Below are 95,399 nucleotides of genomic sequence, written 5' to 3'. Positions count from 1 at the left end.
CGCACCGGCGGGCGTCGCGGCGGCCTCGGGCGCCGAGGCGGACGGCTGTGCCTCGGCCTGCGGCTGCGCGGCATCGGCCGGCGCCTGCGGCTGCTCGGTCTGCTGCTCGGCTGGGGCGGCGGCCTGCTGCGGGGCCGACTTGGCGCCCTTTGCGTCCGGCGTGCGCTTCATGCCGTCGATTTCGGCGATCAGCTCGTATTCCGACGGCAATTCGTCGCCGCCGAAGCGCACCAGGCGATCATTGTCGAAGAACACCGTGAAGCGGCGCTGCTGCACCACCTGGGTGTTGCCGCGCTTGAACGAGAACACATAGTCCCAGCGATTGGCGTGGAACACGTCCGTCAGCAGCGGCGTGCCCAGCAGGAACTGCACCTGGTCGCGCGTCATGCCTTCGCGCAGTTGCGCCGCGGCTTCGCGCGAGACGAAGTTGCCCTGGACGATATTGATCCGGTACGGCGTGATCGCGCTGGCGATCTTGCGGGAAGTGCTGTCGTAGGTCGAGCAGGCGGCGGAGGCCAGCGTGATGGCTGCCAGAAGCGTGGTCAGCAGCGCCGGGCGCAGGGCGGATGTTCGAATGGAATCCATGTAACTCGCAGTTCTCGCTACCGAAGAAAGGGAAAGTGCCGGGCGGTGGGCTGGATGGACGGCCCGCACGACGTGTCCGGCAACGTGCCCGCGCGGACACGCGCTCGCCGCCGCGTGAAGGGCTCAGCGCATTGCCGGCACCGGCGACGCCGGGCGACTTTTGCCGGCAAAACCCTTATGATTCAACAATCCAGACATTGTACTCTAGGGAGTCACGCCCATGCCGAGTCCGGCGGAACTCAAAAATATCGGCCTGAAAGCGACCGTGCCGCGGCTGAAGATCCTCGAAATCTTCCAGACCAGCGAGCAGCGCCATCTGAGCGCGGAAGACGTCTATCGCATCCTGCTCAACGAGCATATGGATATCGGGCTGGCCACCGTGTATCGGGTGCTGACCCAGTTCGAACAAGCCGGCCTGCTGTCGCGCAACAACTTCGAATCGGGCAAGGCGATCTTCGAGCTCAACGAAGGCAAGCACCACGATCACCTGGTCTGCCTCGATTGCGGGCGCGTCGAGGAATTCTTCGACGCCGAGATCGAACATCGCCAGCAAAGCATCGCGCGCGAGCGCGGCTTCGCGCTGCAGGAGCATGCGCTGTCGCTGTATGGCAATTGCACCAAGACCGCTTGCCCGCATCGGCCCAAGCGCTGATACGGAGACCGCGTGCGGCGAGGCACGCAGAAAGGAAAAACCGGCGCCAGGCGCCGGTTTTTTATTGTGGAGCGATGTGCAGCGAGGCCGCGCGGCCTAGGCCTGCTCGCGCTCGATCTCGGCCATGCGCTGCGGCAGCCCGGGCGCCGGCGCACCGACGAATTCGGCCACGACCTGACGGAACAGCCCGCGCGCCCACACCAGCATCGGATGCGTGTTGCGGCTGCGGTGCCAGAACATGTTCAGGCCCAGCGTGGTCTGGATTTCGGCCGGCAGCGGGAACGCGTTCAGGCCGTAGCTTTCGCACGCCACATCCTTGGTCAGCGCGTTGACGGTGAAGATCATGTCGGTCTGCGCGGCCAGTTCGGCCTGGGCCCGCCACGAATGCACGGTCAGCGCCGCGTTGCGCTTCAGGCCACGCTGCTGCAACGCGTAGTCCAGCGGAATCAGCGAAGGCGCCGGCCGCCCGGTGCCGCCCGCGGAGGCCATGAAGATATGGCCGCATTCGAGATAGTGGTCGAGCGTGCAGGCCGTCTGCAGCAACGGATGTCCCTTGCGCGCGCAGACCCACAGGTTCAGCGAGGCCACCGTTTCCTCGACGATCTCGGGGTGGCCGGTGGGCAGCGCGCAGAATGCCAGGTCGAGTTCGTTGGCGCGCATCGACGCCACGTCGGCCTCCCACGAATGGGATTCGACCAGGCGGATGTGCAGTTCGGGGGCCAGCTGCGCCAGGCGCAGCACGAAGCGGTTGAATACCGTATCCCCGAGTTCGGCGGCGAAGCCGATATGCAGCGTGCCGGACGCGACCGCGGGATCGAAATTGTCGACGTCGCCCTCGTTGATCGAGGCCCACAGGTCGAGCATCTCGCGAATCTTCGGACCGAGCTCGAGCGCGCGCGGCGTCGGCGTCAGGCCATGCGGGACGCGGATGAACAGCGGATCGTCGAAGATCTCGCGCAGGCGGCCCAGCGAGTGGGACACCGCCGGCGCCGTCATGTGCATCTTCTCCGCGACATAGGTCGCGTTCCGCTTGCTGAGCAACTCGGTGAAGATCACGAGCAGCTTGGTGTCAACGTTCACCATGATCACGCCCAGTTCAGGTTTGATACGCGTGGCCAGGCGAGCGCACGCGAGGACACTAAGGCTAGTGTAAGATCAAATCGCCACTTCGGGGAAGCGAAAACGCCATTTTTACCCGCCCGGGAACCCCTCCGTGGAAGGGTTCGTGTGTCGTATTTACCATATTTTACAGCGCGTGCGTGTGGTAGCGCACACTGACCATGAAAAACGGCGCCACCAGGGCGCCGCTTCCGAGTCGCCGCCAAAGCGGCGACATCGGCCATCCACATCCACTACCAAGCCGATTACTTGGCGTTCATCAGCGCCACGGTGGTATCGAGCATCCGGTTGGAGAAGCCCCACTCGTTGTCGTACCAGCTCGACACCTTGACCAGGTTGCCGGACACCTTGGTCAGCGTCGCGTCGAAGGTCGACGAAGCCGGGTTGTGGTTGAAGTCGACCGACACCAGCGGTGCGGTGTTGTAGTCGAGGATGCCCTTCAGTTCGCCTTCCGAGGCGGCCTTCAGGATCGCGTTCACTTCGTCGACGGTGGTTTCGCGCGCGGCGACGAACGACAGGTCGACCAGCGACACGTTGATGGTCGGCACGCGGATCGCGAAGCCGTCCAGCTTGCCGTTCAGTTCCGGCATCACCAGGCCGACCGCGGCGGCGGCGCCGGTCTTGGTCGGGATCATCGACTGGGTCGCCGAACGGGCGCGGCGCAGGTCCTCGTGGTAGACGTCGGTCAGCACCTGGTCGTTGGTGTAGGCGTGCACCGTGGTCATCAGGCCGGTCACCACGCCCAGCTTCTCGTGCAGCGGCTTGACCAGCGGGGCCAGGCAGTTGGTGGTGCACGAGGCGTTCGAGATCACGGTGTCCGAAGCCTTCAGCACGTTGTGGTTGACGCCGTAGACGATCGTCGCGTCGACATCCTTGCCGCCCGGCGCGGAAATGATGACCTTCTTGGCGCCGCCGGCCAGGTGGGCCGAGGCCTTTTCCTTCGAGGTGAAGAAGCCGGTGCACTCCATCACCACGTCGACGCCCAGCTCGCCCCACGGCAGCTCGGCCGGGTTGCGATTGGCCAGCACGCGGATCTTGTCGCCGTTGACGACCATGTAGTCGCCCTCGACCGACACGGTGCCCGGGAACTTGCCATGGGCGGTGTCGTACTGCGTCAGGTGGGCGTTGGTCTTGGCATCGCCGAGGTCGTTGATCGCAACGATCTCGATGTCATGCTTCTTGCCGCCTTCGTAGTGGGCGCGCAGCACGTTGCGGCCGATACGGCCATAGCCGTTGATGGCAACCTTGATAGTCATGGTACGTCTCCTGAACGGGAAGTAGAAAAAGCTGCGGGCGCCCGGGCCGGCGACGGCAGCGCCGCCGCGCCCGCACGTCCCTCGAAGTCAGATCACGCTCTTGACGGTGTTCGCCACGTTCTCGACGGTGAAACCGAAGTGCTTGAACAATACGCCAGCCGGCGCGGATTCGCCGAAGGTGTCGATGCCCACCACCGCTTGCACCTGGTACTTCCACCAGAAGTCGGTGACGCCGGCCTCGACCGCCACGCGGGGCACGCCCGCCGGCAGGACTGCCGACTTGTATGCCGCATCCTGCTTGTCGAACACAGTCGTCGAGGGCACAGACACGACGCGCACGCGGATGCCTTCCGCGGCCAGCTGGTCGGCCGCGCCGACCGCCAGGCCGACTTCCGAGCCGGTGGCCACGATCACCGCATGCGGCAGGCCGGTGCGCGGGTCGACGTTGTCGCGCAGCACATAGCCGCCGCGCGCGATGTTGGCGCGGGTGGCGTCGTCGCGCTTCTGGAACGGCAGGTTCTGGCGGCTGAAGATCAGGCAGCTCGGGCCATTCTGGCGGCGGATTGCCTCGGCCCAGGCCACCGCGGTCTCGGTGGTGTCGGCGGTGCGCCAGACGTCCATATTCGGGATCAGGCGCAGGCTGGCCACGTGCTCGATCGACTGGTGGGTCGGACCGTCCTCGCCCAGGCCGATCGAATCGTGGGTGAACACAAACAGCGTGCGGATCTTCATCAGCGCCGCCATGCGCAGCGCATTGCGGCTGTAGTCCGAGAAGGTCAGGAAGGTACCGCCGTAGGGGATGTAGCCGCCATGCAGCGTGATGCCGTTCATGATCGCGCTCATGCCGAACTCGCGCACACCATAGTTGATGTGGTTGCCCCAGGCATCGACGCGCACCGCCTTGCTGCCCGACCAGTTGGTCAGGTTCGAGCCGGTCAGGTCGGCCGAGCCGCCGAGCAGTTCGGGCAGCACCGGCGCCAGCGCCTCGATCGCGTTCTGGCTGGCCTTGCGGGTGGCGATGGTCTCGGCCTTCTCCTCGCACTTGGCCAGGTAGGCTTCCACCGCGGCGTCGAACGCGCCCGGCAGCTCGCCGCGCATGCGGCGCTCGAACTCGCCGGCTTCGTACGGATAACGCTCCGAATAGCCCTCGAACAGCGCGGTCCAGGCCTTCTCCAGCGCCGCGCCGTTGGCCTTGGCGTCCCACGCCGTGTAGACCTCTTCGGGCAGCTCGAACGGAGCGTGGCTCCAGCCCAGCGCCTCGCGCGTGGCCAGGATTTCGGCGCCGCCCAGCGGGGCGCCGTGCACGTCGTGGCCGCCCTGCTTGTTCGGCGAGCCCTTGCCGATCACGGTGCGGCAGCAGATCAGCGTCGGTTTGTCGCTGGCCTTGGCCTGCGCGATGGCGGCATCGATCGCGTTGACATCATGGCCATCGACCGCGCGGATCACGTTCCAGCCGTAGGCCTCGAAGCGCTTCGGGGTGTCGTCGGAGAACCAGTGCTCGACGTCGCCGTCGATCGAGATGCCGTTGTCATCCCACAGCGCGATCAGCTTGTTCAGCTGCAGCGTGCCGGCCAGCGAGCAGGCCTCGTGGCTGATGCCTTCCATCAGGCAGCCGTCGCCGAGGAAGACATAGGTGTAGTGGTTGACGATGTCGAAGCCGGGACGGTTGAATTCCTCGCCCAGCAGCCGCTCGGCCAGCGCCATGCCGACCGCGTTGGTGATGCCCTGGCCCAGCGGGCCGGTGGTGGTCTCGACGCCCGGCGTGATGCCGTATTCCGGATGGCCCGCGGTCTTGCTGTGCAGCTGGCGGAAGTTCTTCAGCTCCTCGATCGGCAGCTGGTAGCCGGTCAGATGCAGCAGCGCGTACAGCAGCATCGAGCCGTGCCCGTTGGACAGCACGAAGCGGTCGCGGTCGGCCCACTTCGGATTGACCGGGTTATGCTTCAGATGACGGCTCCACAACGCGACGGCGATATCGGCCATGCCCATCGGCATGCCCGGGTGGCCCGAATTGGCCTGCTGGACGGCGTCCATCGCCAGGACACGGATCGCATTGGCCATCAGCGACGCGGGCTGGCTGGCATAGGGGCTGGTGGCTGGGTGTGCGAGGTGAGACATGCGGCGGGAAATTGGCGGCGGGAAAAGCGCGATTTTACCAGAACGAGGCGACGTTTCCGGTACGGCGGCGACCCCGCCGGCGCCTTCCGAGGCGGCCCTCGAATGGCGCGAATGGCTGACGAGCGGCGTCGGCTCCACACTGGCTGACATCACCCTCCGGGCCTCGGTGCGCTCAGCCCACCAGCACATCGAGATCGGCGAGCATCCGCTGTTCGGCCGCGTGTTCCGGCTCGATGGCCGCATCATGAGCGCGGAAGCCGACGCGTTCATCCAGCATGAGGTGATGGTCCATCCGATGGCGATGGCTCACGGCTCACCCGCCAGCGCGCTGGTGATCGGGGGCGGCGACGGCGGCTCGGCGCGCGAACTGCTGCGGCTGCCGGGCATGCGCGAGGTCGTGGTCGCGGAGCTCGATGCCGAGGTGGTCCGGCTGGCGCGGCGCTGGCTGCCGCGCATCCACCACGGCGCCTTCGACGATCCGCGCGTGACGCTCGAAATCGGCGACGGCCTGGCCGTGATGGAGGCGCTGCGCGATTCGGGCCGCCGCTTCGACCTGCTGGTGTTCGATCTGACCGAGGCCGACGATGGCAGCCCCGCCGCCGCGCTGTTCGGTGCGCGCGGCCTGCAGGCGGCGCACGACTGCCTGGCGCCGGGCGGCGCGATGTCGCTGCATCTGGGGCCGCCCTTCCACCGCCCCGACACGGCGCGGCTGCTGTGGCGGCGGCTGGGCGACCATTTCCGCCTGGTGCAGCCGATGACGGTGGCGATTCCGGTCTATGGGGCGCTGTGGGCGATTGCGGTCGCCAGCGACACGCTGGACGTGCGCGCCGCCGATCCGGCCATGCTGGCCGCGCGGCTCGCCGACTGGCAGCTCGACGGCGCGCTGCGCTGCTATCACGCCGGCCTGCATGCGGCGCTGTTCGCGCTGCCGCGCCACCTGCAGCCGCTGTTCGACGGCGGCGCCACATCGGCATGATATGCTCGGCTGACCGCTCCACCGGGGGGACTTGCGGCAAGCCAGGCGCAGCGCTCGTCCGGCGTTCGCTTCCGCGCGCGATGCCTGCCACCGTGGAGCGTGCGTGCAGGTGCGCCCACCCCGGCGCCTCTGCCGTACGGAATCCGGGAGGACACCATCATGACCAAACCTGCCAACACGCCCTGGCTGATTCCCTACCTGACCGTCAGCGATGCACGCCGCGCGCTCGACTTCTACAGCCGCGCCTTCGGCTTCGTGCCTGGCAATGTGGTCGACGAGAACGGCGTGCCCACCCATGCCGAGATGCACTATCACGGCGAGCTGGTCGTGATGTTCGCCCCCGAGGGCGCCTGGGGCAGCACCGCGCGCACGCCGCGCTCGACCGGCTTCGAATGCCCGCAGACCTTCTACCTCTACTGCGACGACGTCGACACGATGCATGCCCGTGCGGTGGCGGCCGGCGCGGTCAGCCTGATGGCGCCCGGCGACCAGTTCTGGGGCGACCGCTATTGCATGGTCGAGGACCTCGACGGCTACCGCTGGGGCTTCGCCCGCCCGCTGGACCAGGCCGTCGCCGCGGCCACGGGTTCTGAGGCCGCCTGAGCGACTGACAGCCTGACCGCCCGGATGCCGGGGCCCGATGCCGCGATGGGGTCCATGTCGGCCCGGTTGCCCATATCGGCCCTGTCCCCCATGTTGCCCATATTGCCCATGGCGGTTGTCGCGCCCATCCTGCGGACCCGCCCCGCCTGACCGATTTTCCCTGGATTCGATGCCACCCCGCTTCTACGTCGATCAACCGCTTGCCCCCGATACCCTGCTGCCGCTACCCGAGGCGGTGGTGCGCCATGTCCAGGTGCTGCGCCTGCATCCCGGCGAGCCCATCACGCTGTTCGACGGGCGCGGCGGCAGCCATGCCGCGACGCTGGTCGAGATCGGCAAGCGCAGCGCGACCGCACAGGTCGGCGCGCGCGACACCGCCGAATGCGAACTGCCCTTCCGCGTGACGCTGGCCCAGGGCATTGCCGGAGGCGACAAGATGGACTGGCTGATCGAGAAGGCCGTCGAGCTTGGCGTCGGTGCGATCCAGCCGCTGCAGACCGCGCGCGCGGTGGTGCGGCTCAGCGGCGACCGTGCGCAGAAGCGCCACGCGCACTGGCAGGCGCTGGTCACCGCGGCCTGCGAACAATGCGGGCGCAATCGCTTGCCGGCGGTGTCGCCGGTGGCTAACTTGGAGGCGTGGCTGGCGGCGATTCCGGCCAATGCCGGACAGCGGCTGCTGATATCGCCGCGCGCCGAATCGACGCTGGTGGCCCTCGCGCAGGCACACCGTGACGACTGGATCGCCAGCGGCGTCACGCTGCTGATCGGGCCCGAAGGCGGACTGTCGCCCGAGGAAGAACGCGCCGCGCTGGCGCAAGGTTTCACGGCGGTGTCGCTCGGACCGCGCATCCTGCGCACCGAGACCGCCGGTCTGGCCTGCCTGGCCGCGCTGAACGCGCTGCTGGGCGGATTCTGACGGCACCGCGCCGTCGACCGCTATCGAGCCGAGCCGGTCCGCGCAGCATGGCACCGGCCGGTCCGATAAACGAATCAACAACAAGGAGCTGAAGATGGGACTGCTCGATAGTGTGCTTGGCGGCGTGCTCGGCCAAACCAATCCGGCGCAGGCCGGCGAATCCGGCCAAGTCGGCATGAATCCGAAGATGATGCTGGCGCTCGGCCTGCTGGCGATGCTGGCCATGCGCGGCCGCGAGGGTGGCGCCGAGGCGACGCAAGACCCGGCCGGCATGGCGGGCGGACTGGGCGGCGTGCTCGGGGGCTTGGCCGGCGGCGGTGGCGGGCTGGATCTCGGTTCGCTGCTGGGTGGCCTGCTCGGCGGCCAGGGCGGCGCGGCCGGCGAGGCACAGACGATCGGCGCCGCGGCCGGCGGCATCGGCGCGCTGCAGCAGATCCTCGCGCAGGCGGGACTGGGCGAGCAGGTGTCCTCGTGGATCGGCACCGGTCCGAATCAGCCGGTGTCGCCGTCCTCGCTGGCCGAGGCGCTGCAAGGCACCGGCGCGCTCGACACGCTGTCCTCGAGCACCGGCATGTCGCGCGACGACGTCGCGGCGCAGCTCAGCGCCGGCCTGCCGGAACTGATCGATCAGCTGACGCCGCAGGGCCAGGTGCCGCCGGCGGCCTGATCGTTTCCGCGACGTATCGGAACGGCCGCCGCGCCGTTTTGCACGCAAAAAAGGCCCGCCGTTTTGGCGGGCCTTTTCTATCCGAGGTTCCTGCGCGGCGATGCGCGGGAATCCGGCGAACGCGCCGGCTTGACGCGCTCAGGCGAACGAGTAGAACACGCGGAATTGCACGCGGCGCTCGGCCCAGAACTCGGCGGCGTCGCGGAACACGTCGAGCAGCGTCTCGCGCGCTTCCTTGTCGAACTTCTGCGCGCAGGGCAGGCCTTCGAGCACGATGACGAAACCGGGTTGCACGCCGGCCTTGTGGATCATGTCCGTCAGGCAATCGGCCAGCGCATCGAAGTTCTTGCCGAAGTGCTTCGGAAAGAGGAACGCGGTGGCGATGGTTTCCAGCACCTCGCCCTTGGTCGTGCAATGGGCGCAATTGGCGTAGAGGAAATGCTGGCCGAGGTCGGCGGCAGCCTGTGCCAGCTCGGGCACGCGGAAGGCGCGGATCGACTGAACGATATTGGGTCGCACGGTCTTGAACAGGTTCAACGCGGCCTCCCTGCCGCAGGCCACTTCGGCGTTGCCGTCCTGCGGCGACGCCGGCGGCAGTTTATTGTGCGCGACCTCGTAGCGGGGCATCATCAGCACACTGTCATAAAGGTTCTGGGCATGTTGTTGAGCCCGCTGCCAGCCATCTCCGGCGCCGCGCTCTTCGCGGGCGGCAAGGGCGTCGCCCAGTCCGAAAATGTCAGTCATCATCTGATTATCCGTTTGAAGCTGTTGTAGTGGTCTTCCGTGTAATAGCAGTCGTTGGCGGCCCGTTGTTCGCCGCCACAGACGATTCGCTTCGCACCCCGATTCCGGCTGCCCGGACGGGCAACCGTGTACTCACGGTAATAGCCGCGCGGCCGCCGAGGCAGGATCCGTTCATAGTTGCCGAACCGCGAGCCATCCTTTGCGTAGGGATACGGCCCCCCGGCCTCGATGCGCTGCAGCGTCTGCTGTGCCTCGTTGGGCAGTTGCTGCACTGCAATGGTTCCCAGCGTATCCGACAGCACCTCCGGGGACTGCTTCGCCTGAGCCGGTTGCGCCAGCGTGGCCGCCACGGCCACCGCCGCCAAGGTGTGCAGAACTCCGCGCGCAACCCGTTGGAGCGAAGGCTGGACCCGTTGCAGGATCTTGTCGGAGCGCGATGCGCGTTGCGGCAAAGAAGTCGGGGAACCCACGTTGTCTGGTCTGGTGGCGCAGCAATCCAACGCCAAGCGCGGTCGACGGATCGCCTGCATCGAAGGCGCTAGGTTACGCGCAAGCTGTTAAATAATCAATCCCCGCGCCTCGGTGACGGCGAAAACCTGAATTGTTTCAATGCGTTAATGGAATGTATGCGCACACTAACCGAGTTTCAGCGGCGATAAAAAAGCCGGGGCATGCCCCGGCTCCTCCACTCGCGTGGCGAGTTCTTACCGCTTCGCCGCGGCGTCCACCACCACCAGCGACGTCATATTGACGATGCGGCGGACCGTCGCCGACGGCGTCAGGATGTGCACCGGCGCATTGACACCCAGCAGGATCGGGCCGATCGCGACGTTGTTGCCGGCAGCCGTCTTCAGCAGGTTGTAGGCGATATTGGCCGCGTCGATGTTCGGGCACACCAGCAGGTTGGCTTCGCCCTTGAGCGTACCGTCCGGCACCAGCTGGTCGCGCAGCTTCTGGTCCAGCGCGCAGTCGCCATGCATCTCGCCGTCGACCTCCAGCTCCGGCGCGCGCTCGCGCAGGATGGCCAGCGTCTCGCGCATCTTCTGCGCCGACGGCGCCTCGGACGAGCCGAAGTTCGAATGCGACAGCAGCGCGATCTTGGGCTCGATGCCGAAGCGCTTGAGCTCCTCGGCGGCCATGATCGTGATCTCGGCCAGTTGCGTCGCGCTCGGATCGACGTTGACGTGGGTGTCCACCAGGAAGATCTGGCGGCCCGGCAGCACCAGGCCGTTCATCGCCGCATAGACCTCGTTGGTGCCGCCCAGCACCTGGTCGATGTAGCGCAGATGCGCGGCGGTATTGCTGACCGTGCCGCAGATCATGCCGTCGGCCTCGCCCTTGTGCACCAGCATCGCGCCGATCAGCGTGGTGCGGCGGCGCATCTCGAGCTTGGCGTACTGCGGCGTCACGCCCTGGCGCGCCATCATCCGGTAGTAGGTGTCGGAGTAGTCGCGGAAGCGGTCGTCGTGTTCCGGGTTGACGACGGTGAAGTCCACGCCCATGCGCAGGCGCAGGCCGAAGCGTTCGATGCGGTGCGTCAGCACGGCCGGGCGGCCGATCAGGATCGGGTTGGCCAGCTTCTCGTCGACGATCACCTGCACCGCGCGCAGCACGCGCTCTTCCTCGCCCTCGGCGAACACGATGCGCTTCTTCTCCATCGCCACCTTGCGGGCGGCGGCGTAGATCGGCTTCATCAGCGTGCCCGAGTGGTAGACGAACTGCTGCAGTTGCAGCTTGTACGCCTCCATGTCCTCGATCGGGCGGGTCGCCACGCCGGAGTCCATCGCGGCCTGCGCCACGGCGGGCGCGACCTTGACGATCAGGCGCGGATCGAAAGGCTTCGGAATCAGGTATTCGGGGCCGAACGACAGGTCCTGGATGCCGTAGGCGGTAGCGACGATATCGCTCTGCTCCTGCCGCGCCAGTTCCGCCACGGCGTGCGCGGCGGCGATTTCCATCTGCTTGGTAATGGTGGTCGCGCCCACGTCCAGCGCCCCGCGGAAGATGAACGGGAAGCACAGCACGTTGTTGACCTGGTTCGGATAGTCGGTGCGGCCGGTGGCGATCACCGCGTCGGGCCGCACTTCCTTGACCTGCTCCGGCATGATTTCCGGATTCGGGTTGGCCAGCGCCAGCACCAGCGGACGGTCGGCCATGCGTTGCACCATGTCCTGCTTGAGCACGCCGGCGGCCGACAGGCCCAGGAAGATGTCCGCGCCGTCGATGACCTCGGCCAGCTTGCGCTTGTCGGTCTTCTGCGCGAAGCGCGCCTTCTCCGGATCCATCAGCTCGGTCCGGCCCTCGTAGACCACGCCGGCCAGGTCCGTGACCCAGATGTTCGACAGCGGCAGGCCGAGATCGACCAGCAGGTCCAGGCAGGCCAGTGCCGCGGCGCCCGCGCCCGAGGCCACCAGCTTGACGTCCTTGATGTCCTTGCCGACCACGCGCAGCCCGTTGATGACCGCCGCGCCGACCACGATCGCGGTGCCGTGCTGGTCGTCGTGGAAGACGGGAATCTTCATCCGCTCGCGCAGCTTGCGCTCGACGTAGAAGCATTCCGGCGCCTTGATGTCCTCGAGGTTGATGCCGCCGAAAGTCGGCTCCAGCGAGGCGATGATGTCGACCAGCTTCTCCGGGTCCTTCTCGTCGATCTCGATATCGAACACGTCGATGCCGGCGAACTTCTTGAACAGGCCCGCCTTGCCTTCCATCACCGGCTTCGATGCCGCCGGGCCGATGTCGCCCAGGCCGAGCACCGCGGTGCCGTTGGTGACCACGCCGACCAGATTGCCGCGCGCGGTGTAGCGGAAGGAATTGGCCGGGTCGGCGACGATTTCCTCGCAGGCGGCCGCCACGCCCGGCGAGTAGGCCAGCGCCAGGTCGCGCTGGTTCGACAGCGGCTTGGTCGGCGTGACCGAGATCTTGCCCGGGGTCGGAAACTCGTGATACTCGAGGGCGGCTTTGCGCAGCGCCTCGCGCTGCTGCTGTTTCAGTTCGTCTTGCGAGAGTGCTTGCGAATTCGGCTGCGAAGCGGGCTGCGAAGGACTGGTCATCGGCGCATCTTCCGGTCTGTGGAGCCGTGTTTGACGAAGCGGAAAACGGTGGGAACACACCCTCGCGGGCCGGCTCCACCTGCCCGCTGTCTCCTGATCGAGCCCCGCATTTTATATTGTGAAATTTTATTTCACAATAAGCGTTTTGCGAGAGGCACCTTTGCGTTTCGGTACAATATGCCGGATGCGGGCGGGACTGACCAGCCACGCATGCCGTCCGAGCTTCCGTCCGGCGGCGCCGTCACCAGACTCCCGGGACTCTCCCGCCTTCCTGCCGCGCCCCGCCGGGCGGGTTTCCGAGCCGACTCCAGCATGCCTTCGACAGACGCCGCCCCAGCCGCGCCCGCTTCCGCCGATCCCTCGGCGAACCCTTCGGCCGATCCCTCCGCCGATCCTTCCGCGCCGCTTTCCGAGTTTGAACTGATCCGCCGCTATTTCACCCGTCCGGCCCGCAAGGCCGTGCTCGGCGTCGGCGACGACTGCGCGCTGCTGGATCCGCGCCCGGGCCATCTGCTGGCGGTCAGCAGCGACATGCTGGTCAGCGGCCGGCACTTCTTCCCCGACGTCCCACCGCGCGCGCTGGGCCACAAGGCGCTGGCCGTCAATCTGTCCGATCTGGCGGCGATGGGCGCCGAGCCGCGCGCCTTCACGCTGGCGCTGGCGCTGCCCGAGGCCGATCCCGCCTGGCTGGCCGAACTGGCCGCCGGCATGCTGGAACTGGCCGACGCGCATGGCTGCGAGCTGGTCGGCGGCGACACTACGCGCGGCCCGCTGACGCTGTCCTTGACGGTGTTCGGCGACGTGCCGCGGGGCAGCGCGCTGCGCCGCGACGCCGCCCGCCCGGGCGACGACATCTGGATCTCCGGCACGCTGGGCGATGCGCGCCTGGCGCTGGGCGATTGCCGCGGCGAATGGCTGCTGCCCGAGCCCGACTTCACGCTGGTGCGCCCGCGCATGGACACGCCGACCCCGCGCGTGGCGCTTGGCATGGCGCTGCGCGGGCTGGCCCATGCCGCGCTCGATATCTCGGACGGGCTGGTCGGCGATCTGGGCCATATCCTGGAGCGATCGCAGGTCGGCGCGCTGCTCGACGTCGATGCGCTGCCGCGCTCGGAGGTCCTGGCGAGCCAGCCGCGCGACTGCCAGCTCGAATGCGTACTGGCCGGCGGCGACGATTACGAGCTGTGCTTCACCGCCCCGGTCGGGACGCGCGAAGCGCTGGCCGCGCTGGCCGAGCGGTTGGCGCTGCCGCTGACCCGGGTCGGCACGATCACCGCCGAGCCCGGGTTGCGCCTGGTCGATGCCGGTGGCGGGCCCGTCTCCTTCCGGGCCCGAAGCTTCGATCATTTCGCCAACCCCTGACAGCCGGACGGCGGCATGTCATGATGCCGCCATGCGGCGGAGCGCCGCGCCGCCGGCCGCCTGCCGCGCCGGCGAGTCCCGCCTCCGACCGCGATAACAAACGAGCCAAATACCTTGATGTCCGCCTATCCTCCCGGTTCGGCGTCTACCGATCCCGCGATGACGCTGGAGGCCGGTCAGACCGCCAAGATCCTGCGCCCGACGGCGCGCTTCATGCTGTCCCACCCCGCGCATTTCATCGCGCTGGGCTTCGGTTCCGGCCTGTCGCCGGTGATGCCCGGCACGGTCGGCACGCTGTACGGCTGGCTGTCCTTCGTCGTGATCTCGCTGTGGATGCAGCCGTCCGCCTGGCTGTGGATCATCGTCGGCGGCTTCCTGATTGGCCTGTGGGCCTGCGCACGGACCGCGCGCGCGATGGGCGTGCACGATCACGGCAGCATGGTGTGGGACGAGATCGTGGCGTTCTGGCTGGTGCTGGCCTTCGTGATGCCGACCGGCTTCTGGGGCCAGTTCGCCGCCTTCCTGTGGTTCCGGCTGTTCGACATGGCCAAACCCGCGCCGATCGCCTATTACGACCGCACGCTCAAGGGCCCGGGCCTGCGCGGCGGCTTCGGCGTGATGTTCGACGATCTGGTCGCGGCGTTCTACACGCTGCTGGTGTTCGCGCTGTGGCGCTCGTTCTGAGCGCATCCACGCCGCCGCATCCGAACCGTACCGATTCACCGCCAGCACGAGAGCCGTCATCATGTCCATCAGCCGCTTGCTCGACCAGCTTGCCGTCCAGGCCGGCATCGCCCTCAAGGAAAAATCGCTGATGGTCGCCACCGCCGAGTCCTGTACCGGCGGCCTGGTGGCGGCCGCCATCACCGACGTCGCCGGTTCGTCCGGCTGGTTCGAGCGCGGCTTCGTCACCTACTCGAACGAAGCCAAGAGCACCATGCTCGGCGTTCCGGCCAAGCTTATCCGCGATTTCGGCGCGGTCAGCGAGGAAGTCGCGCACGCGATGGCCGAGGGGGCGCTGCTCAACAGCCGTGCCCAGGTGGCGCTGTCGATCACCGGCGTCGCGGGCCCGACCGGCGGCACGCCGGAGAAGCCGGTGGGCATGGTCTGCTTCGGCTGGAGCAACCGCATCGTGACCCGGGTCGAGACCCAGCGCTTCAAGGGCGACCGCCAGCAGATCCGCCGCCAGGCCGCCGAGCATGCGATGCGCGGCCTGCTCGACCTGGTGCGCAACGAGGCCTGAGCGCCGGGGCGGCGGTTCGCCCGTTCGCCCGTTCGCCCAACACCCGAGCGCCCGAGCACCCGAGCACCCGAGCACCCGAGCACCCGAGCACCTCAGTAACCAAGTACCCGGGCGCAGGGGCCCCGCCGTTCAACCCTGGCGGAAACGGTTGATCGTGTCGCGCGTCTGCAGCGCGGCGCGGCGCGCGGCCGCGGCGAAGTCCTTCTCGCGGCTGGCGTACAGGATCGCCCGCGACGAATTGATCATCATGCCGGTACCGTCGGCGCTGCGACCCGCCTTGACCGTGGCTTCGATATCGCCGCCCTGGGCACCGATGCCTGGAATCAGCAGCGGCATGTCGCCGACCAGCTCGCGCACCTTGGCGATCTCGTTCGGGAAGGTCGCGCCGACCACCAGCCCCATCTGCCCGGTGGTGTTCCAGCGCGCCGCGGCCTGCTCGGCCACCAGCTGATAGATCGGCTTGCCCTCGACCTGCAGGAATTGCACGTCCGAGCCGCCCGGATTCGAGGTCCGGCACAGCACGATGACGCCGCGCTCGGGATAGGCAAGATACGGCTCCACCGAATCGAATCCCATATAGGGGCTGACCGTGACGGCATCGGCCTGATAGCGGTCGAACGCCTCGATCGCGTAATGCTGCGCGGTCGAGCCGATGTCGCCGCGCTTGGCGTCGAGAATCACCGGGATGCCGGGATGTGCGTCGTGGATATAGTGGATCAGCTGCTCGAGCTGGTCCTCGGCGCGCTGCGAGGCGAAGTAGGCGATCTGCGGCTTGAAGGCGCAGACCAGGTCGGCGGTGGCGTCGACGATCTCGCGGCAGAAGGAAAAGATCGCGCCGCCGGCGCCGGTCAGCGACAGCGGCAGCTTGCCCGGATCCGGATCGAGCCCGACGCACAGCAGCGAATCGTTGCGCCGCCAGGCCTGGGTCAACTGCTCGGTGAACGGGACGGGAGGAACGGAAGGACGGGTCATGGATCGCTCGAATGCGTGGCATCCGGGCCCGGGATGGGCCGCGGCGGACCGTTGGCTATCGTCTGTCGGCACGGGCAGAGAATCGCGGCGGCCGGCGACGGTCGGGTCGTTGCCGGCAATTTTACCCGTTGCATGCTATCTTCCTTGCGCTTTTCCGACAGACGAAACCAATAGAAAGAGCGGTAACGCACCGGTAACCGCCTCCCCTCCATGACTCTCGATCGCCGCAATCTTGCCCTGCTCGTCGCGCTGACGCTCGCCTGGGGCGTCAACTGGCCCGTGATGAAGATCGGCGTGGCCCATTTCCCGCCGCTGGGCTTTCGCCTGCTGTGCATGGCCGGCGGCCTGATCGCGCTGGGGCTGGCGCTGCGCGCCAAGGGCATCCCGCTGACGCTGCCGCGCGAGACCTGGGGCACGGTGTTCAAGCTGGCGCTGCCCAATATGGTGATCTGGCACCTGCTGGCGATCGGCGCGGTCAAGATGCTGTCCTCGGGCCGCGCCGCGATCCTCGGCTACACGATGCCGATCTGGGCCGTGGTCTGGGGCCTGGTCTTGTTCCGCGAGCGCATCTCGGCCTGGGCCTGGGTCGGCATCGGCTGCGCGCTGGCCGGCACGCTGCTGCTGATGTCGAGCGAGTTCGGCGCGCTGACCGGCAGCCCGACCGGCACCGTGATGATGCTGGCCGCCGCGGCCGGCTGGGGCTACGGCACCCAGCTGATGAAGCGAACCCCGGTCGATATCCCGCTCGGCACGCTGACCTTCTGGATGCTGGCGGTCGCGCTGCCCTTCCTGCTGGCCGGCACGCTGCTGTTCGAGGACGGCTGGCGCATGCCGAACGCGATCGAATGGGCCGCGATCGTGTACAACGCGGTGGTCGTGTTCGCCTTCTGCCATCTGGTCTGGTTCGCGCTGGCCCGTTCGCTGCCGCCGGTGGTATCGAGCCTGTCGATCATGTTCATCCCGGTGGTCGGGGTCTTCTCCGGCATGTGGATGCTGGGCGAGCAGCCCCACTGGCAGGACTACGCCGCGATCGTGCTGATGTTTGCCGCGCTGGCCTCGGTGCTGCTGGTACCGCTGCTGATGCCGCGGCTGCGCCGTCGCGCGTAAGGCGGGCAGAGCCGCAGCCGCGGTCGAACCGTGCCTCATACCCCGTACCACGGCCGCGGTGACGCTTCATCCAGATTTCACTTAACAAACGCGGTCGCGTTGGGCTACACTCGCGCCCATCCATAATCCCGGAGAAATTACGTGGGCAGTAGCATCGGGTGTTCGAGTTGCCGCGGCAAAGCCGCGACCTCTACGAATGCCATGTCACTGCGGGCTGCGTAACGACGAACCCGTCCGGACCATCCTGGTCGGACGCTCGCCGAACCCGCCCGCAGCACACTGCGGGCGAGTGTTTTTTCCGTACTGCCACCGGCGGCCATCGCTTCAACAGGCCCGCCGCGTTGTTGCGGACTTCCCTCACCCGGCTTGCCAGCCATCAACGGCAAACGCCATCGCCTTGCACGGCCCGTCCGCGCAGCGCGATCACGCTTGCCTTCGAGCCCGCCATTCGCCGTCGCGAAGGGCGCGGCCCGGCCGTGCCGCAAGCCTGCCTGCCGCTTTTCTTCATCGCACGGCATAAGGAATACCGGGGATGATCAATCTGTTCGTCCTGCAGAAAGGCCGGCTCGCCCAGGAGCAGGTCGACGACCGCAACGAGTTGCTGCAGCACAAGCCCATCTGGATCGATGTCGTCAGCCCCGACGACGAGGAACTGGACTGGATCAAGGAAGCCTACGGCGTGGCCCTGCCCGAGCTCGAGGACCTCGGCGACCTCGAGGCCTCGGCGCGTTATTTCGAGGGCGAGGATGAAAACATCCATATTCGCACCGACTTCCTGCTCGACGAGGACGAGGTCTCGCGCAACGTGCGCGTGGCGTTCGTGCTGACGCGCGACGTGCTGTTCTCCATCCACGACGAGGACCTGCCGGTGTTCCGGCTGGTGCGGCTGCGCGCCCGCATGCGCCCGGGCTCGGTGCGCAACGCCAAGGACGTGCTGATGGATCTGTACGCGACCGACGCCGAGTACTCGGCCGACTCGATCGAGGAGATCTACGAACGGCTGGAGGACGCCAGCAAGCGCGTACTGGCCGAGAACGTGACCGACGCCGCGGCGGCCGATGTGCTCGAGACCATCGCGCGCGAGGAAGACCGCAATGGCCGCATCCGCCGCAACGTGATGGACACCCGGCGGGCGCTGTCCTTCCTGATGCGCAGCCAGCTGCTGTCCGCCGAGCAGCAGGACGAGGCGCGCCAGATCCTGCGCGATATCGACTCGATCGAGAACCACACCGCGTTCCTGTTCGACAAGATCAACTTCCTGATGGACGCCACGGTCGGTTTCATCAACATCAACCAGAACAAGATCATCAAGCTGTTCTCGGTGGTGTCGGTGGCGCTGATGCCGCCGACCCTGATCGCAAGCGTCTACGGCATGAACTTCAAGGTGATGCCCGAGCTCGACTGGGCCGGCGGCTATCCGTGGGCGATTGCGCTGATGGCGGTGTCGGCGGCGATTCCGCTGATCTATTTCCGCCGCAAGGGCTGGCTCAGCTAGAAGCCCCAAGGCCCGGCGCCGCGACGACCGGGCCGCCCGGCGGGCTGCCCGCTGCCGTACGTCATCAGTCCGGCAGCGTGGCCGAGCCCATCCGGCGCGCGATGATGCCGGCCTTGGCGCGGAAGTTGACGCGCACATGCGCGCAGTACTGCTTCTTGTCGAAGCATTTTGGCGCCGGCAGCGCCGCCGCCAGGCGCGCCGCCTGGCCCACGCTGAGACGGCCGGCGCTGGTCTTGAAGTAGTGCCGGGCGGCGGCCTCGGCGCCGAACACGCCCTCGCCCCACTCGACCGAGTTCAGATAGATCTCGTAGATGCGCTGCTTGTCGAGCCAGAACTCCAGCATCCAGGTAATCAAGAGTTCCTGGCCCTTGCGCAGGTAATGCTGCTCGGGCGACAGGAACAGGTTCTTGGCCAGCTGCTGCGTGATGGTCGACCCGCCGCGCACGATATGGCCGCGCTTCTTGTTGCGCTCCCAGGCTTCCAGCATCGCGTCGAAGTCGTAGCCCGGATGATTGACGAAGTCGGCGTCCTCGCTGGCGATCACGGCGCGCTTCAGGTTGCGCGAGATCTCGCCATACGGCACCCACTGCCGCTCGATGCCGCAGCTCCAGACATTCCAGCCGCACAGGCGCCAGCGCTCGGCGCGCATGAACGAGGTCGGACCGGGGTCGACTACCTGCCACGCGGCGATCTGCAGGAAGAAATAGACCTGCATCGCGACCACGCCGGCCAGCACGCTGCCCAGCAGCCATGCGAGCCAGCGCAGCGGCGCGGAAGTGCCGGCGCGCGCGGACGCGGCGGCGGCACGGGAACGGACGGCGCGTTTGCGTTGGGCCAAGGCGGAACTCGCGTCGGTCAGTCGGCGTAGCGGAAGAACGGGATGCGCCCGAGGTCAGCGTCCGGCCTGCGGTTTGCCGTGCGGTTTGGCCTGGGGTTCGGCCGCCGCTTTGGGTCCCGGTTCGGCAGCCGCTTCGCACCCGGCTTCGGCCCGCAGCGCGGCCCGCAGTTCCTCGAGCACCGGCGCGGTATCGGGATGCACGCCGCGCCAGAGGTAGAAGGCCTGCGCCGCCTGCTCGACGAGCATGCCGAGCCCATCGGCGGTGCGGGCGCCCTGCGCCGCCGCGTACTGCAGGAACACGGTCGGCTCGGCGCCGTACATCATGTCGTAGGCCAGCACGCCCTCGCCGAGCAGCGCCTCGGGCACCGGCGGCACCTCGCCCTGGAGGCTGCCGGCGGTCGCGTTGATCACCACCTCGCAGCCGTCCTCCTCGGACAGCCCGGCCAGCGCCTCGAAGCCGCCGCCCCACAGTTCGACGCCGGCCTCGCCGGCGGCCTCGGCGAAGTTCTCCAGCATCTCGCTGGCGCGGTCGGCGGTGCGGTTGGCCACCACGATGCGGTCGGGCCGGCAATCGATCAGCGGCAGCATCGCGCCCATCGCGGCGCCGCCGGCGCCCAGCAGCAGGATGCGCCGCCCTTCGAGCTCGACGCCGAGACGATCGACGATATCGCGCACCAGGCCGACGCCGTCGGTGTTGTCGCCGTGCAGCAGGCCGTCCTCCATCCACAGCGTGTTGACCGCGCCGGCGGCCTCGGCGCCGGGCGTCAGCCGGTCGGCCAGCTCGAAGGCCTGCACCTTGAACGGCGTCGTCACGTTCAGGCCCTGGCCGCCCTCGGCGAAGAACCGGCGCACGGTGTCGGCAAACCCGTCCAGCGGCGCCAGCAGCCGTTCGTAGCTGAGCGCCTGCGCGGTCTGGCGCGCGAAGGCGGCATGAATCTGCGGCGAGCGGCTGTGCGCGATCGGGTTGCCGACCACGGCATAGCGGTCCACGGCGAGGTCAGGGTTGGGCATGTCGGTAGCGTTGGGCATTTATCGGGATGGCAGCGGCGATGGCGCCTGGGACGGCAACCGGGATTGCAGCCGGGTTTCCAGCCCGCTGCGCGAGAACTTGAACGTCGAAATCACTTCGAGAATATCGTAGCGGGCCCGCATCTCCGGCGAAAACTCGCCGAACGGCGCCGCGGCGCGCACGATCGCGATGGCCTGGCGGTCCAGAGCGGCGTTGCCCGAGCTCTTGACCAGCTCGACGCCGTCGACGCGGTAGCCGCCGCGCTCGTAACCGAGCCGGCCATGCCGGTCGACGTTGATCGCCACGATCAGCTCGCCGTACAGCGGCTGGCCGGCGCGGCGAGGGAAGTCGGCGGTGCCGCGCGCCTCGATCTTCTTGCGCAGGCGGTCGTAGTAGCGGGCGTAGACCACCTGCTGCGCGCTGGTGGCGGTGATCTGGTGGCGCTTGGGCCGGCGCGCGTAGTGCTCCAGATTGCGGGCGATCTCGGCCTCCAGCCGCGCCATCTCGTCGAGCGAATCGTGCTCGTCCTGGCCGCGCGCCGGGGTATCGAGACGGCGTTCGCCCGGACGCAGCGGCTGGCTGTGGACCGGCGGCGCGCTCTCGCGCAGCTGTGTCATCAGCCGCTGCTGGCGCTCCTCGAGCAGATCGACGCGGCGCTGCACCTGGCGCACCAGATCGCCCTCGCGCGGGATGGGCTGCGCCGGCAGCGGCGTGCTGGCACGCTGCTGCTCATGGTCGCCGCCGCCGTCGAGGTCGGCCTGGGCCAGTGCGGCGGGCTTGAGCGGCTGCTGGCCCGACTTCGCATTGACCAGCACCACGTCGAGCGCGGTGTCGCTGCGCTTGATCTCGAAGGCCTCCGGCGCGCCGAAGCGCACTGCCAGCAGCAGCGCGTGCACGGCCAGCGAGATCGCGATGGCCTTGGCCATCGTGCTGCTGCCTTGCCACCACTGGCGGGAAGCGCGGGCGAGGTTCACGGCAGGCCTGGATCAGGAGGCAGCGGGGCCGCCGTTGCCGGCGGTCCTGGCAGCGCCGTCGCGACCATCGGCGCCGTCGCCGGCGCTGTCGTTGGCGTTGGCGTTGGCCCTTTCGCCGGGGATGGCTTCGGCCGGCGCTTCGGTACCGGTACCGTCCAATGTCTCCGGCACCGTCTCGGCGCCCTGCTCGGCGGCCTCTTCCGCGGCCTGCTCGGCCGCCACCTCGGCGGCCGCTTCGGCGGAGACCTCCGCCGATTCTTCATCGCCTTCCAGTTCTTCGGCTGGCAGCTCACCCTCGCCGGCAAACACCTCCAGCACCCGACAGCTGACTTCCAGCGTCAGCTCGTCGGTGCCGGCGATTTCGAGCAGCACCTGCGTGCCGCGCGCGGCCTGCGCGAGTTCGGGCACACGCGTGACCAGCGGGATCTCGGCAAAGCGCACCGCGCCGTCCTTCAGCACGGTCGCCATCATGCGTTCGCGGTTCTCCTGCGCGAGCCAGCGCAGGCACCAGTAACGCTCCATGGTCGACTGGTGCTCGGCATAGGCGGCATAGGTGCCCTCGAAGTCCGCCACCGCGGCCAGCAGGTCGGCGTCCTTGGGCTTGAACGGCGCCACCAGCTTCGCGGTGACGCCGTGCTGCGCGGCCGCGATGATCTGCCACTGGTTGACCAGATCGACATAGCGGCGCAGCGGCGAGGTGCTCCACGCATACTGCGCGACGCCAAGCCCCTCGTGCGGTGCCGGATAGGTCTGCATGCGGGTCCGGTGCATGCCCCACACCTTCTGCGTGCGGTAGATGCCCGGCACGCCGTGGTCGGCCAGCAGCTTGCCCCAGGTGCTGTTGGCCAGGATCATCAGCTCGGCGACGATCTTGTCCAGCGGCGATCCGCGCTTGCGCTGCTCGATGCGCACGCGCTGGCTGCCGTCGGGCTGCTCGTCCAGATAGAAGCTGTAGTCGGCGCGGCTGTGCGACTCCGGCCGCAGGCCGCTGGCGATGCGCGCGCGCTGGCGCTCGTCGTAGAGGAAATTGGCGAAGCCCCACAGCGCGGTCAGTGCCTCGCGGAACGGATAGTCGCCGCTGCCTTCGGTCAGCGCCGCCTCGGTCACCACCTCGTCGAGCAGGTTGTGGCGCAGATTGGAGGCGATCTTGACCATCTCCGCGCGCGTCTCGCTGGCGAGGATCTGCTGCGCGGCCGGATCGTAGGTCACGTACAGCGACAGCGCCGGGCACTGTCGCCCTTCCTGCAGCGTGTAGCGCTCGACCACCGCGTCCGGCAGCATCGTGATCTTGTCGCCCGGAAAGTAGACCGTCGACAGCCGCTGCCGCGCGATCGCGTCGAGCGGATCGCCGCGGCGGATGCCCAGGCCCGGGGCCGCGATATGGATGCCGATGCGCAGGCGCCCCTCGTCCAGCGGCATCACCGACAGCGCGTCGTCGATCTCGGTGGTGGTGACGTCGTCGATCGAGAACGCCTCGACCGGCGCGAGGGGGAGGTCGCCGCCCGGCTCCGGCACCGTGATCTCCGGAAAGCCGGTGCCCTTGGGGAAGCACTCGGACAGGAAGCGGGCCTCGTGCAGCGCGCGCGCGTTCGGCACGCCGCCGACCTCGATCATCAGCCGCATCGGCGACTTGCCCAGCGCGGTGCACGCGGCATCGAGCGCCTTGTACTCGAGGCTGTTCTTGTCCGGCTTGAACAGCAGCGTCAGCACCTTGCCGCGGAACGCCTCGGGCAGCACGCCGGCCTTCAGTTGCTGTTCGTATTCGGCCTGCACCAGCGCCTGCTGGCGCTTGCGCTCGAGCCCGGCCAGCGCCGCCTTCAGCTGGTCCTCGGGCGCGCGCTGGTAGCGGCCGCGGCCCTTGCGGCGGAAATAGACCGGATTGCCGTGCAGCGCCATCGCCAGCGCCGCCTGTTGCGCGGGGCTCGCCGACGCACCGTAGTACTCGGCGGCCAAGTCGGTGAAGCCGAACTCCTGCTCGGGGGCGCATTCCCACAGGAAATCGAGATCGATCTCGCCGGTCAGCGCCGCCGTCTGCGACAGCAGCTCGGCCGCGCTCGGCTGCGCGAACTGCAGCAGCACGTCGCGCGACTTGACCTTGGTGCGCTTGCCCGCGGGCAATTCGACCTGATAGGCCTCGCCTTGCTGATTCAGCACGGTACCGGCGCGGATCTCGCCGCCTTCCTCGAACAACAACTGCATGGGATCGGGTCTTTCAGATATGCCGGAAACCGGGCGTCGGCGAGGCGCGCTGCCCGCCTCGGAAATGGATAAGCGTCACCGCCCGGCACGGGCCGGGCGGGGGGGTCATGGGCCGCGCGCATGGGCGCCGCGGCCGGTCGTCAATGATACCGTACCGGGGTGGCGCGGCCGTCTGCCGGGCCACGCAATAAAACGTGTCCGGCGGCGGCGGGTGCCCGGCGCCGCGGCGTGCCGGCAAGCGTGCCGGGAAACGTGCCCGCGAACGCGCCGGAAAGCCTGCCCGGGAGCCGTCCGGACGCGCGACCGGAAACGCGTCCGGAAACGCGTCCGGAGGCGCGTCCGGAGGCGCGTGCGGAAGCGCGTCCGGGAGTGTGTCCGGAAGCGCGCCCTCAGATCGACATGCCGCCGCTGGCCTCGATCGCGGTGCCGTTGATATAGCTGGCGTCGTCGCTGGCCAGGAAGGCGTAGATGCTGGCGATCTCGTCCGGCTCGGCCAGCCGGCCCAGCCAGCAGGCCTGCTTCATGCCGTCGAGCACCTTGTCCGGCACCGTCTGCAGGATCTCGGTGGCGACGAAACCCGGGCACACCGCGTTGACGCGCACGCCCTTGGGCCCGAGCTCGCGCGCCCAGGTCTTGGTGAAGCCGACCACGCCGAACTTGCTCGCGGCGTAGTTGGTCTGGCCGAAATTGCCGTACAGGCCGACCACGCTGGAGGCGTTCAGGATCACGCCGCGGCCGCGCTCGATCATCGGGCCGGCGACGGCCTGCGCGCAATGGAACACGCCCTTCAGGTTGACGTCGATCACCGCGTCGAACTGGGCCTCGGTCATCTTGACCAGGCGCGCGTCCTTGGTGATGCCGGCGTTGTTGACCAGGATGTCGATCTGGCCGTACTCGGTCAGCGTCGCCGCGACCATCGTGTCGACCTGCTCGCGCTGCGTGACGTCGACCCGGTGCGCGCGGACGGTGGCGCCGCCGGCGGCCAGCTGCGCGGCGGCCTGCTGGACGCGCTCGGCGTTGACGTCGCACAGGATCACGATGGCGCCCTCGGCGGCGAAGCGCCGCGCGGTCGCAAAGCCGATACCGGCGGCGGCGCCGGTGACGATGGCAATCCGTCCCTGAAGTTTCATCGTTGAGTTCTCGTGGTAGTGGGGTTGGCTGTCGTTATCGTTTTTTTGTTCGGGTTGGGGCGGGTCCGCGCGTCGTCGGCCGCGGCGCCGTCGGCATCGATTGCATCGGTCGCATCGGTCGCGTCCATCACCTCCGACGCGTCCATCGCGTCCATCGCATCCATCGCATCCATCGCGTCTGTCGGGTCGCTCTCCCCTATCGCGGCGGACGCATCGGCACCGGCATGCCGGTCGCGGTGCGCGGCGCCGGGCGCGTGGCGAGGTCGGGCAGGAATACCTCGGTCACCAGCATCACGCCCGCGCCGCGGCGGAACACCGAGCGCCGCGCCGGCAGCATGATTCCCGCCAGCTCCTCGCCGAATTCGGGCAGCGCGCGGCGCAGCCGCTGCGCCAGCGGATGATGCGGCAGCAGGCGGGCGAATTCGAAGGGGTCGCGGCGCACGCGCGGATCGACGAACAGCGCGCCGCCCAGCGGCCGGTCGCCCAGTCCGCCGAGGAAGGGCCAGTCGCGGCGCGCATGGCGCGGATGGACGATGGTGTGGCCGAACACGGCCGGGGTGTTGTCGCAGACCAGCAGCACGTCGCGCGCGATCACGGGCAGCGGCGCGCCCAGCCCGAGCGTGTGCCACTCGTCCGCCAGTGGCCGCTCCATCCGCTGCGACAGCTTGCTGACGCGAAAGCGCGACGAGGCGGTGATCAGCCGGGCGGTCAGCGAGCCTTCGCCGGTGATCCAGCGCCGCAGGTTGGCGCCCAGCGCCGCGTCGAACGGCAGATGCCCGCTCCAGGCACAGCGGCGCACGCGCGCCGCGCAGGCGTCAGGCATTGCCACCGTCCTTGTTGTCCGTCTCCTCGCCGGATGTCCCGGCTTGCCCGGTTTCGCGGGTTTCGCCGGCGTTCTCGGCGTTGTCGGCATGGCCGTAGCCGCAGAAGTCCAGCACCTCGTCGACATAGTCGGCGAACTCGCTGATGCCGTGGTCGCTTCCCTCGATCACGCGGATACGCGCCCCCTGGCAGGACGCCACCATCTCGCGGTAATCGAGCACCTCGTCGCCGGTCGCGGCCAGCAGATAGAAGCGCTCCGGGTGGCGCAGCGTGTCGACGCGCAGATCCAGCAGTTCCTGCAGATGATGGCGCTCGACCTTGACCGAGCCGCCGCCATGCCACAGCGGCTGCTCGCCGAGATGGCGCTCGAGATCGGTCCACGGATGCACGGCCGGGTTGAGCAGCACGGTGGGGCAGCCGTGCCGCTCGCCGAGCCAGCGCGCGTAGTAGCCGCCGAGCGACGAGCCGACGATGGCCAGAGGCCGATCGCTCGGGGCCGACAGGCGCGCCGCGGCGATCGCGGCCTCGGCCTGCTCGATCGCGCGGGCCGGCGACACGTCGAGCATCGGACAGGCGTAGTAGCGGCCCAGCCCGCGCTCGCGCAGGCGCTGCTGCACCAGTTGCGCCTTGAACGAGCGCGGCGACGAACGGAATCCGTGCAGATACAACAGCATGGGCGCCGCTCCGTTCAGCCCTTGGCGGGCGCCGCCAGCGCGTCCAGCAGCTTCTGATGGACGCCGCCGAAGCCGCCGTTGCTCATCACCAGAACATGGTCGCCCGGCCGCGCCGCGGCGCGTACCGCGGCGACCAGCGCGTCCAGATTGTCGAAGGCGCCGGCGCGCTCGCCCAGCGGCGCCAGCGCCTCGGTCAGGTCCCAGCCCAGCGCGTCCTTGCCGCTGGGGGCGCCATAGCCGAATACCAGATCGGCCAGTTCGAGGCTGGCGGGCAGCTGCGCCTTCATCACGCCGAGCTTCATCGTATTGGAGCGCGGCTCCAGCACCGCCAGGATGCGCGCCGCGCCGACGCGCCGGCGCAGGCCGTCCAGCGTGGTCTGGATCGCGGTCGGATGGTGGGCGAAGTCGTCGTAGACGGTGACGCCGCCGGCCACCCCGCGCACTTCCATGCGGCGCTTGACGTTGGCGAAGCGGCCCAGCGAATCGATCGCCTGGGCGGGCGGCACGCCGACATGGCGGGCGGCGGCGATCGCGGCCAGCGCGTTCATGCGGTTGTGCACGCCCTGCAGCGTCCATTGCACGCGGCCGACCACGGTCTCGCCGTGCCAGACATCGAAGGCGTCCAGCTCGGCGCCGGCACCTGCGGCCTGCGCCGCATCGCTGGCGCGCCAGTCTCCGGTGCCGAACTGCTCGACCTCGCTCCAGCAGCCGCGCTCGAGCACGCGCGCCAGGCTCTCTTCGAGGCCATTGACCAGCAGCCGGCCCTGGCGCGGCACGGTGCGCACCAGATGGTGGAACTGGGTCTCGATCGCGGCGAGATCGGGAAAGATGTCGGCGTGATCGAACTCCAGGTTGTTCAGGATCGCGGTGCGCGGCCGGTAGTGGACGAACTTGCTGCGCTTGTCGAAGAAGGCGGTGTCGTACTCGTCGGCTTCGATCACGAAGAAGTCCGAGGGCGTCACCCGTGCCGACACGCCGAAGTTCTGCGGCACGCCGCCGACCAGGAAGCCTGGCTCGTAGCCGGCGTCCTGCAGGATCCAGGCGAGCATCGACGTGGTGGTGGTCTTGCCGTGCGTGCCGGCCACCGCCAGCACCCATTTGCCGCGCAGCACATGCTCGCCCAGCCATTGGGGGCCGGACACATAGGGCAGGTTGCGGTCCAGGATGGCTTCCATCAGCGGGTTGCCGCGCGAGACCACGTTGCCGATCACGAACAGGTCCGGTTCCAGCGACAGCTGGGCGGGATCGAAGCCCTCGATCAGCTCGATCCCCTGGGCCTCGAGCTGCGTGCTCATCGGCGGATAGACATTGGCGTCGCAGCCGGTGACGCGATGGCCGGCCTGCTTGGCCAGCACGGCGAGGCCGCCCATGAAGGTGCCGCAGATACCGAGGATATGAATATGCATGGGGATCGGTGAACAGCCGGATGGAAAGCGAGGGTTGATGGCGCGAGCCGCGGCGAAGGCCGATGCCGGCCCGGCGGCGGGCATCGGGCGGGCATCGATGGGGCGCGAGGATCGCCGCCGGCGATGCGCGGGACGCGGGCATCGGCGCGACCGCACCGTGCCGCAGTGCCGCATTGTACCGTGCGAGCCGGGCCTCGGCGGCAGCGGGTATCATCGTGGGATGTCACGACGTACCCCCATCGATCCGGCGCGCCTGCGCAACGAGATCGCGCAAGCCGCCGCCCGGATGATCGCCGAGGATGGCGCCGACTACGCCACCGCCAAGCGCAAGGCCGCCCGCCAACTGCTCGGCGACGTGCGCATCGCGGGCGACTGGCTGCCCGACAACGAGATGGTCGAGGACGAGGTGCGCGCCTATCAGGCGCTGTTCCATGCCGACAGCCAGCCGCGCATCCTGGCGCTGCTGCGCCGCGTGGCCCTGCTGGCGATGCAGGATCTGGCCGGATTCCGCCCGTATCTGGCCGGCGCGGTGCTCAACGGCACCGCGACCGAGCATTCCGACATCCATCTGCAGTGCTTCTGCGACAGCCCCAAGGATGTCGCGCTGCACCTGCTGAACGCCGGCGTCGACTTCGAGACCAGCGAATCCCGCCACTTCGCCAACCGCGGCGAGGTCGAGACGCTGAGCTTCCTGTGGCGCGGCCAGTGGCCGGCGCAGCGCGAGGCGCGCCTGCTGGCCGGCGAGGTCCGCGCCGAACTGGGCGCGCCGGTCGGCATCCATATTGCGCTGTATGACGCCAACGACGAACGCGGCGCCCGCGGCGAGCCAGGCGGCCGGCCACTGCGGATCGACGAGGGTGCGCTGCGCACGCTGATCGCCGCGGACGAGGCGGCGGCCGGCAACCCGGCCCCCGACGGCGACACCATATAAATAGAACCGGCGCCCATCTGGCGCCATCTCTTCGTCTTCCTTGCCAGAGGCCCCATGAAACCGTCCACGTCCTCCGCCCCGCCTTCGCCACCTTCCGCGCCGCAGCCGGTTCGTCGCGGCCGCCTGTGGTTCTGGCTGGCCATCGCCGTCGCCGCCGCGATTGCCGGCGCCGTGGTCGGCCACCGGGTCTTCTCGCCGCAGCCGGCCAGCGACCAGGCGGTCGAAGCGCTGTACCGCACCGAGCTGCCGGATGCGGACGGCAAGCCGATCCGGATGGACGCGCTGCGCGGCAAGACGGTGGTCGTCAACTTCTGGGCGCCGTGGTGCGGCCCCTGCGTGGAAGAGATGCCCGACCTGACCGCCCTGCACAAGGAATACCAGTCGCGCGGCGTCGAATTTGTCGGCATCGGCATCGATTCGGCCAGCAATATCCGCGAGTTCGTCCAGAAGGTCCCGGTCGCCTACCCGTTGGCGGTGGCCGGCTTTGCCGGTACCGAACTGACCCGCAGCTTCGGCAATGCCGCAGGCGGCCTGCCCTATACGGTGGTGATCGATCCCGATGGCGTGGTGCGGATGCGCAAGATGGGACGCGTGATGCCCGACGAACTGCGCGCCGTGCTGCCAAAGGGATAACGGCGCGGGCGCCGCGGCGCAGGTGCCGCGAACGTGGTTTTGCCGCCTTCTGCGGCGAACCGGTCCGCAATTGTGGCGAAATGGTGCAGCACGGGGCGATGACAAGGCCCGGCTCGGTCAAATGCGATGCATAGTGCCCCTGCAAGGCGGGATTCGCGGATCCGCCTTGTACCGTGTGCTAGACAAATCCCTCTAAGCTACGGTAATCTCCGCGCAATTTCGTAGAACTGGTCGAGCTGCCGTGACCGATATCCGTCCAAGCCCTAGCGCCGCCCGCTACCGTCAGGTGCTGGTCCTCCATGGACCGAACCTGAATTTGCTGGGCACGCGGGAGCCGCAGATGTATGGCACGACCACGCTGGCCGACATCGATGCCGCCCTGGCGCAGCGTGCGGCCGCGGCAGGCATCGGGCTGGCGACCTTCCAGTCCAACCATGAAGGTGCGTTGATCGACCGCATCCACGCCGCGCGCGAGCAGGGTGTGGATTTCATCATCATCAATCCCGCCGCCTACACGCACACCAGCGTGGCGTTGCGCGACGCGCTGGCGGGCGTGTCGATACCGTTCGTCGAAGTCCACCTGTCGAACGTGCATCGCCGCGAGAGCTTCCGCCATCGGTCCTATTTTTCCGATCTGGCGGTCGGCGTGATCTGCGGGCTGGGTTGGCAGGGCTACCTGCTGGCGCTGGACTACGCCCTCGGGCAGGAACAGGCGCCACCCGGGGCCTGACCCCCGCGTCGAACAGAAACAGACACAGTACCCATGGCGCGCGCCGGTGTGCGCGCCCTCGCCGGCTACCTCGCGTGCCCGGCGCGGCGGCGCGATTGCCGGCCGCAACGATTTTCTCCGGGCCCCCGCCATCGCGGCGGTGCCGGACAACCCGATTCAGGAGGATAGAAGATGGACCTGCGCAAGCTGAAGACGCTGATCGACCTGGTGGCCGAATCCGGCATCTCCGAGCTGGAGGTCACCGAGGGCGAAGGCAAGGTGCGCATCGTCAAGGCGCCGCCCCAGGTGGTCGCCCAGGCGATGCCGATGCAGGCCGCCCCGGCGATCGCCGCGGCGCCGGCTCCGGCCGCCGCTCCCGCCGCGATCCCCGCCGAACCGGCCGCGCCCCAGCTGCCCGCGGGCCACGTCGTGACCTCGCCGATGGTCGGCACCTTCTATCGCGCGCCGTCGCCCGGCGCGGCGCCTTTCGTCAACGTCGGCGACACGGTCAAGGAAGGCCAGACCGTCTGCATCATCGAGGCGATGAAGCTGCTCAACGAGATCGAGTCCGACAAGGCCGGCGTGATCAAGGAAATCCTGGTCGAGAACGGCCAGGCGGTCGAATACGGCCAGCCGCTGTTCGTCATCGGCTGATTCCGAGGACCGCATGCCGCGCCCCACGCCCGCACCATGCGGGCGTTTCGCGTGGCGGCGTGCGGTGCCGGCGGCCGGTCGCAACGCGGCGTTCGTGGCCGGCCCCCGGCGTAACCGCCCTTCTGTGACCGCCCTTCTGCTGCGCAGAGAGAGACTATGTTCGAAAAAATACTGATCGCGAACCGCGGCGAAATCGCCCTTCGCATCCAGCGCGCCTGCCGCGAGCTCGGCATCAAGACCGTGGTGGTCTATTCCGAAGCCGACAAGGAGGCCAAGTACGTCAAGCTGGCCGACGAAGCCGTCTGCATCGGCCCGGCGCCCTCCCCCCAGTCCTACCTCAACATGCCCGCCATCATCTCGGCGGCCGAGGTCACCGACGCACAGGCGATCCACCCGGGCTACGGCTTCCTGTCGGAGAACGCCGACTTCGCCGAGCGCGTGGAAAAGTCCGGCTTCGTCTTCATCGGCCCGACCCCGGAATGCATCCGGCTGATGGGCGACAAGGTGTCGGCCAAGCAGGCCATGATCAAGTCCGGCGTGCCGTGCGTGCCGGGCTCCGAAGGTGCGCTGCCCGAGGATCCGAAGGAGATCCTGGCTACCGCGCGCCGGGTCGGCTATCCGGTCATCATCAAGGCGGCCGGCGGCGGCGGCGGGCGCGGCATGCGCGTGGTGCACACCGAGGCCGCGCTGCTGAACGCCGTCAACATGACGCGCGAGGAGGCGGGCCGCGCGTTCGGCAATCCGGAGGTCTACATGGAGAAATTCCTGGAGAACCCCCGGCATATCGAGATCCAGGTGCTGGCCGACCAGCATCGCCAGGCGATCTGGCTGGGCGAGCGCGACTGCTCGATGCAGCGCCGCCACCAGAAGGTCATCGAGGAAGCGCCGGCACCGCACATTCCGCGCCGCCTGATCGAGCGGATCGGCGACCGCTGCGCCGAGGCCTGCAAGAAGATCGGCTACCGCGGCGCCGGCACGTTCGAGTTCCTGTACGAAAACAACGAGTTCTACTTCATCGAGATGAACACGCGCGTGCAGGTCGAGCATCCGGTGACCGAGATGATCACCGGCATCGACATCGTGCAGGAGCAGATCCGCATCGCCTTCGGCGAGAAGCTGCGCTATCGCCAGAAGGACGTGCAGTTCCGCGGCCACGCGATCGAATGCCGCGTGAACGCCGAAGATCCGTTCAAGTTCACGCCGTCGCCGGGCCGCATCACCGCCTGGCACGCGCCGGGCGGCCCCGGCGTGCGGGTCGATTCGCACGCGTATGATGGCTATTTCGTGCCGCCGCACTACGATTCGATGATCGGCAAGCTGATCACCTACGGCGCCACCCGCGAGCAGGCCATCGCGCGCATGCGGATCGCGCTGTCGGAGATGGTGGTCGACGGCATCCTGACCAATGTGCCGCTGCACCGCGAGCTGATGCTCGACGCCAACTTCGTCGAAGGCGGCACCAGCATCCATTATCTGGAGCACCGCCTGGCCCAGAAGAGCGTGGCCAAGGGCGAGAAGGTCTGAGCCGGTTCGGGCCGGTCCGAGCCGGGCCGGCTGCAGCAGGCAGTTTGACGGCCGCCCCGCCGACCACGGCAGGCGGCCAGCATGGGGAAAGCGCGTGGCATTTCAGGAATGTGTAATCGAGATTGCCCAGGATCAGGCCGAGGCCTGGTCCGACGCGCTGTTCGAGCTGGGAGCGCTGTCGGTCTCGGTCGAGGACGCTGACGCCGACACGCCCGATGAGCAGCCGCTGTTTGGCGAGCCGGGCATGGAACCGACCCGGCTGGCATGGCAGCACTCGCGGCTGGTGGCGCTGTTCGACGCGGACACCGACCCGGCGCTGGTGCTGGCCGCCGCGGCCAACGCGCTGGGCTGCGCGGTGCCAGCCAGCGAGGTGCGCAGCGTCGAGGACCAGGACTGGGTGCGGCTGACGCAGTCGCAGTTCGAGCCGATCCGCATCGGCGAGCGCATCTGGGTGGTGCCGTCCTGGCACGATGCCCCGGAACCCGACGCCGTCGTGCTCGAACTCGATCCGGGCCTGGCCTTCGGCACCGGCAGCCATCCGACCACGCGGCTGTGCATGCAGTGGCTCGAGCAGAACCTGATCCCGGGCGAGACCGTGCTCGACTACGGCTGCGGCTCGGGCATCCTGGCCATCGTCGCGAAGAAGCTCGGCGCCGGCGACACGCTCGGCGTCGATATCGATCCGAACGCGGTCGAGGCCTCGCGCTACAACGCCGAGCGCAACCGTGTCAGCGCGACCTTCGCGCTGCCGGACGACGCCGCGGCATTGGCTGCCTCCACCGGCGCCACGACCCACGACCTGGTGGTCGCCAATATCCTGTCCAACCCGCTGAAGCTGATGGCCGCGATGCTGAGCGCGCGGGTACGGCCGGGCGGCCGGCTGGTGCTGTCGGGCGTGCTCGAACGGCAGGCCGACGAGGTCGCCGCCGCCTATGCGCCGTGGCTGCCGCTGAGCGTCTGGCGCAGCGACGAAGGCTGGGTGTGTCTGCATGGCACCCGCCCCTGACGCCGATCACTCCGAACTCCCTGAAGACGCCCGGCGCGAGGCCGGGCCGCGGCATGCCGGCCGCGATGGCGGCATGGACCCTGGCACCCGCTCCGGTGCCAACGCCGGCACGAACGCCGGCAGCGATGCGGACACCAATGCGGGCACCAATGCCGACAGCGACGTTGGCACCAATGCCGACGCCAGCGCCGACGCCAACACCGGCACCAACGTCGGGACCACTGCCCAACCCAACGCAAACGCCGACGCAAACGCCCGCACCAACGTCGGCACCAACGTCGGCACCAAAGCCGGCCTGAGCGCCGGCGGTTATCTGCGCGCACGGGCCGCCGAATCCAACGAGATCGCCCCGAGCGCGATCGCGCGCGAACACGCCATGCGCCGCTGGCAAGGCGGCGCCGCCCCCGACACCGTTCCCTTCTCCGCCGATCTGTCCGGCACGCCCGAAGAGGCCGCACTGGCGGCGCGGCGGGCGGCCGCACGCCGCCGTCGCCTGCGCTGGGCCGCGGCCGCCGCGGTACTGGCCGCACTGCTGGCACTGCTCGCCGCGGCGCTGCTGTGGCGCACCGAACTGGCCGGACGCGTGCCCGCGCTGCGGCCGTGGCTCGAGGCCGCCTGCGCGCCGCTGGGCTGCCGCGTGCCGTCGGCGAAGCAGCTGTCCGCGCTGCGCATCGACGGCTCGCAACTGCAGATGCCCGATGCCGGCACCGAGGACTATCTGCTGACGATGACGCTGCGCAACCAGGGCCGCGCGGTGGTGGCGCTGCCGGCGATCGAGCTGGTGCTGACCGACGCGCAGGACCGCCCGCTGCAGCGGCGCGTGCTGATGCCGGCCGACTACCTCCCGGCGGCCCACCGCGCGCGCGATCCGGATGGCGCCGCGGGCCTGCAGGCGGGCGCCGAGCTGCCCCTTCAGGTACGATTCCGGACTCGGCAGGCAGCGGACAACTACCGCGTGTCGGTGTTTTATCCCTGAGCATCCCGAATGCATCGCTGATGCATCGCCGAACACCCGAACCATCCTCGAATTCCCCGGGATGCGCCGCCGCGGCATCCGGCCGCGCGCGCCGCGTCCCCCTCAACCAGGAGCGACCATGAGCACTGTGACCCTCGGCGGCAACCCGATCGAAGTCGGCGGCAAATTTCCCCAACCCGGTGACAAGGCCCCCGCATTCTCGCTGGTCGGCAAGGACCTGAAGGACGTGACGCTGGCCGACTTCGCCGGCAAGCGCAAGGTCCTCAATATCGTGCCGAGCCTGGACACGCCGGTGTGCCAGGCCTCCGCCCGCAAGTTCAACGAGAAGGCCAGCGCGCTGGCCGACACCGTGGTGCTGACCATCTCGGCCGACCTGCCGTTCGCGATGGGCCGCTTCTGCACCGCGGAAGGCCTGAGCAACGTGGTGCCGCTGTCGACGATGCGCGGCGCGCAGTTCAAGCACGACTACGGCGTCGACATCCAGAGCGGCCCGCTGGCCGGCGTGACGGCCCGCGCGGTGGTGGTGCTGGACCAGAACGACACGGTGACCTACAGCCAGCTGGTGCCGGAAATCAAGAACGAGCCGGACTATGACGCGGCGCTGGCGGCGTTGAAGTAAGCGAGCGTGTTGCCCTCTCCCGCCCACGGGAGAGGGAAAAAACAAGCAGCACCACCAGCGATCCACCAGAACCAAAACACCTTGGAGCATCCATGCCCAGCCTGATCTGCGGCTCCGTCGCCTACGACACCATCATGACGTTCGAAGGCAGGTTCCGCGAACACATCCTGCCGGACCAGATCCACATGCTCAATGTGTCCTTCCTGGTCCCCGGCATGCGCCGCGAGTTCGGCGGCTGCGCGGGCAATATCGCCTACAGCCTGAAGCTGCTCGGCGGCGAGCCGGTGGTGATGGCGACGGTCGGCGAGGATGCCGGCCCGTACCTGGACTACCTGCGCGAACTCGGCATCGGCACCGAGCACATCCGCACGCTGCCCGGCACCTTCACCGCGCAGGCGATGATCACCACCGATCTGGAGAACAACCAGATCACCGCCTTCCATCCGGGCGCGATGAGCCAGTCGCAGCTGTCGCAGGTGCAGGACGCGCTCAAGGGCGAACGCGCGCCCCGGCTGGGCATCGTCGCGCCGGACAGCCGCGAAGGGATGCTGCACCACGCCCGGCAATTCGCCGAGGCCGGCATTCCGTTCATCTTCGACCTGGGCCAGGCGATGCCGCTGTTCGACGGCGAGGACCTGCGCCAGTTCGTCGAGCTGGCCAGCTACGTGACGGTCAACGATTACGAAGGCCAGGTGCTGCTGTCGCGCACCGGCTGGAGCAGCGCCGAGGTGGCGGCGCGCGTGCGCGCCTTCATCGTGACGCACGGCGAGCGCGGCGCCACCATTCACGCCGATGGCCGGCAGTACAATATTCCCGCGGTGCAGGCCGAACGGGTCGTCGATCCGACCGGCTGCGGCGACGCCTTCCGCGGCGGCCTGCTGTACGGCATCGAGGAAGGCCTCGACTGGGAAACTACCGGCCGGCTCGCGAGTCTGATGGGCGCGATCAAGATCGCGCACCAGGGGCCGCAGAACTACAAGGTCTCGCGCGAGCAGATCGGCCAGATGTTCGAGTCGGCCTTCGGCTACCGTTACGCGTAAACCCTTGCTGGGGAATCACCATGCAAACCCTTATCCGAACCTGCGGCGTCGCGCTCGTGGCGGCCGCCAGCCTCGTGGCCGGCTGCGCCACGCAATCGAACTCCGCCAGCATCTATACGCCGGGGCAGGCGCAGCGTGAACAGACGCTGCGCTACGGCGTGGTCGAGAGCGTGCGCGAGGTGATGATCCAGGGTCAGCAATCGGGCGTCGGCACGCTGGCGGGCGGCGCCATCGGCGGCATCGCGGCGGGCAGCTCGATCGGCAGCGGCAGCGGCTCGGTGGCGGCCGGCATCCTCGGCGCGGTGCTCGGCGGCATGGCGGGCAGCGCGATCGAGAACCGGGTCGACCAGCGGCGCGGGCTCGAGATCACGGTGCGCCTGGACAACGGCGAGATGCGTGCGATCACGCAGGACGCCGACGAGATCTTCCGTCCGGGCGAACGCGTGCGGCTGCTGTCCTCGGGCGGCGTCACGCGGGTCACGCACTGAGCGGCACGCGCTGAGCGCCGCGTACTGAGCCGTACGCACTGAGCGGCGCGCTTCACCGGCCGTCGATCACGACGCCGCCTCCTTCAGGGGGCGGCGTTTTTGTTTGCGCGTGCGCCGGCGGCGCGATCCCGGAGAGCCGCTATGGCGTCGCGCTGCGTTCGGGCGGATCGCGGTGCGTTGGGACGAACCCCAAACAAAAACCCGCCGCGGCTGTCGCCGGCGGCGGGTTGGCAGGACCACAGTCATGCCGGCCGGATACGGGGTATCCGGTCATCCGGGCACGCGAAGGTGCCCCGAGGATTCCCGCAGGAATCGAGCGCGCACAGGTCGCGCGTCAACGCTTACGGACGGCTGCCGGTCGGGAACGGCCAGGCGGCGGCCGGGCTCAGCGCGGTCTTGGCGGCCGGCGCGGGAGCCGAGGCGGGCGACGAGGCAGGGGCCGAGGCAGGCTGGGCAGCGGCCTTCTTGCCGGCAGCCTTCTTCGCCGGCGCCTTCTTCGCGGCAGCCTTCTTGGCCGGCGCGGCCTTCTTGGCGGTCGCCTTCTTCGCGGTGGTCTTCTTGGCCGCGGCCTTCTTGGCCGGTGCCGCCTTCTTCGCCGCTACCTTCTTGGTCGCGGCCTTCTTGGCGGGGGCCTTCTTCGCTGCGGCCTTCTTGGCCGGTGCCGCCTTCTTCGCCGCTACCTTCTTGGTCGCGACCTTCTTGGCGGGGGCCTTCTTCGCTGCGGCCTTCTTGGCCGGTGCCGCCTTCTTCGCCGCTACCTTCTTGGTCGCGACCTTCTTGGCGGGGGCCTTCTTCGCCGCGGCCTTCTTGGCCGGCGCGGCCTTCTTCGCGGCGACCTTCTTCACCGCGGTCTTCTTGGCCGGTGCGGCCTTCTTGGCGGCTGCCTTCTTGGCGGGCGCGGCCTTCTTGGCCGCAGGTTTCTTCTTCGCAGTCGTTGCCATGGATGACTCCTTCACTAGAGCGTGAATATCGAATGTCCAAAATTGGCGACCCGACCGACCCGAGGCGTTATTGCTTGCGAACCCCAGTCGAGCGAGCGATTCATCGGCGTGCCGCAATACGGCTGCCGCACGCTAATGAATTCCTTGGCAGGCGCTCCGCGCAGGGCGAAGCTTCCGTGGCGACGTGCAACGCGATGACCCGCGCGCAACGCTCGCCGCGTCCTGCAGTATTCGATCCGCTCGCGCGTCGTTGCCCGACGACACGCGGCTTCCAAGTAGGAGTATTCCGACGGCAGACCTGCATTCGCGGTCATGGCCCGCGCCAGGCAGACGCCGTGTTGTTCGAGGTAGCGAACCCATCCCGTCAATGGGCCACAGGAGACTGTACGCGTTGTAAGAAGCCAGCCCGGTCTGGTCTGCGTCAAAGTTCTGTTGCTCCTCGGCTACCTGCATCACTGCATCGAAACGCGCCGCGGTTGTTGTTCGAGTTCTTCGCTTCGCGATGTCTTGCTTCATGCAATGAAGAGAGACTCTTGTCAAGGCGAATCATAATTCGTTTGGTCGGTGATGTTAAGAAAAAAGTTCCAAAAAATCACGCCATCGAATGCGCGCGCATTGCGATGACGAACACATCGATGCGATGACATGCGCGACGCGCTGTCGAGACACGCATCGCATGCCGCGACGACACGCTGCGAGACCCTCGCCGTCGATCGCATCGCGGCCTCATCGATATGCCGACGATGCGGTGCGCGACCGCTGCGCGCGGACCTCGCGACGACGTTCGCAGCGACCCATCGCCAGCCCTCGCGAGGCCGCGGCGAAGACACGAGGGAGAACCCGCATGCTCGCCGCAAAGCCGCATGCGACAAGGCTTTGCGGCATGCACTGAAGATCGTTCGCACGTGGCGCGGGCGCGTTGCTCGGCGTGCGCCGCGGCGTCATCGCAGCGCATCGCGGCACCGCTCGACACGGTCGCCGCGAGACGAACGACGAGCGCATCGACGGCGACGACAGCCGTCGCGACGTCGCGGCACGCATCGCGTATCGGCATCGCCTCGCGCGTCGCCGCGCAGCGTGCGCGAGCATCGATCGAGTGATGCGCCGACGCAACGCTTTGCCCTTCGCGAGCGCGATGTCGATGCCCACCGACGCTCGATCGACGTTCGATCGACGCTCCATCGATGACCGTCGAGGGCGATCGACCACGCGCTCGACCGCATCGTCGACGGCCTTCAACGACCCTCGACGCTGACCGACGGCATCCACGACGCCCCTTCGATGGTCCTCGATCGCCATCGCCATCCATCGCTCGCCATCGCTCGCCGGCGCCGGACTGTCGGACGATGGCGGACACCATCGCATGCCCCTGCGCATGCGCCGACGCATGCCCCGATCCATGCGCCGACGGCATGCGGACATGCGCAGATTTCGTTACCGCCTGCGCGGGCCCAGCTTCTAACATCGGCCGTCGGGCCCGCTGCGCCTGCCGCGGACGGGCGCTGTCCATCTCAGAGGAGGAAACCATGCACAGGAGAACAACATGCAAGCGAGCGTAGCCCACGCCGACGCGCTGCCCGCCACTCACGCCAGGGAGCGCCGCCGCGCCATCGTCGCGACGGTGATCGGCAACGGCCTCGAGTGGTTCGACTTCACGGTCTACAGCTTCTTCGCGGTCATCATCGCCCGGCTGTTCTTTCCGACCGGCAACGACCTGTCGTCGCTGTTGCTGGCGGTCGCCACCTTCGGCGTCGGCTTCTTCATGCGCCCGGTCGGCGGCATCGTGCTCGGCATCTATGCCGACCGTGTCGGCCGCAAGCAGGCGCTGTCGCTGACCATCCTGCTGATGGCGCTGGGCACCACCATCATCGGCATCGCCCCCACCTACGACCAGATCGGTGTCTTCGCGCCGCTGCTGATCGTGGTCGCGCGGCTGATGCAGGGCTTCTCCGCCGGCGGCGAGATGGGCGGCGCCACCGCCTTCCTGACCGAGTACGCGCCCGCCCGCCAGCGTGCCTTCTATTCGAGCTGGATCCAGGCCAGCATCGGCGTCGCGGTGCTGCTCGGCGCCGCGGTCGGTACCTTCGTCACCAGCGCGCTGAGCCCCGAGGCACTGAACAGCTGGGGCTGGCGCCTGCCCTTCCTGCTGGGCATCGTGATCGGTCCGGTCGGCTACTACATCCGCCATCACCTGGACGAGACGCCGACCTTCCGCGACAACGCCGAGCGCTCCGACTCGCCGCTGAAGGAGATCGTGCAGACCTACCCGCGCGAGACCACGGCGAGCTTCTCGATGGTGATCCTGTGGACGGTCTGCACCTACGTGCTGCTGTTCTATATGCCGACCTACTCGGTCAAAGTGCTCCAAGTGCCGCAGTCCACCGGCTTCATCGCGGGCATGGTCGGCGGCCTCGCGATCATGGTGTTCTCGCCCATCGTCGGCTGGCTCGCCGACCGCATCGGCCGGCGCGCGCTGCTGTCGGGCTCGGCGCTGCTGATCCTGCTGCTGGCCTATCCGATGTTCTTCTATATCAACCACGTGCCGGGCCTGGCGTCGCTGCTGGTGTTCCAGCTGGTGTTCGGCGTGCTGATCGCCGCGTACACCGGCCCGATCCTGGCGGCCTTCTCCGAACTGTTCCCGGCCAAGGTGCTGTCGACCGGCCTGTCGGTCGCCTACAACCTGGCGGTGACGATCTTCGGCGGCTTCGCCTCGTTCATCATCACCTGGCTGATCGCCAGCACCGGCAGCACCATGGCGCCCGCCTTCTACGTGATGATCGCCGCCGCCATCAGCTTCGTCGGCACGCGCTTCGTCCGCGAGCCGGCCTATCTGCAACGACACTGAGACTCATGACCAGAATCCTGCTTCAGGGCGGCAACGTCCTCGACCCGGCGCACGGCAGCCTGCTGCGCCGCCACGACGTCCTGATCGACGGCGAGCGCATCGCCGCGGTATCGGCCACGCCGCTCGACCTGCCAGACGCCCCCGACCTGCGGCGCATCGACGTCGCCGGCAAGACCGTGATGCCTGGGCTGATCGACTGCCACGTGCACGTGCTGGCCTCGCTCGCCAACCTCGGCCTGAACGCGACCCAGCCCAACGTGCTGGTGGCCATCCGCGCGCTGCCGATCATGCGCGCGATGCTCGAGCGCGGCTTCACCACGGTGCGCGACGCCGGTGGCGCCGACTGGGGCCTGTCGCAGGCGGTCGCCAGCGGCCTGATCCCGGGGCCGCGCATCTTCCCGTCGGGCAAGGCGCTGTCGCAGACCGGCGGCCACGGCGACTTCCGCCCGCGCGGCGACACGCTCGAGCCTTGCTCGTGCGCGTTCCGCGCCGGCGCGATCGCGCGCGTGGTCGACGGCGTCGACGCGGTGCGGCTGGCGGTGCGCGAGGAGATCCAGAAGGGCGCGACCCAGATCAAGATCATGGCCTCGGGCGGCGTCGCCTCGCCGACCGATCCGATCGCCAACACGCAGTACAGCGAGGCCGAGATCCGCGCCATCGTCGAGGAGGCCGAGGCCGCGCAGACCTATGTCGCGGCGCACGCCTACACGCCGCGCGCGATCGCCCGCGCGGTGCGTTGCGGCGTCCGTTCGATCGAGCACGGCAACCTGGTCGACCGCGCCACCGCCGAGGTGATGCGCGAGCATGGCGCCTTCGTGGTGCCGACCGTGATCACCTACGAGGCGCTGGCGCGCGACGGCGCGCGGCTGGGCCTGCCGGCCGAGTCGGTAGCCAAGATCGAGACCGTGCGCCAGGCCGGCCACGACTCGCTGCGCATCTACGCCGAGGCCGGCGTGCCGATGGCCTTCGGCTCCGACCTGCTCGGCGAGATGCACCAGTGCCAGAGCGAGGAGTTCCGCATCCGCGCCGACGCGCTCGGCAACCTGGAGGCGATCCGCTCGGCCACCTCGATCGCCGCCGCGCTGCTGCAGCGCGAGGGCGAGCTCGGCACGGTGCGCGCCGGCGCGCTGGCCGACCTGCTGGTGGTCGACGGCGACCCGCTGGCCGACATCGGCCTGCTGATGGGCCAGGGCGAACACCTGGCATTGGTGATGCAGGGCGGGCGGATCCATACACGCGCGGCGCAGTAGCGTCCACTGCCTCTGTCGCTCTGTAGTTGTCCTTCTCCCGGGGAGGGCCGGGGAGAGGGGGAGATGTGGCGCCCCATCGCATGGCGAGCGCGCTTGCCCTCTCCCCCAATCCCTCTCCCGCGAGCGGGAGAGGGGAGCCCCATGCGGGGCTGTCCCTTCATGCCCAACGTGGGCCCTCCACTATCATGGCGGCTTGACCGACCGGACGCCGCCATGCGCATTTCCCCGCTTCCTCCGCTGCCCTGCCTGATCGCCTTCGAGGCGGCGATGCGGCACGGCAGCTTCACGCGCGCCGCCGCCGAGCTGCATCTGACGCAGAGCGCGATCAGCCGGCAGGTCGCCCAGCTCGAACAATTCCTCGGCAAGAAACTGTTCGTGCGCGAGCCGCGCGCGCTGCGGCTGACCGTCAGCGGCCAGCGCTATGCGGAGGTGGTGCAGCGGCTGCTGGTCGGCTGCGCCGAGGCGACCGAGGACGTGATGAAGCGCAAGGGACATACCGAGCTGTCGGTGGCCTGCTCGTCCGGCGTCGCGGTGCTGTGGCTGACGCCGCGGCTGGCGCGCTTTCGCGCCGCGCATCCGGACATCCACCTGCGCCTGGTCGTCAACGACAGCCTCGCCTCGATGTCAGGCGCCGAGTTCGATATCGGCCTCTATTACCTGCGCGAAGGTCCGCCGCCGGGCTTCGCGGCACGGCGCCTGTACGACGAGGAAGTGTTCCCGGTCTGCACGCCCGGCTACCTGCGCGGCCGGCATCTGGAACCCGCCGACCTGGTCGACGAGACGCTGCTGGGTGCTCGAGGACGCCCAGCGCCAATGGATGTCATGGGAGACCTGGCTGGCGCAGAACGGCCTGCCCGATGCGCGCCCCAACCATCGCGTGGTGGCCAACCAGTATCCGATCCTGCTGCAGCTGGCCATCGAGGGCCACGGCATCGTGCTGGGCTGGCGGCATATGATCGATGCCTGCCTGCGCGACGGCCTGCTGGTGCGCGCAACCCAGGCGAGCGCGACCCTGGGCGGCGGCTACTACGCGATCTGGCCGCGCGAGCGCGCCGAGCCGGCCGCGGCGCGTGCGTTCCGCCAATGGCTGGTGCAGCAGAGCGGCATCGATGGCCGCGCCGGCGAACGAAGCGCCGAGGGATAAAGTGTGGACGGATGAAGCGCCGACGAAGGCAGCGCCGATGGATGCGGCGCCGACCGATGCGCCCACGCCATCGGCATCCCGATCCCGATCCCGATCCCCATCCCCGATGCCGAATCCGATCCCGATCCCGATCCCCATCCCCGATGCCGAATCCGATCCCGATCCCGATCCCGATCCCGATCCCGAACCTCGAACCTCGAACCTCGAATCCCCGAACACATAGGAGCGATGCGCCATGAAGCAAGTGCTGCTGCCCTGCGGTGAACGCGTGCCGGCCCTCGGCATGGGAACCTGGAATATTGGCGACGATCCCGCGCGCCGGGCCGAGGAGATCGCCACGCTGCGGCTCGGCCTGGACCTTGGCCTGCGCCTGATCGATACCGCCGAGATGTATGGCGAGGGGCTGTCGGAGACGCTGGTCGGCGAGGCGATCGCCGGCCGGCGCGACGAGGTGTTCCTGGTTACCAAGGTCTATCCGCACAACGCCGGACGGCGCGACGCGGTGGCGGCCTGCGAACGGAGCCTGCGCCGGCTCGGCACCGACCGCATCGACCTGTACCTGCTGCATTGGCGCGGCGGCGTGCCGCTGGCCGAGACCATGGAGGCCTTCCTCGCGCTGCAGCAGGCCGGCAAGATCCGCCACTTCGGCGTCAGCAATCTCGACCTCGACGATATGCGCGAGCTGTGGAAGGTACCGGGCGGCGACCGGGTCCAGACCAACCAGCTGCTGTACAACCTGGGCCGCCGCGGCATCGAATGGGATCTGCTGCCATGGCTGCGCGAGCGCGGCGTGCCGGTGATGGCCTATTCGCCGATCGAGCAGGCCCGGTTGCTGCGCCATGCCGGCCTGAAGAAATTTGCCGCGCGCCATGGCATCGCCCCGGCGCAGGCCGCGCTGGCCTGGCTGCTGGCGCGCGACGGCGTGATCGCGATCCCGAAGACGGGACGGCGCGACGCACTGCGCGAGAACGCCGCGGCGGTGTCGATCGCGCTCGACGCCGCGCAGCTGGCCGAGCTCGATGCCCTGTTTCCGCCGCCGCGCGGGCCGCGTCCCTTGGAGATGCTGTAGCACCGCCGGCGCGGACCGGGAAGAGCGACCAAGGCACCGAGGCATGCGCGCAGCTCCGGCGCGCGACTCAGGAGCACCACTCAGGAGCACCACTCAGGAACACCACTCAGGCGCGCGACTCAGGCCCCGACTCAGGCTCCAACTCAAGCGCCGATCGGCAGCGGCGCCCCGCTCTTGACCTCGCACAGCACGATGCTGGAACGGATGCCGGTCACACCCGGCAGCCGGAATATCACGTCGTGCAGGAAGGCGTCGTAGGCGCGGATATCCGGCGTCAGCACCTTCAGCAGATAGTCGGCCTGGCCGGTGGTGCGATAGCACTCGACGATCGCCGGGCAGCGGCGCACCGCGGCCTCGAATTCGTCGACCACGGTCTCGCTGTGGCGCGTCAGATTGATTTCGGCCAGCACGCAGTTCGACAGCCCGACCCGCTCGCGGTCGACCCACACCGTGTAGTTGCGGATCACCCCGCTCTCCTCCATCGCCTTGAGCCGCTTCCAGCAGGGGGTGACCGACAGGCCCACCGCGCCGGCCAGCTGCTGCAGCGACTGGCGCGCGTCGCGCTGCAGCTCGGCGAGGATGCGGCGCGAGTACTCGTCGAGAACCTCTTCGTTCTTCATATCGCCCGTTATCGAGATGGGTTTTCTCCAATCTAGGCCCTGGCGGCAAAATTGAGAAATCCATTTCTCCGATCGCGTGCCTAACATGGTCTTCAGGAGATGGGCCTGGAGACGGCCGGTACACCGGCGGCGCATCGCCCGTGCATCGCCCGTGCATCGCCCGCGCATCGCCCGTGCGTCAACGACAGCGCGCTGCCGGGACGCTGCCCGGACGCTGCTCGCAGGCCCAAGAAGAGGTTGGTCGGCAGGCCGTAAGGAGGCCGCAATGGAGACACGCACGCTGCGCACCGACTATCGACTGTCGGACAACCTGACCGCGCCCGCTGGCCAGGTGTTTCTGAGCGGCACGCAGGCGCTGGTCCGCCTGGTGCTCGAACAGGCGCGGCGCGACCACGCCGCCGGCCTGGGTACCGCCGGCTTCGTCAGCGGCTATCGCGGCTCGCCGCTCGGCATGGTCGACCAGGCGATGTGGAAGGCCGCGCCGCTGCTCGATGCCGCCGGCGTCCGCTTCCTGCCCGCGATCAACGAAGAGCTCGCCGCCACCGCGGTGCTCGGCACCCAGCAGGTCGAGGGCGATCCGCAACGCACCGTCGACGCCGTCTTCAGCCTCTGGTACGGCAAGGGCCCCGGCGTCGATCGCGCCGGCGACGCGCTCAAGCATGGCAACGCCTATGGCAGCTCGCCGCACGGCGGCGTGCTGGTGGTGGCCGGCGACGACCATGGCTGCGTGTCGTCGTCGATGTCGCACCAGAGCGATTTCGCGATGCAGGCCTGGTCGATGCCGGTGCTCGCCCCCGCCGATGTCGCCGAGTACCTGGAGTTCGGCCTCTACGGCTGGGCGCTGTCGCGCTACTCGGGCAACTGGGTCGGCTTCACCGCGCTGTCGGAGACCGTCGAGAGCGCGATGACGGTCGACCTCGACCAGGTCCATGCGCGCGTCGCCTGCTGGCAGGACGCGGAGGCGATACGCCGGGCCACCGGCCATATGCCGCCGCCCGACGGCCTGCACTACCGCTGGCCCGACCTGCCGTCGCCGCGCATCGAACAGCGGCTCGGCGCCAAGCTCGACGCGGTGCGCGCCTTCGCCCGCGTCAACAGCATCGACCGCATGGTGGTCGAGGCGGACGAAGCCCGCGCCGGCATCGTGACCTGCGGCAAGGCGCATCACGATCTGATGGAAGTGTTCCGGCGCCTGGGCATCTCGACGCAGGCGCTGGCCGACGCCGGCATCCGCGTCTACAAGCTCGGGCTCGCCTGTCCGGTCGAGCCGACCCGGCTGCTGGCCTTCGCGCGCGGCCTCGAAGAGATCCTGGTGGTCGAGGAAAAGGGCCCGCTGGTGGAGCGGCAGCTGCAGGCGCTGTTCTATAACGCGCCCGACGGCGTGCGCCCCGCGATCGCCGGCAAGCTCGGCATCGATGGCCGGCCGCTGTTGCCCGAGCGCGAGGAGATGCGGCCGTCGCGGCTGATGCAGCCGGTGGCCGACTGGCTCGCCCGCCTGAGCCGCGGCCTGGACCGGCGCGAACTGGTGCCGCAGTTCAGCGAGCACGCGCTGCTGTCCAACGCGGCCGATGGCATCCGCCGCCAGCCCTACTTCTGCCCCGGCTGTCCGCACAACACCTCGACCCGCGTACCGGAAGGCTCGCGCGCGCAGGCCGGCATCGGCTGCCACTTCATGGCCAGCTGGATGAACCGCGAGACCTCGGGGCTGATCCAGATGGGCGGCGAAGGGGTCGACTGGGTCGCGCACAGCCGCTTCACCGCGACGCCGCACGTGTTCCAGAACCTGGGCGACGGCACCTACTATCACTCGGGCTATCTGGCGATCCGCCAGGCGGTGGCCGCGCGCACCAACGTGACCTACAAGATCCTGTGCAACGACGCGGTGGCGATGACCGGCGGGCAGCCGGTCGACGGCCCGCTCGACGTCGAGGCGATCGCGCGCCAGGTCAGCGCCGAAGGGGTCGCGCGCGTCGCCGTGGTCAGCGACCGCATCGACGTGCATCGCGGCCGCCGCGTCTGCTTTCCGGCGGGCACCACCTTCCATCCGCGCGAGTCGCTCGATGCGGTGCAGCGCGAACTGCGCGAGGTGCCGGGCGTGACCGTGCTGCTGTACGAGCAGACCTGCGCCGCGGAACTGCGCCGCCGCCGCAAGAGCGGCCGTGCGCCGGCGCCGGCGCGGCAGGTCTTCATCAACGAGGCGGTATGCGAGGGCTGCGGGGACTGCAGCGTGCAGTCCAACTGCCTGGCGGTGCAGCCGGTCGAGACCGCGCTGGGGCGCAAGCGCCAGATCGACCAGGCCAGCTGCAATCACGACGAGTCGTGCGTCAAGGGCTTCTGCCCGAGCTTTGTCACCGTCGAGGGCGCGACGCTGCGCCACCCGGTGGGCCACGAGCGCGCCGCCACGGCGCTACGCGAGCAGGCTTCGGCGTTGCGCGAGCCGGCGCCCCGGCTCGGCCCCGGGCCCTTCGACATCCTGGTGGTCGGCGTCGGCGGCACCGGCGTGGTGACGGTCGGCGCGCTGATCGCGATGGCGGCGCACCTGGAGCGGCGCGTGGCCAGCGTGCTCGACTTCATGGGCTTCGCGCAGAAGGGCGGCGCGGTGCTGTCCTTCGTGCGGCTCGCGCAGAGCCGGCAGTGGCTGAACCAGGCGCGCATCGACGCGCAGCAGGCCGATGCGGTGCTGGCCTGCGACCTGGCGGTGGGCGCCTCGCCCGACGTGCTGCAGACGGTCGCGCCGCGGCGCACGCAGATCGTCGCCAATACCCATCCGACGCCGGTGGCCGAATTCCAGCGCAATCCGGATGCCGACCTGCATGCCGACGCGCTGCTCGCCAAGCTGCGCCACGCGACGGGCTCGGGCGGCATCGACACGCTGGACGCGCAGGCGCTCGCCACGGCCTTCCTCGGCGATACGGTGGCGGCCAACATCGTGGTGCTCGGCTTTGCCTGGCAGAAGGGCCTGGTGCCGGTCTCGCTGGCGGCGCTGACACGGGCGATCGAGCTGAACGGCGTCGCGGTGGACGCCAACCTGGAAGCGCTGGCGCTGGGACGCCTGGCGGCCGGCGATCCTCTCGCGCTGACGCGCCTGGGCGCGAGCGATGGCAAACCCGCCGGCCTGGCCCTGGTCGCGCCCGAGCCCGCGGCGACCTCGGCCACGCCGCTGCCGCAGCTGATCGCCGAGCGCGTGGCGCTGCTGACCGCCTACCAGGACGCCGCCTACGCGGCGCGCTATACCGCGCTCGTCGAGGCCGTGCAGGCCGCGGAGGACGCCCTTGGCGAGGCCGGACGCGAGCGCCGGCTGACCCGTGCGGTGGCCGAGCAGTTCGCGCGCCTGATGGCATACAAGGACGAATACGAGGTCGCTCGGCTGCACAGCGATCCCGCCTTCCGGCAGGCGCTGCGCGAGCGCTTCGACGGCCCGCTGCGGCTGCGCTTCCATCTGGCGCCGCCGCTGCTGTCCCGGCCCGGCAAGCATGGCGAGCCGCCGCGCAAGATCGCCTTTGGCGCCTGGCTATGGCCGTTGATGGGATGGCTCGCCAGGGGCAAGCGGCTGCGCGGCACGCGCTTCGACCCGTTCGGCAGGACCGCGGAGCGCAGGCTGGAGCGGCAGTCCATCGCCGACTACGAGGCCCGCATCCGCGCCCTGCTGCCGGCGCTGACGGAGGCGCGGCTGCCGATCGCCGTCGAGATCGCGCAATTGCCTGCCAAGGTACGCGGCTTCGGCCATATCAAGCTGGCCGCGCACGCGGTCGCCGCCGCGCGTGCGGCCGAGCTGCTGCACCGCTTCGACGCGCAGCGCTATCCGCGCCCGGACAGCGCGCATGGCACCAATGGCGCGGGTCAACTCAGGGGAATTCCGATCCGGCAGGCGGACGCAGGAACGGCGCGCAGTGGCGCGCCGCATTGAGGGGAATATCGGGAGGAATATCGAGAGGAATATCGAGATAAGGCCGGGCCGCCATCGAGGCGGTGCCCGGCGGCGGGCGGCCCTCGGCGGGCCGCCGCGCAGGTGCGAACGCCGGCTTACTGGCGCGCGGCGACGGCGCGGTGGTACTCGACGTGGCGCAGCAGGTAGGCGCGCACCTTGTCCTCGGTATCGCGGCCCAGCCGGTCAGCGGCCTGGCGCGCGGAGCGCTTGCCGTGGGCCGACACCATCTGGCCATCGAGATACTCGCGGAACGACGTGCGCACGGCATCGAGTTCGCCGCGGCAGTCGCGCAGCGCATCGTTGACCACGGCCTGGGTCGTGCCGGGTTTGGCCGAGCGGGCTTCGGCCTTGTCGCGCGCGCAGTCGGTGTATTGCTGCCGCTTCTTCTGCTACTCGGGCGGCGGCCCGGAGGCGGCCTGGCTCTCGGCGGCGGCGGTGGCGGCAGCGGCGGCCTGCTGGTCCGCGGGCGCATGCGAGGCGCACGCGCCGACCAGCAGGATGGCGGGGATCAGGGCAAGAACTTTAGGCATGCCGCATGGTAGCGCCGACGTCGGACATCGCAACACCTCGTTACATCGCGTTGCATTGGCGCCGCAAAAAGTGCCGTGTAGGACAGACACCACCCCGGCTGGGCGGGAAGTCCTACAGCGGTCGCGTTCCTCGCTTTGTATATTGCACAAACGGAGGGCAGCGTGATGGAAGCCATTTGCCCGGTCCAACGATCCAGCGACCGTCGGCGTGGCGCCATCCTGGTTGGCATCGCAGTGTTTGACAGGAACAAAGGAGAACAACATGGAACGTAGGGCATTCCTGAACGCCAGTGCGGGTCTCGGTTTGGCGGTGGCCGGCAGCGGCCTGCTGTTGGGCGCGTGCACCACCACGCGCGATTCGGCTTCTTCCCCGGCCGAGAAAACGACGCGCCGCCGCGAGATCGATTCCGGCGTTCAAAACACGCTGGACCGGCTGTACAGCTCGGTCAACGGCTCGCGCGACCTCGCCTCGCGCGCCCGGGGCATCCTGGTGTTTCCGCGCACGCTGTCGGCCGGCTTCTTCGTCGGCGGCGAATATGGCGATGGCGCGCTGCGCGTGGGCAATACCACCCGCGGCTATTACCGCACCATCTCGGGTTCGCTGGGCTGGCAGATCGGCGCGCAATCGAAGGCGCTGATCTTCATGTTCATGAACCAGCAGGCGCTCGACAAATTCCTGGCCAGCGAAGGCTGGACCGCGGGTGTCGACGCCACCGTGGCGGTCGCCAAGGTCGGCGCCAACGGCGCGCTCGACACCAATACCGTGCAGCAGCCGGTGGTGGGCTTCGCGCTGACCAACGCAGGCCTGATGGCTGGCCTGAGCCTCGAAGGCACCAAGATCACCAAGCTGGACCTGTAAGGCGCGCCATCTGCTGGTGATGCCTTGCAGCACCTCGCGCCGCGGCCCTTGGCAGGGGGCCGCGGCGCTTTTTCCTGTCGATTCCGTGGCTGGGAAGCCGAGCCGTGTTGCCGCCGTCCTTGCCGGCCTCCTTGCCGCCTTTGTTTCCTCCGCCACGCCAACGTCCGCGACACCGGCAACGCCAAGCCGCTAGAATTCGTCCCTTTCGCCAACCGGCCGAGGTACCGAATTCTCATGTGGTTCAAGAATCTTCAGCTACACCGCTTCTCCGCACCCTGGAACAAGGACGCCGACGAGGTCGAGGCCTGCCTCGCCTCGCACGCCTTCTATCCGGGTACCAGCCTCGAAATGCAGACCCAGGGATGGGCCTCGCCGCGCGATAACGGCGCGCTGGTGCACCGCGTGGGCAAGCAGATGCTGCTGACCATGCGCGCCGAGAAGAAGCTGCTGCCGGCCACCGTGGTCAATCAGGTGACCAAGGCGCGCGCCGCCGAGCTCGAGGAGCAGCAGGGCTACAAGCCGGGCCGCAAGCAGCTGCGCGAACTGAAGGAACAGATCACCGAGGAATTGCTGCCGCGCGCCTTCAGCATCCGCCGCGATACCCGCGTCTGGATCGACCCGGAGCGCGGCTGGCTGGCAATCGACGCGGCCTCGGCGATCAAGGCCGACGAGGTCCGCACGCTGCTGTTCAAGGCGCTGGACCCGCTGCCGCTGACCTCGCTGCAGGTCAACCAGTCGCCGGTGGCGGCGATGACCGGCTGGCTGGCCGACGATGCGGCGCCGGCCGGCTTTACCGTCGATCAGGAGATCGAGCTGCAGGCCAGCGCCGAGAGCAAGGCGACCGTCCGCTATGTCCGCCATCCGCTCGACGCCGAAGAGCTGCGCCGCCATATTGCCGCCGGCAAGCGCTGCACGCGCCTGGCGATGACCTGGAACGACCGCGTCTCCTTCGTGCTGACCGACGCGCTGGCGATCAAGCGCGTGGCGCCGCTCGATGTGGTCAAGGAGCAGATCGACGGCACCATGAGCGACGAGGACGAGCGCTTCGACGCGGACTTCGCGCTGATGGCCGGCGAGCTGTCGGCCATGCTGGGCGATCTGACCGAGGCGCTGGGCGGCGAACGGAAGGGCTGAGGCCGGTTTCGGCGGTAGTCGCCAGCCTCGGCGGTTTTCGATACGGGGCCGGCGTCGATACCGGCCCTGGCTCACCGACACCGATTCGCCGATTCAGTCGCTCGGCGGCTCGGCGCCTCAGCGGGCCGGATGCCGCTCGGCACCAGCCGGTGCGCATCGCTCCAGCACCGTCTCCCGGCCCGGCAGGCCGGCAAACAGCGGATGCACCGAGACCAGCGCGCGCAACTCGGCGGGCAGCATGACGCGGTCCCTGCGGGCCAGCGCCGCCGCCTGCTGCAGCGCGCCCAGCACCTGCTCCATCAGCGCGCGCCGCAGCCCGGCATGGCGCGGGTCGATGGTTGCAATCGATTGCAATGCCAGCGCCAGCACGCTGGGCCGCGCGACCCGCGCCAGCGTCTCCGCGGCGATCGTAATGCGCGCCCCGTCGAGCTCGGCACCGCTGAAATCGGTCCATGCGAGGCTGATATCGCGCAGCGTCGCGTGCTTCAGGTTGGCGCCGTTGAAACGCAGATGCGATACGCCGGCAACCGGCGGATCGGCACCCGCCAGGTCCGCATTGCTGAAATCGAAGGCCAGCGCCGCCAGGGGCGCCTCGTCGCGCAGGTCCAGGCTGACGCCACGCAGCAGCGCGCTGCGCTGCGCGGCGGTCGTCGACGGGGCGCGGGAGGCGTCGTCCGCGCGGCGCCCGACCAACCGCCGGGCCAGGTCCAGAAAACCCTGCCAGCCGCGCTGCCGGGGCGCGGCATCGTGGCCCGGTGACTTGGCGTGGCTGGCGTCATGCACCGCGAGCTGGATACCGGCATTCACCGGCCTGGTGGACGCGGTAGGGATCGCGCCGGCCTGCTCCGACGCGGAAGGCACGGCAATGCCGCGGTGGATACTGGGAATGGTCATGTCGGCTCTCCCGCTGTGGAATCAGGCTGCTGGGTGGAAGGTTCGATTCGAACGTTCGACTGGAAGGGTTGAATCGGGGCGTTGAATCGAAGGATCGAATCGACGGGTCGCATCGAAGGATCGAATCGACGGGTCGCATCGAAGGATCGAGTCGAAGGATCGAGTCGAGTCGTCGAATCGAATGGCAGCCATTGTTCCCGCGGCGGAGACGTCCGACCATGCCGTTAGGGCAGCGGACTATCGATTTTGGTCCGCTCCTTGCGGGGTTGGTGACCCAGGCCTCACGACGAGGGCCCGCCGCGGCAAAAACCTCTTGCAGTTCGGCGCGGACTTCAGGGTAAACACGCCCCTGGGAGTGAGACCCGGAAATGCACCCCGGAAGCCCGGCCGCCGCTCAGAAGATCTCGCCCAGGTGCGATACCAGGAAGAGCAGGATGCCGATGCAGCAACCCACCGCCGTGCCGCTGATCCGGATGTACTGCAGGTCGGGGCCGATGCTCAGTTCGATCTGCCGGGACATGTCCGTCGCGTCCCAGTTGCGCACCGTGTCGCTGATATGCGACGTCAGGAAGTCGGCGAACCGCGGTGCGGCCGTCGCGGCGAACGACTCGGCGTGGTCATTGATGGAGCGGCGCAATTCCTCGTCGCCGGACAGCTTCCGGCCGAACCACAGGCCCACGCGCTCGACCTGTTGCTGCAGCTGTGGCGAGCTCGCCTGGAGGTCGTTGGACAGCCATTCGCGCAGCGAGGCCCACACGCTGGCGGCATAGTCGGCAAGCTCGGGATTGCGCAGCACGAAGTCCTTCAGCTCCTCCCCCCTGCGCAGGAACGCTTCGTCGGTCTTGAGCCTCGCGATCAGCGCTTCGAGCGCCTTGTCGAAGGCCGCCCGCAGCTCGTGCGCCGGCATCCGGGCGACCTCGTCGAGAAAGTCAATCACGTTGGTGCGCGCCGCCTCCGCGGCCTTGTCGCCCAGCCACTCGGTCGGCAGCACGATCTGCTTCCACTTGTGTTCGCTCCTGAGCCAGTTGACCACACGCTGGGCGATCAGCTGCTGGGTTTCCGGCCTTTTCAGCAGGGCGATCGCATGCCTGAGCACGGCGTCGAGCAGTTGCTGATGGCTGCCGCCCCGGGTCAGCATCTCGAGGACGGAAGCGAGCGCCGGCGAGAAATCGATGCGGCCGATGACCGTACGCGCGGCATCGTTGAGGAACGCCTGGATGCGCCGGTCGTCGACCAGATCGAGCAGCACGCTCATCAGATTGGCCGCGTGCTGACCGATGCGGTGCGCATTGGGGGGCTCGCTGAACCAGACCGCCAGCCGCTGGGCGGGATCGCTGCGCCGGATCAGGTCCGTCAGCACCTCGGGGTTCAGGAACTTGTCGCGAACGAACACCGCAAGATTGTCGGCGATGCGGTTCTTGTTCTTCGGGATGATCGCCGTATGCGGGATCGGCAGGCCAAGCGGGCGCCGGAACAGCGCGACGACCGCGAACCAGTCCGCCAGGCCGCCGACCATCGCGGCCTCGGCACCGGCCCGGACCAGCCGGACCCAGAACGTGGGCGGCAGGAACAGCGTCGCCACGAACACCGCCGCCGCCGCGCCGACGCATGCCAGCGCCACCCGTTGCATGCGCCGGAGTTCGGCTTCCTTGCCCGCGATCCGCTCTTGCTGCATGGCGTTCCCACCCCGCTCCGCTCGCACCCGCATCCTCTTTGATGAAAAAAGGGACGTTTCGACCGAAACGTCCCCTTCCTTACCGCTGATTTCGCTACCGTCCGACAGCCCGGCGCGACGCTGGCAATCTCAATCCCAGGACAGCGCACCGCCCGTCTGGTACTCGATCACGCGCGTCTCGAAGAAGTTGCGCTCCTTCTTCAGGTCGATCATCTCGCTCATCCACGGGAACGGGTTTTCCTCGTTCGGGAACAGCGGATCGAGGCCGATCTGCTGGCAGCGGCGGTTGCAGATGAAGCGCAGATAGCTCTTGAACATCGGCGCGTTCAGGCCCAGCACGCCGCGCGGCATGGTGTCCTCGGCGTAGCGGTATTCGAGGTCGACCGCCTTCCTGAACAGGCCGACGATCTCTTCCTTGAACTCCGCCGTCCACAGATGCGGGTTCTCGAGCTTGATCTGGTTGATCAGGTCGATGCCGAAATTGCAGTGCAGCGACTCGTCGCGCAGGATGTACTGGTACTGCTCGGCGGCGCCGGTCATCTTGTTCTGCCGGCCCATCGCCAGGATCTGCGTGAAGCCGACATAGAAGAACAGGCCTTCCATGATGCAGGCGAACACGATCAGCGACTTCAGCAGCTTCTGGTCGTTCTCCGGCGTGCCGGTCTTGAACGACGGATCGGTCAGCGTGTCGATGAACGGGATCAGGAACTCGTCCTTGTCGCGGATCGACGGCACCTCGTGATAGGCGTTGAAGATCTCGGCCTCGTTCAGCCCCAGCGACTCGACGATGTACTGGTAGGCGTGCGTGTGGATGGCCTCCTCGAAGGCCTGGCGCAGCAGGTACTGGCGGCACTCGGGCGCGGTGATCTGCCGGTAGGTGCCCAGCACGATGTTGTTGGCGGCCAGCGAATCGGCGGTGACGAAGAAGCCCAGGTTGCGCTTGATGATGCGGCGCTCGTCTTCGGTCAGGCCGTTCGGGTCCTTCCACAGCGCGATGTCGCGCGACATGTTGATTTCCTGCGGCATCCAGTGGTTGGCGCAGCCGGCCAGGTACTTTTCCCAGGCCCACTTGTACTTGAACGGCACCAGCTGGTTGACGTCGGTGGCGCCGTTGATCACGCGCTTGTCGGCGGCGTTGACGCGGCGCGTGCTCTGCGCGGCCGCGGCGTTCGGGTTGTTGCCGAGGATGCCGGCGCCCGGCTGCGTCGCAGCGGGCGGCAGCACGCCCTGCTGGTCGGCGGTGGCAGCAACGGCAGGTTGCAGGGCGGGTTGAGGCGCGGGCTGCGGGGCAGCCTGCGGATTGGCTTGAACGTCGTCGTCCCAGCTCAGCATGGTGTTGGTTCTCCGTGTAACGCTCTGGTGAGCCGGCCCCCGGGGCCGCGCGCGGCGCGGGCCATCGGGTCCGGATCGGGTACCAGTATCAGGACCGGCACGCGCGCCGCGTGGCGCCGCGTGCCGGCATTGCCGTTATTGGCAGGCCTCGCACTCGTCGAACCCCGGATCGCCCGGGCGCATCGTGCAGACCGCGCCTTCGGCTTCGGGCATCGCCGGCGCCGAGGCGGCGGCCTGGTCCAGCGCCGAGGCCGAGGCACCGCCGGCGGCGGCGCCCGACGACACCGCGTTCAGCGAACCGCGCGACACGGTCGACTTCTCGACGTGCGTGGCGGCGATGGTGCGCAGGTAGTAGGTCGTCTTCAGGCCGCGGATCCACGCCAGCTTGTAGGTGTCGTCCAGCTTCTTGCCCGAGGCGCCGGCCATGTAGATGTTCAGCGACTGGGCCTGGTCGATCCACTTCTGGCGGCGGCTGGCGGCCTCCACCAGCCAGGTCGGCTCGACCTCGAACGCGGTCGCGTACAGGTCGCGCAGGTCCTGCGGAATGCGGTCGATGCGGGCCAGCGAACCGTCGAAGTACTTCAGGTCGGCGACCATCACCTCGTCCCACAGGCCGCGTGCCTTCAGGTCGCGCACCAGGTAGTCGTTGACCACCGTGAACTCGCCCGACAGGTTCGACTTGACGTACAGGTTCTGGAAGGTCGGCTCGATGCAGGCCGACACGCCGATGATGTTCGAGATCGTCGCGGTCGGCGCGATCGCGATGCAGTTCGAGTTGCGCATGCCGTGCTGCTTGATGCGGGCGCGCAGCTTGTCCCAATCCATCGTCGACGACTGATCGACCTCGAGGTAGCCGCCGCGTTCCTCGGCCAGCAGCTTCAGCGAGTCCTGCGGCAGGATGCCGCGATCCCACAGCGAGCCCTCGTAGGTGCTGTAGCGGCCGCGCTCCTCGGCCAGCTCGGTCGAGGCCTGGTAGGCGTAGTAGCAGACCGCTTCCATCGAGGTGTCGGCGAACTGCACGGCGGCGTCGCTGGCGTACGGCACGCGCAGCACGTGCAGGCAATCCTGGAAGCCCATGATGCCCATGCCGACCGGGCGGTGGCGCAGGTTCGAATTGCGCGCCTTGTCGACCGCGTAGTAGTTGATGTCGATCACGTTGTCGAGCATGCGCATCGCGGTGCGGATGGTCTTCTCGAGCTTGGCGTGGTCGAGCACGTGGCTGCCGTCGGCCTGCTGCTTCAGGTGGGCGACCAGGTTCACCGAACCCAGGTTGCAGACCGCGATTTCGCTGTCGTTGGTGTTCAGCGTGATCTCGGTGCACAGGTTCGAGCTGTGCACGACGCCGACGTGCTGTTGCGGGCTGCGGATGTTGCACGGATCCTTGAAGGTGATCCACGGATGGCCGGTCTCGAACAGCATGCCCAGCATCTTGCGCCACAGCTGCATCGCCGGGATCTTCTTGAACAGCTTGAGCTCGCCGCGCGCGACCTTCTCTTCGTAGCCGAGGTAGGCCTTCTCGAATTCCTTGCCGACCTTGTCGTGCAGGTCCGGGCAGGTCGACGGCGAGAACAGCGTCCATTCGCCGTTCTCCATCACGCGCTTCATGAACAGGTCCGGAATCCAGTTCGCGGTGTTCATGTCGTGCGTGCGGCGGCGGTCGTCGCCGGTGTTCTTGCGCAGCTCGAGGAATTCCTCGATGTCCAGATGCCAGGTCTCCAGGTAGGCGCAGACCGCGCCCTTGCGCTTGCCGCCCTGGTTGACCGCCACGGCGGTATCGTTGACCACCTTCAGGAACGGCACCACGCCTTGCGACTTGCCGTTGGTGCCCTTGATGTGCGAGCCCAGCGCGCGCACATTGGTCCAGTCGTTGCCCAGACCGCCGGCGAACTTCGACAGCAGCGCGTTCTCCTTCAGGCCCTCGTAGATGCCTTCCAGATCGTCGGAGATCGTGGTCAGGTAGCACGAGGACAGCTGCGAGCGGCGCGTGCCCGAGTTGAACAGCGTCGGCGTCGACGACATGAAGTCGAACGACGACAGCAGGTTGTAGAACTCGATGGCGCGGCCTTCACGGTCGCTCTCGTTCAGCGCCAGGCCCATCGCGACGCGCATGAAGAAGGCCTGCGGCATCTCGATGCGGGTCTCGTCGATGTGCAGGAAGTAGCGGTCGTACAGCGTCTGCAGGCCCAGGTAGTTGAACTGGAAGTCGCGCGAGGCGTCCAGCGCCGCGCCCAGGCGCGCCAGGTCGAAGGTCGCCAGCTTCTCGTCGAGCAGCTCGGCCTCGATGCCGCGGGCGATGAACTTCGGGAAGTACTCGGCGTAGCGGCTGCCCATCTCGGCCTGGGTCACTTCCTCGCCGAGGATTTCCTTGCGGATCGTGTGCAGCAGGATGCGGGCCGTGACCTGGCTGTAGGCCGGGTCCTTCTCGATCAGCGTGCGGGCGGCGAGGATGGCCGAGTCGTAGACCTGGCTCATCGGCACGCCGTCGTACAGGTTCTTGACCGTTTCCTTCAGGATCGGCTCGGCCTCGACGCCGCCGCCCAGGCCGGCGCAGGCGGTGTCGATCAGCGCGTGCAGCGCGACCAGGTCCAGCGGCCGGGTGACGCCGCCATCGGTCACGTTGAAGCTGACGCCGCCCTGCTGCACGCGGGCGACGGCCTGCGCGTTGGCGTGGCTGCGCTCCTGGTTGCGCTTCTCGCGGTAGAGCACGTAGGCGCGCGCGACCTCATGCTCGCCCGAGCGCATCAGCGCCAGCTCGACATGGTCCTGCACGTCCTCGATGTGGAAGGTGCCGCCGTTCGGACGGCTGCGCAGCAGCGCGCGCACCACGTTCTGGGTCAGCTGCTCGACCAGCTCGCGCACGCGCGCCGAGGCGGCGCCCTGCCCGCCGTTGACGGCGAGGAAGGCCTTGGTCATCGCCACCGAGATCTTGCTCGGCTCGAAAGCGACCACCGCGCCGTTGCGGCGGATGATCTTGTAATCCTGGTAGTTGCCAGCGGCGTTGTCAGCGGCGGGGCTCGGCTGCGCCACGGCGGCGGAACCGGCCTTGCCGGCGAATTCTTGTTGGGCCGTCTGCATGAAGCACTCCTGTTTTTTTGACCAGTGTTATCAACGACAAAGAGCCCCTGGAAAATGCGCAAAAAGAGACATCCCGTGCGCGGCGATGCCGTGCCGGATTACTGCCTTGCTGCATTCCCGTGGAGGGCTCTTGTGACGTGCCGACCCTGTGGCGCGCCGGTGCATGCGCTGGCGGCCGGCTGGAAACGCTTGACGCGCGTGGCGCGAAGGCAACCTGCCGAGCCCGTGGCGAACGCTGCACGCCTAGGTCGGCTCCCCGAAAGCACCACTAGATATAGTGGTCATAACGAAAAGCTGGACTAAGTATAGTGAAATGAATCGCGTTGACCAGTCTTGACAAGCGCTTCGGCAGGCCGCTCCGGCGCCACGCCGGACCCCCACCTCCCCGCCAGACCAAGCGGCTCAAGGCTTGCGGCCGTTTTGTCGGTTGCCGCACCGACGAAAGAATTTTTTTCGATGAGCACCGCGCTTTCGATAGCCCGCCAATATCCCGACCGATAGCCCCCGATAGCCCCGCACCGGCAGGGGTTTTCGGCTAGGCCGCCTCCCCGCCGCGGCGGTACGGCAGCATCGCCGGCGCCAGTCCGGCGCCTCGCGCAAAGCGCGGCCAGTCAAAGCACGGGCCGGGGTCGGTCTTGCGTCCGGGGGCGATATCGCTGTGGCCGGCGACAGCCCCGATCGGATAGGCGCGCAGCAGCAGCCGGGTCAGCGCCGTGGCGGTGTCGTACTGGGCCGGTTCGAAGGGCAGCGTGTCGCAGCCTTCCAGTTCGATACCGATCGAGAAGTCGTTGCAGCGCTCGCGGCCGAAGAAGGCCGACTGGCCAGCATGCCAGGCGCGGTCCTGGCACGAGACGAACTGCACCAGCTCGCCGCTGCGGCGCACCAGGAAATGCGCCGACACGCGGACCGCGTGGATGGTGGCGAAGAAAGGATGGCGAGCCGGGTCGAGCCGGTTCAGGAACAGCGCCTCGATATCGTCGCTGCCGAACTCGCCGGGCGGCAGGCTGATGTTGTGCACCACCAGCAGGTCGACCGGCATGCCGGGCGGACGCGGATCGAAGTTGGGCGACGGCACCCGGCGCGCGCCCTCGACCCAGCCCGCGCCGTCGAGCCGCAGCCGGGACGGAAGCGGCGCCGTCATGCGGGACCGCCGCGGTCGCCGCCGCGGTTGTCACCGTTATCGCCGCCCTCGTCGCCAAAACGGTCCCGGGATTCGGGCAGATGCGCGGCACGGCAGTAGTGCAGGCCCTGGTAGGCGATCGCCTCGCTGCGCGGCAGATGCACGCCGCAATGGGCGCACGGCACCATCGGCTCCTGCGCGCGGCCGTCGGCGCCCTGCCGCGGCACGCCGGCATCGGCCGGAGGGGGTTCGGCCCGGCGCGCGCGCACGCGGCTGCCCAGCCACCAGAAAATAGCCAGCAGGATCGCCAGCAACAGGAACAGACGTGCCATCGACGATGCCTTGCTTCAGAGGCGATGCAGAATCACTTCGATCACGAAGCGGCTGCCGACATAGGCCAGCAGCAGGATGCAGAACGAGGCGATGACCCAGCGCAGCGCCACGCGGCCGCGCCAGCCGTAGAACCGCCGGCCTGCCAGGATGCCGGCGAACATCACCCACGAGACCACCGCGAACACGGTCTTGTGGTCGAAGCGGAAGACCCGGCCGAACAGCTCCTCGGAAAACAGCAGGCCGGACGCGATGGTCAGCGTCAGCAGCACGAAGCCGGCCGCGATCAGGCGGAACAGCAGCTTCTCCAGCGTCAGCAGCGGCGGCAGCAGATCGAGCCAGCGGCCGAGCCAGCCGACCTGCTGCGGCGCGCCGGCGGCCATCGCGCCGCCCGGCACGTGCACGCCGTGGCCGCGGTTGAAGCCATGCAGCCGGCGCTCGACCAGCAGCATCAGGAAGGCATGGAAGGCCGCCAGCGTGAACAGCCCGTAGGCGACGTTGGCGATGATGAAATGCAGCTTGAACAGCGGCCGCGCGGCGTAGCCCAGGATCTGCGCGCCGGGGAAGGCCAGCGGCATCAGGCTGGCCAGCATCGCCACCGGGATCACGACCAGCCCCAGGCCCGCCAGCGAGAAGAAGAAGCTCTCGATCCAGTAGATGCCGACGCCGAGCCACAGCATCGCCGACAGCGCGAAGGCGAAGCCGAACACCATGCGGTCGGCCGGAAAGATGGTTTCATGGAGCAGCATGCCGTGGCTGGCGAGCACCGCCACCATCAGCACATGCCACCAGGCGGGCTGCCCCTCGGCGCTGCCGCCCGGCGTCGGGCCCGGCACCAGCACCATCGAGCCCGGCTGGCCTCCGATACCGGGTCCGCCCGCCGGACCGCCCGCCGTGCTGGCGGCCAGCCCGGCGTGGCGCGTCGCCCAGCCGTGATAGGCCAGCGCGCAATAGAGGAGTGCCGTCAGGGCATACAGTACAATCGCCATTCGCGCAGTTTACCCTAGCGCCTGCCGTGGTGATCGACGGCAGTGGCCGCGGCGGCAAGGCCGGACGGGCGACGCCGCGATGGACGCCCGGCGCCATCGCCCCCCGCCGGTGCCACGCCACGGTCCGGACCCGCGCGGTCGACGATGCAGTCGAAGCCCGGTCACCGGTCGGTCGATGGCCGGTCGACGCTCGGTTACCAGTCGGTCGACAGCCGGCCGATGGTCGGCCAACAACCGATCGATGACTGGCCGATAAGCGCGGCGGCGCGCCGCAACCCTACAAAGCCCCTCTCCGGATTTCTGCCATGCTGGACAATCTCACTCAACGCCTGGCGCGGGTCGTCAAGACCATGCGCGGCGAGGCACGCCTGACCGAAGCCAATACCGCCGAGATGTTGCGGGAGGTTCGCCTGGCCATGCTCGAGGCCGACGTCGCGCTGCCGGTGGTCCGCGAGTTCGTTGCCCGCGTCAAGGAAAAGGCGCTGGGCGAGGAAGTGGTCGGCAGCCTCACGCCGGGCCAGGCCCTGGTCGGCGTGGTGCAGCGCGAACTGACCGCGGTGATCGGCGGCGAGGAAGCCGTCTCGGCCGACGGCGCGCCCGGCAAGGCGGCCGAGCTGAACCTGGCGGTGCAGCCGCCGGCAATCATCCTGATGGCCGGCCTGCAGGGCGCGGGCAAGACCACCACGGTCGGCAAGCTGGCCAAATGGCTCAAGGAAAACAAGAAGAAGAAAGTGCTGACGGTCTCGTGCGACGTCTACCGGCCCGCCGCGATCGCCCAGCTCAAGACCGTGTCCGAACAGGTCGGCGCCGACTTCTTCCCGTCGCAGCCGGACCAGAAGCCGGTCGACATCGCCCGCGCGGCGGTCGACTGGGCCCGCAAGCACTATCACGACGTGCTGATCGTCGACACGGCCGGCCGGCTCGGCATCGACGAGGCGATGATGCAGGAGATCGCCGCGCTGCACGCCGCGCTCAAGCCGGCCGAAACGCTGTTCGTGGTCGACGCGATGCTCGGCCAGGACGCGGTCAACACCGCCAAGGCCTTCAACGACACGTTGCCGCTGACCGGCGTGGTGCTGACCAAGCTCGACGGCGATGCGCGCGGCGGCGCGGCCCTGTCGGTGCGGCACGTGACCGGCCGCCCGATCAAGTTCGTCGGCGTCGGCGAGAAGCTCGACGGCCTCGAACCCTTCTACCCCGACCGCATGGCCCAGCGCATTCTGGGCATGGGCGACATCCTCGCGCTGGTCGAGGAGGCGCAGCGCGGCGTCGACATGGAAGCGGCCGAGAAGCTGGCCAAGAAGATCAAGAAGACCGGCGGCTTCGACCTCGAGGACTTCAAGGCGCAGATCGGCCAGATGAAGAAGATGGGCGGACTGGGCAGCCTCGTCGACAAGCTGCCGGCGCAGTTCGCCCAGCAGGCCCAGGGCGCCAATATGGATCAGGCCGAGAAGCAGGTGCGCCGCATGGAAGGCATCATCAACAGCATGACACCGGCCGAGCGCGCCAAGCCCGAGCTGATCAAGGCCAGCCGCAAGCGCCGCATCGCCGCGGGCGCCGGCGTGCCGGTGCAGGAAGTGAACCGGCTGCTGAACCAGTTCGACCAGATGCAGAGCATGATGAAGAAGCTCAAGGGCGGCGGCATGGCCAAGATGATGCGCTCGATGGGCGCGATGAAGGGCGGCATGAAGGGCCTGTTCAACCGCTGATCCGCCGAGCGAAGCCCGATGGCGCCACCGACCGCGCCATCGATCGCACCAGCAATCGGACGCACCAATCGCAATACCGACCGCGGCACGCTGGCTCCCTGGCCGGCTGCCGCCGCAAAGAACACCGCCAGACCAGGACCGAACATCATGATGACTGCCGAACAGGCCCGCGAACTGTGGGCCAACTCCGAGGAAATCGTCAGCGCCCAGGCCGTGCAGCAATCGCTGGACCGCATGGCGCGCGAGATCACCGACAAGATGGGAGACCGCTTCCCGCTGGTGCTGTCGGTGATGGGCGGCGCCGTGGTCTTCACCGGCATGCTGCTGCCCAAGCTCGAATTCCCGCTGGAGTTCGACTACATCCACCTGTCCCGCTACAACAACAAGACGGTCGGCGGCGAGATGCAGTGGCGCGTGGCGCCGCGCGAGTCGGTCAAGGACCGGACCGTGCTGGTGCTCGACGACATCCTCGACGAGGGCGAGACCATGGCGGCGATCCGCCAGCGCATCATGGACATGGGCGCGCGCGAGTTCTACGCCGCGGTGCTGTGCGAGAAGACGCTGGCCAAGGCCAAGCCGATGCATCCGGACTTCTGCGGCTTCACGGTGCCGGACCGCTATGTGTTCGGCTGCGGCATGGACGCCAAGGGCTACTGGCGCAACCTCGGCACGATCCGGGCGCTGAAGGGCTGAGCCTGCACCGGCTCCGGAGGCGGTCCCGGCGCGGGAGGCGACTCCAGCCGCGGTTCCGGCTCCGGCTCGGACTCCAGCACCTCCACCGCACCCACGGCCAGAGCCGCAGCCCAAACCCGCCGGACGCCCCTCAGTGTCCGGCCGCCAGGATCGGCCACAGCGAGCCGAGCAACAGGACCGCCATCGTCACGTTGAACACGCGCAGCACGCGCGGCCGTGCCAGCCAGCGGCGCAGCGAGGCGCCGAACACCGCCCACACCGCCACGCTCGGCAGATTGATGATCGCCGACAGGCCGGCCAGCAGCAGCACGTTGAGCCACAGATTGGGGTGCAGCACATAGGCGCTGCACGCCCCCACCGCCATCACCCAAGCCTTCGGATTGACCCACTGGAACGCGGCCGCCTGCAGGAAGCTCATCGGCCTGGCCACCTGGCGGTCCTGCACGCCGCCGGCGGTGGCCAGCTTGTACGCGAGATAGACCAGGTACACGGTGGCCGCCACGCGCAGCAGCGGCCAGGTCCACGGCAGTGCGGTAAACAGCGAGCCCAGCCCGAGGCCGATCAGCGCGATCATCAGCGCGAAGCCGCTGCTGATGCCGAGCAGATGCGGAATGGTGCGGACGAAACCGAAATTGACGCCGGATGCGAGCACCATCGTGTTGTTCGGTCCCGGGGTGATCGACGACACCAGCACGAAGCCGCCGAAGGCGGCAAACACGGCAGAGCCTGCCGCCAGTTCCGACAGTGCCATGGCAACTCCTTGGAATGCAGGGGAAGCGGCAGTCTAGCGTGGCGGCCCTATACAGTACCGGTACAGATTGCCGGCCAATTACCGGCACAGTGCTGCTTGCGGTTCGGCACAGCTGGGGGGCGAATTCCGGGGGCGAATTCCGGGGGCGGATTCCGGGGGCGGATTCCGGGGGCGGATTCCGGGGGCGGATTCCGGGGGCGGATTCCCGGGGGCGGATTCCCGGGCGCGGATCGCGATCGAGCGCCAGGCGGCCCGGGCCGGCGTGCGTTCAGCCTTCCGCCCGATACGGCGCTTCCCGCAGCCACTTGGTGGCGATCCACTTCTCGCCCTGCTCCACCGGCAGCCCCGCGTGCAACGTGCGCTCGTCGAGGGCGCCGTCCTCGCCGAGATAGGCGAAGAACACCGCATTGCCCTGGACCGGATTGACGCGCAAACCCAGCTTCGGGAAGGCGGTCGCACCGCCGGCGGGAACGTCGTTCAGGTAGATCACCAGCGTCGCCATGCGCTGTCCGCCGACGCGCAACTGGCGCGCCTCGCCCGGGCGCTGCGGATTGAAGAAGTCGTAGTGCGGCTGGTATTCGGCGCCGGGCTTGTAGTTCAGGATCTGCAGCCCTTCGCCCTGTTCCACCGGGACGCCGGTGACCGCCGCGATGCGCGCCTCGAGCGTTTCGATCAGCGGATGCTCGCCGACCTGGAACATCGCGCCCATGCTGGTGCGCGCGTCGATCAGGTTCTCGTCGCCGGTATCGGGATTGACCACCGGCGAACGCGCCAGCCGGCCGCGGGACAGCGCGATCAGCGCCTCGCATTCGTCCGGCATCAGCAGCCGCTGGAACAGCGCGATGCGGGGCGATTCCATCGCGAACAGTACCGGCACGTCGCGGCCGTCGCCGGCGGGCAGCGCATTGGGGGCGGTGATGGCGGGGGTCGCGTCGGCGGCGGCCTGCGCAGTGTGCGTCGTGACTTCCGCAGCGGTCCTGGCCTTCGCGGACCGCGATGACGACGACGACGACGACGATGACGATGACGATGACGATGACGATGACAGTGACGATGCGGATGCCGCCGGCGATGGACCCGACCGCGCGCCGCGCGCCCCGGCTCCGGCGAGCGCGGCCTGCACGGTGGTCCGCGCGAAGCCCGCATCGTAGCCGGACTGGCACATCGACCGCACCAGCGCGTCGGCGCCGAAGCCCTGCGCGATATGCCGGGCCAGCCAGCGTTCGAGTTCGGGCGACGAGGTGGCGTAGCCGGTCTTGCCGGCCGCCGGATGCGAGCGGGAGGTCATGACGGATCGGACAGGCGGGTGGGCGGGAACGCGGCGGGGCCGCCGAGGGGTCGGGACGGCGCCGGCAGCAGGCGCGCGGCGGCATCGCCCGCACGGCCGGGGCGGGCTGCGGCCGCCAGCGCGCCATTGGACTCGGCGGCGCTCGCCACCGTGACCGCGACCTCGGCCTGCTGCCAGCGCTTCCACGCGGCCAGCACCGCGTTCGGGTATTCCGCGCGGCCGCGGCTGCCGTTGTAACGGCCCAGCGCCAGGAACAGGTCGCCGGACTCGCGGTCCAGGTAGTGGCGCAGGATCGTGCAGCCGTAGCGCAGATTGCTCTGCAGATGGAACAGCTTGCGCGCGTCGCCATCGCCGATGGTGCGCGCCCAGAACGGCATCACCTGCATCAGCCCGCGCGCGCCCGCCGTGCTGATCGCGTACTTGCGGAAATTGCTCTCGACTTGAATGAGCCCCAGTACCAGTGCCGGCTCCAGCCCGGCGCGCTTGGCCTCGTAATAGACGGTCTCGACCAGCTCGGTGCGGATCAACGGCTCGGGGATGCGCGGCTCGAGGCGGCGCGACATCTCGGCCACCCAGCGCAGATAGGCGTCGCGCTCGCCGGCGGAGACAAATACCGGACGGGCCGGACGCGCATCCGCGCTCGCCGCGGCCAGCGCGCCGCGCACGGCGTCGGCCAGCTGCTCTTCCCGCTGGGCACCGGCGTGCGCCGGGGGCGAAGCCAGCAGCAGCGCCAGCGCGGACAGCAGCGCAGCCGCCAGCATCGCCAGCCCCGACGTGGGTTCGGCAAACCTGCCCCGGACGCTGCCGGCAAACTTGCCCGGACGCATGCCCGGAGACTTGCCGGGAAGCGGCGCCGCCGCGATGGCGGCGCATCGCGGCGGTTGCATGGCCTCAGTCGGCCAGCAGCTTGCGCACATGCCCGACGATGTCGGCCACCGCCACGCGGCTCGCCTCGGCGTCGCGCCGGCCCTGGTACTCGACCTGGCCTTCCTTCAGGCCGCGGTCGCCCACCACCACGCGGTGCGGCACGCCGATCAGCTCCCAGTCGGCGAACATCACGCCGGGGCGCTCGCCGCGGTCGTCCAGGATCGCGTCGACGCCGGCCGCCAGCAGCTCGGCATGGATGCGGTCGGCCTCGGCCTTGACCGCTTCCGAACGGTCGTAGCCGACCGGGCACACCACCACTTCGAACGGCGCGATCGCGGCGGGCCAGATGATGCCGCGCTCGTCGTAGTTCTGCTCGATCGCCGCGCCGACGATACGGGTCACGCCGATGCCGTAGCAGCCCATCTGCATCGGCTGGGTCTTGCCGTTCTCGTCGAGGAAGGTCGCGTTCATCGCCGCCGAATAGCGCGTGCCCAGCATGAACACGTGGCCGACCTCGATGCCGCGGCAGATCGCCAGGCGGCCCTTGCCGTCGGGCGAGGCGTCGCCCTCGACCACGTTGCGCAGGTCCGCGACGAGCGGCTCGGGCAGGTCGCGGCCCCAGTTGACGCCGGTCAGGTGATAGTCGCGCTCGTTGGCGCCGCAGACGAAGTCGCTCATGTTGGCGACGGTGCGGTCGGCCACCACGCGGATCGGCGCCTTGGCACCGATCGGGCCCAGATAGCCCGGCGGCGTGCCGAAGGTGGCGACGATCTCCGCCTCGGTGGCGAAGCGGAACTCGGCCAGGCCCGGCACCTTGGACGCCTTGATCTCGTTCAGGTCGTGATCGCCGCGCAGCAGCAGCAGCCAGATCTGCGCGGGCTCGCCCTCGGCGCCCTCGGTCGCCAGCACGATCGACTTGACGGTGCGCTCGAGCGGAATGCCCAGCAGCTCGGCGACGTCCTCGCACTTGGCCTTGCCCGGCGTGGGCGTGCGCGTCAGCGCCTCGCGCGCGGGCGCGCGTTCGGCGACCAACGGCAGCGCCTCGGCAGCCTCCATGTTGGCCGCGTAGTCCGACTCGGGGCAGTAGACGATGGCGTCCTCGCCGGTGTCGGCGATCACGTGGAACTCGTGCGAGCCCGAGCCGCCGATCGCGCCGTTGTCGGCCGCCACCGCGCGGAATTCGAGGCCAAAGCGCTGGAAGATACGGATATAGGCGTCGTACATCTGGCGGTACGAGACCTTCATCCCTTCCTCGTCGCGATCGAAGGAATAGGCGTCCTTCATCGTGAATTCGCGCCCGCGCATGATGCCGAAGCGCGGCCGGCGCTCGTCGCGGAACTTGGTCTGGATCTGATACAGGTTCAGCGGCAGCTGCTTGTAGCTGCGGATCTCGGTGCGGACGATGTCGGTGACGACCTCCTCCGAGGTCGGCTGCAGCACGAAGTCGCGCTCATGGCGGTCCTTCAGGCGCAGCAGCTCCGGGCCCATCTTGTCCCAGCGGCCGGTCTCCTGCCACAGCTCGGCCGGCTGCACGAACGGCATCAGCAGTTCGACGGCGCCGGCGCGGTTCATCTCCTCACGGACGATCCGCTCGATCTTGCGGATCACGCGCAGGCCGGTTGGCATATAGCTATAGATGCCGGCACCCAGCTTCTTGATCATGCCGGCGCGCATCATTAGCTTGTGCGAGACGATCTCCGCGTCGGCGGGGGCTTCCTTGAGAGTGGAAATGAAGAATTGCGAAGCTTTCATCCGTGGCTTTCGGTTGGGACAGCGCGCGCGGCGCGGATCGATGGGAAAAGGCGTAAGGGGTAAAACAGGTCAAGGAAAGGCGGGCAAGGACCCGGGTGGTGAGACGGTTTGCGGACCGGCGAAAGGCGCCTGAAACGGCGCATTTCGTCGGGGAAAACCACCACCCCGGAGCGGCCCGGACGGACCCCGCGCTTCCTTTATAATCGACGTAATTCTAAAGGATTCGAGGTGCAGTCATGCTCGATCGTGAAGGCTTTCGCCCGAACGTCGGCATCATCCTCATCAACGCACGGAACGAGGTGTTCTGGGGCAAGCGAATCGGCGAACATTCTTGGCAGTTTCCGCAAGGCGGCATCAAATACGGCGAGACGCCGGAACAGGCGATGTACCGCGAACTGCATGAAGAGGTCGGACTGCTGCCCGAGCACGTCAGGATCGTCGGTCGCACGCGCGACTGGCTGCGTTACGAGGTGCCGGACAAGTTCATACGCCGCGAGATTCGCGGGCATTACAAGGGACAGAAACAGATCTGGTTCCTGCTGCGCATGGCGGCGCGCGATTGCGATATCTGTCTGCGCGCCACCGACCACCCGGAATTCGATGCCTGGCGCTGGAGCCAGTACTGGGTGCCGCTCGACGCGGTGATCGAATTCAAGCGCGAGGTCTACCAGATGGCGCTGACGGAATTGTCGCGCTTTCTGCATCGCGGCCCGCGGGCGCCGCTCAGTCCCTACGGCAACCACCATGCCGGGACCCATGGCAACCCCGGCCGCGCCGGCGGCCCACGCGCAGGCCGGCAAGGTCCGGGCAATGCGCCGGCCGCCAGCCAGCCGTCCCCTACCCTGACGCAGCCGGAACCGCCGGTCTGCGCGCAAACGCGGAGCACTGATGAATAAACCCGCCGGCTTCGGCCGACGCCGCGCCGGCAGCGCGACCCCTTCGGGTCTGGCTGCCGGGCTTGCCACGCTGTTCGCGCTCGCCCTGGTGAGCGCCTGTTCCACCAGCACAGAAACGCCCAAGCGCGCCGCCCAGCTGGAAGCGGAGGAGGCCGAGGAACCGGTCTTCCTGCTCGACCGGCTCGCCTCCAAGGGCTTCCAGGAGGCCGCGACCAAGCTGCCGCCGCCGCCCGCGGACGCCGACCTGCTGCCCTTCGACGTCAGCACCACCGGGCGCCTGTCGTTCGCCGTGGACGCCAAGTCCATCATGGTCGGCGAGGACGGCGCGGTGCGCTACACCGCGGTGATCACCAGCCCGACCGGCGTGCGCAACATCAGCTACGAAGGGGTGCGCTGCGACGTGTTCCAGCGCAAGCTGTTCGCCACCATGCCGCCCGGCAGCAAGACCTGGGTGCCGAACCAGAGCGCGGGCGCGGAGCAATGGCGCACGATGAGCACCAGCGTGCGCAACAGCTATGCGGCGACGCTGGCGTCCGAATACCTGTGCGACGGACGCGCGGTGGCGGGCAAGACCGAGGACATCGTGCGGGCGATCCGCGACGGCGTCGCGCGGCAGGGCGCGTACCGGTAAGGCGTATCGGTCGGCAGGAATGAAGACCGGAGGGCGCGATTCGCCCTCCGTCCGTTCAGAAAGGCCGGGGGCGGCAATTCGCCGTCCGCTCAGAAGGCTGGGGCGCTTCGCCTTCCGCTCAGACCAGCACCAGATTGTCCCGGTGGATCAGCTCGGGCTCGTTCAGGTGGCCGAGCACCGATTCGATTTCCGATGACAGCTTGCGGGCGATCAGCCGCGCCTCCGCGCTCGAATAGTTGGTCAGGCCGCGCGCCACCTCGCGTCCCTGCGCATCGACGCAGGCGATGACCTCGCCGCGCGCGAATTCGCCCTGCACTTCCACCACGCCGATCGGCAGCAGCGACTTGCCGCCCGCGGTCAGCTTGTCGACCGCGCCGGCATCGATGACGACGCGCCCGCGCAGCTGCAGATGGTCGGCCATCCACTGCTTGCGCGCGGTCAGCCGCCCGGTCGGCGCCAGCAACTGCGTGCCGATCGCCTCGCCGCCGGCCAGCCGCGCCAGCACGTCGGCCTCGCGACCGGATGCGATCACGGTATGGGCGCCCGACTTGGCCGCGCGCTTGGCGGCCAGGATCTTGGTCAGCATGCCGCCGCGGCCGATCGCGGTGCCGGCGCCGCCGGCCATCGCCTCGAGTTGCGGCGTGCCCGCCAGCGCCTCGTGCACGAACTCGGCGGCCGGGTCCTTGCGCGGATCGGCGGTGTAGAGGCCGCGCTGGTCGGTCAGGATCACCAGCGCATCGCCCTCGATCAGGTTGGTCACGAGCGCGCCCAGCGTGTCGTTGTCGCCGAACTTGATTTCGTCGGTGACGACCGTGTCGTTCTCGTTGATGATCGGCACCACGCCCAGGCTCAGCAGCGTCAGCAGCGTGGACCGTGCATTCAGATAGCGCTCGCGGTCGGCCAGGTCGGCATGGGTCAGCAGCACCTGCGCGGTACGGATGCCATAGCGGCCGAACTGGCTTTCGTAGACCTGGGCGAGCCCCATCTGCCCGACCGCGGCGGCCGCCTGCAGCTCATGGATCTCGCGCGGGCGGCGCGCCCACCCCAGCCGCTGCATGCCCTCGGCGATCGCCCCCGAACTGACCAGCACCACTTCCTTGCCGGCGGTGCGCAGCTTGGCGATCTGCGCCGCCCAGCGGGCGATGGCGTCGTGGTCCAGCCCCTTGCCATCGTTGGTGACGAGGCTCGATCCGACCTTGACGACGATGCGCCGGGCCTGCGCGATGACCGATTGGGTGGGCAACTCTGTCTCCTGAAGTGAGGTCGTGCCGGCGATGGGCCGGCGCGGAAATTCAGCGCGGAATTCGGGGCGGGTGGTCGAGGCGGATATCCGGGGCCGAAACTCGGCGCAAGATCAGCCTTGTTGTCCGTCGCGGTCGACGTTGTGCAGCCGCTCGTCCAGACGCACGTCCGGCTCGGCCAGCGCCGCGGCCTCCTCGGCCTTCAGCGCGGCCAGATGGTCCTTGATCGCGTAGACCAGTTCACGGCAGCCCTCGCCGGTCAGCGCCGAGATGCGGAACACCGGCCCCTTCCACTTGTAGCGCTTGATGAAGTCCTTGACGCGCGCCTCGCGCTCGTCCTCGGGAACCATGTCGAGCTTGTTCAGCACCAGCCAGCGCGGCTTCTCGTACAGCTCGGCGTCGTACTTCTTCAGCTCGTTGACGATCGCGCGCGCCTCCGCGACCGGATCGACGGCCTCGTCGAACGGCGCCAGGTCGACGATATGCAGCAGCAGCCCGGTGCGCTGCAGATGGCGCAGGAACTGATGGCCCAGGCCCGCACCCTCGGCGGCGCCCTCGATCAGCCCCGGGATATCGGCGATCACGAACGATTGCTCGTGGTCGACGCGCACCACGCCCAGGTTCGGATGCAGCGTGGTGAACGGATAGTCCGCCACCTTCGGCCGCGCATTGGAGACGTGCGAGATGAAGGTCGACTTGCCGGCGTTCGGCATGCCCAGCAGGCCCACGTCGGCCAGCACCTTCAGCTCCAGCTTGAGCATGCGGCGCTCGCCCGGCTTGCCGTCGACCTGCTGGCGCGGCGCACGGTTGGTACTGGACTTGAAATGCAGGTTGCCCCAGCCGCCGATGCCGCCCTCGGCCAGGCACACCTTCTGGCCGTGCTCGGTCAGGTCGGCGATGACCTCGCCGCTGTCCATGTCGGTGATCAGCGTGCCGACCGGCATGCGCAGGGTCACGTCCTCGCCGGCCGCGCCGTAGCAGTCGGAGCCGCGGCCGTTCTCGCCGTTGCGGGCGACGTGCTTCTTGGCGTAGCGGAAATCGATCAGCGTGTTGATGTTGCGATCGGCCACCGCGTAGACGCTGCCGCCACGGCCGCCATCGCCGCCGTCCGGGCCGCCGAACGGCACAAACTTCTCGCGCCGGAACGACGCGCTGCCATTGCCCCCGTTACCGGCAATGACTTCGATTCGGGCTTCGTCGATGAACTTCATGATGGTGATCCGTGATGGAGCGTGCCGCATCGCAAGGCCCTGTCAGGCGTTGCAGGCGGCGGGCGACGTTCGACATTGTCGCCAGAAAAGAAAAAGCCCCGCAAGGGTTGCGGGGCCTTCGTGCTGCAAGGCAGTGATCAGGCTGCCGGAACGACGCTGACCTGCTGCTTCTTGGCAGCGCCCTTGACGGCGAACTTCACGTGGCCGTCAACCAGGGCGAAGAGGGTGTGGTCCTTGCCCACGCCGACGTTCTCGCCGGCATGCACGCGGGTACCGCGCTGGCGGACGATGATGCCGCCGGCGTTGATGGCCTGGCCACCAAACACCTTCACGCCCAGACGCTTCGATTCGGAATCGCGGCCGTTCCGTGTGGAACCGCCGCCTTTTTTCTGTGCCATGACTTAACTCCTGTCGCTTTACCTAGTTGTCGCTCGATTTGCTGTCTCGTTGCCGTCCGCGTGGACTCAGGCAACGATCGCTTCGATGCGCAGTTCGGTGTAGTTCTGGCGATGGCCTTGACGCTTCTGGTAATGCTTGCGACGGCGCATCTTGAAGATCTTCACTTTGTCGTGACGACCTTGGGAGATAACGGTAGCTTTGACGGAAGCCCCGCTGACCAGCGGCGTACCAAACTTGATCTGGTCGCCAGCGCCCACTGCGAGCACTTGGTCGAGCGTGATTTCTGCGCCAATGTCTGCCGGTATCTGTTCTACTTTCAGTTTTTCGCCAGCAGCAACCTTGTATTGCTTGCCGCCGGTTTTTACGACCGCGTACATTGTCGAACCTCTCGATGTGAATAAACGCCCAAAAGCCAGCGCCGGCGCGGCTTCGCGGTGAAGCGAAGCGGCCAGGCAATGCGCTTTCGGCCCGGTTATCTCCCGCCGGCACGGACGCAACAACAGCAGTTCAGCCGGAGGAAACTCGGCATTCTATACGAGCAGCGGGAAAAGTGCAAAGAAAACAAACACATAGGCCCGCAGAGGCGGGCAACGCACTTGCCGAAGCCGGCCCTCAGGTCGCCTCGGCCAGCAGGAATCCGGCCAGGGCGGCGAACGCGACCCACCACGCAAGGCGGCGGGAGGGACGGCGGCCATGGCCATCGGGAGCGGCGGGCTTGTTCATGCCCGCATTATAGGCGCCGTGTGGGGACCGCCTGGTGGGGCCGCCTGTGGGGCCGCCTGTGTGGCCGCTCATGCGCCGCTCCGGTGGCGCACCGCAGCGGGCAAGACCGGCCGCCGGACCGGTGCGCGATGGCGCGAGATGGCGCGCACGACAAGCCATCTGGACACGGCCATCGCATATAATCGCTCGTTCTGCGTAACGGTGATCATCTTGTCCGAGTCTTCCGCCTCTGCCTTGCTCGCTCCGGTCGCTGCCGACATGCGCGCCGTCGATGCAGTCATCCGGCAGCGCCTGTCTTCCGAAGTGCCCCTGATCGAACAGATCGGCGAATACATCATCGGCGCGGGCGGCAAGCGCCTGCGCCCCGTGATCCTGCTGCTGTCCGCGCGCGCGCTCGGCTATGACGGACATCGCCATCATGAACTGGCCGCGGTGGTGGAATTCATCCACACCGCCACGCTGCTGCACGACGACGTGGTCGACGAATCCGAGCTGCGGCGCGGCCGCCAGACCGCCAACGCGGTGTTCGGCAACGCCGCCAGCGTGCTGGTCGGCGACTTCCTCTATTCGCGCGCCTTCCAGATGATGGTCGATGCCGGCAGCATGCGCATCATGCAGATCCTGTCGGATGCGACCAACGTGATCGCCGAGGGCGAGGTGCTGCAGCTGCTCAACATGCACGACCCGGACGTCACCGTGGAGCGCTACCTCCAGGTGATCCGCTACAAGACCGCCAAGCTGTTCGAGGCCTCGGCCCAGCTCGGCGCGGTGCTGGCGGGCGCCGACGCGGAGATGGAGGAAGCGGCCGCCGAATACGGGCGCCGCATCGGCACCGCCTTCCAGCTGATCGACGACATGCTGGACTACACCGCCAGCGCGGAGCAGATGGGCAAGAACGCCGGCGACGATCTTCGCGAGGGCAAGCCGACGCTGCCGCTGCTGCATCTGATGGAGCATGGCACCGCGGAGCAGCGCGCGCTTGCGCGCGAGGCGATCGTCCAGGGCGGCACCGAACATTTCGACGCGGTGTTCTCCGCCATCCATCAATGCGGGGCCCTGGATGCGACCTTCGAGGCCGCAAAACGCGAGGCCGATGCGGCCGAACGTGCGGCAATGCAATTTCCCCCTTCACAACTGAAAGAAACACTGATAAAGTTATGTGCTTTCTCGCTGCAACGTCAGTTCTGACGCGGCGGGGAACAAAAAACGGGGTGTAGCTTAGCCTGGTAGAGCGCTACGTTCGGGACGTAGAGGCCGGAGGTTCGAATCCTCTCACCCCGACCAGTTTTTCAGAAGGGCCGTGCAGCGATGCACGGCCCTTTTGCTTTGGTGCGTTGGACGTGTCGTCGCATCGCTGCCGGCGCCGCGGCATTTCGGCACGCCCTTCGTTTTGGCAGGCTGCTGCACGCCACGATTACGCAGGTACCAGGGCAAGGACCGGGCAGGTACGCCACATCGCGCCGGCCATTCCATTTTGAGACTGCGCGCATTCCCGTCCCCGGCCGGCGCGTCGCACACTGGGCCACTCCTCCACTGCGCCCTGCCTCGCCATGATCGCCACCGCCGATGCGCCGATCGAATACGACCCCGCCATGCCCTCGGCCGATGATGCGCCGGTCGTGCGCTTCGTCCAGACGCTGCTGACCGAGGCCTGCCGGCGCGGCGCCTCGGACCTGCACTTCGAACCGTACGAAGGCTTCTACCGCGTACGCTTTCGCATCGATGGACTGCTGCACGAGGTCGCGCGCCCGCCGCTGGACATTCGCGACCGCATCGCGACACGAATCAAGGTGCTGGCGCGGCTCGACATCGCCGAGAAGCGTGTGCCCCAGGATGGCCGCATGCGCTTCGTGGTGCCGCGGCGCGACGGCGATGCGGGGCCGCAGGGCGCGGCGACGCGGGCCGTCGACCTGCGCGTATCCACGCTGCCGACGCTGTTCGGCGAGAAGATCGTGCTGCGCATGCTGGACGCCTCGAACGTGCGGCTCGACATGGACGGCCTCGGCTTCGAGCCGGCGCAGCTCGCCGTGCTGCTGGAGCGTCTGCGCCGTCCGCACGGCATGGTGCTGGTCACCGGCCCGACTGGCAGCGGCAAGACCGTCTCGCTGTACGCCTTTCTCAATCTGCTGAACCAGGACGAGCGCAATATCTCGACGGCCGAGGACCCAGCAGAGATCCAGCTGGCCGGCATCAACCAGGTCAATATCCACGACAAGGTCGGCCTGAACTTTCCGGCCGTGCTGCGCGCGTTGCTGCGTCAGGACCCGGACGTGATCATGGTCGGCGAGATCCGCGACGCCGAGACCGCCGATATCGCGGTCAAGGCCGCGCAGACCGGCCATCTGGTCCTGTCGACGCTGCATACCAACGATGCGCCGGGCACGCTGACACGGCTGGCGCAGCTTGGCGTCGCGCCCTTCCATCTGGCCGCCAGCGTGCTGGTCATCACCGCGCAGCGGCTGGCCCGCATGCTGTGCCCCTGCAAACGGCCCGGCCCGGTGCCGCTGGCCACGCTGCGCGAGGCGGGCTTCGCGGACGCCCTGCTCGATGGCAACTGGCAGCCCTGCCAGCCGGTCGGCTGCGCCGCCTGCCGCGGCAGCGGCTACCGCGGGCGCTGCGGCATCCACCAGGTAATGCCGGTCTCCGACGCGATGCAGGGCATCATCCTGTCGCGCGGCAGTACGCGCGCGCTGGCGCAGCAGGCGCGCCGCGAGGGCGTGCTATCGTTGCGCGAGGCCGGGCTGCTCAAGGTCAGGGCGGGCACGACCTCGCTGGCCGAGGTGCTGGCGACCACCAATCCATAACGAAGATCGACCGAACGATCATGCCATCCGGGTCCAACATGGCGGCCCCCGCTCCGCGCGCCGCAGTCCGCCGCCCCGCCGTGGCGCGCACGATCGCGCCACCACGAATCCGTGCCGAGGACATTGCCCGCTTCACGCGCCAGCTGTCGACGCTGCTGGGTGCCGGCGTGCCGCTGCTGCCGGCGCTCGACATCATCGCGCGCGGCCACGGCGATCCGGCCTGGCGCGCCCTGCTGGCGCAGTTGCGCGGCGACATCGAAAGCGGCAGCAGCCTCGCCCAGGCCATGCGCCGGCATCCCCGCACGTTCGATGCGCTGTACTGCAGCCTGGTCGACGCCGGCGAGCAAGGCGGCGCGCTGGGCGGGATGCTCGACAGGCTGTGTGCCTGCCAGGAACAAGCAATCGCGCTGCGCCGTCAGGTACGCGCCGCGCTGCGCTATCCGCTGGTGGTGCTCGCGGTGGCCGCCGCCGTGACGACGATCCTGATGCTGTTCGTGATTCCGGCCTTCAAGCAGGTCTTCGTCGGCTTCGGCGCCGGCGCGCAACTGCCGACGCCGACGCAATTCGTCATCGCGCTGTCCGACGGCTTCGTCGTGCATTGGCAGTGGCTGCTGGCGCTGCCGCCGCTGGCCTGGCTGGGCCTGCGGCATGCGCTGGACCGCTCGCCGCCGCTGCGCCATGCGCGCGATCGGGCGCTGCTGCTGTTGCCGCTGGCCGGTCCGCTGCTGCGCAAGGCGGCGGTGGCGCGCTGGACGCGCACGCTCGCGACGCTGTCCGCCGCGGGCACGCCCGTCGTGGAGGCGATGGCGCTGGTCGCGGGGGCGTCCGGCAATCGCGTGTATCGCGACGCCACCCGGCAGATCGAACGCGCCGTGCGCTGTGGCGCCAGCCTGGCCACGGCGATGCGCGCCAGCGCCGTGTTCGACCCGATGGCGCTGCAGATGACGCGCATCGGCGAGGAATCCGGTGCGCTCGACACGATGCTGCTGCACGTCGCGCAATGCTGCGAGCGCGAGGTCGACGAGGGCGTCGCCGCGGTGGCCGGGATGGTCGAGCCGCTGATCGTCGTGGTGCTGGGCGTGCTGATCGGCGGGCTGGTGATCGCGATGTATCTACCGATCTTCAAGCTGGCGCAGGTGGTCTGAGATGCAAGGCTTCCTGTCGAACTGGAACGCGGCCATGCCGGCCGGCACCTGGACCATCGCCGCGCTGGCCGCGCTGCCGCCGTGGTTCCTGCTGGGCGCGGCGGCGCTGCTGGGGCTGGTGGTCGGCAGCTTCCTGAACGTGGTCGTGCATCGGCTGCCGCGCATGATGGAGCGCGACGAGGCCAATTATCTGGCCGCGCTGCGCCACGAGCCCGCGCCCTACCCGGAACGCTACGACCTCGTGGTGCCGCGCTCGTCGTGCCCGCACTGCGGCCATGCGATCGCCCCGTGGGAGAACATCCCGGTGCTCGGCTATCTGCTGCTGCGCGGCCGCTGCTCGGCCTGCCGGAAGCCGATCGGCCTGCGCTATCCCGCCGTCGAGCTGGCCAGCGCGGCGCTGTGCGCGCTGGCCGCCTGGCATTTCGGGCCGACCTGGCAGGCCCTGGCCGCGATGGTGCTGATCTGGTCGCTGCTGTCGCTGGCGCTGATCGATGCCGACACGCAACTGCTGCCTGACCAGATCACGCAGCCGCTGTTGTGGCTTGGCCTGCTGCTGAACCTGATGGGCGTGTTCGCGCCGATCGCCGATGCGGTGATCGGCGCGGCCGCCGGCTACCTGCTGCTGTGGACTACCTACTGGCTGTTCAAGCTGCTGCGCGGCAAGGAAGGCATGGGCTATGGCGACTTCAAGCTGATGGCAGCGCTGGGCGCCTGGTTCGGCTGGCAGGCGCTGCCCGCGCTGGTGCTGGTATCGTCGGTGGTCGGGCTGGTGTACGGTCTTGCCAAGATCGCGCTGCGCCGCCACGATCGCGATACGCCGTTTCCGTTCGGCCCGTTCATTGCCGGCGCCGGACTGCTGGTGCTGTTCGCCGGCGCCGACTGGGTGCTGCCGGCATTGGCGCCGGGCGCCGCCATCGAAGCGGGTGCGATGGTGAATCACTGACCCGTGCCGACAACGCCCCTGTCGAACGCCGCAACAACGCACCACCAGCGCACCGATAGCGCCCCGACAATGCCCCAACAACGCCCCATTCACCCTGGAGACATATGCTGGAAATCGGATTGACCGGGGGCATCGGCTCCGGCAAGAGCCGCGTCGCCGATCTGTTTGCCGAGCGCGGCGCCGCGCTGATCGATACCGATCTGATCGCGCACGAGATCACCGCGCCCGGCGGCGCGGCGATTCCCGCGCTGGTCGAGGCTTTCGGCCCCACGTGTCTGCGCGCCGACGGCGCGATGGACCGCGACGCGATGCGCGCGCTCGTGTTCTCCGATCCAACGGCGAAGGCCCGGCTCGAAGCGATCACGCATCCGCTGATCCGCGAGGTCACCGAGCAGCGCGCGGCCCGGATCCGCGCCGGCGGCGCCCATCCCTATCTGATCCACGTGGTACCGCTGCTGGTCGAATCGGGCCGCTGGCGCGAGCGCGTCGATCGCGTGCTGGTGGTCGACTGCAGCGAAGCGACGCAGATCACCCGCGTGATGGCGCGCAACGGCTTCTCGCGCGAGCAGGTCGAGGCCATCATGGCCAGGCAGGCCACGCGCGCGCAGCGGCTGGCGGTCGCCGACGATGTGATCGACAACGATGGACCGGTCGAGGCGCTGCCGCCGCAGGTCGAGACGCTCGATCGCCGCTATCGCGCGATGCAGCCCGCGTCGCGCACGCCGCCACGCGCTGAGCATCCCTGACACGCTCGCTTCGCCAAACGCTTCGCATCAGGCGCCGCCGAGGGCACCATCGGCGGCGTTTCATTGTCCTTGCGCGCTGTCTCGCATAGAATGCGTTGGAATATGCTGCCAAGTGCATGCATACGGCCGCATGCGAGCTTCGCATGCATTCTGTACCGATCGCCTCGCGCGCCCGCCTGAGCCGATTCGTCTGTCGAATCCAGCACCGGGCCGGCAAGCTGGCCGACGCCGCGCTGCACGGACTTCCCCTTGATTCTGTACGAATATCCTTTCAACGAACGCATCAGGACACTCCTGCGTCTGGAGGACCTGTTCGATCGGCTGGATTACTTTCTCGGACAGGAACATGCGCTGCAGCATCATGTCGCGCTGACCACGCTGTTCGAGATCATCGACGTCGCTGGCCGCGCCGACCTGAAAACCGATCTGATCAAGGAACTCGATCGCCAGCGGCAGGCGCTCAGCGCGCTGCGCTCGAGTCCGCAGATCGACCAGCAGACGCTGGACGCGGTGATCGGCGAACTCGAGCAGGCCATCGCGCAGCTGAACCAGACCGTCGGCAAGGCGGGCCAGCTGCTGACCGACAACGAGTGGCTGACCAGCATCCGCAGCCGCGCGATCATTCCCGGCGGCACCTGCGAGTTCGATTTGCCCTCGTACTATGCCTGGCAGCACCGGCCGGCCGAGGAACGGCGCGCCGACATCCTGAAGTGGGTACGGCCGCTGATTCCGCTGCGCGTGGGCACCGACGCCGTGCTGCGGCTGCTGCGCGAGTCGGGACAGAGCGGCAAGGTCATCGCCACCGGCGGCAGCTATCAGCAGATGCTGTCCGGCCGCAGCTACCAGCTGATGCAGGTGCTGCTCGACGATTCGCTGCTGGCCTTCATCCCCGAGATGAGCGCCAACAAGTACATGCTGTGGGTGCGCTTCACCCAGCAGGACGGCGACATGCGACCGCGCTCGGTCGACGCCGACATCCCCTTCCTGCTCAAACTCTGCAATTTCTGATTTGCCATGCCATCCGTAGTCAAATGCCCGACCTGTGGCAAGGACGTGGTCTGGGCGCCGGAAAACAAGTTCCGCCCCTTCTGCTCCGAACGTTGCAAGCAGATCGACCTGGGCGCCTGGGCCGCCGAGAAATACGTGATCGAGGGCAAGCCGGCCAATCCGGCAGAGGACCAGCAGGACCGGGACGACGACTGAGCGACGACTGAGCGACGGCTGAATATCGACTGAATGACGGCTGAGCGATGGATGGGTGACGGCGAAAAAAAACTGAGCGCCCACGCTCAGCCAGGCGCTCGGTTCTCAGCCCGCCACTCAGCCCTCAGTCCGCCTCGCAGCCCTCAGGCCGCCTCCTCCCCCAACCACTCGACCACCGGAATCGTCGCCGGCAGCAAGGGGCCGACGGTGACGGGCACCTGCTCCCACGAGAACGCCTGGCCTTCGCGCCCGACCGGCTCGCCGGCCCAGCCGGTGACCTTGCAGAAGTGCAGCCGCACATAGGCGTGCGGGTAATCGTGCTCGAGCACGTGCCAGCGCGTCGAGGCCGTGATGTCCAGCCCCAATTCCTCGTGCAGCTCGCGCGCCAGCGCCGCTTCGACCGACTCGCCCGCTTCGAGCTTGCCGCCCGGAAATTCCCAGTAGCCCTCGTAAGGCTTGCCGGCCGGCCTTTGCGCCAGCAGGAAGCGGCCATCCGGGCGTACCAGCACGCCGACCGCGACCTCGGTGACCTTGCGCGCGCCGCTCATGCCGGCTCGCCCTGATGGGTACCGTAAGGCCTGCCGTGCTTGCCGCCCCAGTCGCGCGCGAACTGCCACGCGACGCGGCCCGAGCGCGAGCCGCGCTCCAGGGCCCAGACCAGCGCATCGCCGCGCGCCGCGGCGATATCGTCGTCGCTGCAGCCGAACTGTCGCAGCCAGTGCGCGACGATGTTCAGGTATTCGTCCTGCTTCGGCGGATAGAACGACAGCCACAGCCCAAAGCGCTCGGACAGCGAGATCTTTTCCTCGACCACCTCGCCCGGATGGATCTCGCCATCGTCGGTGTGCCGGTAGCCCTCGTTGTCCTTCATGTATTCGGGCAGCAGATGGCGGCGGTTCGAGGTGGCGTAGACCAGCACGTTGTCCGACTGCGCGGCCACCGAGCCGTCGAGCGCCGACTTCAGCGACTTGTAGCCCGATTCGCCGTCCTCGAACGACAGGTCGTCGCAGAAGATCACGAAGCGTTCCGGCCGCTGCGTCAGCTGCTCGACGATATCGCCCAGGTCGCCGAGATCGGCCTTGTCGACTTCCACCAGGCGCAGCCCCTCATCCACGAAGGCGTTCAGGCAGGCCTTGATCAGCGACGACTTGCCGGTGCCGCGCGCGCCGGTCAGCAGCACGTTGTTGGCCGGCAGCTTGTGCACGAACTGGCGCGTATTGGCGACGATGGCGTCCTTCTGGCGCTCGATGTTCTTCAGGTCGTCCAGATGGATCGGCGGCAGCTGCCGGATCGCCTGCAGATAGCCGATATTGCCGAACAGGCTCTGCCGCTTGCGCCAGCGGAAGGCGACGGCCTGCTGCCAGTCCGCCTCGGTCAGCTGCGGTGGCAGCCACTGTTCGAGCCGGGCGAGAAATTGGTCGAGACGGGAGGCAAGATCGGACATGGCGGCAATCCGGAGAGGCGGGGGATGGGAGAAGCGGAACGGCCGGGATGGCGGGGCGATGCGTGATAGCGATAGCGATGGCGATGGCGATCTCGCCAAAGGACTCCGCCGCCATCGTTCGAACGATGCCTCGCCAGGCGGCAAGGCATCGCCTTACAACGATCAGGAACGATAGTCCGCGTTGATCGATACGTAGTCGTGCGACAGGTCGCAGGTCCAGACCGTGGCCGTGGCATTGCCGCGGCCGAGCGCGATGCGCACCGTGATCTCGGCCTGCTTCATCACGCGCTGGCCGTCTTCCTCGCGGTAGTCGGGGTGGCGGCCGCCGTCCCTGGCGACCCAGACATCGTCGAGCCACAGGTTGACGCCTCCGACATCGAGGTCGTCGACGCCGGCGTAGCCGACCGCGGCCAGGATCCGGCCCAGATTGGGATCCGAGGCGTAGAACGCGGTCTTGACCAGCGGCGAGTGGGCGACCGCATAGGCGATCTGCCGGCACTCGGCGACATCGCGTCCGCCCTCGACCTGGATCGTCATCAGCTTGGTGGCGCCTTCGCCGTCGCGCACGATCATCTGCGCGAGTTCCTGCGCCAGCGACGTCACCGCATCGCGCAGCGCCGTGAACTCCGCACCGTCGGCGCGTTCGATCGCGGGCGCGCCGGCGCGGCCGGTGGCGATCAGCACGAAGGAATCGTTGGTCGAGGTATCGCCGTCGATCGTGATGCTGTTGAACGAATGATCGGCCGCGTGCGACACCAGCGCCTGCAGCACCGGCTGGGCCACCGTCGCATCGGTGGCGATGAAGCCCAGCATCGTCGCCATATTCGGACGGATCATGCCGGCGCCCTTGCTGATGCCGGTCAGCGTGACGGTCTTGCCGCCGATCTGGACCGTGCGCGACGCGGCCTTCGGCTGCGTGTCGGTGGTCATGATCGATTCGGCCGCCGCCAGCCAGTTGTCCTCGCGCGCGTTGGCGATCGCCTTGGGCACGCCGGCCAGCAGCCGGTCCATCGGCAACGGTTCGAGAATCACGCCGGTCGAGAACGGCAGCACCTGGTCGGCGCCGATGCCCAGCGCGCCGGCGACCGCGTCGCAGGTCGCGCGTGCGTTGGCCAGGCCCGGTTCGCCGGTGCCGGCATTGGCGTTGCCGGTGTTGATCACCAGCGCGCGGATGCCGCGGCCGGCCGCCAGATGCTCGCGGCAGACCTGCACCGGCGCGGCGCAGAAGCGGTTGCGCGTGAAGACGCCCGCCACGGTGCTGCCTTCGGCCAGGCGCACCACCAGCACGTCCTTGCGATTGGCCTTGCGGATGCCCGCTTCAGCCCAGCCAAGCTCGACGCCGGCGACCGGTTTCAGATTCTCTGCCTGCGGCAGCGGCAAGTTGACGGCCATGTTCGATTCCTTGCTTCGATGCGATACCCAGTGTCCGCCGGCGGGCTCAGCTCAGCCGGCCGTGGCACTGCTTGAACTTCTTGCCCGAGCCGCACGGGCAGGGGTCGTTGCGGCCGACGCGGGGCATGGTGGCCACTTCGCTGTCGTCGCGGGCGCCGCGTGCCGCCGCCGCGATCGCGCGCTCGCCGGTGTCGGGGCCGGCGCCGCCGAACTCGTCATGCTGGTATCGCACATTGCCCACGTGCGACAGGTCGTCCTCGATCTGCTCCGAGGCCTGCTCGAGCTCTTCCGGCGACTGGATCTGGACGTTGAAGACGATGCGCGTGACCTCGCTCTTGATCACGTCCAGCAGGCGCGCGAACAGCTCAAACGACTCGCGCTTGTACTCCTGCTTGGGATCCTTCTGCGCATAGCCGCGCAGATGGATGCCCTGGCGCAGATGGTCCAGCGCGGCGAGGTGCTCGCGCCAGTGCGTGTCGATGCTCTGGAGCATCACCGACCGCTCGAAGCCGGCGAAGGCCTCGCGGCCGACCTGCGCGACCTTGGCCTCGTAGCGCTCGGCGGCGGCCGACACGATCATCTGCAGCAGTTCCTCGTCCTCGATGCTCTGCGCGTTCTCGATGGTCTGCGCCAGCGGCAGCTCCAGGCCGAAGTCGTCGCGCAGGCGCTTCTCCAGGCCGGCGATGTCCCACTGCTCTTCCATCGATTCGGCCGGCACGTACTCGCGGAACAGATCGACCAGCACGCCCTCGCGCAGGCTCTTGATCATCTCGCCGACGTCCTGGGCTTCCAGCACCTCGTTGCGCAGCTTGTAGATTTCCTTGCGCTGGTCGTTGGCGACGTCGTCGTACTGCAGCAGCTGCTTGCGGATGTCGAAGTTGCGGCCTTCGACCTTGCGCTGCGCCGATTCGATCGAGCGCGTCACGATGCCGGCCTCGATCGGTTCGCCCTCGGGCATCTTCAGGCGGTCCATGATCGCGCGCACGCGGTCGCCGGCGAAGATGCGCAGCAGCTGGTCGTCCAGCGACAGGTAGAAGCGCGACGAGCCCGGGTCGCCCTGGCGGCCGGCACGGCCGCGCAGCTGGTTGTCGATCCGGCGCGATTCATGGCGCTCGGTGCCGACGATGTGCAGGCCGCCCGCGGCCTTGACCTGCTCGTGCAGCGACTGCCATTCCGACTTCAGCTGCGCGATGCGCGCGGCCTTTTCGTCGGGCGACAGGCTCGCATCGGCCTCGATGAAGCCGGCCTGCTTCTCGACATTGCCGCCCAGCACGATGTCGGTACCGCGGCCCGCCATGTTGGTGGCGATGGTGATCATCTTGGGCCGGCCCGCCTGCGCCACGATCTCGGCCTCGCGCGCGTGCTGCTTGGCGTTGAGCACCTGGTGCGGCAGCTTTTCCTTGTTCAGCAGGTCCGACAGGTATTCCGAGGTCTCGATCGAGGTGGTGCCGACCAGCACCGGCTGCCCGCGCTCGAAGCACTCGCGGATATCGCGCACCACGGCGTCGTAGCGCTCCTTGGTGGTCTTGAAGATCTGGTCCTGGAAGTCCTTGCGCTGGGTCGGCTTGTTGGTCGGGATCACGACCACTTCCAGGCCGTAGATCTCCTGGAATTCATAGGCCTCGGTGTCGGCCGTGCCGGTCATGCCGGCCAGCTTCTCGTACATCCGGAAGTAGTTCTGGAAGGTGATCGTCGCCAGCGTCTGGTTTTCCTGCTGGATGGTGACGCCTTCCTTGGCCTCGACCGCCTGGTGCAGGCCGTCGGACCAGCGGCGGCCGGTCATCAGGCGGCCGGTGAATTCGTCGACGATGACGACCTCGTCGTTCTGCACCACATAGTGCTGGTCGCGATGGAACAGGCTGTGCGCGCGCAGGGCCGCGTACAGGTGGTGCATCAGCGTGATGTTCTGCGGCGCGTACAGCGACTCGCCCTCGCCGATCAGGCCCAGCTGGGCCATGATCTGCTCGGCCTTCTCGTGGCCGGCCTCGGTCAGGTAGACCTGGTGCGCCTTCTCGTCGACGTAGTAATCGCCCGGCTTCTCGACGCCGGTGCCGTCGGCCTTCTCCTCGCCGATCTGGCGCTCGAGCAGCTTCGGAATGCCGTTCATGCGCTGGTACAGGTCGGTATGGTTCTCCGCCTGGCCCGAGATGATCAGCGGGGTGCGCGCCTCGTCGATCAGGATCGAATCGACCTCGTCGACGATCGCATAGTGCAACGGCCGCTGCACACGCTGACCCGGGTCGTAGACCATGTTGTCGCGCAGGTAGTCGAAGCCGAATTCGTTGTTGGTGCCGTAGGTGATGTCGCTGTTGTAGGCCGCCTGCTTCTGGTCGTGCGGCATCTGCGACAGGTTGACGCCCACCGACAGCCCGAGGAAGTTGTACAGCCGGCCCATCCACTCGGCATCGCGCTGGGCCAGGTAGTCGTTGACCGTGACCACGTGCACGCCCTTGCCGGTCAGCGCGTTCAGGTAGACCGCCAGCGTCGCGGTCAGGGTCTTGCCCTCGCCGGTCCGCATCTCGGCGATCTTGTTGTCGTTCAGCACCATGCCGCCGATCAGCTGCACGTCGAAATGGCGCATCTTCATCACGCGCTTGCTGGCCTCGCGGCAGACCGCGAAGGCTTCGGGCAACAGCGATTCGAGCGATTCGCCGCCGGCATGGCGCTGGCGGAACTGTTCGGTCATGCCGCGCAGTTCGTCGTCCGACAGTGCTTCGAACTTCGGCTCCAGCGCGTTGATCCGCTCGACTGTCCGTCGATATTGTTTGATCAGCCGCTCGTTACGGCTGCCGAAGACTTTCTTGAGAAGGCCCGTGATCATCGATTGGTGTCACCTGCGCACGATTGCGGTCCTGCCGTCCGAGCCGAAGGGCCGGACGGGAAGCGCGCGTGGCGAAGAGAGGATTAGCGCAAAACGCCGAGTTTATCACGCGCGGCGGGCGGTTCCGCGGGCGATCCGGCGCCGTCCGCACGCCGTTCACGATGCGCCGCGCGGCGGTCCTGGCCGTGCCGGCACGGTGTCTCGGGCACGGCACCGCGTGGACCCAGTCCCGCGTCGCCTGGGGCCGGCTCGGGACCGCCTCGGGGCTGGCCCTGGACCGGCTTGGAGCTAGAATGCGGCATGCGCCTGTTCACCCACCACGCCCTGCAAACGCCCTCCGCCAAGCCGCTGAACGACTGGCTGGCCAAGGCCGGACCGATGTCCTCGCTGATGCAGGCGGCGCGCGAGCTCGCCGCGCTGGAAGCCGAGGTGATGGCCCTGCTGCCGCCCGGCATGCGCGCCGGCATCGCAATCGGCGGCGTGCGCCAGGACACCCGCAGCCCGGGGCAGCCGAACACGCTGCTGCTGCTGGCGGCCCACGGCGCCGCCGCGGCGCGGGTGCGGCAGATTGTACCCAGCCTGCTGGCGCGGCTGCAGCAGCGCGGGGCGCGGATCGATGCGGTCAAGGTGCGGGTGCAGCCCGACGTCGCGCGCGGCGACTGGGACGTGGAGCCGGCCGAGCGGCCGAAGAAGACCGGCGTACCGGCGGCCGGATTGAACAGCCTCGGCGAACTGGCGCAGACGCTGCCGGACTCGCCGCTGCGGGATGCGGTGCAGACGATGCTGTCGCGGCACCGCCAGGGACGCGGCTAGCGGAACCGCCGGCGGGAAAGCCAGCGGAAGAACAAGGGGAAAAGCCTGGGGAAAAGCGAGCGCGCCGGGCGGCGCGCCTGCGTCAGGCGAAGGCCGGCTGCAGCTGCGGCAGGAAGGCGGCCGGGGCCTCTTCCTGGCGCTCGAAGCTGACGATCTCGTAGGCCTGCTCGTCGGCCAGCAGCGCGCGCAGCAGCTGGTTGTTCAGCCCGTGGCCGGACTTGTTGGCGACGTAGGCGCCGATCAGCGGATGGCCAACCACATAGAGATCGCCGATCGCGTCGAGGATCTTGTGGCGCACGAACTCGTCGCCGTAGCGCAGTTCCTCGTTGTTCAGCATGCGGTGCTCGTCGAGCACGATCGCATTGTCGAGGCTGCCGCCGCGGGCGAGACCCATCTCGCGCAGCGCCTCGACCTCGTGCGCGAAGCCGAAGGTGCGCGCCCGCGCGATCTCGCGGACATAGCTGGTGTCGCCGAAATCGATCTCGAAGGTCTGGCCGGTCTTGTCGACCGCCGGATGGCGGAAGTCGATGGTGAACGACAGCTTGAAGCCGAAGTAGGGTTCGAGCCGCGCCAGCTTGTCGCCCTCGCGCACTTCCACCGCCTTCTTGACGCGGATGAAGCGCTTGGCCGCCGGCTGCTCCTCGATGCCCGCCGACTGCAGCAGGAACACGAAGGACGCGGCGCTGCCGTCCATGATCGGAATTTCCTCGGCGTCGACGTCGACGAACAGGTTGTCGATACCCAGGCCCGCGCAGGCGGACATCAGGTGTTCGATGGTGGAAACGCGCGCGCCGTTCTTCTGCAGCACGGATGCCAGGCGCGTGTCGCCGATGGCCGAGGCCTTCACCGGGATCTCGACCGGCTCGGGCAGGTCGACGCGGGTGAAAACGATGCCGGTATCGGTCGGGGCGGGCCGCAATGTCAGCGTCACTTTACGGCCCGAGTGCAAGCCAATGCCAACGGTCTTGACCAGGGACTTGATAGTGCGCTGTTTGAGCATGACGGCCTCTGCTAATTATTAAAATCTATCGGGCTTGAGATCTGATAAACCGTATCTTACCACCGGCAAACATATTGCGCTGCACCAGTTTTGTTTCGTCGTGTTAACGGTGTGGCATTCGACGGTTAAAGGCCCGGAAAAGATGCGGGGGATGGCGAAAAAATCGCCGCAGAAGACCGGATAAGCGGCATTTGAATCACTTCCAATGCCGCCATCTCGACATCTACAGCCACCAAGGTCACAGAACGCCGTCTTACCCGCGCAACATCGCGAGCACCGCTTCGGCGCTGCTGACCTTGAATTCGCCCGGCGCTTCGACGGCCAGATGCGTGACCACGCCATCGTCCATCACCATCGCATAGCGCAGCGAGCGCACGCCCATGCCGCGCTTGCCCAGGTCCTGCTCCAGGCCCAGCGCGCGCGTCCAGTCGGCGCTGCCGTCGCCGAGCATGCGCACCTTGCCGGCGGTGCCCTGCTCGCGCGCCCATGCGCCCATGACAAAGGCGTCGTTGACCGACACGCACCAGATCTCGTCGACGCCGGCGGCGCGCAACGCGTCGGCCTGCTCGACGAAGCCGGGCACGTGGCGGGCGGAACAGGTCGGCGTGAACGCGCCCGGCAGGCCGAACACGACGATGCGGCGGCCCTTGGCCAGCTCGGCCACCGAGAAGGCGTTGGGACCGAGCGCGCAGCCGCCGGCCTCGGTTTCGAAGTACTCGTACAGCGTCGCGTCGGGCACGCGTGCACCGATTTCGATCATGGCGATTTCCTCAGGCAGCCCCGGCGTTGGCGCAGCGAACGCCTTGGCCAAACCCAGTCTGCATCATAGTTGCCGCCCTCCGGCATCCCAAGTGGGACGGCGGCGCGGGCCGCTGTCGGCGGATGCCGACAGGCGGGCAAGCAGAACTGACAAAAACAGGCGCGGCGAGCTTGCGCTCGCCGCGCGGACGGGAGGCACATCCCGGCCGGGATACGGCGGGAGACCAGTCCGGGGAGGCGGCCGGCGGCGCGCCTGTCCCGGCACGGGATGCGGACGGAGGACAGCGGGCGGCGTCAATCTCCTCGCTCGCGCGAAAGGCCGGCGGCCGTCATCCGCAGCGCGGCACGGGCGGATGGGGAGCGCCCATCGTGCCCCGCTGTCGCGGATGCGCGGCCGGCAACCTGCCGGCGATGCGATCGGCTGGCCGGGGGAGCCGGCTCGCCGTGGGTCGACGTCGCGCCGTGCTCAGTCCGCCTGCTTGCGCAGGAAGGCGGGGATGTCGTACGTGTCGACACCCTTCTCCTGCAGCGCGGCCACGTGCGCCGACGCGGTTTCGCGCGAGCTGCGGAACACCGCCGGCGTATCGAGGCCGCTGTAGTCCGGCGCGCTGTGCAGCGCCGAGCCATGCTGCAGGCCAGCCATCATCTGCACCGGCATGTTGTCGGTACCGGTCTTGAGCAGCGTCATCGGCTGCTGCTTCTTGCTGGCGCGGCCCAGGCCGGTGGCGACCACGGTCACGCGCAGCGCATCGCCCATCGAGTCGTCGTAGACGGTACCGAAGATCACGGTCGCATCTTCCGCGGCATAGCTGCGGATGGTGTTCATGACTTCCTTGGTCTCCGACAGCTTCAGCGAGCGGCTGGCCGTGATGTTGACCAGCACGCCGCGCGCGCCGGACAGGTCCACGCCTTCCAGCAGCGGGCTGGCGACCGCCTGCTCGGCGGCCAGGCGCGCGCGGTCGACGCCCGACACCGTGGCCGTCCCCATCATCGCCTTGCCCTGCTCGCCCATCACGGTCTTGACGTCTTCGAAGTCGACGTTGACCAGGCCGTCCACGTTGATGATCTCGGCAATGCCGGCCACCGCGTTGTGCAGCACGTCGTCCGCGCACTGGAAGCACTTGTCCATCTCGGCGTCGTCGCCCATCACCTCGAACAGCTTCTCGTTGAGCACGACGATCAGCGAGTCGACGTTGTTCTCCAGCTCGGCCGAGCCGTGCTCGGCGACCTTGGCGCGGCGCGCGCCTTCGAAGTCGAACGGCTTGCTGACCACGCCGACGGTCAGGATGCCCATCTCCTTGGCGACCTGCGCCACGATCGGCGCCGCACCGGTACCGGTGCCGCCGCCCATGCCGGCAGTGATGAAGACCATATGCGCGCCGCGCAGCGCGTCGGCGATCTGTTCGCGCGCCGATTCGGCGCAGGTGCGGCCGACCTCCGGCTTGGCGCCGGCGCCCAGGCCAGTATTGCCCAGTTGCAGCACGCGCGCCGCGGTCGAGCGCTTGAGCGCCTGCGCATCGGTGTTCATGCAGATGAATTCGACGCCCTGCACCCCGCGGTTGATCATGTGCTGCACGGCGTTGCCGCCCGCGCCGCCCACGCCGACCACCTTGATGATGGTGCCGTCCTGCATTTCCGATTCGATCATGTCAAAGTCCATCACTGCCTCCGAGAAAAATCAGTCGCCAAACGCTGCGGCCTCCCCGCCGCAACCCTTGGTTCCTGAACAAAGAACCAAAAGAAAGAAAGAAACTGCTCCATCAACGCGCCGCGCCCGCCACGGTGGACAGTCGGCGACGGCGCGTCGCCAATTCATGCCGGCCGATCAGAAATTGCCGACGAACCATTCCTTCATGCGCGTCCAGATCTGCTTGACCGAACCGCTCTGCACCGCGACCTTGCGTCCGCGCATCCGTTGCACGCGGCCTTCCAGCAGCAGGCCCATCACCGTCGAGTAGCGCGGGCTCTTGACCACCTCGTGCAGATTGCCGCGGTACTCCGGAACGCCAACCCGAACCGGTTTGAGGAAGATGTCCTCTCCCAGTTCCACCATGCCGGGCATCATTGCGGTGCCGCCGGTGATCACGATGCCGGACGACAGCAATTCCTCGTAGCCGGACTCGCGCACGACCTGATGCACCAGCGAGTACAGCTCCTCGATGCGCGGCTCGATCACCGCCGCCAGCGCCTGGCGCGACAGCGTGCGCGTGCCGCGATCGCCCACACCCGGCACCTCGATCATTTCCTCCGGATCGGCGATCGCCTGCTTGGCGATGCCGTACTGGATCTTGATGTCCTCGGCATCGGGCGTCGGCGTGCGCAGCGCCATCGCGATGTCGTTGGTGATCTGGTCGCCGGCGATCGGAATCACCGCGGTATGGCGGATCGCGCCTTCGCTGAAGATCGCGATGTCGGTGGTGCCGCCGCCGATGTCGACCAGCACCACGCCGAGCTCCTTCTCGTCCTCGGTCAGCACCGCCAGGCTCGACGCCAGCGGCTGCAGGATCAGGTCGTGTACCTCCAGCCCGCAGCGGCGCACGCATTTGACGATGTTCTGCGCCGCGCTGACCGCGCCCGTCACGATATGGACCTTGACCTCCAGGCGGATGCCGCTCATGCCGATCGGCTCGCGCACGTCCTCCTGGCCGTCGATGATGAATTCCTGGGTCAGGATGTGCAGGATCTGCTGGTCGGTCGGAATGTTGACCGCCTTCGCCGTTTCGATGACCCGCGCCACATCGGTCTGGGTCACCTCCTTGTCCTTGATCGCCACCATGCCGCTCGAGTTGAACGAGCGGATGTGGCTGCCGGCAATGCCGGTGAAGACCTCGGAAATCTTGCAGTCGGCCATCAGCTCGGCTTCCTCGAGCGCCTTCTGGATCGACTGCACGGTGGCCTCGATATTGACCACGACCCCTTTCTTCAACCCCTTGGACTCGGATTGGCCCATCCCGATCACTTCGTAGCTGCCGTCGGGGCGCAATTCCGCAACCACCGCCGCCACCTTCGAGGTGCCGATGTCCAGACCAACCAACAGGTCCTTGTATTCCTTGCTCATCGGGTTTTCTCCGCGTTCTCTTTTCTCAGTCGCGTCGGATTGTTGTTGGAAGCCGGACCACGCTTCGCGCCAGTTGCATTGGCATTGGCACGGTTGGCGCCGTTCGCATTGCTCGTCCCCTGCTCGCGGGCCTTGGCGGCGGCTGCCGCCTGGGCCTCGGTCAGGAAGCGGACATTGGCTGCCCGGATGGCAAACCCGTTCGGATAGCGCAAATCCGCGTACTCGATCTGCTTGCCCCACTGCTCCGTCACCTGCGGCCAGGCGATGACGAAACGCTTGACGCGTTCCTCCATCGCCATCCGGTCAAGGTCGGTCTGTTCCCGTCCGAATTCGACCACCATGCCGTTGGACAGCCTGGCCCGCCAGGCGTAACGCCCGGACAACGTCACCGCGAGCGGCTCGGCCTTCAACGGCCGGAACCACTCGCGCATGATCTCGAGTTTGTCGACGACATCCGCCTCGCTGCCGGGCGGACCATCGAGCGCGAGGAGCCGGGCGTCCTCTTCCGCCTCGGCGGGATTGGCCACGAACAGCTCGCCATAGGTATTGATCAACCGCCCGGTATCGGGCGCGCCCCAGGTGCCCAGCGCCTCGTGTTCCTCGATCCTGACCGTCAGGCCGCTCGGCCATTCGCGCCGCACGCTGGCCTTGCGCACCCAGGGCACGGACTCGAAGGCCTGGCGCGCGGCGTCCAGGTCCAGCGTGAAGAAGTTGCCCGACAGCTTGCCCAGCGCGTTGGCCCGCACCGCGGGCGCATTGACGTGGCGCAGCGTGCCGCCGTACATCGGCGCCAGCTCGACATGGGTGATCGCGAACACCGGCCGCTGCGCCAGCCACATCAGGCCGGCCGCGAGCGCCATCACCACCACCACGGCGTAGAGCGTGGTGGCGATCAGGTTCAGCAGGCGTGCGTTGTGCCACATGTCGGTTCGGGGTGCGCGATGGCTTCGTTGTACGGGGTCAGCCGCGGGTTATTCGGGTTTCCAGTGCTCGTTCGGATGCAGGTCCAGCGTCGCCGCGGCGACCACCTGCAGCACGAAGTCCTCGTAGCTGATGCCGGCCGCCCGCGCCGACATCGGCACCAGCGAATGGCCGGTCATGCCGGGCGAGGTGTTCATCTCCAGCAGGTAGGGCTGGCCGTCGGCGGTCAGCATCACGTCGGCACGCGCCCAGCCGCGGCAGCCCAGCACGCGGAAGGCCTCGACCGCGAGGCTGCGCACGCGCTGCTCCAGCGCATCGCCCAGGTTCGCCGGGCACAGGTACTGGGTAACGTCCGTGAAGTACTTGTTTTGATAGTCGTAGTTGGCGTCGGGCGCGACGATGCGGATCACCGGCAGCGCGACCGCGTCGCGGCCCTCGCCGACGATCGGGCAGGTCAGCTCGGCACCGTCGATGAACGCTTCGGCGATCACGTCGTTGTCCAGCGCCGCGGCCTTCTCGTAGGCGGCGCGCATCTGGCTCGCCTCTGTCACCTTGGTCAGTCCGATCGACGAGCCTTCCCGCGCCGGCTTGACGATCAGCGGCAGGCCGAGATCCGCCGCCACCGCGTCGAACTCGCGCTCGGTGCAGTCGGCCGTCAGCATCGCGAAGCGCGGGGTCGGCAGCCCATGCGTGCTCCACAGCCGCTTGGTGGCGGGCTTGTCCATCGCCAGCGCGGAGGCCAGCACGCCGCTGCCGGTGTACGGAATGCCCAGCTGCTCGAGCAGGCCCTGCATGGTGCCGTCCTCGCCGTAGCGGCCGTGCAGCGCGATGAAGACGCGGTCAAAGCCGGCCGCGGCCAGTTCGGCGACGCTGCGCAGCGCCGGATCGAAGGCATGCGCGTCGACGCCGCGCGACTGCAGCGCGGCCAGCACGCCTTGGCCGGACAGCAGCGAGATTTCGCGTTCGGCCGAACGGCCGCCCATCAGCACGCCGACCTTGCCGAGCGTCTTCGGATCGATTTGGGGATTGGTGACAAAGCTCATGCCTGGCCTCCGGCTTGCGGCACGGCCGCTTGCTGCGGTTGTTGCGACGCTGACGAGGCAGCGGGTTGCGAAGGGGAAGATGCCGCCGATGCCGCGGAGGACGATGCCGCCGACGCCGCGGCCTGGCCCGACACCAGCAGGCCCGGCACCGCGCCGATCGTGCCGGCGCCCATCGTCACCACCACGTCGCCCGGACGCGCCGCGTCCAGGACCGCTTGCGGCATGTCGTCGATCTGCTCGACGAAGACCGGCTCGACCTTGCCGGCGACGCGCAGCGCGCGCGTCAACGCGCGGCCGTCGGCGGCCACGATCGGCGCCTCGCCGGCCGCGTAGACCTCGGCCAGCAGCAGCGCGTCGACGGTGCCGAGCACCTTGACGAAGTCCTCGAAGCAGTCGCGCGTGCGCGTGAAGCGATGCGGCTGGAACGCCAGCACCAGGCGGCGGCCCGGGAACGCGCCGCGGGCGGCGGCCAGCGTCGCGGCCATCTCGACCGGGTGATGGCCGTAGTCGTCGACCAGCGTGAAGGTGCCGCTGCCGTCCGCGCAGGCGACCTCGCCGTAGCGCTGGAAGCGCCGGCCGACGCCGTGGAATTCGCGCAGCGCCTTGACGATGGCGGCGTCGGGCACCTCCAGCTCGGTGGCGATCGCGATCGCCGCCAGCGCGTTCTGCACGTTGTGCAGGCCCGGCAGGTTCAGCACCACGTCGAGCGGCGGCTCGGCATGGTTGTTCAGCTGGCGCAGCACCGTGAAATGCATCTGGCCGTCGACCGCGCGGGCGTTGACCGCGCGCACCTGGGCATCCTCGGCGAAGCCGTAGCGCACCACCGGCTTGGACACGAACGGCAGGATCTCGCGCACGTTCGGGTCGTCGACGCACAGCACCGCGATGCCGTAGAACGGCAGCCGCTGCGTGAATTCGATGAAGGCCTGCTTCAGACGGGCAAAGTCATGCCCGTAGGTGTCCATGTGGTCGGCGTCGATATTGGTGATGACCTCGATCACCGGGAACAGGTTCAGGAACGACGCGTCCGATTCGTCCGCCTCGGCGACGATGAAGTCGCCGGTGCCCAGCCGCGCGTTGGCGCCGGCCGAGTTCAGCCGGCCGCCGATCACGAAGGTCGGATCGAGTCCGCCCTCGGCCAGCACCGACGCCACCAGGCTGGTGGTGGTGGTCTTGCCGTGCGTGCCGGCGATCGCGACGCCCTGCTTCAGGCGCATCAGCTCGGCCAGCATCACCGCGCGCGGCACCACCGGAATGCGCTTGGCGCGCGCGGCCAGCACCTCGGGGTTGTCGCCGCTGACGGCGGTCGACACCACCACCGCGTTGGCGCCGGCGATATGCGCGGCGTCATGGCCGTGCATCACCGTCGCGCCCAGCGCGGTCAGGCGTCGCGTCGCGGCGTTGCTGCCCATGTCGGAACCGGACACCCGGTAGCCGAGATTGAGCAGCACCTCGGCGATGCCGCTCATGCCGGCGCCGCCGATGCCTACGAAGTGGATGTTCTTGACGATATGCTTCATGAATCCGTTGCTTGTCGGTGGACCTCGATCCCTCGGTTCCCCGTGCTCATTCCTGCCAAATCCCTGGCTAATCCCTGGCTAATCCCTGGCCAGCTCGCTGCAGACCTGCGCCACGCGCCGGGTCGCATCCGGCTTGGCGAGTCCGCGCGCACGCTGCGCCATCTCTTTCAGTTGCGGCCGCGACAGCCGGGCCAGCGTCTGCGCCAGCCCTTCCGCGGTCAATGCGTTCTGTTGCACCAGCAGCGCGGCGCCCTGTTCCGACAGGAAGCGCGCGTTGGTGGTCTGGTGGTCGTCCACCGCATGCGGGAACGGCACGAACAGCGCGGCCACGCCGGCGGCCGCCACTTCCGATACCGTCATCGCGCCGGCGCGGCAGATCACCAGATCGGCGTCGGCATACGCCTGCGCCATGTCGTCGATGAAGGGCACCGCTTCGGCCGCGACCCCTGCCGCGGCGTAGTTCGCCCGCAGCGTGTCGATCTGCTTGACGCCGGCCTGGTGCCGCACCAGCGGCCGCTCGCCTTCCGGCAGCAGCGCCAGCGCCTGCGGGACCACCGCATTGAGCGCCGCCGCGCCGAGGCTGCCGCCGACCACCAGCAGCCGCAGCGGACCCTGGCGGGCGTCGTAGCGCGCCGCCGGCTCGATCAGCGCCGCCACTTCCTCGCGCACCGGATTGCCGGTCCACTCGGCGCCGGGCAGCGTCTGCGGAAACGCGCACAGCACGCGGTCGGCGACCTTGGCCAGCACCTTGTTGGCGAGCCCGGCGATCGAGTTCTGCTCGTGCAGCACCAGCGGCCGGCCCAGCAGCGAGGCCATCATGCCGGCCGGGAAGGTGATGTAGCCGCCCATGCCGAGCACCACGCTCGGGCGCACCCGGCGCAGCGCGCCGATGCTCTGCCAGAACGCGCGCAGCAGGTTCAGGGGCAGCAGCAGCTTGGTCAGCAGCCCCTTGCCGCGCAACCCGCCGAACTGGATGAACTCCATCGGGATGTCGTGCTTCGGCACCAGGGTCGCTTCCATGCCGGTGCGGTTGCCGAGCCAGACCACGCGCCAGCCCTGCGCGCGCAGCGCATGCGCGACGGCGAGCCCCGGGAACACATGGCCCCCGGTGCCGCCCGCCATCACGAGCAGGGTGCGTGGCTGCGTGGAACTCATACCTTCCCTCCACGCATCAACACGCTGTTTTGGCTTCGGCCGCTTCGCTTAACTTCCTGCTGGCGCAGGAAGTTAGCCTGCGCCGAAATCGGGCGTTGCTGCGTTCCGGTCATACCTTCCCTCCACGCATCAACACGCTGTTTTGGCTTCGGCCGCTTCGCTTAACTTCCTGCTGGCGCAGGAAGTTAGCCTGCGCCGAAATCGGGCGTTGCTGCGTTCCGGTCATACCTTCCCTC

Annotated in this window: 85 protein-coding genes, 1 tRNA gene and 3 pseudogenes; 41 read left to right on the top strand and 48 right to left on the bottom strand. The window is 68.4% G+C overall.

Features of this window, described 5'->3' with window-relative positions:
* Positions 1–585 (bottom strand): outer membrane protein assembly factor BamE (locus F1599_RS02660; protein ID WP_150082147.1); only part of this gene is annotated, 585 nt, incomplete at its 3' end.
* A 220-nt stretch (positions 586–805) separates the two neighbouring features.
* Here F1599_RS02660 and fur point away from each other — a divergent pair.
* Positions 806–1,237, top strand: coding sequence for a ferric iron uptake transcriptional regulator (fur, locus tag F1599_RS02655; protein ID WP_149316635.1), 432 nt, complete (start codon positions 806–808; stop codon positions 1,235–1,237).
* A 96-nt stretch (positions 1,238–1,333) separates the two neighbouring features.
* Here the strand turns inward: fur and F1599_RS02650 are convergent, their stop codons facing one another.
* The 3 genes from F1599_RS02650 to tkt all read right to left on the bottom strand — a co-directional run bounded on the left by F1599_RS02650 (position 1,334) and on the right by tkt (position 5,730).
* The gene (locus F1599_RS02650; protein ID WP_149316634.1) at positions 1,334–2,320 is read right to left on the bottom strand and encodes a LysR family transcriptional regulator; all 987 of its coding nucleotides are present in this window, start codon (positions 2,318–2,320) and stop codon (positions 1,334–1,336) included.
* Positions 2,321–2,601: 281 nt separating this feature from the next.
* Entirely contained in the window at positions 2,602–3,612 is a 1,011-nt protein-coding gene (gap, locus tag F1599_RS02645; RefSeq protein WP_006579985.1) for a type I glyceraldehyde-3-phosphate dehydrogenase, read from the bottom strand.
* Between the two features lie 87 nt (positions 3,613–3,699).
* Positions 3,700–5,730 carry a transketolase gene (gene tkt, locus F1599_RS02640; protein WP_190286283.1) on the bottom strand — a complete coding sequence of 677 codons (2,031 nt, stop codon included), beginning with the start codon at positions 5,728–5,730 and terminating at the stop codon, positions 3,700–3,702.
* Positions 5,731–5,896: 166 nt separating this feature from the next.
* Here tkt and F1599_RS02635 point away from each other — a divergent pair, with 166 nt between their 5' ends.
* The 4 genes from F1599_RS02635 to F1599_RS02620 all read left to right on the top strand — a co-directional run bounded on the left by F1599_RS02635 (position 5,897) and on the right by F1599_RS02620 (position 8,892).
* Positions 5,897–6,706: a spermine/spermidine synthase domain-containing protein gene (locus F1599_RS02635; protein WP_150082146.1), complete on the top strand. Its 810-nt coding sequence runs from the start codon at positions 5,897–5,899 to the stop codon at positions 6,704–6,706.
* Between the two features lie 159 nt (positions 6,707–6,865).
* Positions 6,866–7,309: a VOC family protein gene (locus tag F1599_RS02630; RefSeq protein WP_149316632.1), complete on the top strand. Its 444-nt coding sequence runs from the start codon at positions 6,866–6,868 to the stop codon at positions 7,307–7,309.
* A 169-nt stretch (positions 7,310–7,478) separates the two neighbouring features.
* On the top strand, positions 7,479–8,225 hold the full coding sequence (locus F1599_RS02625) for a 16S rRNA (uracil(1498)-N(3))-methyltransferase (protein ID WP_150082145.1): 747 nt from the start codon (positions 7,479–7,481) through the stop codon (positions 8,223–8,225).
* A 94-nt stretch (positions 8,226–8,319) separates the two neighbouring features.
* A complete protein-coding gene (locus tag F1599_RS02620) occupies positions 8,320–8,892 on the top strand; it encodes a YidB family protein (RefSeq protein WP_150082144.1) in 573 nt (190 codons plus the stop codon).
* Between the two features lie 138 nt (positions 8,893–9,030).
* Here the strand turns inward: F1599_RS02620 and F1599_RS02615 are convergent, their stop codons facing one another.
* The 3 genes from F1599_RS02615 to F1599_RS02605 all read right to left on the bottom strand — a co-directional run bounded on the left by F1599_RS02615 (position 9,031) and on the right by F1599_RS02605 (position 12,689).
* Positions 9,031–9,639: a barstar family protein gene (locus F1599_RS02615; protein WP_006579293.1), complete on the bottom strand. Its 609-nt coding sequence runs from the start codon at positions 9,637–9,639 to the stop codon at positions 9,031–9,033.
* Positions 9,636–10,010, bottom strand: coding sequence for a ribonuclease domain-containing protein (locus F1599_RS02610; RefSeq protein ID WP_149317079.1), 375 nt, complete (start codon positions 10,008–10,010; stop codon positions 9,636–9,638). Before F1599_RS02610 ends, F1599_RS02615 begins: the two co-directional genes overlap by 4 nt.
* A gap of 330 nt (positions 10,011–10,340) precedes the next feature.
* Positions 10,341–12,689 (bottom strand): NADP-dependent malic enzyme, encoded by a 2,349-nt coding sequence (locus F1599_RS02605; protein WP_149316628.1) that lies wholly within the window; start codon positions 12,687–12,689, stop codon positions 10,341–10,343.
* Between the two features lie 312 nt (positions 12,690–13,001).
* On the opposite strand from F1599_RS02605, the gene thiL reads away from it, so the two are divergent.
* From thiL to F1599_RS02590, 3 genes are all read left to right on the top strand, one after another.
* Entirely contained in the window at positions 13,002–14,051 is a 1,050-nt protein-coding gene (gene thiL / locus F1599_RS02600; protein WP_150082143.1) for a thiamine-phosphate kinase, read from the top strand.
* Positions 14,052–14,168: 117 nt separating this feature from the next.
* Entirely contained in the window at positions 14,169–14,735 is a 567-nt protein-coding gene (locus F1599_RS02595) for a phosphatidylglycerophosphatase A family protein (RefSeq protein WP_150082142.1), read from the top strand.
* Positions 14,736–14,796: 61 nt separating this feature from the next.
* Positions 14,797–15,294, top strand: a complete 498-nt coding sequence (locus F1599_RS02590; RefSeq protein WP_149316625.1) for a CinA family protein — start codon at positions 14,797–14,799, stop codon at positions 15,292–15,294.
* Positions 15,295–15,423: 129 nt separating this feature from the next.
* Here the strand turns inward: F1599_RS02590 and pyrF are convergent, their stop codons facing one another.
* Positions 15,424–16,266, bottom strand: a complete 843-nt coding sequence (gene pyrF, locus F1599_RS02585; RefSeq protein ID WP_149316624.1) for an orotidine-5'-phosphate decarboxylase — start codon at positions 16,264–16,266, stop codon at positions 15,424–15,426.
* Between the two features lie 210 nt (positions 16,267–16,476).
* Between pyrF and F1599_RS02580 the strand changes: the two genes are divergently transcribed.
* Together F1599_RS02580 and corA are read left to right on the top strand one after the other, a co-directional pair.
* Positions 16,477–17,373 (top strand): DMT family transporter, encoded by an 897-nt coding sequence (locus F1599_RS02580; protein WP_149316623.1) that lies wholly within the window; start codon positions 16,477–16,479, stop codon positions 17,371–17,373.
* 532 nt (positions 17,374–17,905) lie between these two features.
* Positions 17,906–18,868, top strand: coding sequence for a magnesium/cobalt transporter CorA (corA, locus tag F1599_RS02575; protein WP_149316622.1), 963 nt, complete (start codon positions 17,906–17,908; stop codon positions 18,866–18,868).
* Between the two features lie 64 nt (positions 18,869–18,932).
* Here corA and mtgA read toward each other — a convergent pair whose 3' ends face one another.
* The 9 genes and pseudogenes from mtgA to mpl form a co-directional block, all read right to left on the bottom strand.
* Complete coding sequence (gene mtgA, locus F1599_RS02570; protein ID WP_150082155.1) at positions 18,933–19,634, bottom strand: monofunctional biosynthetic peptidoglycan transglycosylase; 702 nt, start codon at positions 19,632–19,634, stop codon at positions 18,933–18,935.
* 216 nt (positions 19,635–19,850) lie between these two features.
* A pseudogene (aroE, locus tag F1599_RS02565) lies at positions 19,851–20,717 on the bottom strand (shikimate dehydrogenase); the annotation flags it as partial.
* Between the two features lie 18 nt (positions 20,718–20,735).
* A complete protein-coding gene (locus F1599_RS02560) occupies positions 20,736–21,641 on the bottom strand; it encodes an energy transducer TonB (RefSeq protein ID WP_190286285.1) in 906 nt (301 codons plus the stop codon).
* Positions 21,642–21,701: 60 nt separating this feature from the next.
* On the bottom strand, positions 21,702–23,888 hold the full coding sequence (locus F1599_RS02555; RefSeq protein ID WP_150082140.1) for a ribonuclease catalytic domain-containing protein: 2,187 nt from the start codon (positions 23,886–23,888) through the stop codon (positions 21,702–21,704).
* A 389-nt stretch (positions 23,889–24,277) separates the two neighbouring features.
* Positions 24,278–25,018 carry a 3-oxoacyl-ACP reductase FabG gene (gene fabG / locus F1599_RS02550; RefSeq protein WP_150082139.1) on the bottom strand — a complete coding sequence of 247 codons (741 nt, stop codon included), beginning with the start codon at positions 25,016–25,018 and terminating at the stop codon, positions 24,278–24,280.
* Positions 25,015–25,191: a hypothetical protein gene (locus F1599_RS25730; protein ID WP_190286282.1), complete on the bottom strand. Its 177-nt coding sequence runs from the start codon at positions 25,189–25,191 to the stop codon at positions 25,015–25,017. The genes fabG and F1599_RS25730 overlap by 4 nt, the downstream gene beginning before the upstream one ends.
* A gap of 23 nt (positions 25,192–25,214) precedes the next feature.
* Positions 25,215–25,841 carry a chorismate--pyruvate lyase family protein gene (locus tag F1599_RS02545; protein WP_149316617.1) on the bottom strand — a complete coding sequence of 209 codons (627 nt, stop codon included), beginning with the start codon at positions 25,839–25,841 and terminating at the stop codon, positions 25,215–25,217.
* On the bottom strand, positions 25,834–26,514 hold the full coding sequence (locus F1599_RS02540; RefSeq protein WP_223819433.1) for a YqiA/YcfP family alpha/beta fold hydrolase: 681 nt from the start codon (positions 26,512–26,514) through the stop codon (positions 25,834–25,836). Before F1599_RS02540 ends, F1599_RS02545 begins: the two co-directional genes overlap by 8 nt.
* Before the next feature lie 14 nt (positions 26,515–26,528).
* On the bottom strand, positions 26,529–27,920 hold the full coding sequence (gene mpl / locus F1599_RS02535; protein WP_149316616.1) for a UDP-N-acetylmuramate:L-alanyl-gamma-D-glutamyl-meso-diaminopimelate ligase: 1,392 nt from the start codon (positions 27,918–27,920) through the stop codon (positions 26,529–26,531).
* 220 nt (positions 27,921–28,140) lie between these two features.
* Between mpl and F1599_RS02530 the strand changes: the two genes are divergently transcribed.
* The 10 genes from F1599_RS02530 (at position 28,141) to F1599_RS02485 (ending at position 36,500) form a co-directional block, all read left to right on the top strand.
* The gene (locus F1599_RS02530) at positions 28,141–28,851 is read left to right on the top strand and encodes a UDP-N-acetylmuramate--alanine ligase (protein WP_149316615.1); all 711 of its coding nucleotides are present in this window, start codon (positions 28,141–28,143) and stop codon (positions 28,849–28,851) included.
* Between the two features lie 54 nt (positions 28,852–28,905).
* Positions 28,906–29,484 (top strand): TlpA family protein disulfide reductase, encoded by a 579-nt coding sequence (locus F1599_RS02525; protein WP_150082138.1) that lies wholly within the window; start codon positions 28,906–28,908, stop codon positions 29,482–29,484.
* A gap of 250 nt (positions 29,485–29,734) precedes the next feature.
* Complete coding sequence (gene aroQ, locus F1599_RS02520; RefSeq protein WP_223819434.1) at positions 29,735–30,214, top strand: type II 3-dehydroquinate dehydratase; 480 nt, start codon at positions 29,735–29,737, stop codon at positions 30,212–30,214.
* A 171-nt stretch (positions 30,215–30,385) separates the two neighbouring features.
* The gene (gene accB, locus F1599_RS02515) at positions 30,386–30,847 is read left to right on the top strand and encodes an acetyl-CoA carboxylase biotin carboxyl carrier protein (protein ID WP_149316613.1); all 462 of its coding nucleotides are present in this window, start codon (positions 30,386–30,388) and stop codon (positions 30,845–30,847) included.
* A gap of 156 nt (positions 30,848–31,003) precedes the next feature.
* Positions 31,004–32,371, top strand: a complete 1,368-nt coding sequence (gene accC, locus F1599_RS02510) for an acetyl-CoA carboxylase biotin carboxylase subunit (RefSeq protein ID WP_149316612.1) — start codon at positions 31,004–31,006, stop codon at positions 32,369–32,371.
* A gap of 94 nt (positions 32,372–32,465) precedes the next feature.
* On the top strand, positions 32,466–33,377 hold the full coding sequence (gene prmA, locus F1599_RS02505) for a 50S ribosomal protein L11 methyltransferase (RefSeq protein ID WP_149316611.1): 912 nt from the start codon (positions 32,466–32,468) through the stop codon (positions 33,375–33,377).
* Complete coding sequence (locus tag F1599_RS26410) at positions 33,361–34,353, top strand: DUF3426 domain-containing protein (protein ID WP_263363969.1); 993 nt, start codon at positions 33,361–33,363, stop codon at positions 34,351–34,353. Before prmA ends, F1599_RS26410 begins: the two co-directional genes overlap by 17 nt.
* Before the next feature lie 118 nt (positions 34,354–34,471).
* A complete protein-coding gene (gene tpx, locus F1599_RS02495) occupies positions 34,472–34,972 on the top strand; it encodes a thiol peroxidase (RefSeq protein WP_149316610.1) in 501 nt (166 codons plus the stop codon).
* Between the two features lie 92 nt (positions 34,973–35,064).
* Positions 35,065–36,012 carry a carbohydrate kinase family protein gene (locus tag F1599_RS02490; RefSeq protein WP_150082137.1) on the top strand — a complete coding sequence of 316 codons (948 nt, stop codon included), beginning with the start codon at positions 35,065–35,067 and terminating at the stop codon, positions 36,010–36,012.
* A gap of 20 nt (positions 36,013–36,032) precedes the next feature.
* On the top strand, positions 36,033–36,500 hold the full coding sequence (locus F1599_RS02485) for an outer membrane lipoprotein (RefSeq protein ID WP_053822532.1): 468 nt from the start codon (positions 36,033–36,035) through the stop codon (positions 36,498–36,500).
* 341 nt (positions 36,501–36,841) lie between these two features.
* Here the strand turns inward: F1599_RS02485 and F1599_RS02480 are convergent, their stop codons facing one another.
* On the bottom strand, positions 36,842–37,558 hold the full coding sequence (locus F1599_RS02480; protein WP_187829090.1) for a histone H1-like DNA-binding protein: 717 nt from the start codon (positions 37,556–37,558) through the stop codon (positions 36,842–36,844).
* A gap of 802 nt (positions 37,559–38,360) precedes the next feature.
* On the opposite strand from F1599_RS02480, the gene F1599_RS02470 reads away from it, so the two are divergent.
* The 5 genes and pseudogenes from F1599_RS02470 to F1599_RS02445 all read left to right on the top strand — a co-directional run bounded on the left by F1599_RS02470 (position 38,361) and on the right by F1599_RS02445 (position 43,749).
* Complete coding sequence (locus F1599_RS02470) at positions 38,361–38,696, top strand: hypothetical protein (RefSeq protein WP_150082136.1); 336 nt, start codon at positions 38,361–38,363, stop codon at positions 38,694–38,696.
* Positions 38,697–38,984: 288 nt separating this feature from the next.
* Entirely contained in the window at positions 38,985–40,286 is a 1,302-nt protein-coding gene (locus tag F1599_RS02465) for an MFS transporter (protein ID WP_149316606.1), read from the top strand.
* A gap of 5 nt (positions 40,287–40,291) precedes the next feature.
* Positions 40,292–41,536, top strand: coding sequence for a metal-dependent hydrolase family protein (locus F1599_RS02460; RefSeq protein ID WP_149316605.1), 1,245 nt, complete (start codon positions 40,292–40,294; stop codon positions 41,534–41,536).
* A 213-nt stretch (positions 41,537–41,749) separates the two neighbouring features.
* Positions 41,750–42,680, top strand: a pseudogene (locus F1599_RS26500) (LysR substrate-binding domain-containing protein).
* A 235-nt stretch (positions 42,681–42,915) separates the two neighbouring features.
* Complete coding sequence (locus tag F1599_RS02445) at positions 42,916–43,749, top strand: aldo/keto reductase (protein WP_150082135.1); 834 nt, start codon at positions 42,916–42,918, stop codon at positions 43,747–43,749.
* Positions 43,750–43,892: 143 nt separating this feature from the next.
* Here the strand turns inward: F1599_RS02445 and F1599_RS02440 are convergent, their stop codons facing one another.
* A complete protein-coding gene (locus F1599_RS02440) occupies positions 43,893–44,369 on the bottom strand; it encodes an Lrp/AsnC family transcriptional regulator (RefSeq protein WP_006578359.1) in 477 nt (158 codons plus the stop codon).
* A gap of 265 nt (positions 44,370–44,634) precedes the next feature.
* Between F1599_RS02440 and F1599_RS02435 the strand changes: the two genes are divergently transcribed.
* On the top strand, positions 44,635–48,276 hold the full coding sequence (locus F1599_RS02435; RefSeq protein ID WP_150082134.1) for an indolepyruvate ferredoxin oxidoreductase family protein: 3,642 nt from the start codon (positions 44,635–44,637) through the stop codon (positions 48,274–48,276).
* 116 nt (positions 48,277–48,392) lie between these two features.
* Here the strand turns inward: F1599_RS02435 and F1599_RS02430 are convergent, their stop codons facing one another.
* Together F1599_RS02430 and F1599_RS25725 are read right to left on the bottom strand one after the other, a co-directional pair.
* Positions 48,393–48,605 (bottom strand): hypothetical protein, encoded by a 213-nt coding sequence (locus F1599_RS02430; protein ID WP_149317075.1) that lies wholly within the window; start codon positions 48,603–48,605, stop codon positions 48,393–48,395.
* Positions 48,606–48,686: 81 nt separating this feature from the next.
* On the bottom strand, positions 48,687–48,827 hold the full coding sequence (locus F1599_RS25725; RefSeq protein WP_190286281.1) for a hypothetical protein: 141 nt from the start codon (positions 48,825–48,827) through the stop codon (positions 48,687–48,689).
* Between the two features lie 262 nt (positions 48,828–49,089).
* Here F1599_RS25725 and F1599_RS02425 point away from each other — a divergent pair, with 262 nt between their 5' ends.
* A complete protein-coding gene (locus F1599_RS02425) occupies positions 49,090–49,686 on the top strand; it encodes a BPSL1445 family SYLF domain-containing lipoprotein (protein WP_150082133.1) in 597 nt (198 codons plus the stop codon).
* Positions 49,687–49,920: 234 nt separating this feature from the next.
* On the top strand, positions 49,921–50,820 hold the full coding sequence (locus tag F1599_RS02420; protein ID WP_149316600.1) for a recombination-associated protein RdgC: 900 nt from the start codon (positions 49,921–49,923) through the stop codon (positions 50,818–50,820).
* A gap of 117 nt (positions 50,821–50,937) precedes the next feature.
* Here F1599_RS02420 and F1599_RS02415 read toward each other — a convergent pair whose 3' ends face one another.
* From F1599_RS02415 to F1599_RS02385, 7 genes are all read right to left on the bottom strand, one after another.
* Positions 50,938–51,714, bottom strand: a complete 777-nt coding sequence (locus F1599_RS02415; protein WP_150082132.1) for a pentapeptide repeat-containing protein — start codon at positions 51,712–51,714, stop codon at positions 50,938–50,940.
* A gap of 394 nt (positions 51,715–52,108) precedes the next feature.
* Complete coding sequence (locus F1599_RS02410) at positions 52,109–53,389, bottom strand: DUF445 domain-containing protein (RefSeq protein WP_150082131.1); 1,281 nt, start codon at positions 53,387–53,389, stop codon at positions 52,109–52,111.
* Positions 53,390–53,518: 129 nt separating this feature from the next.
* On the bottom strand, positions 53,519–54,721 hold the full coding sequence (locus tag F1599_RS02405) for a ribonucleotide-diphosphate reductase subunit beta (protein ID WP_149316597.1): 1,203 nt from the start codon (positions 54,719–54,721) through the stop codon (positions 53,519–53,521).
* 135 nt (positions 54,722–54,856) lie between these two features.
* Positions 54,857–57,796, bottom strand: a complete 2,940-nt coding sequence (locus tag F1599_RS02400) for a ribonucleoside-diphosphate reductase subunit alpha (RefSeq protein WP_150082130.1) — start codon at positions 57,794–57,796, stop codon at positions 54,857–54,859.
* A gap of 535 nt (positions 57,797–58,331) precedes the next feature.
* Positions 58,332–58,937, bottom strand: a complete 606-nt coding sequence (ampD, locus tag F1599_RS02395; RefSeq protein WP_150082128.1) for a 1,6-anhydro-N-acetylmuramyl-L-alanine amidase AmpD — start codon at positions 58,935–58,937, stop codon at positions 58,332–58,334.
* On the bottom strand, positions 58,934–59,248 hold the full coding sequence (locus F1599_RS02390) for a PP0621 family protein (protein ID WP_150082127.1): 315 nt from the start codon (positions 59,246–59,248) through the stop codon (positions 58,934–58,936). Before F1599_RS02390 ends, ampD begins: the two co-directional genes overlap by 4 nt.
* Before the next feature lie 15 nt (positions 59,249–59,263).
* Positions 59,264–60,235: a cytochrome C assembly family protein gene (locus F1599_RS02385; RefSeq protein ID WP_149316593.1), complete on the bottom strand. Its 972-nt coding sequence runs from the start codon at positions 60,233–60,235 to the stop codon at positions 59,264–59,266.
* 305 nt (positions 60,236–60,540) lie between these two features.
* Between F1599_RS02385 and ffh the strand changes: the two genes are divergently transcribed.
* Together ffh and F1599_RS02375 are read left to right on the top strand one after the other, a co-directional pair.
* Positions 60,541–61,944 (top strand): signal recognition particle protein, encoded by a 1,404-nt coding sequence (gene ffh / locus F1599_RS02380; RefSeq protein WP_149316592.1) that lies wholly within the window; start codon positions 60,541–60,543, stop codon positions 61,942–61,944.
* Between the two features lie 147 nt (positions 61,945–62,091).
* Positions 62,092–62,637 (top strand): hypoxanthine-guanine phosphoribosyltransferase, encoded by a 546-nt coding sequence (locus F1599_RS02375; protein ID WP_149316591.1) that lies wholly within the window; start codon positions 62,092–62,094, stop codon positions 62,635–62,637.
* 130 nt (positions 62,638–62,767) lie between these two features.
* Here F1599_RS02375 and F1599_RS02370 read toward each other — a convergent pair whose 3' ends face one another.
* From F1599_RS02370 to F1599_RS02355, 4 genes are all read right to left on the bottom strand, one after another.
* Positions 62,768–63,388, bottom strand: coding sequence for a LysE family translocator (locus F1599_RS02370; RefSeq protein WP_149316590.1), 621 nt, complete (start codon positions 63,386–63,388; stop codon positions 62,768–62,770).
* Between the two features lie 268 nt (positions 63,389–63,656).
* On the bottom strand, positions 63,657–64,676 hold the full coding sequence (locus tag F1599_RS02365) for a 2OG-Fe(II) oxygenase (RefSeq protein WP_150082125.1): 1,020 nt from the start codon (positions 64,674–64,676) through the stop codon (positions 63,657–63,659).
* Positions 64,673–65,437, bottom strand: coding sequence for a lytic transglycosylase domain-containing protein (locus F1599_RS02360; protein ID WP_150082152.1), 765 nt, complete (start codon positions 65,435–65,437; stop codon positions 64,673–64,675). The genes F1599_RS02365 and F1599_RS02360 overlap by 4 nt, the downstream gene beginning before the upstream one ends.
* Positions 65,438–65,567: 130 nt before the next feature.
* Entirely contained in the window at positions 65,568–67,295 is a 1,728-nt protein-coding gene (locus F1599_RS02355; RefSeq protein WP_149316588.1) for a proline--tRNA ligase, read from the bottom strand.
* 236 nt (positions 67,296–67,531) lie between these two features.
* Here F1599_RS02355 and F1599_RS02350 point away from each other — a divergent pair, with 236 nt between their 5' ends.
* Together F1599_RS02350 and F1599_RS02345 are read left to right on the top strand one after the other, a co-directional pair.
* Entirely contained in the window at positions 67,532–68,191 is a 660-nt protein-coding gene (locus F1599_RS02350) for an RNA pyrophosphohydrolase (RefSeq protein WP_150082123.1), read from the top strand.
* Entirely contained in the window at positions 68,184–68,822 is a 639-nt protein-coding gene (locus tag F1599_RS02345; protein ID WP_223819432.1) for a CNP1-like family protein, read from the top strand. Before F1599_RS02350 ends, F1599_RS02345 begins: the two co-directional genes overlap by 8 nt.
* A gap of 118 nt (positions 68,823–68,940) precedes the next feature.
* On the opposite strand, the gene proB is transcribed toward F1599_RS02345, so the two are convergent.
* The 4 genes from proB to rplU all read right to left on the bottom strand — a co-directional run bounded on the left by proB (position 68,941) and on the right by rplU (position 72,050).
* Complete coding sequence (proB, locus tag F1599_RS02340; protein ID WP_150082121.1) at positions 68,941–70,065, bottom strand: glutamate 5-kinase; 1,125 nt, start codon at positions 70,063–70,065, stop codon at positions 68,941–68,943.
* A 111-nt stretch (positions 70,066–70,176) separates the two neighbouring features.
* Positions 70,177–71,274, bottom strand: coding sequence for a GTPase ObgE (gene obgE, locus F1599_RS02335; RefSeq protein ID WP_150082120.1), 1,098 nt, complete (start codon positions 71,272–71,274; stop codon positions 70,177–70,179).
* Positions 71,275–71,411: 137 nt separating this feature from the next.
* Complete coding sequence (gene rpmA, locus F1599_RS02330) at positions 71,412–71,672, bottom strand: 50S ribosomal protein L27 (RefSeq protein WP_053822556.1); 261 nt, start codon at positions 71,670–71,672, stop codon at positions 71,412–71,414.
* Positions 71,673–71,738: 66 nt separating this feature from the next.
* On the bottom strand, positions 71,739–72,050 hold the full coding sequence (rplU, locus tag F1599_RS02325; protein WP_006576525.1) for a 50S ribosomal protein L21: 312 nt from the start codon (positions 72,048–72,050) through the stop codon (positions 71,739–71,741).
* Positions 72,051–72,654: 604 nt separating this feature from the next.
* On the opposite strand from rplU, the gene ispB reads away from it, so the two are divergent.
* The 8 genes and pseudogenes from ispB (at position 72,655) to F1599_RS02285 (ending at position 79,237) form a co-directional block, all read left to right on the top strand.
* Entirely contained in the window at positions 72,655–73,584 is a 930-nt protein-coding gene (ispB, locus tag F1599_RS02320) for an octaprenyl diphosphate synthase (protein WP_150082151.1), read from the top strand.
* 19 nt (positions 73,585–73,603) lie between these two features.
* Positions 73,604–73,680, top strand: a tRNA-Pro gene (locus F1599_RS02315).
* A gap of 290 nt (positions 73,681–73,970) precedes the next feature.
* A pseudogene (locus tag F1599_RS02310) lies at positions 73,971–75,200 on the top strand (GspE/PulE family protein); the annotation flags it as partial.
* Positions 75,201–75,220: 20 nt separating this feature from the next.
* Entirely contained in the window at positions 75,221–76,345 is a 1,125-nt protein-coding gene (locus F1599_RS02305; protein WP_150082116.1) for a type II secretion system F family protein, read from the top strand.
* A 1-nt stretch (position 76,346) separates the two neighbouring features.
* Positions 76,347–77,288 carry a prepilin peptidase gene (locus tag F1599_RS02300; protein ID WP_317845726.1) on the top strand — a complete coding sequence of 314 codons (942 nt, stop codon included), beginning with the start codon at positions 76,347–76,349 and terminating at the stop codon, positions 77,286–77,288.
* 104 nt (positions 77,289–77,392) lie between these two features.
* Entirely contained in the window at positions 77,393–78,034 is a 642-nt protein-coding gene (gene coaE, locus F1599_RS02295; RefSeq protein ID WP_150082115.1) for a dephospho-CoA kinase, read from the top strand.
* Between the two features lie 249 nt (positions 78,035–78,283).
* Positions 78,284–79,042 carry a cell division protein ZapD gene (gene zapD, locus F1599_RS02290; RefSeq protein ID WP_149316581.1) on the top strand — a complete coding sequence of 253 codons (759 nt, stop codon included), beginning with the start codon at positions 78,284–78,286 and terminating at the stop codon, positions 79,040–79,042.
* Positions 79,043–79,048: 6 nt separating this feature from the next.
* A complete protein-coding gene (locus F1599_RS02285) occupies positions 79,049–79,237 on the top strand; it encodes a DNA gyrase inhibitor YacG (RefSeq protein WP_149316580.1) in 189 nt (62 codons plus the stop codon).
* A 143-nt stretch (positions 79,238–79,380) separates the two neighbouring features.
* Here the strand turns inward: F1599_RS02285 and F1599_RS02280 are convergent, their stop codons facing one another.
* From F1599_RS02280 to secA, 4 genes are all read right to left on the bottom strand, one after another.
* Positions 79,381–79,785: an NUDIX domain-containing protein gene (locus F1599_RS02280; RefSeq protein WP_149316579.1), complete on the bottom strand. Its 405-nt coding sequence runs from the start codon at positions 79,783–79,785 to the stop codon at positions 79,381–79,383.
* Positions 79,782–80,681 carry an ATP-binding protein gene (locus F1599_RS02275; RefSeq protein ID WP_149316578.1) on the bottom strand — a complete coding sequence of 300 codons (900 nt, stop codon included), beginning with the start codon at positions 80,679–80,681 and terminating at the stop codon, positions 79,782–79,784. Before F1599_RS02275 ends, F1599_RS02280 begins: the two co-directional genes overlap by 4 nt.
* 162 nt (positions 80,682–80,843) lie before the next feature.
* Positions 80,844–82,073 (bottom strand): bifunctional glutamate N-acetyltransferase/amino-acid acetyltransferase ArgJ, encoded by a 1,230-nt coding sequence (gene argJ, locus F1599_RS02270; protein WP_149316577.1) that lies wholly within the window; start codon positions 82,071–82,073, stop codon positions 80,844–80,846.
* Positions 82,074–82,119: 46 nt separating this feature from the next.
* A complete protein-coding gene (gene secA, locus F1599_RS02265) occupies positions 82,120–84,894 on the bottom strand; it encodes a preprotein translocase subunit SecA (RefSeq protein ID WP_150082114.1) in 2,775 nt (924 codons plus the stop codon).
* A gap of 300 nt (positions 84,895–85,194) precedes the next feature.
* Between secA and F1599_RS02260 the strand changes: the two genes are divergently transcribed.
* Positions 85,195–85,707, top strand: a complete 513-nt coding sequence (locus tag F1599_RS02260) for a DciA family protein (RefSeq protein ID WP_150082113.1) — start codon at positions 85,195–85,197, stop codon at positions 85,705–85,707.
* Positions 85,708–85,789: 82 nt separating this feature from the next.
* On the opposite strand, the gene lpxC is transcribed toward F1599_RS02260, so the two are convergent.
* From lpxC to murG, 8 genes are all read right to left on the bottom strand, one after another.
* Complete coding sequence (gene lpxC, locus F1599_RS02255; RefSeq protein WP_150082112.1) at positions 85,790–86,707, bottom strand: UDP-3-O-acyl-N-acetylglucosamine deacetylase; 918 nt, start codon at positions 86,705–86,707, stop codon at positions 85,790–85,792.
* A gap of 253 nt (positions 86,708–86,960) precedes the next feature.
* A complete protein-coding gene (locus F1599_RS02250; RefSeq protein WP_150082111.1) occupies positions 86,961–87,467 on the bottom strand; it encodes a peroxiredoxin in 507 nt (168 codons plus the stop codon).
* Between the two features lie 465 nt (positions 87,468–87,932).
* Entirely contained in the window at positions 87,933–89,126 is a 1,194-nt protein-coding gene (ftsZ, locus tag F1599_RS02245; RefSeq protein WP_149316572.1) for a cell division protein FtsZ, read from the bottom strand.
* A gap of 165 nt (positions 89,127–89,291) precedes the next feature.
* Entirely contained in the window at positions 89,292–90,524 is a 1,233-nt protein-coding gene (gene ftsA / locus F1599_RS02240; RefSeq protein WP_149316571.1) for a cell division protein FtsA, read from the bottom strand.
* Complete coding sequence (locus F1599_RS02235) at positions 90,521–91,447, bottom strand: cell division protein FtsQ/DivIB (protein ID WP_149316570.1); 927 nt, start codon at positions 91,445–91,447, stop codon at positions 90,521–90,523. The genes ftsA and F1599_RS02235 overlap by 4 nt, the downstream gene beginning before the upstream one ends.
* Before the next feature lie 48 nt (positions 91,448–91,495).
* On the bottom strand, positions 91,496–92,488 hold the full coding sequence (locus tag F1599_RS02230) for a D-alanine--D-alanine ligase (RefSeq protein WP_150082109.1): 993 nt from the start codon (positions 92,486–92,488) through the stop codon (positions 91,496–91,498).
* A complete protein-coding gene (gene murC, locus F1599_RS02225) occupies positions 92,485–94,008 on the bottom strand; it encodes a UDP-N-acetylmuramate--L-alanine ligase (protein ID WP_223819431.1) in 1,524 nt (507 codons plus the stop codon). Before murC ends, F1599_RS02230 begins: the two co-directional genes overlap by 4 nt.
* A gap of 78 nt (positions 94,009–94,086) precedes the next feature.
* Positions 94,087–95,163: an undecaprenyldiphospho-muramoylpentapeptide beta-N-acetylglucosaminyltransferase gene (gene murG / locus F1599_RS02220; RefSeq protein WP_150082107.1), complete on the bottom strand. Its 1,077-nt coding sequence runs from the start codon at positions 95,161–95,163 to the stop codon at positions 94,087–94,089.
* Positions 95,164–95,399: the final 236 nt, after the last annotated feature.

The sequence above is a fragment of the Cupriavidus cauae genome (assembly GCF_008632125.1).
GTDB lineage: Bacteria > Pseudomonadota > Gammaproteobacteria > Burkholderiales > Burkholderiaceae > Cupriavidus > Cupriavidus cauae.
The sequence above is the reverse complement of the archived record's forward strand: the minus strand, read 5'-3'. Positions and strand labels throughout refer to the sequence as shown.

Coding starts and splice junctions, on each gene's coding strand:
- fur (WP_149316635.1), top strand. CDS start 806: ATGCCGAGTCCGGCGGAACTCAAAAATATCGGCCTGAAAGCGACCGTG.
- F1599_RS02650 (WP_149316634.1), bottom strand. CDS start 2,320: ATGGTGAACGTTGACACCAAGCTGCTCGTGATCTTCACCGAGTTGCTC.
- gap (WP_006579985.1), bottom strand. CDS start 3,612: ATGACTATCAAGGTTGCCATCAACGGCTATGGCCGTATCGGCCGCAAC.
- tkt (WP_190286283.1), bottom strand. CDS start 5,730: ATGTCTCACCTCGCACACCCAGCCACCAGCCCCTATGCCAGCCAGCCC.
- F1599_RS02630 (WP_149316632.1), top strand. CDS start 6,866: ATGACCAAACCTGCCAACACGCCCTGGCTGATTCCCTACCTGACCGTC.
- F1599_RS02625 (WP_150082145.1), top strand. CDS start 7,479: ATGCCACCCCGCTTCTACGTCGATCAACCGCTTGCCCCCGATACCCTG.
- F1599_RS02620 (WP_150082144.1), top strand. CDS start 8,320: ATGGGACTGCTCGATAGTGTGCTTGGCGGCGTGCTCGGCCAAACCAAT.
- F1599_RS02615 (WP_006579293.1), bottom strand. CDS start 9,639: ATGATGACTGACATTTTCGGACTGGGCGACGCCCTTGCCGCCCGCGAA.
- F1599_RS02605 (WP_149316628.1), bottom strand. CDS start 12,689: ATGACCAGTCCTTCGCAGCCCGCTTCGCAGCCGAATTCGCAAGCACTC.
- thiL (WP_150082143.1), top strand. CDS start 13,002: ATGCCTTCGACAGACGCCGCCCCAGCCGCGCCCGCTTCCGCCGATCCC.
- F1599_RS02595 (WP_150082142.1), top strand. CDS start 14,169: ATGTCCGCCTATCCTCCCGGTTCGGCGTCTACCGATCCCGCGATGACG.
- F1599_RS02590 (WP_149316625.1), top strand. CDS start 14,797: ATGTCCATCAGCCGCTTGCTCGACCAGCTTGCCGTCCAGGCCGGCATC.
- pyrF (WP_149316624.1), bottom strand. CDS start 16,266: ATGACCCGTCCTTCCGTTCCTCCCGTCCCGTTCACCGAGCAGTTGACC.
- F1599_RS02580 (WP_149316623.1), top strand. CDS start 16,477: ATGACTCTCGATCGCCGCAATCTTGCCCTGCTCGTCGCGCTGACGCTC.
- corA (WP_149316622.1), top strand. CDS start 17,906: ATGATCAATCTGTTCGTCCTGCAGAAAGGCCGGCTCGCCCAGGAGCAG.
- F1599_RS02560 (WP_190286285.1), bottom strand. CDS start 21,641: ATGGCCAAGGCCATCGCGATCTCGCTGGCCGTGCACGCGCTGCTGCTG.
- F1599_RS02555 (WP_150082140.1), bottom strand. CDS start 23,888: ATGCAGTTGTTGTTCGAGGAAGGCGGCGAGATCCGCGCCGGTACCGTG.
- fabG (WP_150082139.1), bottom strand. CDS start 25,018: ATGAAACTTCAGGGACGGATTGCCATCGTCACCGGCGCCGCCGCCGGT.
- F1599_RS25730 (WP_190286282.1), bottom strand. CDS start 25,191: ATGGATGCGATGGATGCGATGGACGCGATGGACGCGTCGGAGGTGATG.
- F1599_RS02545 (WP_149316617.1), bottom strand. CDS start 25,841: ATGCCTGACGCCTGCGCGGCGCGCGTGCGCCGCTGTGCCTGGAGCGGG.
- F1599_RS02540 (WP_223819433.1), bottom strand. CDS start 26,514: ATGCTGTTGTATCTGCACGGATTCCGTTCGTCGCCGCGCTCGTTCAAG.
- mpl (WP_149316616.1), bottom strand. CDS start 27,920: ATGCATATTCATATCCTCGGTATCTGCGGCACCTTCATGGGCGGCCTC.
- F1599_RS02530 (WP_149316615.1), top strand. CDS start 28,141: ATGTCACGACGTACCCCCATCGATCCGGCGCGCCTGCGCAACGAGATC.
- F1599_RS02525 (WP_150082138.1), top strand. CDS start 28,906: ATGAAACCGTCCACGTCCTCCGCCCCGCCTTCGCCACCTTCCGCGCCG.
- accB (WP_149316613.1), top strand. CDS start 30,386: ATGGACCTGCGCAAGCTGAAGACGCTGATCGACCTGGTGGCCGAATCC.
- accC (WP_149316612.1), top strand. CDS start 31,004: ATGTTCGAAAAAATACTGATCGCGAACCGCGGCGAAATCGCCCTTCGC.
- F1599_RS26410 (WP_263363969.1), top strand. CDS start 33,361: ATGGCACCCGCCCCTGACGCCGATCACTCCGAACTCCCTGAAGACGCC.
- tpx (WP_149316610.1), top strand. CDS start 34,472: ATGAGCACTGTGACCCTCGGCGGCAACCCGATCGAAGTCGGCGGCAAA.
- F1599_RS02490 (WP_150082137.1), top strand. CDS start 35,065: ATGCCCAGCCTGATCTGCGGCTCCGTCGCCTACGACACCATCATGACG.
- F1599_RS02485 (WP_053822532.1), top strand. CDS start 36,033: ATGCAAACCCTTATCCGAACCTGCGGCGTCGCGCTCGTGGCGGCCGCC.
- F1599_RS02465 (WP_149316606.1), top strand. CDS start 38,985: ATGCAAGCGAGCGTAGCCCACGCCGACGCGCTGCCCGCCACTCACGCC.
- F1599_RS02460 (WP_149316605.1), top strand. CDS start 40,292: ATGACCAGAATCCTGCTTCAGGGCGGCAACGTCCTCGACCCGGCGCAC.
- F1599_RS02445 (WP_150082135.1), top strand. CDS start 42,916: ATGAAGCAAGTGCTGCTGCCCTGCGGTGAACGCGTGCCGGCCCTCGGC.
- F1599_RS02440 (WP_006578359.1), bottom strand. CDS start 44,369: ATGAAGAACGAAGAGGTTCTCGACGAGTACTCGCGCCGCATCCTCGCC.
- F1599_RS02435 (WP_150082134.1), top strand. CDS start 44,635: ATGGAGACACGCACGCTGCGCACCGACTATCGACTGTCGGACAACCTG.
- F1599_RS25725 (WP_190286281.1), bottom strand. CDS start 48,827: ATGCCTAAAGTTCTTGCCCTGATCCCCGCCATCCTGCTGGTCGGCGCG.
- F1599_RS02425 (WP_150082133.1), top strand. CDS start 49,090: ATGGAACGTAGGGCATTCCTGAACGCCAGTGCGGGTCTCGGTTTGGCG.
- F1599_RS02420 (WP_149316600.1), top strand. CDS start 49,921: ATGTGGTTCAAGAATCTTCAGCTACACCGCTTCTCCGCACCCTGGAAC.
- F1599_RS02415 (WP_150082132.1), bottom strand. CDS start 51,714: ATGACCATTCCCAGTATCCACCGCGGCATTGCCGTGCCTTCCGCGTCG.
- F1599_RS02410 (WP_150082131.1), bottom strand. CDS start 53,389: ATGCAGCAAGAGCGGATCGCGGGCAAGGAAGCCGAACTCCGGCGCATG.
- F1599_RS02405 (WP_149316597.1), bottom strand. CDS start 54,721: ATGCTGAGCTGGGACGACGACGTTCAAGCCAATCCGCAGGCTGCCCCG.
- F1599_RS02400 (WP_150082130.1), bottom strand. CDS start 57,796: ATGCAGACGGCCCAACAAGAATTCGCCGGCAAGGCCGGTTCCGCCGCC.
- ampD (WP_150082128.1), bottom strand. CDS start 58,937: ATGACGGCGCCGCTTCCGTCCCGGCTGCGGCTCGACGGCGCGGGCTGG.
- F1599_RS02390 (WP_150082127.1), bottom strand. CDS start 59,248: ATGGCACGTCTGTTCCTGTTGCTGGCGATCCTGCTGGCTATTTTCTGG.
- F1599_RS02385 (WP_149316593.1), bottom strand. CDS start 60,235: ATGGCGATTGTACTGTATGCCCTGACGGCACTCCTCTATTGCGCGCTG.
- ffh (WP_149316592.1), top strand. CDS start 60,541: ATGCTGGACAATCTCACTCAACGCCTGGCGCGGGTCGTCAAGACCATG.
- F1599_RS02375 (WP_149316591.1), top strand. CDS start 62,092: ATGATGACTGCCGAACAGGCCCGCGAACTGTGGGCCAACTCCGAGGAA.
- F1599_RS02370 (WP_149316590.1), bottom strand. CDS start 63,388: ATGGCACTGTCGGAACTGGCGGCAGGCTCTGCCGTGTTTGCCGCCTTC.
- F1599_RS02365 (WP_150082125.1), bottom strand. CDS start 64,676: ATGACCTCCCGCTCGCATCCGGCGGCCGGCAAGACCGGCTACGCCACC.
- F1599_RS02360 (WP_150082152.1), bottom strand. CDS start 65,437: ATGCTGGCGGCTGCGCTGCTGTCCGCGCTGGCGCTGCTGCTGGCTTCG.
- F1599_RS02355 (WP_149316588.1), bottom strand. CDS start 67,295: ATGAAAGCTTCGCAATTCTTCATTTCCACTCTCAAGGAAGCCCCCGCC.
- F1599_RS02350 (WP_150082123.1), top strand. CDS start 67,532: ATGCTCGATCGTGAAGGCTTTCGCCCGAACGTCGGCATCATCCTCATC.
- F1599_RS02345 (WP_223819432.1), top strand. CDS start 68,184: ATGAATAAACCCGCCGGCTTCGGCCGACGCCGCGCCGGCAGCGCGACC.
- obgE (WP_150082120.1), bottom strand. CDS start 71,274: ATGAAGTTCATCGACGAAGCCCGAATCGAAGTCATTGCCGGTAACGGG.
- rpmA (WP_053822556.1), bottom strand. CDS start 71,672: ATGGCACAGAAAAAAGGCGGCGGTTCCACACGGAACGGCCGCGATTCC.
- rplU (WP_006576525.1), bottom strand. CDS start 72,050: ATGTACGCGGTCGTAAAAACCGGCGGCAAGCAATACAAGGTTGCTGCT.
- ispB (WP_150082151.1), top strand. CDS start 72,655: ATGCGCGCCGTCGATGCAGTCATCCGGCAGCGCCTGTCTTCCGAAGTG.
- F1599_RS02305 (WP_150082116.1), top strand. CDS start 75,221: ATGCCATCCGGGTCCAACATGGCGGCCCCCGCTCCGCGCGCCGCAGTC.
- F1599_RS02300 (WP_317845726.1), top strand. CDS start 76,347: ATGCAAGGCTTCCTGTCGAACTGGAACGCGGCCATGCCGGCCGGCACC.
- coaE (WP_150082115.1), top strand. CDS start 77,393: ATGCTGGAAATCGGATTGACCGGGGGCATCGGCTCCGGCAAGAGCCGC.
- F1599_RS02285 (WP_149316580.1), top strand. CDS start 79,049: ATGCCATCCGTAGTCAAATGCCCGACCTGTGGCAAGGACGTGGTCTGG.
- F1599_RS02280 (WP_149316579.1), bottom strand. CDS start 79,785: ATGAGCGGCGCGCGCAAGGTCACCGAGGTCGCGGTCGGCGTGCTGGTA.
- F1599_RS02275 (WP_149316578.1), bottom strand. CDS start 80,681: ATGTCCGATCTTGCCTCCCGTCTCGACCAATTTCTCGCCCGGCTCGAA.
- argJ (WP_149316577.1), bottom strand. CDS start 82,073: ATGGCCGTCAACTTGCCGCTGCCGCAGGCAGAGAATCTGAAACCGGTC.
- secA (WP_150082114.1), bottom strand. CDS start 84,894: ATGATCACGGGCCTTCTCAAGAAAGTCTTCGGCAGCCGTAACGAGCGG.
- F1599_RS02260 (WP_150082113.1), top strand. CDS start 85,195: ATGCGCCTGTTCACCCACCACGCCCTGCAAACGCCCTCCGCCAAGCCG.
- lpxC (WP_150082112.1), bottom strand. CDS start 86,707: ATGCTCAAACAGCGCACTATCAAGTCCCTGGTCAAGACCGTTGGCATT.
- F1599_RS02250 (WP_150082111.1), bottom strand. CDS start 87,467: ATGATCGAAATCGGTGCACGCGTGCCCGACGCGACGCTGTACGAGTAC.
- ftsZ (WP_149316572.1), bottom strand. CDS start 89,126: ATGGACTTTGACATGATCGAATCGGAAATGCAGGACGGCACCATCATC.
- ftsA (WP_149316571.1), bottom strand. CDS start 90,524: ATGAGCAAGGAATACAAGGACCTGTTGGTTGGTCTGGACATCGGCACC.
- F1599_RS02235 (WP_149316570.1), bottom strand. CDS start 91,447: ATGTGGCACAACGCACGCCTGCTGAACCTGATCGCCACCACGCTCTAC.
- F1599_RS02230 (WP_150082109.1), bottom strand. CDS start 92,488: ATGAGCTTTGTCACCAATCCCCAAATCGATCCGAAGACGCTCGGCAAG.
- murC (WP_223819431.1), bottom strand. CDS start 94,008: ATGAAGCATATCGTCAAGAACATCCACTTCGTAGGCATCGGCGGCGCC.
- murG (WP_150082107.1), bottom strand. CDS start 95,163: ATGAGTTCCACGCAGCCACGCACCCTGCTCGTGATGGCGGGCGGCACC.